The sequence below is a fragment of the Roseivivax sp. THAF197b genome (assembly GCF_009363255.1).
GTDB lineage: Bacteria > Pseudomonadota > Alphaproteobacteria > Rhodobacterales > Rhodobacteraceae > Roseivivax.
In genome coordinates this window covers 1,643,707-1,754,087 of sequence record NZ_CP045318.1, presented here as the reverse complement: position 1 = coordinate 1,754,087, position 110,381 = coordinate 1,643,707, and the positions used below count along the sequence as shown (strand labels likewise).

The 110,381-nt window shown below is 62.0% G+C and carries 114 protein-coding genes, 1 tRNA gene and 2 pseudogenes (2 of these 117 only partly in view); 51 read left to right on the top strand and 66 right to left on the bottom strand.

Annotated features, from left to right (window positions below; genetic code table 11):
* Positions 1–228, bottom strand: the beginning of a protein-coding gene (locus tag FIV09_RS08770; RefSeq protein WP_152449587.1) for a helix-turn-helix domain-containing protein. 228 nt of this gene lie to the left of the window's left edge; 228 of the gene's 456 nt are visible here — the first part of the coding sequence; it begins with the start codon at positions 226–228; its stop codon lies beyond the left edge, outside the window.
* 74 nt (positions 229–302) lie between these two features.
* Here FIV09_RS08770 and FIV09_RS08765 point away from each other — a divergent pair, with 74 nt between their 5' ends.
* The 12 genes from FIV09_RS08765 (at position 303) to FIV09_RS08710 (ending at position 11,156) form a co-directional block, all read left to right on the top strand.
* A complete protein-coding gene (locus tag FIV09_RS08765) occupies positions 303–1,238 on the top strand; it encodes a cation diffusion facilitator family transporter (RefSeq protein ID WP_152449586.1) in 936 nt (311 codons plus the stop codon).
* A gap of 401 nt (positions 1,239–1,639) precedes the next feature.
* Positions 1,640–2,623: a P-type conjugative transfer ATPase TrbB gene (gene trbB / locus FIV09_RS08760; protein ID WP_092813146.1), complete on the top strand. Its 984-nt coding sequence runs from the start codon at positions 1,640–1,642 to the stop codon at positions 2,621–2,623.
* Positions 2,620–2,946: a TrbC/VirB2 family protein gene (locus tag FIV09_RS08755; RefSeq protein WP_092813143.1), complete on the top strand. Its 327-nt coding sequence runs from the start codon at positions 2,620–2,622 to the stop codon at positions 2,944–2,946. Before trbB ends, FIV09_RS08755 begins: the two co-directional genes overlap by 4 nt.
* The gene (locus FIV09_RS08750; protein WP_092813140.1) at positions 2,946–3,215 is read left to right on the top strand and encodes a VirB3 family type IV secretion system protein; all 270 of its coding nucleotides are present in this window, start codon (positions 2,946–2,948) and stop codon (positions 3,213–3,215) included. The genes FIV09_RS08755 and FIV09_RS08750 overlap by 1 nt, the downstream gene beginning before the upstream one ends.
* Positions 3,216–3,219: 4 nt before the next feature.
* Positions 3,220–5,700, top strand: a complete 2,481-nt coding sequence (gene trbE, locus FIV09_RS08745; protein WP_152449585.1) for a conjugal transfer protein TrbE — start codon at positions 3,220–3,222, stop codon at positions 5,698–5,700.
* A complete protein-coding gene (gene trbJ, locus FIV09_RS08740) occupies positions 5,684–6,466 on the top strand; it encodes a P-type conjugative transfer protein TrbJ (RefSeq protein ID WP_092813134.1) in 783 nt (260 codons plus the stop codon). The genes trbE and trbJ overlap by 17 nt, the downstream gene beginning before the upstream one ends.
* A 4-nt stretch (positions 6,467–6,470) precedes the next feature.
* The gene (gene trbK-alt / locus FIV09_RS08735; protein WP_092813131.1) at positions 6,471–6,740 is read left to right on the top strand and encodes a putative entry exclusion protein TrbK-alt; all 270 of its coding nucleotides are present in this window, start codon (positions 6,471–6,473) and stop codon (positions 6,738–6,740) included.
* A 4-nt stretch (positions 6,741–6,744) separates the two neighbouring features.
* Positions 6,745–8,031, top strand: a complete 1,287-nt coding sequence (gene trbL / locus FIV09_RS08730) for a P-type conjugative transfer protein TrbL (RefSeq protein WP_152449584.1) — start codon at positions 6,745–6,747, stop codon at positions 8,029–8,031.
* On the top strand, positions 8,031–8,714 hold the full coding sequence (trbF, locus tag FIV09_RS08725) for a conjugal transfer protein TrbF (protein ID WP_152449583.1): 684 nt from the start codon (positions 8,031–8,033) through the stop codon (positions 8,712–8,714). The genes trbL and trbF overlap by 1 nt, the downstream gene beginning before the upstream one ends.
* Complete coding sequence (gene trbG / locus FIV09_RS08720; protein ID WP_152449582.1) at positions 8,711–9,691, top strand: P-type conjugative transfer protein TrbG; 981 nt, start codon at positions 8,711–8,713, stop codon at positions 9,689–9,691. Before trbF ends, trbG begins: the two co-directional genes overlap by 4 nt.
* The gene (locus tag FIV09_RS08715; protein WP_254702458.1) at positions 9,688–10,887 is read left to right on the top strand and encodes a TrbI/VirB10 family protein; all 1,200 of its coding nucleotides are present in this window, start codon (positions 9,688–9,690) and stop codon (positions 10,885–10,887) included. The genes trbG and FIV09_RS08715 overlap by 4 nt, the downstream gene beginning before the upstream one ends.
* Positions 10,884–11,156: a DUF2274 domain-containing protein gene (locus FIV09_RS08710; protein WP_152449581.1), complete on the top strand. Its 273-nt coding sequence runs from the start codon at positions 10,884–10,886 to the stop codon at positions 11,154–11,156. Before FIV09_RS08715 ends, FIV09_RS08710 begins: the two co-directional genes overlap by 4 nt.
* 514 nt (positions 11,157–11,670) lie before the next feature.
* On the opposite strand, the gene FIV09_RS08705 is transcribed toward FIV09_RS08710, so the two are convergent.
* From FIV09_RS08705 to FIV09_RS08685, 5 genes are all read right to left on the bottom strand, one after another.
* On the bottom strand, positions 11,671–11,982 hold the full coding sequence (locus FIV09_RS08705) for an STAS/SEC14 domain-containing protein (RefSeq protein ID WP_007803481.1): 312 nt from the start codon (positions 11,980–11,982) through the stop codon (positions 11,671–11,673).
* Positions 11,954–12,919 carry a cation diffusion facilitator family transporter gene (locus FIV09_RS08700; protein WP_007803480.1) on the bottom strand — a complete coding sequence of 322 codons (966 nt, stop codon included), beginning with the start codon at positions 12,917–12,919 and terminating at the stop codon, positions 11,954–11,956. Before FIV09_RS08700 ends, FIV09_RS08705 begins: the two co-directional genes overlap by 29 nt.
* On the bottom strand, positions 12,909–13,472 hold the full coding sequence (locus FIV09_RS08695; RefSeq protein WP_092813110.1) for a transglutaminase family protein: 564 nt from the start codon (positions 13,470–13,472) through the stop codon (positions 12,909–12,911). The genes FIV09_RS08700 and FIV09_RS08695 overlap by 11 nt, the downstream gene beginning before the upstream one ends.
* 69 nt (positions 13,473–13,541) lie before the next feature.
* Positions 13,542–14,162 carry a cation transporter gene (locus FIV09_RS08690; protein WP_008327361.1) on the bottom strand — a complete coding sequence of 207 codons (621 nt, stop codon included), beginning with the start codon at positions 14,160–14,162 and terminating at the stop codon, positions 13,542–13,544.
* 82 nt (positions 14,163–14,244) lie between these two features.
* The gene (locus FIV09_RS08685; RefSeq protein ID WP_007803476.1) at positions 14,245–14,673 is read right to left on the bottom strand and encodes a helix-turn-helix domain-containing protein; all 429 of its coding nucleotides are present in this window, start codon (positions 14,671–14,673) and stop codon (positions 14,245–14,247) included.
* Positions 14,674–14,886: 213 nt separating this feature from the next.
* Here FIV09_RS08685 and FIV09_RS08680 point away from each other — a divergent pair, with 213 nt between their 5' ends.
* Genes FIV09_RS08680 through lnt form a run of 10 tightly spaced genes read left to right on the top strand, consistent with a single transcriptional unit; the run spans position 14,887 to position 22,339 of the window.
* On the top strand, positions 14,887–15,453 hold the full coding sequence (locus FIV09_RS08680; protein WP_007803475.1) for an SCO family protein: 567 nt from the start codon (positions 14,887–14,889) through the stop codon (positions 15,451–15,453).
* A 5-nt stretch (positions 15,454–15,458) separates the two neighbouring features.
* Positions 15,459–15,881: a disulfide bond formation protein B gene (locus FIV09_RS08675; RefSeq protein ID WP_007803474.1), complete on the top strand. Its 423-nt coding sequence runs from the start codon at positions 15,459–15,461 to the stop codon at positions 15,879–15,881.
* On the top strand, positions 15,878–16,537 hold the full coding sequence (locus tag FIV09_RS08670; RefSeq protein ID WP_092813107.1) for a thioredoxin domain-containing protein: 660 nt from the start codon (positions 15,878–15,880) through the stop codon (positions 16,535–16,537). Before FIV09_RS08675 ends, FIV09_RS08670 begins: the two co-directional genes overlap by 4 nt.
* 22 nt (positions 16,538–16,559) lie before the next feature.
* Entirely contained in the window at positions 16,560–17,030 is a 471-nt protein-coding gene (locus FIV09_RS08665; RefSeq protein ID WP_008327335.1) for a copper chaperone PCu(A)C, read from the top strand.
* Positions 17,030–17,656, top strand: a complete 627-nt coding sequence (locus tag FIV09_RS08660; protein ID WP_007803468.1) for an SCO family protein — start codon at positions 17,030–17,032, stop codon at positions 17,654–17,656. Before FIV09_RS08665 ends, FIV09_RS08660 begins: the two co-directional genes overlap by 1 nt.
* On the top strand, positions 17,653–19,026 hold the full coding sequence (locus FIV09_RS08655) for a M23 family metallopeptidase (protein ID WP_007803467.1): 1,374 nt from the start codon (positions 17,653–17,655) through the stop codon (positions 19,024–19,026). The genes FIV09_RS08660 and FIV09_RS08655 overlap by 4 nt, the downstream gene beginning before the upstream one ends.
* Before the next feature lie 3 nt (positions 19,027–19,029).
* Entirely contained in the window at positions 19,030–19,488 is a 459-nt protein-coding gene (locus tag FIV09_RS08650) for a DUF411 domain-containing protein (protein ID WP_050532589.1), read from the top strand.
* Positions 19,489–19,510: 22 nt separating this feature from the next.
* Positions 19,511–20,293 carry a ZIP family metal transporter gene (locus tag FIV09_RS08645; protein WP_054540603.1) on the top strand — a complete coding sequence of 261 codons (783 nt, stop codon included), beginning with the start codon at positions 19,511–19,513 and terminating at the stop codon, positions 20,291–20,293.
* Between the two features lie 4 nt (positions 20,294–20,297).
* Positions 20,298–20,771, top strand: a complete 474-nt coding sequence (lspA, locus tag FIV09_RS08640; RefSeq protein ID WP_007803461.1) for a signal peptidase II — start codon at positions 20,298–20,300, stop codon at positions 20,769–20,771.
* Positions 20,768–22,339 carry an apolipoprotein N-acyltransferase gene (gene lnt, locus FIV09_RS08635; RefSeq protein WP_152449580.1) on the top strand — a complete coding sequence of 524 codons (1,572 nt, stop codon included), beginning with the start codon at positions 20,768–20,770 and terminating at the stop codon, positions 22,337–22,339. Before lspA ends, lnt begins: the two co-directional genes overlap by 4 nt.
* A 261-nt stretch (positions 22,340–22,600) precedes the next feature.
* Here lnt and mntR read toward each other — a convergent pair whose 3' ends face one another.
* Positions 22,601–23,059, bottom strand: coding sequence for a manganese-binding transcriptional regulator MntR (mntR, locus tag FIV09_RS08630; protein WP_008327326.1), 459 nt, complete (start codon positions 23,057–23,059; stop codon positions 22,601–22,603).
* A gap of 97 nt (positions 23,060–23,156) precedes the next feature.
* On the opposite strand from mntR, the gene FIV09_RS08625 reads away from it, so the two are divergent.
* Positions 23,157–23,432, top strand: a complete 276-nt coding sequence (locus FIV09_RS08625; protein ID WP_012187175.1) for a hypothetical protein — start codon at positions 23,157–23,159, stop codon at positions 23,430–23,432.
* Here FIV09_RS08625 and FIV09_RS08620 read toward each other — a convergent pair.
* Positions 23,426–25,612 carry a cation-translocating P-type ATPase gene (locus tag FIV09_RS08620; protein ID WP_007803450.1) on the bottom strand — a complete coding sequence of 729 codons (2,187 nt, stop codon included), beginning with the start codon at positions 25,610–25,612 and terminating at the stop codon, positions 23,426–23,428. The genes FIV09_RS08625 and FIV09_RS08620 overlap by 7 nt on opposite strands.
* Positions 25,613–25,957: 345 nt before the next feature.
* Between FIV09_RS08620 and FIV09_RS08610 the strand changes: the two genes are divergently transcribed.
* Positions 25,958–26,245 (top strand): hypothetical protein, encoded by a 288-nt coding sequence (locus tag FIV09_RS08610; RefSeq protein ID WP_369817429.1) that lies wholly within the window; start codon positions 25,958–25,960, stop codon positions 26,243–26,245.
* Positions 26,246–26,292: 47 nt separating this feature from the next.
* On the opposite strand, the gene FIV09_RS08605 is transcribed toward FIV09_RS08610, so the two are convergent.
* From FIV09_RS08605 to FIV09_RS08595, 3 genes and pseudogenes are all read right to left on the bottom strand, one after another.
* Positions 26,293–26,958, bottom strand: coding sequence for a L,D-transpeptidase (locus tag FIV09_RS08605; RefSeq protein WP_007803448.1), 666 nt, complete (start codon positions 26,956–26,958; stop codon positions 26,293–26,295).
* A gap of 193 nt (positions 26,959–27,151) precedes the next feature.
* Positions 27,152–27,874: a cytochrome c biogenesis CcdA family protein gene (locus FIV09_RS08600; RefSeq protein ID WP_092813098.1), complete on the bottom strand. Its 723-nt coding sequence runs from the start codon at positions 27,872–27,874 to the stop codon at positions 27,152–27,154.
* A pseudogene (locus FIV09_RS08595) lies at positions 27,862–27,981 on the bottom strand (IS5/IS1182 family transposase); the annotation flags it as partial. The gene FIV09_RS08600 and the pseudogene FIV09_RS08595, both read right to left, overlap by 13 nt.
* Positions 27,982–28,075: 94 nt before the next feature.
* On the opposite strand from FIV09_RS08595, the gene FIV09_RS08590 reads away from it, so the two are divergent.
* A complete protein-coding gene (locus FIV09_RS08590) occupies positions 28,076–28,720 on the top strand; it encodes a hypothetical protein (RefSeq protein WP_092813095.1) in 645 nt (214 codons plus the stop codon).
* Between the two features lie 7 nt (positions 28,721–28,727).
* Here FIV09_RS08590 and FIV09_RS08585 read toward each other — a convergent pair whose 3' ends face one another.
* The 5 genes from FIV09_RS08585 to FIV09_RS08565 form a co-directional block, all read right to left on the bottom strand.
* A complete protein-coding gene (locus tag FIV09_RS08585; protein ID WP_152449579.1) occupies positions 28,728–30,059 on the bottom strand; it encodes an APC family permease in 1,332 nt (443 codons plus the stop codon).
* A 48-nt stretch (positions 30,060–30,107) separates the two neighbouring features.
* On the bottom strand, positions 30,108–32,396 hold the full coding sequence (locus FIV09_RS08580) for a copper-translocating P-type ATPase (protein ID WP_371417773.1): 2,289 nt from the start codon (positions 32,394–32,396) through the stop codon (positions 30,108–30,110).
* A gap of 135 nt (positions 32,397–32,531) precedes the next feature.
* The gene (gene lgt, locus FIV09_RS08575; RefSeq protein WP_027238585.1) at positions 32,532–33,452 is read right to left on the bottom strand and encodes a prolipoprotein diacylglyceryl transferase; all 921 of its coding nucleotides are present in this window, start codon (positions 33,450–33,452) and stop codon (positions 32,532–32,534) included.
* A 105-nt stretch (positions 33,453–33,557) separates the two neighbouring features.
* Positions 33,558–33,944, bottom strand: coding sequence for a DUF302 domain-containing protein (locus FIV09_RS08570; protein WP_007803435.1), 387 nt, complete (start codon positions 33,942–33,944; stop codon positions 33,558–33,560).
* A 140-nt stretch (positions 33,945–34,084) separates the two neighbouring features.
* Positions 34,085–34,693, bottom strand: a complete 609-nt coding sequence (locus FIV09_RS08565) for an EF-hand domain-containing protein (RefSeq protein WP_254702457.1) — start codon at positions 34,691–34,693, stop codon at positions 34,085–34,087.
* Positions 34,694–35,035: 342 nt separating this feature from the next.
* Here FIV09_RS08565 and FIV09_RS08560 point away from each other — a divergent pair, with 342 nt between their 5' ends.
* Positions 35,036–35,647, top strand: coding sequence for a hypothetical protein (locus FIV09_RS08560; RefSeq protein WP_152452467.1), 612 nt, complete (start codon positions 35,036–35,038; stop codon positions 35,645–35,647).
* 76 nt (positions 35,648–35,723) lie between these two features.
* On the opposite strand, the gene FIV09_RS08555 is transcribed toward FIV09_RS08560, so the two are convergent.
* From FIV09_RS08555 to FIV09_RS20725, 4 genes are all read right to left on the bottom strand, one after another.
* Positions 35,724–36,389: a L,D-transpeptidase gene (locus FIV09_RS08555; protein ID WP_092813083.1), complete on the bottom strand. Its 666-nt coding sequence runs from the start codon at positions 36,387–36,389 to the stop codon at positions 35,724–35,726.
* Between the two features lie 38 nt (positions 36,390–36,427).
* Positions 36,428–36,913 (bottom strand): disulfide bond formation protein B, encoded by a 486-nt coding sequence (locus FIV09_RS08550; RefSeq protein ID WP_092813080.1) that lies wholly within the window; start codon positions 36,911–36,913, stop codon positions 36,428–36,430.
* Between the two features lie 140 nt (positions 36,914–37,053).
* Positions 37,054–38,316, bottom strand: coding sequence for a multicopper oxidase family protein (locus FIV09_RS08545; RefSeq protein WP_152449577.1), 1,263 nt, complete (start codon positions 38,314–38,316; stop codon positions 37,054–37,056).
* A gap of 125 nt (positions 38,317–38,441) precedes the next feature.
* Complete coding sequence (locus FIV09_RS20725; RefSeq protein ID WP_012187183.1) at positions 38,442–39,023, bottom strand: L,D-transpeptidase; 582 nt, start codon at positions 39,021–39,023, stop codon at positions 38,442–38,444.
* Positions 39,024–39,202: 179 nt separating this feature from the next.
* Between FIV09_RS20725 and FIV09_RS08535 the strand changes: the two genes are divergently transcribed.
* Both FIV09_RS08535 and FIV09_RS08530 read left to right on the top strand, forming a co-directional pair.
* Positions 39,203–40,039, top strand: coding sequence for a DUF305 domain-containing protein (locus FIV09_RS08535; protein ID WP_012187184.1), 837 nt, complete (start codon positions 39,203–39,205; stop codon positions 40,037–40,039).
* Between the two features lie 12 nt (positions 40,040–40,051).
* Entirely contained in the window at positions 40,052–40,816 is a 765-nt protein-coding gene (locus FIV09_RS08530) for a MauE/DoxX family redox-associated membrane protein (RefSeq protein ID WP_172974972.1), read from the top strand.
* 21 nt (positions 40,817–40,837) lie between these two features.
* Here FIV09_RS08530 and cueR read toward each other — a convergent pair whose 3' ends face one another.
* Together cueR and FIV09_RS08520 are read right to left on the bottom strand one after the other, a co-directional pair.
* The gene (cueR, locus tag FIV09_RS08525) at positions 40,838–41,236 is read right to left on the bottom strand and encodes a Cu(I)-responsive transcriptional regulator (protein WP_152449576.1); all 399 of its coding nucleotides are present in this window, start codon (positions 41,234–41,236) and stop codon (positions 40,838–40,840) included.
* A gap of 12 nt (positions 41,237–41,248) precedes the next feature.
* A complete protein-coding gene (locus FIV09_RS08520; protein WP_152449575.1) occupies positions 41,249–43,759 on the bottom strand; it encodes a heavy metal translocating P-type ATPase in 2,511 nt (836 codons plus the stop codon).
* A gap of 151 nt (positions 43,760–43,910) precedes the next feature.
* Between FIV09_RS08520 and FIV09_RS08515 the strand changes: the two genes are divergently transcribed.
* The gene (locus FIV09_RS08515) at positions 43,911–44,111 is read left to right on the top strand and encodes a heavy-metal-associated domain-containing protein (RefSeq protein ID WP_152449574.1); all 201 of its coding nucleotides are present in this window, start codon (positions 43,911–43,913) and stop codon (positions 44,109–44,111) included.
* Positions 44,112–44,153: 42 nt separating this feature from the next.
* On the opposite strand, the gene FIV09_RS08510 is transcribed toward FIV09_RS08515, so the two are convergent.
* The 7 genes from FIV09_RS08510 to FIV09_RS08480 all read right to left on the bottom strand — a co-directional run bounded on the left by FIV09_RS08510 (position 44,154) and on the right by FIV09_RS08480 (position 49,716).
* Entirely contained in the window at positions 44,154–44,885 is a 732-nt protein-coding gene (locus FIV09_RS08510) for a DsbA family protein (protein WP_009807488.1), read from the bottom strand.
* 1 nt (position 44,886) lies between these two features.
* A complete protein-coding gene (locus FIV09_RS08505; RefSeq protein ID WP_152449573.1) occupies positions 44,887–45,369 on the bottom strand; it encodes a cytochrome c in 483 nt (160 codons plus the stop codon).
* The gene (locus tag FIV09_RS08500; RefSeq protein ID WP_152449572.1) at positions 45,366–46,760 is read right to left on the bottom strand and encodes a multicopper oxidase family protein; all 1,395 of its coding nucleotides are present in this window, start codon (positions 46,758–46,760) and stop codon (positions 45,366–45,368) included. Before FIV09_RS08500 ends, FIV09_RS08505 begins: the two co-directional genes overlap by 4 nt.
* Positions 46,761–46,803: 43 nt before the next feature.
* Positions 46,804–47,721: a cytochrome c gene (locus FIV09_RS08495; protein ID WP_152449571.1), complete on the bottom strand. Its 918-nt coding sequence runs from the start codon at positions 47,719–47,721 to the stop codon at positions 46,804–46,806.
* A gap of 2 nt (positions 47,722–47,723) precedes the next feature.
* A complete protein-coding gene (locus FIV09_RS08490; RefSeq protein WP_152449569.1) occupies positions 47,724–48,296 on the bottom strand; it encodes a cytochrome c in 573 nt (190 codons plus the stop codon).
* Between the two features lie 372 nt (positions 48,297–48,668).
* The gene (locus tag FIV09_RS08485; protein WP_121068480.1) at positions 48,669–49,127 is read right to left on the bottom strand and encodes a cytochrome c; all 459 of its coding nucleotides are present in this window, start codon (positions 49,125–49,127) and stop codon (positions 48,669–48,671) included.
* 28 nt (positions 49,128–49,155) lie between these two features.
* A complete protein-coding gene (locus FIV09_RS08480; RefSeq protein ID WP_009807486.1) occupies positions 49,156–49,716 on the bottom strand; it encodes a L,D-transpeptidase in 561 nt (186 codons plus the stop codon).
* A gap of 155 nt (positions 49,717–49,871) precedes the next feature.
* Between FIV09_RS08480 and FIV09_RS08475 the strand changes: the two genes are divergently transcribed.
* Together FIV09_RS08475 and FIV09_RS08470 are read left to right on the top strand one after the other, a co-directional pair.
* Positions 49,872–50,174: a DUF2933 domain-containing protein gene (locus tag FIV09_RS08475; protein WP_043754567.1), complete on the top strand. Its 303-nt coding sequence runs from the start codon at positions 49,872–49,874 to the stop codon at positions 50,172–50,174.
* Positions 50,175–50,457: 283 nt separating this feature from the next.
* The gene (locus FIV09_RS08470; protein WP_009807485.1) at positions 50,458–52,587 is read left to right on the top strand and encodes a protein-disulfide reductase DsbD; all 2,130 of its coding nucleotides are present in this window, start codon (positions 50,458–50,460) and stop codon (positions 52,585–52,587) included.
* A gap of 28 nt (positions 52,588–52,615) precedes the next feature.
* On the opposite strand, the gene ccmI is transcribed toward FIV09_RS08470, so the two are convergent.
* The 7 genes from ccmI to FIV09_RS08435 form a co-directional block, all read right to left on the bottom strand.
* Complete coding sequence (ccmI, locus tag FIV09_RS08465; protein ID WP_092813056.1) at positions 52,616–53,767, bottom strand: c-type cytochrome biogenesis protein CcmI; 1,152 nt, start codon at positions 53,765–53,767, stop codon at positions 52,616–52,618.
* A complete protein-coding gene (locus tag FIV09_RS08460; RefSeq protein WP_009807484.1) occupies positions 53,764–54,237 on the bottom strand; it encodes a cytochrome c-type biogenesis protein in 474 nt (157 codons plus the stop codon). Before FIV09_RS08460 ends, ccmI begins: the two co-directional genes overlap by 4 nt.
* The gene (locus FIV09_RS08455; protein ID WP_152449567.1) at positions 54,234–54,800 is read right to left on the bottom strand and encodes a DsbE family thiol:disulfide interchange protein; all 567 of its coding nucleotides are present in this window, start codon (positions 54,798–54,800) and stop codon (positions 54,234–54,236) included. The genes FIV09_RS08460 and FIV09_RS08455 overlap by 4 nt, the downstream gene beginning before the upstream one ends.
* 8 nt (positions 54,801–54,808) lie before the next feature.
* Positions 54,809–56,809 carry a heme lyase CcmF/NrfE family subunit gene (locus FIV09_RS08450; protein ID WP_092813053.1) on the bottom strand — a complete coding sequence of 667 codons (2,001 nt, stop codon included), beginning with the start codon at positions 56,807–56,809 and terminating at the stop codon, positions 54,809–54,811.
* 65 nt (positions 56,810–56,874) lie between these two features.
* Positions 56,875–57,180: an SHOCT domain-containing protein gene (locus tag FIV09_RS20595; RefSeq protein ID WP_239367986.1), complete on the bottom strand. Its 306-nt coding sequence runs from the start codon at positions 57,178–57,180 to the stop codon at positions 56,875–56,877.
* The gene (locus FIV09_RS08440) at positions 57,116–58,582 is read right to left on the bottom strand and encodes an ATP-binding protein (RefSeq protein ID WP_092813046.1); all 1,467 of its coding nucleotides are present in this window, start codon (positions 58,580–58,582) and stop codon (positions 57,116–57,118) included. The genes FIV09_RS20595 and FIV09_RS08440 overlap by 65 nt, the downstream gene beginning before the upstream one ends.
* A complete protein-coding gene (locus FIV09_RS08435; RefSeq protein ID WP_007803380.1) occupies positions 58,582–59,304 on the bottom strand; it encodes a response regulator in 723 nt (240 codons plus the stop codon). Before FIV09_RS08435 ends, FIV09_RS08440 begins: the two co-directional genes overlap by 1 nt.
* A gap of 173 nt (positions 59,305–59,477) precedes the next feature.
* On the opposite strand from FIV09_RS08435, the gene FIV09_RS08430 reads away from it, so the two are divergent.
* The 7 genes from FIV09_RS08430 (at position 59,478) to FIV09_RS08400 (ending at position 64,124) form a co-directional block, all read left to right on the top strand.
* Positions 59,478–59,966, top strand: coding sequence for a rhodanese-like domain-containing protein (locus FIV09_RS08430; protein WP_244889223.1), 489 nt, complete (start codon positions 59,478–59,480; stop codon positions 59,964–59,966).
* A gap of 88 nt (positions 59,967–60,054) precedes the next feature.
* Positions 60,055–60,492: an ion channel gene (locus tag FIV09_RS08425; protein ID WP_244889222.1), complete on the top strand. Its 438-nt coding sequence runs from the start codon at positions 60,055–60,057 to the stop codon at positions 60,490–60,492.
* Between the two features lie 161 nt (positions 60,493–60,653).
* Complete coding sequence (locus tag FIV09_RS08420) at positions 60,654–61,103, top strand: DUF6010 family protein (RefSeq protein WP_152449566.1); 450 nt, start codon at positions 60,654–60,656, stop codon at positions 61,101–61,103.
* A gap of 3 nt (positions 61,104–61,106) precedes the next feature.
* The gene (locus FIV09_RS08415) at positions 61,107–61,769 is read left to right on the top strand and encodes a TVP38/TMEM64 family protein (RefSeq protein WP_007803355.1); all 663 of its coding nucleotides are present in this window, start codon (positions 61,107–61,109) and stop codon (positions 61,767–61,769) included.
* Between the two features lies 1 nt (position 61,770).
* A complete protein-coding gene (locus FIV09_RS08410) occupies positions 61,771–62,757 on the top strand; it encodes a cation diffusion facilitator family transporter (protein ID WP_152449564.1) in 987 nt (328 codons plus the stop codon).
* 6 nt (positions 62,758–62,763) lie between these two features.
* Positions 62,764–63,675, top strand: a complete 912-nt coding sequence (locus FIV09_RS08405; RefSeq protein ID WP_152449563.1) for a sterol desaturase family protein — start codon at positions 62,764–62,766, stop codon at positions 63,673–63,675.
* Positions 63,672–64,124, top strand: coding sequence for a DUF411 domain-containing protein (locus FIV09_RS08400; protein WP_012187045.1), 453 nt, complete (start codon positions 63,672–63,674; stop codon positions 64,122–64,124). Before FIV09_RS08405 ends, FIV09_RS08400 begins: the two co-directional genes overlap by 4 nt.
* 5 nt (positions 64,125–64,129) lie before the next feature.
* Here FIV09_RS08400 and FIV09_RS08395 read toward each other — a convergent pair whose 3' ends face one another.
* Complete coding sequence (locus FIV09_RS08395) at positions 64,130–64,585, bottom strand: Crp/Fnr family transcriptional regulator (RefSeq protein WP_254702075.1); 456 nt, start codon at positions 64,583–64,585, stop codon at positions 64,130–64,132.
* 186 nt (positions 64,586–64,771) lie between these two features.
* Here FIV09_RS08395 and FIV09_RS08390 point away from each other — a divergent pair, with 186 nt between their 5' ends.
* Both FIV09_RS08390 and petA read left to right on the top strand, forming a co-directional pair.
* Complete coding sequence (locus FIV09_RS08390; RefSeq protein ID WP_017468346.1) at positions 64,772–65,296, top strand: hypothetical protein; 525 nt, start codon at positions 64,772–64,774, stop codon at positions 65,294–65,296.
* A gap of 103 nt (positions 65,297–65,399) precedes the next feature.
* Positions 65,400–65,960 (top strand): ubiquinol-cytochrome c reductase iron-sulfur subunit, encoded by a 561-nt coding sequence (gene petA / locus FIV09_RS08385; protein WP_088652793.1) that lies wholly within the window; start codon positions 65,400–65,402, stop codon positions 65,958–65,960.
* Positions 65,961–66,029: 69 nt separating this feature from the next.
* Here petA and FIV09_RS08380 read toward each other — a convergent pair.
* Positions 66,030–67,097 (bottom strand): annotated as a pseudogene (locus FIV09_RS08380) (helix-turn-helix domain-containing protein).
* Positions 67,098–68,292: 1,195 nt separating this feature from the next.
* Between FIV09_RS08380 and FIV09_RS08375 the strand changes: the two are divergent.
* Complete coding sequence (locus FIV09_RS08375) at positions 68,293–69,066, top strand: SDR family NAD(P)-dependent oxidoreductase (protein WP_152449561.1); 774 nt, start codon at positions 68,293–68,295, stop codon at positions 69,064–69,066.
* A 19-nt stretch (positions 69,067–69,085) separates the two neighbouring features.
* Here FIV09_RS08375 and FIV09_RS08370 read toward each other — a convergent pair whose 3' ends face one another.
* From FIV09_RS08370 to hmgA, 5 genes are read right to left on the bottom strand one after another with little or no spacing between them, the layout of a single operon-like run.
* Complete coding sequence (locus tag FIV09_RS08370; RefSeq protein ID WP_152449560.1) at positions 69,086–69,280, bottom strand: DUF2783 domain-containing protein; 195 nt, start codon at positions 69,278–69,280, stop codon at positions 69,086–69,088.
* Entirely contained in the window at positions 69,277–70,884 is a 1,608-nt protein-coding gene (locus FIV09_RS08365; RefSeq protein WP_152449558.1) for an FAD-dependent oxidoreductase, read from the bottom strand. Before FIV09_RS08365 ends, FIV09_RS08370 begins: the two co-directional genes overlap by 4 nt.
* Before the next feature lie 52 nt (positions 70,885–70,936).
* Positions 70,937–71,887, bottom strand: a complete 951-nt coding sequence (locus FIV09_RS08360; protein ID WP_152449556.1) for an MBL fold metallo-hydrolase — start codon at positions 71,885–71,887, stop codon at positions 70,937–70,939.
* Positions 71,884–73,128 carry a fumarylacetoacetase gene (gene fahA / locus FIV09_RS08355; RefSeq protein ID WP_152449555.1) on the bottom strand — a complete coding sequence of 415 codons (1,245 nt, stop codon included), beginning with the start codon at positions 73,126–73,128 and terminating at the stop codon, positions 71,884–71,886. Before fahA ends, FIV09_RS08360 begins: the two co-directional genes overlap by 4 nt.
* On the bottom strand, positions 73,125–74,456 hold the full coding sequence (hmgA, locus tag FIV09_RS08350) for a homogentisate 1,2-dioxygenase (protein ID WP_371417772.1): 1,332 nt from the start codon (positions 74,454–74,456) through the stop codon (positions 73,125–73,127). Before hmgA ends, fahA begins: the two co-directional genes overlap by 4 nt.
* 54 nt (positions 74,457–74,510) lie before the next feature.
* Between hmgA and FIV09_RS08345 the strand changes: the two genes are divergently transcribed.
* Positions 74,511–75,044, top strand: a complete 534-nt coding sequence (locus FIV09_RS08345) for a MarR family winged helix-turn-helix transcriptional regulator (protein WP_371417757.1) — start codon at positions 74,511–74,513, stop codon at positions 75,042–75,044.
* A gap of 76 nt (positions 75,045–75,120) precedes the next feature.
* Here FIV09_RS08345 and FIV09_RS08340 read toward each other — a convergent pair whose 3' ends face one another.
* The 8 genes from FIV09_RS08340 to FIV09_RS08305 form a co-directional block, all read right to left on the bottom strand.
* Complete coding sequence (locus FIV09_RS08340; protein WP_152449553.1) at positions 75,121–76,116, bottom strand: C45 family autoproteolytic acyltransferase/hydolase; 996 nt, start codon at positions 76,114–76,116, stop codon at positions 75,121–75,123.
* Positions 76,117–76,119: 3 nt separating this feature from the next.
* Positions 76,120–77,574: a biotin carboxylase gene (locus FIV09_RS08335; RefSeq protein WP_152449552.1), complete on the bottom strand. Its 1,455-nt coding sequence runs from the start codon at positions 77,572–77,574 to the stop codon at positions 76,120–76,122.
* Between the two features lie 16 nt (positions 77,575–77,590).
* Entirely contained in the window at positions 77,591–80,341 is a 2,751-nt protein-coding gene (locus FIV09_RS08330; RefSeq protein ID WP_152449551.1) for an aminotransferase class I/II-fold pyridoxal phosphate-dependent enzyme, read from the bottom strand.
* Positions 80,342–80,393: 52 nt separating this feature from the next.
* The gene (locus FIV09_RS08325) at positions 80,394–81,362 is read right to left on the bottom strand and encodes a carbon-nitrogen hydrolase family protein (RefSeq protein WP_152449550.1); all 969 of its coding nucleotides are present in this window, start codon (positions 81,360–81,362) and stop codon (positions 80,394–80,396) included.
* A 66-nt stretch (positions 81,363–81,428) separates the two neighbouring features.
* Positions 81,429–81,854 (bottom strand): universal stress protein, encoded by a 426-nt coding sequence (locus FIV09_RS08320; protein ID WP_152449549.1) that lies wholly within the window; start codon positions 81,852–81,854, stop codon positions 81,429–81,431.
* A gap of 13 nt (positions 81,855–81,867) precedes the next feature.
* Complete coding sequence (locus FIV09_RS08315; RefSeq protein WP_152449548.1) at positions 81,868–84,627, bottom strand: TRAP transporter permease; 2,760 nt, start codon at positions 84,625–84,627, stop codon at positions 81,868–81,870.
* Positions 84,628–84,795: 168 nt separating this feature from the next.
* Positions 84,796–85,752 carry a TAXI family TRAP transporter solute-binding subunit gene (locus tag FIV09_RS08310; protein ID WP_152449547.1) on the bottom strand — a complete coding sequence of 319 codons (957 nt, stop codon included), beginning with the start codon at positions 85,750–85,752 and terminating at the stop codon, positions 84,796–84,798.
* A 93-nt stretch (positions 85,753–85,845) separates the two neighbouring features.
* A complete protein-coding gene (locus tag FIV09_RS08305) occupies positions 85,846–86,415 on the bottom strand; it encodes a cupin domain-containing protein (protein WP_152449546.1) in 570 nt (189 codons plus the stop codon).
* A gap of 365 nt (positions 86,416–86,780) precedes the next feature.
* Between FIV09_RS08305 and gabT the strand changes: the two genes are divergently transcribed.
* The 4 genes from gabT (at position 86,781) to FIV09_RS08285 (ending at position 91,864) form a co-directional block, all read left to right on the top strand.
* Positions 86,781–88,133 carry a 4-aminobutyrate--2-oxoglutarate transaminase gene (gene gabT, locus FIV09_RS08300; RefSeq protein ID WP_152452461.1) on the top strand — a complete coding sequence of 451 codons (1,353 nt, stop codon included), beginning with the start codon at positions 86,781–86,783 and terminating at the stop codon, positions 88,131–88,133.
* Between the two features lie 188 nt (positions 88,134–88,321).
* On the top strand, positions 88,322–89,641 hold the full coding sequence (locus FIV09_RS08295; protein ID WP_152449545.1) for an aspartate aminotransferase family protein: 1,320 nt from the start codon (positions 88,322–88,324) through the stop codon (positions 89,639–89,641).
* A 27-nt stretch (positions 89,642–89,668) separates the two neighbouring features.
* Positions 89,669–91,264, top strand: a complete 1,596-nt coding sequence (locus FIV09_RS08290; protein WP_152449544.1) for an FMN-binding glutamate synthase family protein — start codon at positions 89,669–89,671, stop codon at positions 91,262–91,264.
* A 45-nt stretch (positions 91,265–91,309) separates the two neighbouring features.
* Positions 91,310–91,864 (top strand): carboxymuconolactone decarboxylase family protein, encoded by a 555-nt coding sequence (locus FIV09_RS08285; RefSeq protein WP_152449543.1) that lies wholly within the window; start codon positions 91,310–91,312, stop codon positions 91,862–91,864.
* Between the two features lie 20 nt (positions 91,865–91,884).
* Here FIV09_RS08285 and FIV09_RS08280 read toward each other — a convergent pair whose 3' ends face one another.
* From FIV09_RS08280 to FIV09_RS08270, 3 genes are read right to left on the bottom strand one after another with little or no spacing between them, the layout of a single operon-like run.
* Complete coding sequence (locus FIV09_RS08280) at positions 91,885–92,853, bottom strand: SLAC1 anion channel family protein (RefSeq protein ID WP_152449542.1); 969 nt, start codon at positions 92,851–92,853, stop codon at positions 91,885–91,887.
* Positions 92,850–93,653, bottom strand: a complete 804-nt coding sequence (pcaD, locus tag FIV09_RS08275) for a 3-oxoadipate enol-lactonase (RefSeq protein WP_254702353.1) — start codon at positions 93,651–93,653, stop codon at positions 92,850–92,852. Before pcaD ends, FIV09_RS08280 begins: the two co-directional genes overlap by 4 nt.
* A 2-nt stretch (positions 93,654–93,655) precedes the next feature.
* Positions 93,656–94,759 carry an LLM class flavin-dependent oxidoreductase gene (locus FIV09_RS08270; protein ID WP_152449540.1) on the bottom strand — a complete coding sequence of 368 codons (1,104 nt, stop codon included), beginning with the start codon at positions 94,757–94,759 and terminating at the stop codon, positions 93,656–93,658.
* Positions 94,760–94,888: 129 nt separating this feature from the next.
* On the opposite strand from FIV09_RS08270, the gene FIV09_RS08265 reads away from it, so the two are divergent.
* A complete protein-coding gene (locus FIV09_RS08265; RefSeq protein WP_152449539.1) occupies positions 94,889–95,797 on the top strand; it encodes a LysR family transcriptional regulator in 909 nt (302 codons plus the stop codon).
* Between the two features lie 17 nt (positions 95,798–95,814).
* Here FIV09_RS08265 and FIV09_RS08260 read toward each other — a convergent pair whose 3' ends face one another.
* Together FIV09_RS08260 and FIV09_RS08255 are read right to left on the bottom strand one after the other, a co-directional pair.
* On the bottom strand, positions 95,815–97,134 hold the full coding sequence (locus tag FIV09_RS08260; protein ID WP_152449538.1) for a TRAP transporter large permease: 1,320 nt from the start codon (positions 97,132–97,134) through the stop codon (positions 95,815–95,817).
* Positions 97,135–97,149: 15 nt separating this feature from the next.
* Positions 97,150–97,677 carry a TRAP transporter small permease gene (locus tag FIV09_RS08255; RefSeq protein WP_152449537.1) on the bottom strand — a complete coding sequence of 176 codons (528 nt, stop codon included), beginning with the start codon at positions 97,675–97,677 and terminating at the stop codon, positions 97,150–97,152.
* A 254-nt stretch (positions 97,678–97,931) separates the two neighbouring features.
* Between FIV09_RS08255 and FIV09_RS08250 the strand changes: the two genes are divergently transcribed.
* Entirely contained in the window at positions 97,932–99,008 is a 1,077-nt protein-coding gene (locus FIV09_RS08250; protein WP_152449536.1) for a C4-dicarboxylate TRAP transporter substrate-binding protein, read from the top strand.
* Positions 99,009–99,230: 222 nt separating this feature from the next.
* On the opposite strand, the gene FIV09_RS08245 is transcribed toward FIV09_RS08250, so the two are convergent.
* From FIV09_RS08245 to FIV09_RS08230, 4 genes are all read right to left on the bottom strand, one after another.
* Complete coding sequence (locus tag FIV09_RS08245) at positions 99,231–99,824, bottom strand: hypothetical protein (RefSeq protein ID WP_152449535.1); 594 nt, start codon at positions 99,822–99,824, stop codon at positions 99,231–99,233.
* A 345-nt stretch (positions 99,825–100,169) separates the two neighbouring features.
* Positions 100,170–102,548, bottom strand: a complete 2,379-nt coding sequence (locus FIV09_RS08240; protein WP_152449534.1) for a xanthine dehydrogenase family protein molybdopterin-binding subunit — start codon at positions 102,546–102,548, stop codon at positions 100,170–100,172.
* Positions 102,545–103,024: a (2Fe-2S)-binding protein gene (locus FIV09_RS08235; protein ID WP_152449533.1), complete on the bottom strand. Its 480-nt coding sequence runs from the start codon at positions 103,022–103,024 to the stop codon at positions 102,545–102,547. Before FIV09_RS08235 ends, FIV09_RS08240 begins: the two co-directional genes overlap by 4 nt.
* A 1-nt stretch (position 103,025) precedes the next feature.
* The gene (locus FIV09_RS08230) at positions 103,026–103,853 is read right to left on the bottom strand and encodes a xanthine dehydrogenase family protein subunit M (RefSeq protein WP_152449532.1); all 828 of its coding nucleotides are present in this window, start codon (positions 103,851–103,853) and stop codon (positions 103,026–103,028) included.
* Between the two features lie 307 nt (positions 103,854–104,160).
* On the opposite strand from FIV09_RS08230, the gene FIV09_RS08225 reads away from it, so the two are divergent.
* Positions 104,161–104,682: a peroxiredoxin-like family protein gene (locus tag FIV09_RS08225; protein ID WP_152449531.1), complete on the top strand. Its 522-nt coding sequence runs from the start codon at positions 104,161–104,163 to the stop codon at positions 104,680–104,682.
* 78 nt (positions 104,683–104,760) lie between these two features.
* Here FIV09_RS08225 and FIV09_RS08220 read toward each other — a convergent pair whose 3' ends face one another.
* The 3 genes from FIV09_RS08220 to FIV09_RS08210 form a co-directional block, all read right to left on the bottom strand.
* Complete coding sequence (locus tag FIV09_RS08220; protein ID WP_152449530.1) at positions 104,761–105,426, bottom strand: TetR/AcrR family transcriptional regulator; 666 nt, start codon at positions 105,424–105,426, stop codon at positions 104,761–104,763.
* Complete coding sequence (locus FIV09_RS08215) at positions 105,419–105,913, bottom strand: OsmC family protein (protein WP_152449529.1); 495 nt, start codon at positions 105,911–105,913, stop codon at positions 105,419–105,421. The genes FIV09_RS08220 and FIV09_RS08215 overlap by 8 nt, the downstream gene beginning before the upstream one ends.
* Positions 105,914–105,992: 79 nt before the next feature.
* Positions 105,993–107,198, bottom strand: coding sequence for an FAD binding domain-containing protein (locus FIV09_RS08210; RefSeq protein ID WP_152449528.1), 1,206 nt, complete (start codon positions 107,196–107,198; stop codon positions 105,993–105,995).
* 83 nt (positions 107,199–107,281) lie between these two features.
* On the opposite strand from FIV09_RS08210, the gene FIV09_RS08205 reads away from it, so the two are divergent.
* The gene (locus FIV09_RS08205) at positions 107,282–107,701 is read left to right on the top strand and encodes a hypothetical protein (RefSeq protein ID WP_152449527.1); all 420 of its coding nucleotides are present in this window, start codon (positions 107,282–107,284) and stop codon (positions 107,699–107,701) included.
* A 30-nt stretch (positions 107,702–107,731) separates the two neighbouring features.
* On the opposite strand, the gene FIV09_RS08200 is transcribed toward FIV09_RS08205, so the two are convergent.
* Positions 107,732–108,244: a flavin reductase family protein gene (locus FIV09_RS08200; protein ID WP_152449526.1), complete on the bottom strand. Its 513-nt coding sequence runs from the start codon at positions 108,242–108,244 to the stop codon at positions 107,732–107,734.
* Between the two features lie 184 nt (positions 108,245–108,428).
* Positions 108,429–108,505, bottom strand: a tRNA-Arg gene (locus tag FIV09_RS08195).
* Positions 108,506–108,672: 167 nt separating this feature from the next.
* Here FIV09_RS08195 and FIV09_RS08190 point away from each other — a divergent pair.
* Positions 108,673–110,172, top strand: a complete 1,500-nt coding sequence (locus tag FIV09_RS08190; RefSeq protein WP_152449525.1) for a peroxidase family protein — start codon at positions 108,673–108,675, stop codon at positions 110,170–110,172.
* A 35-nt stretch (positions 110,173–110,207) separates the two neighbouring features.
* Here the strand turns inward: FIV09_RS08190 and FIV09_RS08185 are convergent, their stop codons facing one another.
* On the bottom strand, positions 110,208–110,381 hold the end of the coding sequence (locus tag FIV09_RS08185) for a methyltransferase (RefSeq protein WP_152449524.1). 846 nt of this gene lie beyond the right edge of the window; only the last 174 of its 1,020 coding nucleotides appear in the window; its start codon lies off the right edge, out of view — the gene reads right to left on this strand; the stop codon is at positions 110,208–110,210.

The window sequence follows — 110,381 nt, the reverse complement described above, 5'->3', positions numbered from 1 at the left end:
TGGGGCTTCGGCCAAGGCCATCAGATCGGCGATGTCATCTAGACCGAAGCCCAGTTCCCGTGAGTGGCGCAGGAAGGCGAGCCGTTCGAGCGCCGCTTCATCGTAGCGCCTTTGTCCGCCTTCGGTGCGAGCCGGAGACGGGATCAGGCCCCGGCTCTCGTAGTAGCGGATCGTCGTCACCTTCACGCCCGTCTGGCGCGACATCTGCCCGATGGAATATTCCTTCATGCCGCCCCTTGAACCTACAGTCGCTGTAGATCGTATCTACACTGAAACGATACGAATCGAAAGGAGCCGCAGGCATGGGGCACGGCCATAATCATCACGTCGATCCCGAGGCGGGCGACCGCCGGGTCTTCGCCGCCATCGCGGTCAACATGGGTCTGACGGTCGCGCAAATTGTCGGTGGCGTCATCTCCGGCTCGCTCGCGCTGATCGCGGACGCGTTGCACAACTTTTCCGATGCGATCTCGCTCATCATCGCTTTCGGCGCGCGCAAGATCGCGCGACGGCCACGGGACGCGGAGATGACCTTCGGCTATGGGCGGGTCGAGGTCGTCGCGGCGCTCATCAACTACACCACACTAATCGTGATCGGCCTCTACTTGCTCTACGAGGCCGCGATGCGCTTTGCCGATCCGCAGCCTGTTGAGGGCTGGCTGATTGTTATCATCGCCGGTATTGCACTGATCGTGGACGCTGTGACAGCCGCGCTGACCTACGCCATGTCCAAATCCAGCGTGAACATCCGCGCTGCCTTTCTACACAACGTCGCCGATGCGCTCGGCTCTGTCGCGGTGATCATCGCGGGGACGCTAATCCTGCTCTACGACTGGCGGCTGATCGACCCGCTCGTGACGGTGCTGATCGCGGGCTACATCATTTGGCAATCGTTTCGCGAGATCGGCCCGGTGATCCGTATCCTGATGCTTGGCTCCCCACACGAGATCGAGACGGACGCCGTTCTCGAAGCAGTGCGCGGGATCGACGGTGTGACAGGCATCCACCACGCGCATTTCTGGCAAATGGACGAACACCGTGCGGCGCTGGACGCGCATGTCGTCATCGCCGAGGGCCGCTGGAATGACGCCGATGCGGTCAAGGACCGGATCAAGGCCGCACTGGCGGACCGTTTCGACATCGAGCACACCACGTTGGAGCTGGAATGCGCACGCCATGCCTGTGACGACCCGCCCGCGTTCGGCGGGCGCGGGCGTAGTGAAGAACGGAACAGATGATCGACTACTGCGTGTAGCGCTCGCGCGATGCGGGCAAAGACTTCTTGCCAGAACCTATTCGCCCAAAGTGGTCGTTTTCGGACGCCCGCGTTGCCTCACCAAATATCAATGGCTTAGTTGTTCCACAAAACCCGTGCAAAATTTGATGAGATTTGGCACGGTTTCAGCCACCCAGCAAAACCGCCGTTCGCTGCGTCGCAGAAAGCAACCAAGGGGGCTCTGTGCCGGCATTCGCCGCGATAGAACTGAACGGCCGCTATAATGCGGTTTGACGTCTCGAAGGTTGCGCCCGCACTCCCCCTGCCTTTACGCACCACACCCCTACTACGCCTTCACAGCTGTTGCCCGTAGGCCAATAACGGTCTTCTTGATCGGCCTCGTGATCCATCGCGAGGCCAACCATGACCGTTACGTCTTTCAAAACCGAGACGTCTTCCCGCGGCGCACGCATGTTGCGCACCGCCCTTGGGCCTGGCATCGCGGCCTGTCTCGAGGATGCGGGCGTCGTCGAGGTGATGCTGAACCCTGACGGGCGGCTCTGGGTTGACCGGCTGGCAGGGGGGCTGAGCGACACAGGCGCGGTGCTGTCTCCCGCCGATGGCGAGCGCATCATCCGACTTGTCGCGCATCACGTCGGGGCGGAGGTCCATCCCGCGGCCCCGCGTGTTTCGGCTGAATTGCCAGACACCGGCGAGCGCTTCGAGGGTTTGCTGCCCCCAGTGGTTTCCGCGCCCACCTTTGCCATTCGCAAGCCTGCTGTCGCGGTGTTCACCCTCGACGATTATGTTTCCGGCGGCATCCTCTCCGCCGCCGCCGCTAGTCACCTGAGCGACGCGGTCACCAGCCGGGCCAATATTCTTGTCGCGGGCGGGACCTCCACCGGCAAGACAACCCTGACCAATGCGCTCTTGGCGGAGGTCGCCAAGACCTCAGACCGCGTGGTCCTGATCGAGGACACGCGTGAGCTGCAATGCCTGACGCCGAACCTCGTGGCGCTTCGCACCAAGGACGGGGTTGCGAGCCTGTCCGATCTCGTGCGCGCATCGCTGCGGCTGCGGCCTGATCGCATCCCCATCGGCGAGGTGCGCGGGCCGGAAGCGCTCGATCTGCTCAAGGCCTGGGGCACCGGCCATCCGGGCGGGATCGGCACGATCCATGCCGGGACCGCAATCGGCGCTCTTCGGCGTCTCGAGCAGCTGATTCAGGAAGCAGTGGTCACCGTTCCCCGCGCGCTGATCGCAGAGACCATCGACCTGATTGCCGTTCTGTCCGGACGGGGCGCCGAGCGTCGCCTGTCCGAACTTGCTCGTGTCACCGGCCTGACCGCCGCGGGCGATTACGCCCTCACCCCCCTTTTCACACCAAGACAAGGAAGCCATCCATGACCCTTCTGCCATCTTTTCGCACAGCCCTTGGCGCAACCGCCCTCGGCCTCCTCGTCTTCGCCCTGCCTGAGCCGGCGCTCGCCGCCGGGTCCGGCATGCCGTGGGAAGCCCCCTTGCAATCCGTCCTTGAGTCGATCGAAGGCCCGGTCGCCAAGATCGTCGCCGTGATCATCATCATTGTCACGGGCCTGACGCTGGCTTTTGGCGACAGTTCGGGCGGGTTCCGGCGGCTGGTGCAGATCGTTTTCGGCCTTTCCATCGCTTTCGCGGCCTCGAGTTTCTTTCTTTCCTTCTTCTCCTTCGGCGGCGGAGCACTGATCTGATGGAAAACCACACCGACATCCCCGGCTATTTCGCGCCGGTACACCGCGCCCTGATCGATCCGATCCTTTTGGCCGGTGCTCCCCGCACCATCGCCATTGCCAATGGCACCCTGGCGGCCGCCATTGGGCTGGGCCTGCGGCTCTGGCTCGTAGGCCTCGCATTTTGGTTGGTTGGCCACCTCCTCGCAGTCTGGGCCGCGAAGCGAGACGCACAGATCGCTGAAGTGGCGCGGCGGCATCTCCGTTACCCCTCCTGGTTCGGGGTCTGAGCCGATGATGCGTCTGGCCGAATACCGCTCCAAATCCGCCCTACTGGCCGATTTCCTGCCCTGGGCGGCGCTGGTCGCACCCGGCGTCATCCTGAACAAAGACGGCAGCCTGCAACGCACAGCGCGGTTTCGGGGACCGGATCTGGATTCAGCCACGCCCGCCGAACTGGTCGCCACTTCGGCCCGGCTCAACAGCGCGCTGCGACGGCTGGGTTCCGGCTGGGCCGTCTTCGTGGAAGCGCAACGGAACCCCGCGCAGGACTACCCCGCCTCCAAGTTTCCCGATCCTGTCTCCGCCCTCGTCGATGCCGAACGGTGCGCGCAGTTCGAAGAAGCAGGGGCGCATTTCGAGAGCGCGTATTTCCTGACGCTGGTCTGGATGCCGCCCGCGGATGACGCGAGCCGCGCCGAAGGCTGGCTGCTGGAGAACGCCCCAGATCGCCGCACGAGACCACAGGACTTGGTCTCCAGCTTTGTCAGCCGGGCCGACCGGCTGACCGATCTGCTGGACGGTTTCATGCCGGAGATCACCTGGCTCTCCGATGAAGAGACCCTGACCTACCTGCATTCGACCGTTTCGACCCGGCGACAGCGCGTCCGCGTGCCGGAGGTGCCGATGCACCTGGACGCGGTGCTCGCCGATGATCCTCTTGTGGGTGGACTGACACCTCGACTCGGAGCCGCTCATCTCAAGACCCTGACCATCGTCGGGCTACCAAGCGCCACCTGGCCCGGACTGCTCGACGAGTTGAACGCCCAGGGTTTCGAGTATCGCTGGTGCACACGGGCAATCTGCCTCGACAAGACGGATGCCGCCCGGGTGTTCACCCGTATCCGCCGACAGTGGTTCGCTAAGCGCAAGTCGGTGGCTGCGATCCTCAAGGAGGTGATGACCAACGAAGCCTCGACCCTGCTCGACAGTGACGCGGCCAACAAGGCGGCCGACGCGGACGAGGCGTTGCAGGAACTTGGTGCCGATGTAGCGGGCGCGGCCTACGTCACCGCGACGATTACCGTCTGGGACGAAGATGCCCTTACCGCCGAAGCGAAGCTCAAGGCCGCGGAGAAGATCGTGCAGGGGCGCGATTTTACCTGCATCCCGGAAACATTGAACGCGCTCGAGGCCTGGCTCGGCTCCCTGCCCGGCCATCTCTATGCCAATGTCCGTCAGCCACCCATCTCGACGTTGAACCTCGCCCATATGATCCCGATCTCGGCGGTCTGGGCGGGGCCGGACCGGAACGACCATCTGGACGGCCCGCCACTGTTCCACGCCGAAACCGACGGCACGACTCCGTTTCGCTTCTCCACACATGTGGGCGATGTCGGCCATACCTTGATCGTCGGCCCGACCGGGGCGGGCAAATCCGTGCTGCTCGCGCTCATGGCGCTGCAGTTCCGCCGCTACCCGGGCGCGCAGGTCTTCTCCTTCGACTTCGGCGGCTCGATCCGCTGCGCCACGCTGGCCATGGGCGGCGATTGGGAAAACCTCGGCGATGCGCTGGTCGACGAGGACCCCGCCGTGCAGCTGCAACCGCTCGCCGGGATCGATGAGGCCTCGGAACGCGCCTGGGCGCAGGACTGGCTCGCCGGGATCCTCGCACGTGAAGGCGCGACGATCGAACCCGTCGCGCGCGATCACCTCTGGTCGGCTTTGACCTCGCTCGCCTCGGCCCCGCGCGGGGAACGCACGCTGACCGGTCTCTCGGTCCTGCTGCAGTCGACCGACCTCAAACGCGCGCTCAAGCCCTTCTGCCTCGGCGGGCCTTTCGGACGGCTTCTCGATGCTGAGGCCGAGGACCTGGGCAGCGCGGACGTGCTCGCGTTTGAGACCGAAGGGCTGATCGGCTCAGCAGCGGCACCCGCCGTGCTGGCCTATCTCTTCCACCGGATCGAGGCCCGGCTCGACGGGAGGCCCACGATGATCCTGATCGACGAGGGCTGGCTTGCGCTCGATGACGCCAATTTCGGCGGACAGCTGCGCGAATGGCTGAAGACGCTCAGAAAGAAGAACGCCTCAGTGATCTTCGCGACTCAGTCGCTGGCCGATATCGACGGGTCCCTCATCGCGCCTGCCATCGTCGAGAGCTGTCCTACGCGCATCTTCCTACCCAACGAACGGGCCTTTGAGCCGCAGATCTCACGGATCTACCGGAACTTCGGGCTGAACGACCGCCAGATCGACATCGTCGCCCGCGCGACGCCGAAGCAGGACTACTACTGCCAGTCGCGGCGCGGCAACCGGCTCTTCTCGCTGGGGCTCGGTGAGGTGGCGCTGGCCTTCACCGCCGCTTCCTCCAAGGCCGACCAGACCGCCATCACCGAGTTGCTCGCCATCCATGACCGGGACGGCTTTGCCGCCGGCTGGCTGCGCCATCACGGTCTTGATTGGGCCATCGACCTGCTCGGGCCCGACATCGCAACAGCCGATCCGACACCCCCTCACCCTGACCAAAAGGAGACAGAACATGACCCGCAATCCTGAGCGCCCTGCCCGGTTCCACAAACTCGCCGCCGCATTGATGGCCAGCGCCCTCGTCCTAACACCGGTTCTATCGACACCGGCCCAAGCCTTCTTTTTCGGGGGCGGCGGGCGGATCGTCTACGACCCGCGCAACCACGCCGAAAACATCCTCTCGGCCGCCCGCGCGCTGGAGCAGATCAACAACCAGATCGCGCAGCTCCAGAACCAGGCGCAGATGCTGATGAACGACGCGCTGAACCTTGCGAACCTGCCGCATTCCTCGCTGGCGCAGCTGCAGGACGCCATCGGCGAAACCCAGCGACTCCTGGCCGATGCCCAGAGCCTCGCCTTCGACGTAGCCACCATCGAACAGGCATTCGCGCAGGACTACGGTTCTGCCGCAGCGCAAGGTGATTTCGACGCGATGATCGCCGGTGCGCGCGAGCGGTGGGAGACCTCCGTCGCGGGCTTCGAGGACGCGTTGCGCGTGCAGGCCGGGGTCGTGGGCAATATCGACGGCGCGCGCACCCAGATGGACGCGCTCATTCGCGAAAGCCAAGGGGCCGTCGGCGCCCTGCAGGTGGCACAAGCCGGAAACCAACTTCTGGCGCTTCAATCCACGCAGATCGCCGATCTGACCGCTGCCATCGCCGCGCAGAACCGCGCCGAAGCGCTTGAAGCCGCCCGGATCGCCTCCGCCGAGGCGCAGGGCCGCGAGAACCTCGCCCAGTTCCTCGATTACGGCGGCGGCTACACGCCCGGCACCGTGCGCTTCTTCGAGGAGTGAGCACATGGCACTCGACACACCGCGAACTCTGCGCCTTGTCGCCTTCGGTATCGGCGGCCTTGCCGCCCTCGCCGCTGCGCTCGAACTGACACACACCGTCCTGCCCACCGACACCGGGCATGTGGTCAGGGATGACGCCTTGCGCGGCACCCTCGCGCGTTGCCGTGACCTGACGCCCGAAGACTACGCCACCAACACCGAATGCCGCGCCGCCTGGGAGGCGGCCCGGCAGCGCTTCTTCGATCTGGCTCCAGAGCCGGCCGGGACGGAGTGAGGGAATGGGCGGCGTCAGTGTCATCGACCGGTTTCTCGAGGTCTTCGCCTCCTACATCGATTCCGGCTTCGGCCTTCTGGGTGGCGACGTCGCCTTCCTCGCCACCACGCTGATCGTCATCGACATCACGCTGGCGGCCCTCTTCTGGGCCTGGGGTACGGATGACGACATCATTGCCCGGCTGGTGAAGAAGACCCTTTTTGTCGGGGTCTTCGCCTATATCATCGGCAACTGGAACGCGCTGGCCCGGATTGTGTTCGACAGTTTCGCGGGCCTTGGCCTGGTCGCCACCGGCGGCACGATCTCCGCCAGCGAGCTGCTGCAGCCCGGGCGCATCGCGCAGGTCGGGCTTGAGGCCGGGCAGCCGATCCTCGCCTCCATCGCCGACCTCTCCGGGTTCGTCGCCGTCTTCGAGAACTTCATCCAGATCGGGATCCTGTTCTTTGCATGGCTTGTGGTTCTGCTCTCGTTCTTCATCCTCGCAATCCAGCTCTTCGTCACCCTGATCGAATTCAAGCTGGCCACGCTGGCAGGCTTCATCCTCGTGCCCTTCGGCCTCTTCAACAAGACCGCCTTCATGGCCGAACGCGTGCTGGGCCTCGTCATTTCCTCCGGTGTCAAGGTGCTGGTGCTGGCCGTGATCGTCGGCATCGGCTCCACCATCTTCAGCGAATTCACCGCCGGATTCGCGGGTGAACCCACGATCAACGACGCCATGTCGGTGGTTCTTGGCGCACTGGCGCTCCTCGCTCTTGGCATCTTCGGACCGGGCATCGCCAATGGTATCGTCTCTGGCGGGCCGCAACTTGGCGCAGGCGCCGCGGTCGGCACCGGTATCGCCGTGGGCGGGGCTGCAGTCGCCGGTGTCGCAGGAACCCGGATTGCCCTTGGCACCGGTGGCGCGGCCTTGCGTGGTGCCAGTGCGGTTGGCAGCGGAACCGCCACTGCCTATCAGCTTGGCGCCGCATCGCGCAGCACGGCACTGGGCAAGTCTGTTGGCGGCGTAGCCGCTGTCGGCAAGACCGGTGCCGTCGCCGCGTTCAGCTCGCTCCGGCGCGCGATCTCGGACGGCGCTGGGACCGGCGCCCGCACCGCCTATGCAGCCACAGGCGGTCGATTTGCGGGGAGCACCATGCCCGCCCCGGCGAATGATGGCCCGCCCGACTGGGCGCGGCGGATGAAGCGCCAGCAATCGCTCCAGCACGGCCTGTCGACGGCTGCCCATGCGCTCCGCTCCGGCGATCATGGCGGTGGCGGCACGGTCGTGAGTCTCTCCGAAAGGTCCTCCTGATGTTCCGACGACCCAGCGTCCGATACGGCACCACGCCCGAGCCCGTCACCCCCTACCAGAAGGCAGCCCAGGTCTGGGACGAGCGCATCGGCTCCGCCCGCGTCCAGGCCCGCAACTGGCGCCTCATGGCAATGGGCTGCCTCGCCCTGTCCGCCGGGCTCAGCGCGGCCCTCGCCTGGCAATCGACGCGCAGCAGCGTCGTTCCTTACGTGGTCGAGGTCGACAACCTCGGTGCGGCCCAAGCTGTCGCCCCGGCGCTCGCCGAATATCGTCCGACCGATCCGCAGATCGCCTGGCATCTTGCCCGCTTCGTCGAGCATGTCCGGCAGGTCCCGGCCGATCCGATCGTGCTGCGCCAGAACTGGCTACGCGCCTACGATTTCGCCACGGATCGCGGCGCTGTCGCGCTGAATGACCATGCCCGGGTGAACGATCCCTTCGCGCAGGTCGGCGACACGCAGATTTCCATCGAGGTCTCGAGTGTCATTCGCGCCTCGGACACAAGCTTCCGCGTCGCCTGGATCGAGCGCCGCTACGAAAACGGTCAGCTCGCCACAACCGAACGCTGGACCGCCATCCTGACCGTCGTGATCCAGCCGCCGCGCGATGCGGAGCGCCTGCGGTCAAACCCGCTTGGCGTCTATGTCCATGCCATCAACTGGTCGAGGGAGAATGCCCAATGAGACGACTTCGCCCCATCCCCGTTCTTCTTCTCGCGGCCACGGCGCTGACCGCCTGCACGGGGCAGCGCCCACCCGAAATCGCCTATGACGACCAGGTTCCGGCCCTCGCTCCGCCGCCGGCACCTCCCCCGGCCGAGGGGCCGCCCCGCCCGGTTCACACGCCGCCAGCGTGGACGCCCTCCCGTGGCGGCGATCCGGAAGCGGATACGCCGGAAGCGCGCATCATCGCCGCCAATGCCGCAGCCCGCGTCGAGCCCCGCCAGCTGGGCTATTACAACGCCATGCAGGTTTTTCCGTGGAGCGAAGGCGCGCTCTACCAGATCTACGCCGCCCCCGGGCAGATCACGAATATCGCGCTCGAACCCGGCGAACGCCTGACCGGCCCCGGCCCGATCGCGGCGGGCGACACCGCGCGCTGGATCGTCGGTGATACCACCAGCGGCGCCGGCCGCACCGAGCGCGTCCATATCCTCGTGAAACCCACGCGCCCCGACATCGCCACCAATCTCGTCGTCAACACCGACCGGCGCACCTATCACATCGAATTGCAGGCGGACGAAGAGACCTGGATGCCCAGCGTTGCATGGGCCTATCCAGAGGTGCGATCCACGCCCCGCACGCCGACCGTCCGGCGTCCCGTGATCCCGCCCGAGGCGGAACGGCACTACCGTTACGGCTTGCAGGGCGACGCCCCATCCTGGCGGCCGGTCTCGGTCTTCGACGACGGGCGCCGTGTCTATGTCGTGTTCCCGCCCGGCATCGCCCAGGGCGAAATGCCCCCGCTCTTCGTGATCGGCGCGGATGGACGCGGCCAGATCGTCAACACCCGCGTGCTCGGCAACGTGCTGATCGTCGACCGGCTCTTCGGAGCAGCAGAACTGCGTCTCGGCGAAAGACAACAGCAGGTTGTGCGGATCGTGCGGACGGATGGCGATCAGCGCCCGCCGCGCGCGCCCCAGCCGGAGGCCGAGCGATGACACAAGCCACTAACATGCCGGAGCCACCACGGACCGAGGCAGACATCGCCCAAGAGCTTCGCCTCAGGCCCGATCCGCCCCGTGTCATGCGCCTGTCCCGCCGGGCCATTGCCCTTGCCACCGCGATTGGCGGTCTGGGTCTGGGCGCGATCCTGATCGTGGCCCTGCAGAACAACCGGCAGGAGGGCACCCAGACCGAGCTCTTTTCCACCGAACGCATTCAGGCGGCTGAAGGGCTGTCCACATTGCCTCGGGATTACGCCGATGTCCCGCGTCTCGGCCCGCCCTTGCCCGGTGAGCTGGGCCGCGCCATCCTTGGGGCGCAAGATCGCGGCCAGCCGGTCCCGGCACCGCCCCTTTCCGGTCCATTGGCCCCCACAGTCGATCCGGAGGAACAACGCCGCCTTCAGGAACTCGACGCCGCCCGGCTGAGCGCCCTTTTCGCGGAGGCGCAAACCATGCAACGCGGCGGAGCACAGCCCACACCGACGCCCCCCGCGACCGGCGCGCTCTTTCCCTCCACTTTGGGCAGCCCGACGGCAAGCGATCCGGTCTCAAACCGGGAGACGTTCCTCACCCGTCCCGGAGACACGGACACCGTTAGTGCGCAGCGCATGGTGCCGCCGCCCAGCCCCTACATCCTGCAGGCCGGCACGGTGATCCCGGCCGCCCTGATCACCGGCCTGCGCTCCGACCTTCCCGGCCAGATCTCGGCTCAGGTGACGTCGAATGTCTTTGATACCCCCTCAGGGCGGTACTTGCTGATCCCGCAAGGCGCTCGGCTTCTGGGAGAATACGACAGCCGCATCGCATCCGGGCAAAGCCGCCTGCTCCTCGTCTGGACCCGCCTCATCCTGCCGGATGGTCGCTCCATTGTGCTGGAACGCGCGCCCGGCACTGACGGCACAGGCGCGTCCGGTCTGCAGGACCGGGTCAACTATCATTGGGGTCGCGTCTTTCTCGCCGCAGGCCTCGCCACGATCCTGAACCTCGGGCTGGAAAGCGGGGCCGACAGCGAGGATGACGTCGCCCGCGCCATCCGCGAGGCCGCGCAGGACACGATCGGACGGACCGGAGACGAGATCGTCCGGCAGCAGCTCGCCGTCCCGCCGACACTGACCATCCGCCCGGGCTTCCCCGTCCGCGTCATGGTCACCCGCGACCTGATCCTCGAGCCCTTGGGAGAAGTCCGATGACGAAGCTGAAGCTTGGTCCGATCCATGACGACAAGCCGGTCAAGCTGACCGTGGAACTTCCCGCCGATGTGCACCGCGACCTCTGCGACTACGCGGCTGTCCTCGGCCAACAGACCGGACAGGACCTTGAGCCCGCCCGCCTCGTCGCCCCAATGCTTGCCCGCTTCATGGCCACGGACCGCGGGTTCGCAGCAGCGCGGAAAACGGGATCGAGGGCGAACCGCAAGAAACCAGACCCATCGAAGCCTCTGGATTCCGATCAGGGCTAAGTAGCTGATAAATCGTAAGTCTCTTGGCGGATCGCATTGCACACGGATCGCACATAGGCACCCCCTACCCGCTTCAAGTTGCGACGGAGTCGAGCCGATCCTCCATCGTTAAGACAAAGTTTGAGGCTTCCAATGCATTTTTGCGAAATTTGCTGGCTTCAAGCCAATTGGATGGAAAGATAGTCTAAGCCCAAACCAAGCGGATTCGATCTTATGTCAAGTTTATTGGCTGCGGGTAATGAAGTTTATGTTAACCAACTGGCGCCCTGAGCCGCTAAAACATTACGATTTGATAATGCCCCGGCAAGGGCAGTGCCACCGTACCAAAGTTACTCCTTTGCGAAAGGAGCGACCATGTTCAGAACTTTCGGATTGCTCTTGGGTCTCGCAACTGCTGTAGTTCTTTTGTTTATGGTTTCGAACAGATGCTGTCTTCTGCGAAGGCATCTGATTGAAAGCTACTCTACCTTTCACTTGCCCAGGCGATTGCCGCCTTCATTTCCGCCGGGTCGAACTAACGGAGTTCTGCCGTGGTCAGCACGTCGGCGAACCTGGTTCCCCACTCCAACAAAGCCCCTTCGCCCACCACAGCGACGCGGCGGAAGTCATTCCTATGGGCTGTGTCGATTTTCAGATCTTCGAGCAGAGCGGACGGCCCATCGTAGCCTTCGAACCTCGTGAGATCGAGAACCAGGCCGGGCTTACTTGTCTCTTGCAGGCGCTCATGAAGCAGGGCGTGCATCCGTTTCAGGTCGCTTTCGCTGAGCTTGCCCTCGCAGGCGAGGCCAATCGTGTCGTCATGAGCTGTCAGTGTCTCGGTGAACATGGTTTTCCTCCTCTTTTTCCGGTTTGCCGTGACCGTAAAGGTCAGCGTTTTCGTGTGCGCGGTCTTCGTGCTCAAATTCCAGACTCGAATGACCGATGCTGAAATCGTCCTTCAGCCGGTCCTTGATCGCGGCCTTGATCTTTTCGATTTGACCCCAGCCGTCCGCTGTCAGCACGACGTGGCAGTCCAGAGCCGCCTCGTGCTCCTGCATCTGCCACAGATGCACGTGATGAACGTCCGCGACACCATCCACACCCCGCATCGCCTGAACGACGGTTTCATTATCGATGTCCGGTGGACTGCCGAGCATCAGCGTCCGAATCGGACCGCCGATCTCGGTAAATGCGAGGTAGAGGATGTAGAGAGCGATGCCGATGGTGATCGCCGGGTCGACCCACCGCATGTTGTAGAGGAGGATGAGCGAGCCGCCGATGATGACCGCCACGGAGGCCAAAGCGTCCGATAGGTTGTGCAGGAAGAGCGCACGGATGTTCACGCTGCCTTTCTGCATCGAATAGGTGAGCAGCGCCGTCAACGTGTCGACGACCAGTGCCACACCGCCCAGGATCACCACCGTCCAGCCCTGTACCTCTGGTGGGTCGATCATGCGCATGCCACCCTCGTAGATCAGGTAGAAGCCGATCAGGATAAGTGTCGTGTAGTTGATGAGCGCTGCGACGATTTCTACCCGCCCATAGCCGAAGGTCATGCGCTTGTCCGCCGGGCGGCGAGCGATCTTACGCGCGAAGAAGGCGATCACCAGCGACGCCATGTCCGAGAAATTGTGGAGGGCATCCGCGATCAGCGCGAGGCTGCCGGAAAGGATCCCGCCGACGATCTGCGCGACCGTCAGGAGGCCGTTGGCCCAGATGGCGATGGAGACGCGACGATCACCGGATTGAGGATCGATGTGGGCGTGGCCGTGATCATGCGGCACGGTTCGTCTCCTCATGGCGGTGGTTCGGCCGATCGAATCCGGGGACCGGCGGCAAGATTCCGCGGCGGATGCGGCGAACCCTGGCATTCATCCAGTGACGGATGACGTGGCGATAGAGCAAGTCGCGCACAAATCCGAAGTTCTGGCGGTGATTGACCCATCCGTCGCCCAAGTCCACCTCTACCCAGGAGTGGAGGATTTCGGACGGCGCGAGGGGATAGACGAGTTCCGGAACGACGCCTCTCTGAAGCGCCTTGTGGATTGTGAACCCGTGCAGTCGGCAGCGAACTCCCACGCCACGCAGCAGGGCCATGAGGAGCGTGCCCTTGGTGTTGCACTGCCCGTGGCCATCTGCGAGGACCTCGGACGCCGGAATGTCGTCGGCGCGGTTGTAGCCGAAGGTAATCTCGTTCCTGACGAAATCGTAGATGGCCCCAATTCGGTCGTCGCTGGGAAGGTCTGCCCAGCCGCGCTCCTCGGTCAGTTTTGCAATTGAGGTCGCGTCAAAATCCAGCAGCCGGGTTTTGGCCAAATGAGGGTCGGCGGGGTTCACGGGATATCTCCTCGAATCGTTCACGAGAATATGTAGTTGCTACAGTCACTGTAGCTTCAAGCCCCGATTTCAGGCCGAGTCCTTGGTTACCTGATCGTCATTGTGCACCGCCTTGTGGTGTTCACCATGCGCGTCTCTCAGGATTCCGACGCCACCCCAGGCCGCGATGCCGGCGACAATCACGCCCACGACAAGGTCCGGCCAATTCGTTCCGAGCCAGGCTACGAGCCCGCCTGCGACGACGATTCCGAGATTGGCCGCGAAGTCGTTCCAGCTGAACGTATTCGCCGCTCGGATGTTTACGTCTGGATCGCGAAGCCGTGCCAGCAGCCAGACGCAAAGTGCGTTGATGGCCGCCGCTACCAGCGCCATGACAATCATGATCGTGCCAAGAGGATCCGATCCGCCGACGTAGCGGCGCCACGCGTCATACAGGATTCCAAGGGCGAAGAGGATCAGCAGGCCGCCCGAAACGTTCGCCGCTCCGCGCTTCCACTTGGCGGAGCGGGACAGCGCGAAGAGGCTGATCGCGTAGACGAAACTGTCCGACAGATTGTCGAGGCCATTGGCGATAAGCGCGCTTGACTCGCCGAATGCGCCCGAGGCGAAGAAAGCGACTGCCAGCCCGATGTTGAGACCCAGCACGATCCAGAGTGTGCGTCTTTCCGTTGCGTTTCTCTGCTCCGCCATGCCGGGTATCCAAATTAGTGAATTGCCAATGAGTAACTAACACCGGGCTTTTTGCGTTCCGATCAAAGGTCGTCGAAATTGCTCAGGCGCCGATCTCTTCATGGTCGGTCAGGCATTCGGAATGGTCGCGCAGTACCTCGAGCACACGGCAATCAGAAGTCTGTCCGCCGCTGCACTCATGCACCATCCGCTTCAATTCCGTCCGCAGCGCCTCGAGCCGCGCCAATCGTTGCTCGACCTGTTTGAGTTGCCGACGGGCTATTGCATCCGCCTCAGCGCAGGACTTTCCCGGATGATCGCTGAGATCGAGGAGCTCACGGATCGCGTCCAACGAGAACCCCAGTTGCCGTGCGTGCCGGACGAATGACAAGCGGTCGAGTTCGGCGTCGCCATAGCGTCGTTGGCCCCCCTCGGTCCTGCCGGGCTCAGGCATAAGTCCGATCTGCTCGTAATACCGGATGGTCTGCACCTTTGTTCCGGTCTTCTTCGCCAGCGTCCCAATCGTCAGCATTTCCGCTCCCCACATTACCTACAGTGGGTGTAGCTTTATGCGGTGCGCATCACAAGCTTCACCCGAGTTTCACAGATCGGTGATTGTTGGCCGATCGATGACAATCACGCTTGAACCTACAGTAGCTAGAGGATGTAAACGCACACAAAATATAGGATCAGGTTCGGGCGGAGCGGCGTGAGGCTTTCAGGTCTTCAGAAGGTATTGTGGGTGTTGGCGGGCGCGGCGGCGTTCGTTTTCATCTGGCTGTTGCTATGGTCCGACTACCGTGCCGATCTTGCCCGCACCGAGAGTGAACCACCGTTTCTTGCTGATTTCGAACTGACCGATCATCGCGGCATGGTCCAAACGGACGAAGATTTCGCAGGGCGCTGGATGCTGGTCTTCTTTGGCTTCACCAATTGCCCCGACGTCTGTCCGACAACACTGTCCGAAGTCGCGGCCGTGATGGAGGGCCTGGGCGATGAGGCAGCAATGGTTCAGCCGATTTTCATAACGATTGATCCGGAGCGGGATACGCCGACTGCACTTGCCGAGTATGTGCCCCTGTTCGACGCAGGGATCATCGGGCTGACCGGTACACCGGAGCAGATCGCCGCGACATCCGAAACCTTTCCGATATTCTTTGAGCGGATCGAGCAGGCGACTGCGCCGGGCGGATACACGATGGGTCACACGTCGCATCTTTTCCTTTTCGACACGCAAGCAGGCTTCGCGGACTCCTGGCCCTACGGCACGCCCGCCGAAGAGATCCTCGCCGATCTGAGACAGAGGATCTGATCGTCATGACCCGACTTTCCGGAGAGACGGCCCTTGGCCTGGCCTGGATCATCGCGCTCACCGCGTCGCTTGCCGTGCTCTTCATCGGCGAGGTTCTGGGGCAGACACCTTGCGTGCTCTGCTGGTTCCAGCGTGCCTTCATGTTCCCCTTGGCCATCATCCTCGGGCTTGGGCTGTGGTGGCAGGATCGGCGCGTGGGTCGCTACGGGATCGCGCTGGCTTTGGGCGGTGCCGCCGTCGCGCTTTGGCACTTGGGCCTCTATGTCGGCGTTATCCCCGAGCGTATCCAGCCCTGCACGGCGACCGGCCCATCCTGTACCGACGACAATCAACTGGTCTTCGGCATTCCGATTCCTTTGATGGCGCTCGTCGCCTTCGCGATGATCGGTCTGCTGTCGGCTCTCTCACTGAAGGAAACACAAAAATGAAACGACGCGGCCTCATCCTGTCCGTTCTCGCGCTCGGGGTCGCCGGTTTCGGCGGTGCCGCCTGGTATGCCACCCGCCCCGAACCGATTGCCGCGTCCGATCCCATCGACCCTGAAATGGCCGACGCGCTGATCCGACCCTATTCCCCGATCCTCGGGCCCGAGGATGCGCCCGTAACCATCGTTGAATTCTTCGACCCGGCCTGCGAGGCATGCCGCGCTTTCTATCCGGTCGTCGAGGATATCATGGCGGAGCACGGAGACGCGGTGCGCGTTGTAATCCGCTATACGCCTTTTCACGGCGAGGCGTCGGTAGAAGCGATCCGTGTGCTCGAGGCGGCGCGCATGCAGGACGTGTTTGAACCTGTGCTCGAGGCAGTCTTGCGAGAGCAGCCCAGATGGGCGTCTCACGGGACCCCGGCACCCGGATTGATCCTTGAGATTGCAGCAAGCGGAGGTCTGGATGTCGAAGCTGCCCGGACACAGATGCTGGCCCCCGGTGTTGTGGCGGTGCTCAACCAGGACCGCGCCGATGTCGAGACAGTCGGGGTCCGCCAAACGCCCACGTTCTTCGTGAACGGCAAGCCTCTCGATCCGTTCGGTGAGGCCGAATTGCGGAGGCTGGTGGCAGTGGAAGTTGCGGCAAGCCAAAGCTGATTTGCGGAGGCAGGAGAAACGAGTGGTGAAGAAGTTGAGATATACCAATGCATTGGCCGTGCTTTTGACGGTTGCAGGGCTGTCGGCCCCCGCACTGGCCGGTTCGGAGGATGTCGTGGTCGAGAATGCGTGGTCCCGCGCCTCGATCGGCGTCAACAGGCCAGGTGCCGCCTATATGACCGTGCGCAACACGGGTGAAGACGCCGTTACGCTGACCGGACTTGCGACACCGCTGGCAATGATGCCCGAGATCCATGAGTCGAAAACCAACTCCGATGGCGTCAGTTCCATGGCGCCTGCAGGCGAGATCACGATTGAGCCCGGCCAAAGCGTGGCATTGGAGCCGGGCGGGTTGCACGCCATGCTCATGAAGCTGCAAGAGCCGATGACCGAAGGCGAGAATTTCCCGCTGACACTGACCTTCTCGGATGGCGGCAAGGTGACGGTCGAGGTCCCAATCCTCGGAATCGCCGCGCGTGGACCGGAGGGCTGATGCAACGTCGGCAGCTCCTTCTATACGGCGCAGCCGGTGCCGGCGTTCTTGGCCTGACGCTCTTCGTGGGCTGGTGGCGGGTGGACGGGCCCGGTGCGCCTGAACCAAAAGGGCAGCGGCCCCTGCCCCTATCGGCGATGGAGTTCCGGCTGACCGACCACGAGGAAAATGAGGTAGGGCCTGGCAACCTGATCGGTCGTCCCACAATGGTGTTTTTCGGGTTCACCTACTGCCCGGACGTCTGCCCGACGACCCTATCGGATATTTCCGGCTGGCTTGAGGAACTGGGCGACGAAGCATCAGAGATGAACGTGGTCTTCATCACGGTCGACCCGGAGCGGGACACGGTCGAGGCCATGGCCGAATATGTCGGCTATTTTCATCCGGTCATTCGTGGCTGGACGGGGCCGGAAGACCAAATTGCCCGCGCTGCAGAAGGGTTTCGTGCCTCATTTGAGCGCGTCCCGACTGAGGGCGGCGGCTATACGATGAACCATACGGCAAGCGTATTCCTGTTCGATGCCGAGGGTGAGCTCGTCACCATGATCGACTATCACGAGCAAAGAGAATTCGCGGTGCCGAAGATCCAGCGCGCACTGACAGAAGACGTAGAGGGGGCAACATGAAGATAAGAACTGTCTTGGCGGCCGTTGCGGTCGCAGGCGCATTTTCGGTGACCGCCATCGCCATCTCTGGCGTTCTGTCCAAAGAACCGGTGCCCCCTGCGATTGCTGAAGCGACCCTCTGGACTCCCAATCCGCTTGCGCCGCCTCGGATTACCGAAACCAATTCGGTCCGCCCTACACTCGCCCAGGCGGATATCGCATTCGAGTTCAGACCCCGGCCGCTCCTGACCGTTTCCCCCGCTGATACCTCCTTGCCATCTATCGAGCCCCCGCTGGTCACCTGGTCGCGGGAGATTGCGTCGGGCGAGACGCTTGATGCGGTCCTTTCCGATGCGGGGCTGGATGCTTCGGATCGCGCCGAAATCGCCTTGGCGATTGGCACGGAATACGATCTGCGCCGTCTGCGTCCGGGTCACATCATTACGGTGGTTTCCACAACGGACGACAACCCGCGTCGTGTAGAGCTCGCCGTCGAAGACGGTGTCCGGATAGAGGCGGTCTTCGGCGAACAGCTTGCCGCCCGCGTGTTGGACCCGGATCCCGAATTGGTGACTTTCGCCGGCGAGGCGGTGATCGAGAGCTCGATTTTCGCCGCCCTGAACACGGCAGACATCCCCGCCCGTTTTGCGGTGGACCTGGCGCAGATGCTGGGCGGCACCGTGGATTTCCGTCGTGATCTTGCGGGTGGCGAGACGATGCGCCTCCTTTGGCGCGAGGCCCGAGACGGGAACAAGAGGATTGGTCAGCCCGAGCTTGCCTTTGCCGCACTGGATATCGATGGCTCGGTCTATGAAATCGTCTGGCCGAACGACGGCAGCGGCCAAGCGACGATCTATGTCGACGGAGAAGTCCTGCGCGTGTTTGCGCAACCGGTCGAAGGTGCACGGCTGAGTTCTGTGTTCGGGCGCCGCACCCATCCGGTCTACGGCAATGTACGGATGCACACAGGAGTCGACTTCGCGGCGGCGCGCGGCACGCCGGTACAGGCGACGGCGCCGGGCCGCGTTAGCTTCATCGGCCGACGCGGTGGGTATGGCCGGGTCGTCGAGATCGCTCATGGCTCCGACACCCTGACGCGCTATGCGCATCTGAGCGCCGTACCGGACGGGCTCACACAAGGGCAACGCGTGATGGCCGGAGATATGATCGGGCGGGTCGGTGCGACGGGTACCGCGACAGGCCCCAACCTACATTACGAAGTGCTGGTGGACGGTCGCCCAACCGACCCTCTCTCTGACGACCGATTGGCAGAGGCGGCCGAGCGTGAAGCGGACGACACGGCCGCGCTTGAGCGACTGCGTGAGGCGCGTTCACTTCTTGCTGAGAGGCTCGCCAGCGAATTTGCACAGACGACAACCGAAAGGCTTTGATCCATGAAACGATTTACTCCCGCCCTTGCCATCGCATTTGCCTTGCTTCCCGCGGCGCAGGCCGTCGCAGAGACGATTCAGATCGACGTCCGGAAGACAAACGGCTGCGGCTGTTGCCTGTCCTGGATGAAGCACCTCGAGGAGAATGGCTTCGCGCCGATGGGCGAGGACATGTTCGGAGGATCTCTTGTGCGCTTCAAACTCGACAATGGCGTGCCGCAGCGCATGGTGTCCTGCCATACTGCTCTGGTCGACGGCTATGTGATCGAGGGCCACGTGCCGGCGGCTGACATCCAACGCCTGCTGGAGGACCGGCCAGACGCGGTAGGCCTGGCGGTGCCGGGAATGCCCTACGGGTCGCCCGGCATGGGACCGGAGGACGACCGGGAGGCTTACGATGTCTTCCTGATCCACGAAGACGGATCGACCGAGGTCTACACCAGCTACTCGGCTCCTGACTGAACTCGCGGCAGAACCTTAACAATTGGAACCCCTCTCCCCCATAGCGCTTGGCTTTCTTGGAAGCCTGGCCGCCGGATCGCTGACCGCGGTCGGGGCGGTCCCCGTTCTTTTTGGGCGCATCCCGTCCCGGGCCACGCGCGATCTGCTGCTTGGCTTCGCGGCGGGTGTCATGCTCGCGGCTTCGTTCTTCTCGCTGATCATCCCGGCTCTCGACGCAGCTGAAGGACAGTTCGACAACGGTGCTCTCCCGGCGGCCATCGTATGTGTTGCGATCCTGCTTGGCATGGGCGCGGTCGCTCTGATGAACGAACGGCTACCGCATGAACATTTCAAGACGGGGCGGGAAGGTCCCGACGCCGCATCGCTGCGGCGCGTCTGGCTTTTCATCATCGCGATCACTATCCACAATTTTCCCGAAGGGCTTGCCGTCGGCGTCGGGTTCGGGGCTGACGGTTTGTCGGGCGGGTTGCCACTTGCGATCGGTATTGGATTACAGAATGCCCCCGAAGGTCTGGCGGTGGCGGTTTCGTTGCTCGGCGAGGGCTATTCCAGGCTTCGCGCCTGGGGCATCGCCGCTCTGACCGGTCTCGTCGAGCCCGTCGGTGGACTTCTCGGCGCAGGGATTATCAGTCTTTCGCAACCGCTGCTGCCCTGGGGTCTCGCCTTCGCAGCAGGTGCGATGCTCTACGTCATCAGCCACGAGATCATTCCGGAAACCCACCGATCCGGCCATCAGAACAGGGCGACGCTCGGCCTCGCCGTTGGTCTTGTGATCATGTTGTTCCTCGACGTCTGGCTGGGATAAGCTGATGAGAACTTGCCTCTTCGTCGGTCTGCTTGCTGCGCTGATCGCCTTTCTTGTCGATCAGGCAACGAAGGCAATCGTTGTGTCCAATGCGACTGTTCTTAGTTCCGGCGTATCGGTCTTTCCCGGCTTCAATCTCATCTACCTGCGCAATGACGGAGTGACCTTCGGGCTTCTCGGCGGCGCGCCGTGGTGGAGCCTTGTCTTACTGGCGCTTGGCATCTGCGTCTGGCTGGCGTTCATGCTGGTCCGTACCAGCAGCCGGGTCGAGGCCATTGCCTATGGTGCGATCATCGGCGGTGCACTCGGCAATATTCTGGACCGCCTGCGCTATCGTGCGGTGACGGATTTCCTCGATTTCTACATCGGGACGGCGCACTGGCCTGCCTTCAACATGGCCGATGTTTTTGTGGTTGGCGGCGTGATGCTGCTGCTCATTGCGCCGTGGGTTGGCGCTCGACTTCAGACCGATTCATGAAGCCGGGATTGCCGCAGTTCGTTAGTGAGGACCTGAACCTGTTCCAGCGCATGGGTCTTGCCCTTGCTGCCGGCGGATTGACGGTTTTGACTCTTCCGCCGTTTTCTTGGCTCATCGCGGTCCCTGTCGCCTTCTCCGTGCTCTTTATCGTTCTCCGGAACATCTCAACCTCGCGCGCTTTACTTGTCGGTTGGGCTTTCGGACTGGGCCAATTCGGGATTGGAATTTCCTGGATCGCCGAGAGCTTTTACGTCGATGCCGAACGTTTCGGCGCACTGGCGATTCCGGCGGTCGCGGGTCTGTCCGCCGGACTTGCCATCTTCCCGGGCATGGCGGCGATGCTTTTTGCCGCCATCATGCAGCGCCGAGCTGTCGGCGGCATTGCGGCGGGCCTGCTGTTTGCAACCTGCTGGGTGGCCACGGAATGGCTGCGGGGTCATGTCCTGACAGGGTTTCCCTGGAACCTTGCCGCTTATGCCCTTGTCGACTATGCCGCCCTGCGCCAACCCGCCGCCTGGGTCGGAAGCTACGGTTTGGGCTTTCTCACGGTCTTCATCGGCATATTGCCAGGTGTGTTGACTGTGGCGGCGCCAAAGAGACGCGCGCCTGTTCTCGTGCTCTTCGCCGTTGCTGTGGCGGGTTTCTGGGTTGGCGGTGCGCTTCGGTCAGGGCAGGACGTGCCGCCGACAGACGTTGCTTTGCGCATCGTCCAAGGCAATGTGCCACAAGTCGAGAAGTGGGTACCGGGCAGCCGCCAGCGAACCTTGGAAAAATACCTGGGCTTGTCCGCGCAACCCGGACGTTTCGATTTGCTGCTTTGGCCGGAAACGGCCTTCCCCGGCTTTCTGGACGAAGATGCTGCGGCACGCGCGCGGATATCTGCAGCTTTGCCAGACGGCAGGATCCTACTGACAGGTGCGCCTGACCGAGTGGAGGGCGATGGGGGAACCAGATATTTCAACACGGTTCAGGCCTATGACGGCAGCGGGGAGGTTCTGACGGGGTATGCAAAACATCATCTTGTTCCGTTCGGGGAATATGTGCCCCTGAAAGGCTGGCTGCCCATCGAGCGGCTGACCGAAGGGTTGGGCGATTTCACGCCGGGACCAGGGCCGCGCACGCTGGCGATCCCTGGCGCGCCTCTGGTCGCGGTGGCGATCTGTTACGAGATCATCTTTCCGGGCCACGTGGTCGATGACCTTTTCCGCCCCGACTGGATATTCAACGCCACAAATGATGCCTGGTTCGGAACCAGCATCGGACCCGAGCAGCACCTCGCCTCCGCGCGGATGCGCGCGGTCGAGGAGGGACTTCCCGTGGTCCGGGCGGCCAACACTGGGATATCCGCGATCATCGACGCCAATGGAAATGTCGTCGCGCGTCTTGATACCGGGGAAACAGGCACCATTGATGCCGGCCTGCCGGGCGCGCGTACTCCAACGCCCTATGCGCGGTTCGGCGACTGGACCTTGTTGGTTCTTGTTTTTGGGTGCTGGGTCTTCGGCTGGCTGGCCAGTTTGCTCGGACGAGATCCCGATGCGCGGCATTTTGGAACGGAGGTATCCTGATGCTTGTGATCGTGAGCGCTATCGGAGGCGCGATCTGGGGTGGCTATCTGGCACGACGGAGGAGGGGGAATCACCTGGATATCCTCCAATATGCGGTAGCGTCTGCGATCGCCTTCGGACTTGTCGCCCTGTTTGCAACCATCGTGCTGTCGCGGGTTCTCGGCTAGCGAGCTTCGAAATTGCGCAAACGTGTCAGCGGCTTGAAGACCTGATAGCTCGAGGTCCCGATAGAGAATCGCGCGAATGTGCATCTAGGCGAGCTCATTTCTGATTGAGCCGTCGCTCGAACGCCTCCAATGTCGTCCCGCTGACGTGATGCTCGATCCCTTCCGCATCGCGTTCCGCGGTCTCTTCGTCGATTCCCAGGCTCAGAAGAAAGGCGACGACGACCCTGTGGCGGCGTCGACAGATCTCCGCGAGGTCCTGCCCGGCATCGGTGAGGAATATCGCGCGGTATGGCTCCCGCCGGACCAGACCAGCAGCCTTGAGCCGCGAGATGTTCTTGGTCACGGTCGGCGGCTTCACGCCAAGCCGCTCGGCGATCTCGACCGGTCTGGCCTCCCCGCGCGTCTCGATCAGTTCCGCGATCAGTTCGACGTAATCCTCCGCCATCTCGCTTTCATGTGCCTGACGCACGGTCGCAAAGCCATCGGCCTGCGCCTCGGGAGCCCGGTCGACCGCTTCGAATGGCTCACGCCCTTGTGATTGTAGCTTTGTCATACTCGGGACTTTGCAGCGAAACAGCGGGATTGACAACTTGTTTGCTTCGGGTAGATAAGTTAGCCATGTCTAACTTTTTACTTTGGAGGCCGTGGTGATGCGAAATATTATGAGAGTGCTGCTCGCCACACTCGCAAGTGCGCTCCTCCTGTCCGGACCTGTCGCCGCGACGCCGGCCAAGGAGGCGCCTTGGCTTCCCGAGGCAGCGGCCTACCGTCTGACGCTCTTTCTTGGAAATCTCGAGCCTCTGCCCTGGGACGACATCGAGACCGCCTGGACGGAACCCTACCGGGGTTCGGAATTCTCTGTCGGGGCGCTGGCGTGGCTGGACCGCAAAAGCGATATCGAGCTACCGAAACCGCCGGATCAATGACCGTGCGCCAGTGCTCCTTTCGCCATCTGCTCGCCCACCGGTTCTCCGCCTGAAGGCCCGGCCTCAACCTGATGGCCGTTCAGGAGCCGAAGTGCGTTGGCGACCACCAGCAGAGACACGCCTACATCCGCAGCAATGGCGCCCCACATTGAGGCCATACCGAACGCGGTCAGCCCGACGAACAGCGCCTTGGTCGCCAGCGATATGCCGATATTCTGGTGGATGATCGTCATGGCACGGCGCGAATGGCCGATAAGCCAGGGTACCTTGCCGATGTCGTCGGTCATCAGCGCGATGTCGGCCGTCTCGATCGCGGCATCCGATCCGACAGCGCCCATGGCGATGGCATAATGCGCCCGCGCCATGGCCGGTGCGTCATTCACACCGTCGCCGATCATCGCCACCATGTCGTGGCTTTCGACGAGTTCCTCAATGGCCGTCACCTTGTCTTCTGGCAAAAGTTCGGCGCGCACCTCGTCGATGCCGACTTCGGCTGCCACCGCGCGCGCGGTGCGTTCGTTGTCGCCCGTCAACATCACGATGGTCTTCACACCCTGCGCATGCAGACGCGCAACGATCCCCTTTGCATCTGGGCGGATGCGGTCGCGAAGCTCCAGTACGCCGGTCACGCCGGTCTCGTCACCCACGGCAACGAGGGTGCTCCCTGCCCCTTCGATCCGATCCCGCAGATCCGCCGGAATGGCATTGCCGAACCCCTTCTCTTCGGCGAAGCGATCCGAGCCGAGCCAGATAGCGCGCCCGTCGGCGCGTCCTTCCAGACCGCGCCCGGGCACGGTACGGGTGTCCTCTGCGGCAGACACGGAAACACCATCGGCTTCGGCGCGCGAGAGGATGGCGCGTGCCAGCGGGTGTGAAGACCGCGCCTCCAGGCTTGCTGCCAGCGCCATGAGATCGCGTGCGGAAACGCCGACCAGTGGGTGAACCGCCGCCACCTCAGGCTCGCCCATGGTGATCGTCCCGGTCTTGTCCATCGCCAGTGCCGTGGTCCGCCCCGGCGCCTCGACATAGGCGCCGCCCTTGATGAGCACCCCCGCCCGTGCCGACGCGGTCAGCGCTGCCACGATGGAGACCGGCGTAGAAATGACCAGCGCGCAAGGACATGCGATGACCAGAAGGACCAGAGCATTGTAGAACCAGTAGTCCCAGGCGCCGCCGAGCAGCAGTGGCGGCACCAGCGCGATGGCGATCGCCAAAGCCATCACGATGGGTGTGTAGATGCGCGCGAACTTGGCCACCCACTGTTCGACCGGCGCGCGGCGGGCATGGGCATCGCCCACCATGCGAATGATTTTCGCGAGCACCGTGTCCGAGGCGGCCTTCGTCGCCCGCACCGTCAGTGTGCCCTCGCCGTTGATCGTGCCGGCATAGACCTCGTCGCCTGGTTCCTTGGGCACTAGCGCGCTTTCCCCAGTAATTGGGGCCTGATCGACGGCCCCTGCCCCGTCCACGACCTCACCGTCGAGGGGGATCCGGTCGCCGCCGCGCACGATAAACCTTGCATTGACTGCCACGGCCGCGGCCGGAACGTCGGATTCAGATCCGTCGTCGTAAAGAACCCGCGCCGTTGGCGGCGCCAGATCGAGGAGCGCGGAAACCGCATTACGCGCCCGCCCCACGCTCCAGCTCTCAAGATAAAGCGAAAGCGAGAAGAAGAAGGCGACCGTCGCGGCCTCAAAAAACTCGCCGAGGCCGATGGCGCCCGCGACGGCCACCACCATGAGCAGGTTCATGTCGGGGCTAAGCCTCCGCGCCGAAGACCAGGCCTTGGGCGCGACAAGCCAGACGCCAAAAAGAATCGCGACGGCGAAGATCCCTGCTTCCACCATAGGCATAGGCACCTCGCCATGGCCCGCAAAGAGCCCGAGCGCGCCGCCCATGCCGGTCTCGACAATGTGAAAAAGGAATCCCGCCGCCCAGAAGCCGCCGCTCAACGAGGTAAAGCGCTTCTGACGTGCCAGATGCGCCGCCTGGTCCTCTGCTGCGTTGTCGGCATCCCATGGCTTGGCGCTCATGCCGGTCGTTGCGACCAACTGCGTGACTTCGTCGTCTGGTATCCTCTCGGCGCTATCGAGGATGGTCATTCGCCCGTTGATCACGTCGAATGCCAGGTGTTCGGTTCCGCCCACTTTCGGCCCGACAACCCGGTTCAGGATCGCCACCTCTTCGGCGCAATCGAGCCCGGAGACCTGAAAGCTCCTTCCGCCAGACGGCGCTGGCGCCGTGGACGCGACGTCCTTGCTGGCGTCGCAACAGGAGTTGCCTCTTGGGTCAGAATGCTCTTGATCACCCGGATGGCCGTGATCGTTGCGGTTGCCGTCGGAAGACATGGATTGACCTCAGGATTCATTGATTCCACATTGACATAGCCCCTACAGTAACTAGAGCTTCAAGGGCAACAAGTGGATATTCGTCCAGCAAGAAAGGCGCCCTGCGGAGGCTTGAAGCTAGCCGCCCCCTTGAAACGACGCGGTTGGAGCAACGCTTGCCGGTACGAAGCGATCAGAATGAGTGAGGTAGACATGCAGAAACGAAACGCGCCGATTATCGCAGCGACATTGGTGCTTGCTGGCTGCGCGGTGCCAACGCTGGACGACGGCGGCGCTCGCAACGAAGTGGGAAGTGTTCCCGAGGCCGTCATTGCCCTTGCTGCGCCTGGTCAGGATCTCACCACGGCGCGGCTTCGTCCCGAGGATGGCTGTTATTGGTATGAACACAGCGGTCCGGTGGAAAACACCTTGGTTCCGCTACGCTCGGCAGGTGGCAACCCCATCTGCACTTCGCGCCAGTCCTGATCAGCCCATAGATGCGTCAAGCCCACGCGTAACACATGATGCGCCAGTCAACTTCTCGGGGTGACGCTGTCTTCCGCCGAGTACAGGAATGCCGTCGAGCCAATCTCGACGTTGGGATAGAGATCATTGATGTGTGCCATGACCATTCGGACGCAGCCGGAACTCGCACGGCCGCCAATGCTTCTTGGATACGGTGTCCCGTGAATCCTTAGATAGGTGTCTCGGTCGCCGACGAAGAGATAGAGGGCTCGCGATCCGAGCGCGTTTTCAGGTCCGGGTTCCATACCGTCAGCGATATCGGCGTAGAGCTCTGGGTCGCGGTCGATCATGTTTTGTGTCGGCTGCCAATGCGGCCACCTGACCTTGCGCTTGATCGTATAGGTGCCCGGTTCGTAAAGTTTACCGCGCGCGATCGCCACGCCATAGCGCATCGCCGTGCCGCCTTCTTCGATGTGGTAGAGATAGCGCGCAACAGCATCGACATGGATATCACCGGGTACAAGTCCGTCCTTCGCGAGGACCCGCTGTGGCAGGAAGCGAGGGTGAAGGCCCCAAGGGTTGGACGTGGCCGGGTCGTAGCCGGGAGGTGTAACCTGTGCGTCCCAAGCTGCCTTCTGCGCATCGGTAGGCCACGTGTCTGCAAGGAGCGGGCTGGATATCGATGCCGAAAACAGCGCGGTGGTCGTCTGGATGAAATGTCGTCTTGTCAGCATATAGATTGCTCCGTTCACGCATTGGACGGCAAACCGAACCTTACCCCGAACGCAGTGTTGTTCGCCCGGGAAGGAGTGAGGCGTTATTGGCAACTTGCTCCATGGTGCCGTTCTTTGTCGGTGGCTTAACTCCTAAAGCTACTAGAGGTTCAAGAAAATTTTCTGTTATCAATAGACGCTGCTACTAATGGAGCTATCCGATCCGTCCCAGAACCGGAAATACGTCGAGCATCCAGTATGACAGCGCGCTCAACTGCCCTGTCATCATCGCCAGCCCCATCAAGATCATCACTATGCCCGCAAGCTGGTGGAGGCGGCGGCCAACCCGGCCGATGGCCCGCAACCGTCCCGCGATCTGGTCGGTGGATCCGGCCACGATCAGAAACGGTATTCCAAGGCCGGCGGAATAGACGGCAAGCAGCATGATACCTTCGCCCATCGTGGCACTCGCCGCACTGGCTGTCAGGATCGCGCCGAGGATCGGGCCGATGCACGGAGTCCAGCCGAAACCGAAGGCAAGACCGAGGACATAGGACGCAGCGGGTTGGCCCCCGGGGATGTTGAGATTGAATCGGAAGTCGCGTTCCATGACCGAAACACGCGCGGCTCCTATCATGAAGAGCCCGAAGAAAATGATGATGCCGCCCCCAACGAGGTTGAGTTCATACCGCCACCGAAGCAGGGCCTGACCCATTGCAGTCGCGGATGCGCCAAGCCCCATGAAGATGGTGGAGAAGCCGAGGACAAAACACAGGCTCAGCCAGACCGCGCGCGACGGCGAAGCGCCGACCACCCCGCCCTCAGCGGCTGTGCGCCCGGTTACGTAGGAGACATAACCTGGCACAAGAGGTAGCACGCAGGGGGACAGAAATGATATCGTGCCGGCTAGGAGGGCGGCGGTGAGGGCGCGCGCCAAGTGATGTCTTCGTCGACCCAGATCAGCAGGGACCCCCGCTTGCGCAGCGATGCGTTGTAGCTGGACCAGTTGGTCGTACGATAGCGGGCGGGAGATGGGTTGCTCATGGAATGCCCGCAACCGGCTTGTCGCTTCCGTCCGCTTGGGAGGGATCGATAACGTATCATCGACCTAGTGGTGCCCACATGGCAGGCTATTTCAATGGATAGATTTTTCTCTATCAGTATGCCCGCGGCCCAGTTTGTTAGAAATGTCCTGCTGTTCAGCTTCGCTGCATTACTGCCGGTCCTGTTGTTCTACGTCTTACTGGCTCCGGGCTTTGCTCCGGCTCTTGCTGCCGGCGGACCGGCACTCATGCGCTTTCTAAGGCAGGTTGCGACCAACGGTTTGCCCGTAGTTTTTGCCGTCAACTATGTCAGTTTTTTCCTTTTCGCTATGACAAAGCAACCAAAGGCGGGCTCAAGAGACACGGCGTTTTTCGTGCTGGTCGATGTGTTGCTCAGAGCCCTTCTCTTTCCAGGTCTACACGCGCTTATATACGTTCTATCTGCCGACTGGTTCGGGTCATTCGGCGGCAATCGTTCAACCGCCTTGGCGGTTGTGTCCCCGACTCTTGCGCGCTCAGCGTTTTTCGAGAACATCTCCGGCGTTTACCTCTATGCGACCATGATAAGCGCGTTGCCGCTCTACGTTTCGGCTCTCGGGCGGTCGGAATTTCTTGGACCGATTGTTCGTCGCTTGCCCATGAACACAAGCGTGATGCTGCTTGCCCTGGCTGCGTTTGCCTTGTCGGTCGGGCTGATCACGATCGGCGCACAAGGCATCGCATCTCTTCAGGCCAGGTGATGGCAGGCTAATCACCGTGGGCGTGGGCGGGGGCGACTTGCGGTGCCACCCATTGCGACAAGTAAACGCGCTGGAAGGCGAACACAGCGATCATCCCAGCAGCCGCGTAGAGAACAATCATCGGGTCGCTTTGAAGCTTCATCACGGTGAAAGCTGCCAGTACAACTACATCGAGCGCCAGGGCAGTCAAAAGCACGATACCTGAGGCGCCGACGTCTGCTCGACGATAGTGGAACACGCCCCAATGTATGATCATGTCCATGACAAGGTAGAAGAAAGCACCGAGGGATGCGATCCGGCCAAGATCGAAAAGCACGGCCAACGTCGCGGCGATGACAACGGTATAGACCAGCGTGTGGCGTTGGATAGGGCCGGACATACCGAAATGGCTGTGCGGGATCATTTCCATGTCGGTCAGCATCGCCAGCATACGCGACACCGCGAAGACGCTGGCCAGAACGCCCGATGCGGTTGCGACAGCGGCTAGGATCACCGTCAATATGAAGCCGGTTTGTCCAAGGGCGGGCTGCGCCGCTTGTGCAAGAGAATAGTCACGCGCTGAGATGATCTCCTCGATCGTCAGACTCGAACCAACCCCGAAGGCGACCAACAGGTAGGCGACGACGCAGATCCCGATCGAGAACATGATCGCTCGGCCAACGTTGCGGTTTGGTTCGGTGATCTCGGCCCCGCTGTTGGTGATCGTCGTGAACCCTTTGAAGGCGAGGATAGCCAGCGCCGTGGATGCTATGAAACCCGTGATGCCATAGGATTGAGGCGTCTCGGAAGCCGCAGCGAACGCAAAACCACTAGACCACAAAGCAGCGATGCCGAACAGAGCTATGCCACCGATCTTGATTGCTGCCATAATCAATGAAAACAGCCCGACCGAGCGGTTTCCGGCCATGTTCACCAGAAAGGCGAAAACGATTACGGCCACGGCCAGAGCGGGGACCAATGGGCCACCTTCGATATCGAAAGGGCGCAAGACATAGGTGGCGAAGGTCCGGGCGACGAGGCTTTCCGCGATCACCATGCTGAGCGCCATCAGCAGTGCGGCCCCGCCCGCGATGGCTCCGGGGCCATAGCATTTCTGCAGGATCATGGCGATGCCACCCGAGGACGGCCATTTGTTCGACATCCTGATGTAGCTGTAGGCGCTGAAGATTGTGACGACCGCGCCGGCGATGAATGCAAGCGGGAAAAGCGGGCCGGCGAGCTGCGCGATTTGCCCCGTCAACGCAAAGATTCCAGCGCCGATCATCACGCCTGTCCCCATCGCAACGGCTCCGCCCAGACTGATGGAATTTTCGCGGTACGTTTCTTTTTCGCTCTGCATAAATGGCCCCCTTTTAATTTTGGTTCGTCCGAACGCTGTTGCGCGCTTCTAGATACGAACGCCGCGAAGGCGCAGCGAATTGAGCACCACCGAGATTGACGACGCGCTCATGGCGAAGGCAGCAAACATCGGACTGATGAGGATGCCAAAGAAGGGAAACAGAACTCCCGCCGCGACCGGCACGCCGGAGGCGTTGTAGATCAGCGCGAAGAACAGGTTCTGGCGGATGTTGCGCATCGTGGCCCGGGCGAGCCGCCGCGCACGCACGATACCATCAAGGTTGCCCTTGACCAGCGTGACGCCCGCGCTTTCGATGGCCACATCGGCGCCGGTGCCCATGGCGATGCCGACATCGGCCTGCGCGAGCGCGGGGGCGTCGTTGACGCCATCCCCGGCCATGGCGACCTTGTGGCCCGCCTCTTGCAACTCAAGGATGATCCGCGCCTTGTCCTCCGGCAGCACGTCGGCCCGGATCTCATCGATTCCGAGCCGCGTGCCGATGGCCTTGGCCGTGCGTTCGTTGTCGCCGGTCGCCATGATGACGCGGAACCCCAGTTCATGCAGATCCTCGATGGCTTCTGGCGTGGTCTCCTTCACTGGGTCGGCGACAGCAACTAGACCGGCGATCTCGCCATCCAGCACAACGAACATGACCGTCTCGCCTTCGTCGCGGCGGGCATTGGCCTTGGCGGTCAACGCGCCCGCCTCGAGCCCCAATTCGCGGATCATCGCCAAATTGCCGAGCGCGACCGCTTTGCCGTCAACGACCCCCTTGACGCCCTTGCCAGTGACCGCCTCGAAGTCCCGTGCCTCGTCCATTTTGACATCTCGCTCCTCCGCACCCCTGACGATCGCTTCGGCCAAGGGGTGCTCCGATCCGCGCTCAAGCGATGCGGCGAGACGCAAGACCTCGGCTTCGTCGTGGCCGGGTTGCGGGAGTACGTCGACAAGCCGCGGCTTGCCTTCGGTCAACGTGCCGGTCTTGTCGACGATCAGGGTATCGACTTTCTCGAACCGCTCCAGCGCCTCGGCGTTCTTGATCAGCACCCCTGCCTGAGCGCCCCGTCCTGTCGCTGTCATGATCGACATCGGTGTCGCCAGGCCAAGCGCACAAGGACAGGCGATGATCAGAACCGCCACCGCCGAAATCAATGCGTAGGAAAGCGCAGGCGCGGGCCCCCAGATCGCCCAGGCGATGAAGGACAGGACCGCGATACCGATGACGGCCGGAACGAAATATCCCGCCACCTTGTCGGCGTATTTCTGGATCGGGGCGCGCGAGCGCTGCGCGTTCGACACCATCTCGACAATTTGAGCCAGCATCGTGTCGGACCCGACACGCGTCGCCTCCATCACCAGACTGCCGGTGCCATTGATCGTCGCGCCGGTCAGCGGGTCGCCCTCGGTCTTCTCGACCGGCACGGGTTCACCGGAGATCATGCTTTCGTCGACCGAGGACCGGCCGTCCAGAACCACGCCATCGACAGGCACCTTGTCACCGGGCCGTACGCGCAGCCGGTCGCCGACCTGCACGTCCTCCAGCGGGATCTCCTCTTCGGAGCCATCGTCCCGCATGACCTGCGCGGTCTTGGCCGCCATGTCGAGCAGCGCACGGATCGCCTTTCCGGTTCCTCCACGTGCGCGCAGCTCCATCACCTGGCCGAGCAGAACGAGCGTCACGATCACCGCCGCCGCCTCGAAGTAGACGCCGACATGGCCTTCGGCGTCTCGGAACCCATCAGGGAATATGTCCGGTGCGAGAACAGCAACGACGCTGAACAGCCAAGCGGCCAGAACGCCCATGCCGATCAGCGAGAACATGTTGAGGTTCAATGTGCGGAACGAATTCCATCCGCGTTCCAGAAACGGCCAGCCGCACCACAAGACCACTGGCGTTGCCAGGATCAATTCGATCCATTGTGTGGTGCTTTCGCCAAAAAAAGTCCGGACTGCGGGGAAACCGACGAAAGGCCCCATCGTGAGGACAAGGAGCGGGATCGTCAGGACTGTGCCGACCCAGAACCGCCGTGTGAAATCCACCAGTTCGGGATTTGGACCTTCATCGCCCGGCACACCGGATTCCAGTTCCAATCCCATACCACAGATCGGACACGCGCCCGGATCAGGCTGCCGCACCTGAGGGTGCATCGGGCAGGTGAAAATGGGACCATCATGTCCTGTAGGAACCAGATCATATCGGCCATCGGCCGGCGTGGCACCCGCGTGGTGTTCTTGATGATCATGTGCTGAATGGACCTCGAGCTCCGATTCCGGCACGAGGTGCATCCCGCATTTCGGACATTTGCCGGGCTCAAACTGCCGCACCTCAGGGTGCATGGGGCAAACGAATACCGAGGAAGCTGCTGTGGTTTCAGAACTGTCGGGGGTGCTCATTTTGCGGTCCTTTCCGAGAATGCTTCTCTTGCTTGGGGCTTCCATCCACAGGAGGGTCAAGAGAGATCAGTACGGCGATTACATTGCGGCTCTGCGGGGTGGCGCTGTCCGGCCCCGTTCCCGCCGGGCGAACACGATCAACGCCAGCCCGACCAGCACCATTGGCATGGAGAGCAACTGGCCCATGGTCAAACCCCACTCACCAAAGTGGAGCGCATGGCCAATTGGGTTATCTTCCGTCACGAACTGCTGGTCCGGTTGCCGGAACATCTCGACGAAATTTCGGGCAAGACCATAGCCGGTCAGAAACACGCCAGCCAAGGCACCGGGCATTTTCAGCCAGCCCCGGCCCCAAGCGAGATAAATGAGCAGTATTCCAAGAATGAGCCCCTCCAATACCGCCTCGTACAGCTGGGACGGGTGTCGGGCGCAGAGGCCGCTAACCCCTGGGCAGGCCTGCGCGACTTCGCCGGGAAAGATCACCGCCCAGGGAACGTCCGTTGGACGCCCCCACAACTCATTGTTGGTGAAGTTCGCCAGCCTTCCAAGAAACAAGCCTGGTGGTGTTGCCAAAGCCAGCAAGTCGCCAGTGCTGAGCAATGACGCGTTCTGTCTAAGGCAGAACAGCAAGGCCGCGATGACAACTCCCGCGAACCCCCCGTGGAAAGACATGCCGCCTTGCCAGACCATCAGAATTTCCAAGGGATTGGCGAGATAATATGCGGGCTGGTAGAACAGTACAAAGCCCAGGCGACCACCAGCAATCACGCCGATGATGATCCACGTCAGAAGATCTTCGATCTGCGTTCGGTCAAGCGGCGGTCCAGCTGACGTCCAGAGCGCGGGACGGCTTATGGCACTCGAACAAATGCGCCAGCCAATCAGGATACCGAAGATATAGGCTAGCGCGTACCAGCGGAGTGCGAATGTGACCCCCCCGATGTCGAAGGAGAAGAGGTCGGTTCCAATATCCGGAAATGGCAATCCCGCTGGCAGCACTGGGTGAGTTCCTCATCAGGAATTTACGTGGGGATTAGATGGCATTGATCGAGCACCGCTAAAGGCGCTCGATCTGCGACAGGGCATCCAACGCCCATCCCGCCATCACGCGGTGTCGAGGGCGTCCCGAAGGAGATCGCGGACTTCGCCGGCGACCGCGTCCAGGTCTTGGTTCTGCACCGCCTGCATCGAAGCGACAGGATCGACCGCGCTGACCTCGGTGTCGCCGTCCAGTTGCCGCAGGATAACATTGCAGGGAAGCATCGCACCGATGCGAGGCTCTATCTCGATGGCTTTGTGCGCCATGCCCGGATTACAGGCCCCCAAGATGCGGTAAGGCGGCATGTCCGCATCAAGTTTCTTTTTCATCGTCGCTTTGACGTCAATCTCAGTCAGAACGCCGAAGCCCTTGTCTGCCAAAGCATCCCGAACACGCATCTCTGCGTCATCGATTTTGGTGTCTTTCAGGACGCGATCATAGGTATAGGCCATGGGAATTTTCCTTTCCGTGTCTCTATTTGTTGGCATACCGAGGCTAAACGGTTCAGGTCGCGGTTCGGTTCAATGTCCCGACCGCGAATGGTTTTGGGGTTGTGAGGACGGGTGCCGGAAAAAAACCGGCACCCATTGGCTCAGTTGTCCTGCATCATGGAGCCGTTGCCCATGCCCTGACCGTTGCCAGGCCGCGCAGGCGCATCTGCCATATTCGACCGCATCATCTGCATCCGCTCCATCCTATCGGCAGGAGCGGCCATCTCTTCCGGCGTCACCGCGCCGTCGCCATCGGCATCGAGGTGTTGGAAGCGATCCACCATCATTTCGCGGATCATCGCGCTGTGGAGAGCTTCAAATTCAGTAATCGAGAGGCTTCCATCCCCGTCGCTGTCAAACTCGGAAAGCTTGGCCTCCAGCAGCGTGCGCATTTCTTCCGGCGTCGTTGTGCCGTCTCCATCAGTGTCGAACATTTGCATCATGCCGCCAGCCATGCCTGGGCTCATCATACCACTGCCCATGCCTGGACCCATCATGCCGCCGCCCATCATGTTTCCGTGCATGCGCTTCATCATGTCCATCATGCCGCCCATGTTTCCCATCATGTCCGGACCACCATTCTGCATCATGACTGCCCCACCTTGGGCACCTGGTTGCCCACCGTGCCCATGGTGGGCATCCGCCAAGGCGGCGCCACCATAGGCGGTTGCAGCCAGGGTCAGTGCAGCGAGTAAAGTGTTGCGTTTCATTCCGATCACCTCGTGTCAGTGTTGCGATACCCACCATATGGGGGGCACCTGCAGATGCGGAATGCCACGCGAGCCGGTGTTTTGTATCGCGAGGTCACAAAGGCGGGGTCTGTTACAAATTGCGACAAATCAACTCGGGGCGAACGCTCCTCTTCATCTGAAACATGCGATATCCAGAAAAAAGGTGTCGAGGATCCGTATACCAACCGAAACCGAACCCATGTTTCGGTAGAGGTGAAATCCGGAAGAGTTGGTGTCGAGATTGCTAGAGGCCTTGAATATCCCGAAAATACAGTCATTCAACTCATGGCAGGAGGCTGCAAGGTGCGCTTTTCCAATCGCATTTTCTCAGTTCTAACCGTGGTGATTTTGGCGGGGTGCGGTGCAGGAAACGACATGCGCCCTGATGCTTCAGCCGAAGTCATCAGTAGTGCATCCTACCGTCACGACGGACCGGCCGCGCTGACGCTGTACACCATGATCAACAACAGATCCGGGGCGGGTGCGCATAGCAGCGTCATGATCAATGGGTCGCAGCGCGTTATCTTCGATCCGGCAGGAACTGTCCGGCTGAGCGCGGTACCGGAACGGGGAGATGTGCTTTATGGCATTACTCCACAAGTGGCCGATTTTTACGCACGGGCTCATGCACGGGAGACCTACCACGTCGTCATACAAGAGATCGATGTGTCCCCCGAAGTCGCGGAGCAGGCCTTGCGGCTTGCAATTTCCAGCGGCCCAGCCGCTTCCGGTTTTTGTAGTGCCAGTACCTCCGCGGTACTCAGACAATTACCAGGATTTGAATCCATCGGACGCACATTTTTCCCGAAGCGCCTGATGGCGGATTTTGGCAAGTTGCCGGGCGTGCGAACCACAAAGCTGTTCGAGAACGATGAGGACGACAAATCCTTAGCGATCGCACAGTTCGAAAGTTCACTTGCGACACAGCCGTGAGTGTTCGTCCAACAATTCATTGGAAGGTGTCCCTGCACGACGCAGTCCTCGGCGTGTGAGCCAAAGATGCAATAGGTTAGCTTCGAGCGGTAACGCTGTCTTCGGCCGAGTAAAGGAACGCCGTCGATCCGACAGCGACATTCGGATAGAGATCATTGATGTGGGCCATCACCATGCGCACGCATCCCGAACTGGCCCGGCCGCCAATGCTGCGAGGGCTCGGCGTTCCGTGAATTCGAAGGTACGTATCCCGCTCTCCGACGAATAGATACAAAGCCCTGCTGCCCAAGGCATTGTTGGGGCCGGGCTCCATACCGTCGGCAAACCGCTCGTAAGCCTCCGGATCGCGTTCGATCATTGACTGCGTTGGCGTCCAGTGCGGCCATTCGACCTTTCGGCGGATCGTGTAGGTGCCGGGCTCGTAGAGATCGCCCTTGGCAATCGCGACCCCGTAGCGCATCGCAGTGCCACCTTCCTCGATATGGTACAGATAGCGCGCGATCGCATCGACGTGAATGTCACCCGGGCGCAAACCTTCATTCGCCAACACGCGTTGCGGCAGCAGCCTGGGATGCAGCCCCCATGGGTTGGTTGTTGCTGGGTCATAGTTGGCGGGCGTGACCTGCGCATCCCACGCCGCTTTTTCGGCTTTCGTCGGCCAGGTCTTTGCGAACACAGGGAAACTCAGAGACGCTGAAAACAGCGAACCGGAGAGTGCAAGGAAGTGTCGTCTTGTAACCATGAAGCGGAGCCTTCTGTTTTTATTGAGTGTGAGGCGATTCAAAAAACGTCCGCGACCCCACGCCATCGAACCTTAAGACTTTTTGCGATTGCGACCAACCAAAGGCAAGCAAGGACACCGCTTAGGATTGCGTTCCAACTGGCCATGGACAACGTCAGTAATTCCCAGACAACCTCATCGCACAGAACAAGAGTCGAAGCACTTGAGCTGGCAGAGGGCAGTAATTCCGATACCGACATTTGGGAGATATCGAGGCCGGATCCTGTGCAAGAAGTCGGTCCCTCCCACCAGCCGCGCTCGACACCGGTATGAAACACTCCCAACGCGGATGTGCTGAGTGCCGACAGGGCACCGATTATCAGGATTGGCAGGATCGGCAGAGCAAAGAGCAACATAGCGCCCATTCCAATGGCGATTGCGTGTGGGTAGCGTTGCCAGATGCACATTGCGCACGGCGCGTAGCCAAGAGCCTGGAAAACGAGGGCCCCAAGCAGCAAGGCAGCTGATCCTGCCGCCGCAAGCATACCCAGAGATTTTGGTGTCAGGGTCAATGAACGCTCCCATTGGCAATCGATGGACCTGTTTCTCGCTTCTCTGGCTACGTAAACGGCAGAAGGCCTGTTATCATTCAAAGATTTGTAACAGTATGTATCCGGCTCGACCCTCAGCCGACTCTGATCCACGTTGCCATACCGTCGGCTTGGTGGCTCAACATGTGGCAATGCAGCATCCACGATCCCGGATTGTCCAGGACGACGAGAATTTCCCGCGTCCCGCCGATCTCCAAATAGGTCGAGTCCCGGTATGGACCGGCTTCACCCGCCGCATCGAGTTCCCAGAAATGGTGGCCATGCAGATGCATGACGTGTGGGAACCCGGTTTCGTTGCGGATCGAAATGCGCGCGGTCGTCCCCTGCGCGGCGGATAGGAAAGGCCTTCGAGGCAGGCCGGATACGTCATTGAGCGCCCATGTCCCTGTGCCGTTGTGGGACGCGCTTCCCGCACCTCCCTGGAGCACCAGCTCCGCGGTTTGGCCGGGGTCTTTCGGGGCGGGCATTCGGTTGGCGGGCAATGCGGTGATGGGCGCTTTCGCGGGCTCACGGGAACCGGAAACAGCGATTTCGCCAAGGCTCAACGTCTGCTCTCCAAAGCTGTCGTCGAATCTAATAGGCCCGGTCGCATCACCAATCACATCGCATCTTTGCCCCGGAGCGAGAAGGATCGGTTCGAGCGTCCGAGGATGCGCCAGAGGCATGCCATCCAGTGCAACGATCTTGCCTATCAAACCATCCAGGCCGACACGGTACACCCTGTCGATAGAGGGATTTATGAGACGCAGTCGCAGACGGTCGCCTTGTCTCACATTCTTGCTGGTTCCATTGGAAACAAGCGCCGTGACCGTATTGCCGATACGGCCCTCGGTCGCGAAATGAGCCGGGTTGAACCCTTCGTCGTACTGTCCGGACTGATCCAACAAGACATCGAAGAACTGAACAACGATGTCATGGTCGACAGCCGGCGCATTTTGCTCCTCGACGATGAAGGCGCCGAAAAGACCGCGGCTGACCTGATCGTAAGACAGGTAATGCGAGTGATACCAATACGTGCCGGCATCCGGGACGCCGAATTGATAACGATACGAGTCGCCCGGAATGACCACATCCTGAGTGAGGACGTTGACACCATCCATCCGATTTGGAACCCGCAACCCATGCCAGTGAACGAGAGCGCCCTCCTCCAATCGGTTATCGAGGGTAATGCGGGCGGTTTGTCCTTGTCGCATTCTGACTTCTGGGCCCGGCAGACCACCGTTGAAGCCCAACATCGACACGTCGTACCCAGCAAGGTGCGCCTTGATCGATTGGGGCGCGAGGATCAACTCGTGTGTCGCTGCTGGCAAGCGGGTACCAGCCAGCGCAACGGTCATCCCGCCAAGGAAAGACCTCCGGCTCAAAGGCAATTCCGTCACCTCATGAATGATAGACTGGCTTTCGCCAGCTGCCGCACTTGTGCCATTTCCGGAAGAGGAACTTCAAGGCGACAGAACACTCCTCACGCCGTTGTCACTTTGGGATACAGGAAGACGCGGGCGCCGATTTCAACGCGTTCGTACAGATCCTTCACATGTTCATTCGTCAACCGCGCGCATCCATTCGACACGGCAGACCCAATTGTCTCCGGGGCGTTCGTTCCATGAATGCGAAGATAGGTATCGCGTCCCTCGGCATCGTAGAGATAGAGCGCGCGGGCCCCGAGCGGGTTGTTTGGCCCGCCTTTCAGTCCATCCTTGTACTTTGCGTATTTGCGTGGCTCGCGCCGGATCATGGCGTTCGTTGGCCGCCACCATGGCCATTTGGCCTTGCGCGCTACCGTGAACTCTCCGGGTTCGTACAAACCTTTGCGCCCTACCCCGACCCCGTAGCGGATCGCCATCCCGTCCTCGAGCATGAAATAAAGGAAAAAATCGTCGGGAACGACGTGGACATCGCCTTTAACCCAGTCACCACGACGGGTGTTTACCAATTGTGGTTCGAACCGTTCGGGCAATTTGACTTTGTGGGCCCAGGCAGTTGTGGGCAGAAAGCAACCCATCGCTCCGGCACAAATCAATTCTCGTCTCGTGAAATTCTGCATGGCGCGATCTCCTCGGACCCATGAAAATTCAGTGCGCGTCAGGGGCAAAGAAAAGAAGCCGTGAACCGGGGCAAATGACGCGCCTTTGTTGCCTTGAAACTACGAAAATTCGTGCTTTTGGAACTCTCCAGCGCTGGAATGTTGTTGTTTTACAGAGAACTGCAAGGAGGTGACTGGAAATGCACTACTCACGATTCTTTATGATGATCGGAACATCGACCGTGGTCATGTTCGTTCTGATGTACCTGAACACCTATCTTTGGGGCCATATCTTCTTTTCGGAGACACGCCTTTACATGGCCATCCTGATGGGGGCGACCATGGCCGTGATCATGTTGGCGTACATGTTGTCCATGTATCAGAACACCAAAGCCAACATCGCGATTTTCGTTGGCGCAATAGTCCTTTTCGCGGCGAGCCTCTGGCTGGTTCGCGGGCAATTCACGGTGCAGGACAGGTCCTACATGCGCGCCATGATCCCGCACCACTCGATCGCCATCATGACGTCGACTCGTGCCGAGATCACCGACCCGCGCGTCCGGGGGCTCGCAGACGACATTATCTATGCGCAGGACAAGGAAATCGCCGAAATGCGCTACCTTATTGCTGACATTGGAGCAAACGGCGAAGCATCGGCCACGCGAAGCGAAACGCCGGCGCAGGTTGTGGATGCGCAACAGGCGCTTCAAACGGAGGTCGTGTCGAAGGTCGATCCTGAGTTTCTGACGGAAGACGAAATCGCTGCGGTGTTCCCGAATGGCGGAAATTGCCGCTTTGCTTACACCTCGGACAGTCCGGCTGTACTGGTGACTGGTGAAACCGGCGAAGGGTCTGCAGCCGCAATGAAGATCAGCGGTGATCTGGTGCGCCTGAATGCGCAGGGCGAAAATGCATTTTCTGAAGGCCCGCTGTCGGCCGAGATCGCAGAGACGAACGGTGACCTGACCGATCTGATCGTCAGCGCGGGAACCGACTACGAAGCCGGGTTCCGTGGTCAACTTACGTGCAGCGGATAAGGAGGAAAGGACATGCCCCGCGACACAGACAGTAAATCCGCGCAGCTTTATCGCATGGTCATGCCGGGCCATGTCTGCCCCTACGGTCTGAAATCGAAAGACCTGCTGGAGCGGCAAGGCTTCGAGGTGGAAGACCATCCGCTTGACACCCGTGAAGACACCGATGCTTTCATGGAGAAGCACGGGGTCGAGACGACGCCGCAGACTTTCATCGGGGACGAACGGATCGGCGGTTACGATGATCTCAGGGTGTTTTTCGACATTGACCCACCCGAGGAAGAGCAAAGCGACACGACCTACCAGCCGGTCATCGCGATCTTTTCCGTTGCCGCGCTGTTGGCATTGGGCCTGTCTTGGCACCAGTACGGGTCGGTCCTTACCTTGCGGGGGTTCGAATGGTTCATTTCGCTGTCCATGACCATTCTCGCGATCCAGAAATTGCAGGATGTCGAAGGGTTTTCGACGATGTTCCTCAACTACGATCTGCTGGCGCGCAAATGGGTGCGATACGGCAAGGTCTACCCGTTCGGCGAAGCGTTGGCAGGTGTCCTGATGACTGCCGGCGCGCTGCTGTGGCTCTCGGCGCCTGTCGCCCTGTTTATCGGCACGGTAGGCGCTGTCAGCGTGTTCAAGGCTGTTTATGTCGACAAGAGAGAGCTGAAATGCGCCTGCGTCGGCGGTGACAGTTCCGTCCCGCTGGGGTTCATTTCGCTGACGGAAAACCTGATGATGATCTTCATGGGTATCTGGATGCCGGTCCGCGCGATCTGGTTCTGAGGTACAGCCCCTTCTTGCCTGTCACTTGGCCAACCGCTCCGGCGACAGATCCTCGATGATGGGGCAGTCGGGCCGGTGATCCCCGGCACATTTTTCCACCAGTTCGGCGAGCGTCGCGCGCATGGATTGCAGTTTCGCGATCTTTTTCTCGATCTGGCGCAGATGGTCTTCCGCAACCGCCTTCACTTGCATGCTTTCGCGGTTTTCATCCTCGTAGAGCGACAGGAGCGTCCTGCAATCTTCGATGGTGAACCCCAAGGCCCGTGCGCGACCCAGAAACGCCAGCTTGTGAACGTGGTTCTCGGTGAACGCGCGATAGCCGTTCTCGCTACGGTTCGGGCGGATCAGACCGATGTCCTCGTAGTAGCGGATCGTCTTGGCGGGCACACCCGATTGTCGGGCAACGTCTCCGATGTTCATGTCGGACCTCCGTTATTCTGCTGGAGCAGGAGTGGCGGCTGCCATCTCTGCCGGGATTGCGCGCTGCTCGTCCATCGCAGGCGCGATGCGCCGCAGCCGCAGGGCATTGGTCAGGACAAACACCGAGGACAACGCCATCGCACCCGCCGCAAGGATTGGTGACAGGAGCAACCCAAAGGCCGGATAGAGCACCCCGGCAGCGACCGGAATAAGTGCCACGTTGTAGGCAAAGGCCCAGAACAGGTTCTGCCGGATGTTGCGCATGGTCCGCCGCGATACTTCGAAGGCGTTCACCACGCCGCGCAAATCGCCCGACATCAGGACGACATCCGCAGATTCGATGGCCACATCGGTGCCGGTTCCAATGGCGATGCCCACATCGGCATGCGCCAGCGCCGGGGCGTCGTTGATCCCGTCGCCGACAAAGGCGATGCGCTTGTTCCCTTGGCGCAAACTGTCGAGCGCCGCAACCTTGCCGTCCGGCAGGACGCCGGCGATGACGTGGTCGATACCGGTTTCGCGGGCGATGGCTTCGGCGGTTTCGCGTTTGTCGCCGGTGATCATCGCAACCGCAAGACCCTTTTCGTGCAGCGCTGCGATGGCTGCGCGGCTTGCCGGTTTGACCGGATCGGCCACGCCGATCACGGCGGCGACACGCCCATCTATGGCAGCGTAAAGCGCCGTGCGACCCTTGCTTGCGATCTTCGTTTCCTCTGGAGCCAATGCCGAGACGTCAATGCCTTCGCGCGCCATGTAGCGGTCGGCCCCAACCAACACCTCCACGTCTTCGACCACGGCGCGCACGCCGTAACCTGTGACCGATTGAAAGCCTTCGGCCGCCACAAGAGGTGCGCCCTCGGCCCGCGCGGCCCGCACGATGGCGTCCGCGACAGGATGCTCGGAGAGCGACTCCACGGCAGCGATCTTCGAGAGCGTTGTTGGGCGATCGAACCCTTCCGCCAGCACAAGGTCAGTCAGTGCGGGTCGCCCCTCGGTCACCGTGCCTGTTTTGTCGAGGGCGACCACATCAACGGAATCAAGTTGCTGCAAGGCGTCACCTTTACGGAACAGGACACCCATTTCCGCAGCACGTCCCGTCCCGACCATGATCGAGGTCGGCGTCGCAAGCCCCATCGCGCAGGGGCACGCGATGATGAGCACCGACACACCGGCGACCAGCGCCATCGTCAGGGCCGGATCAGGCCCGAAAAACAGCCAGACCAGCACGGTCGCCGCCGCGATCGCCATCACGGCAGGCACGAACCACAAGGTGATCCGGTCGACCAATCCCTGGATCGGCAGTTTGGCGCCCTGGGCCTCTTCGACCATGCGAATAATCTGCGCCAGGGTCGTGTCGGCGCCGACCCGCGTGGCGAGGAATTGCAGGCTTCCGGCGCCGTTGACCGTCCCGCCGGTCACCGTATCTCCGGCACCTTTTTCAGCGGGGATCGGCTCGCCTGTCAGCATGCTTTCGTCGACGCGGCTGGTCCCCTCGATGACCTCGCCATCGACCGCGATGCGTTCACCAGGGCGCACGATGACGATGTCACCCTGAACCAGCGCATCGATCTCGATCTCGACGCTTTCTCCGTCCCGCATCACGCGTGCAGTCCGCGCCTGAAGCCCTAATAGCTTCTGGATGGCCGCGCCCGTTCTCCCCTTGGCGCGCGCTTCAAGAAACCGCCCCAGAAGGATCAGAACGACGATGACCGCTGCCGCCTCGAAATAGACGGTGCGCAGCGTGTCAGGCAGGACCGACGGTACGAATGTCGCAACCACGGAATAAAGGTAAGCCGCCCCGGTGCCGACCGCGACGAGGCTGTTCATATCGGGGGCACCCCGGAACAAGGCCGGGAAACCCTTGGTGTAAAACGTCCGGCCCGGGCCGAAGAGAACGATTGTCGTCAGCACGAACTGAAGAAGCCAACTCGTCTGCTGGCCAATCGTGGTCTCGATCAGCATATGAACGGCCGGAATGACGTGGCCACCCATTTCGATCAGGAAGACCGGCAAGGCGAGGATGGCCGCAAAGGTGACCCGTTTGGCAAGCGCCTGAGCCTCTTCCTCCTTGCGCGCAACTCTGTCGTCACCGGCCTGGGCCGTTGCCACGGTTGCTGGATACCCTGCCGCGCCGCTTGATTCGATCAGATCGGATGTCGTGACAAGACCTTCGACGTAAACGACCGTCGCCGTCTCTGAGGCGAGGTTGACGTTCACCTCGACCACCCCGGGCACCGCGGCAAGCGCCTTATCGACCCGCCCGACGCAAGAGGCACAGGACATCGCTGCAATCGTGAGTTCGGCCCTGGCCTTCCGCGCGGGGTAGCCCAGCTCGCGAAGGGATTCGATGATGTCGGGAATGCGCTTGAGCGCGTCCACGCTCATGCGAGCAGTTTCCGAGGCAAGGTTCACCGACACATCCTCTACGCCGTCGATTGCATTCAATGCGCGATCGACCCTGCCAACGCAGGACGCGCATGACATGCCTTCGATCGGCAGGCTGATCTGTTTGGGTTCGGGCATATGTGTCACCTGTTTTCCATTCGAAGTGGAATATGAGGCTTCCAGTTACTGGAGGGTCAATGGGAGGGCGCCAAATAAATTTCTTCACTTGACCTTCCAGCGGGGGGAAGCCCCATGTCACCGATAGAAATCAGATCAAGGAGTGGTTCCGATGAAGCTCAGCGTTCCGGACATGAGCTGTGGGCATTGCACCGCAGCAATCGAAAGCGCGGTGAAGAGCGCAGATCCGAATGCAGGCGTAGAATGTGACCTTTCTGCCCGACAGGTGCATGTCGACAGCGTGTTACCAGCCGATCAGGTCCAAGCGATCATTCGGGATGCGGGCTACAACGTGGAACCTGCGGCCGCTTGATGCAGTGCCCGGACCACCCAAGGGTGGTCCGGGCACAGAATTTCAGTCTTCGACTTTGCGGGCTTCCTCGACCAAGTCGGCAAGCTGCGCCTTTTCGACGAAGCCCGGGACCAGCGCATCCCCGATCACGAAAGACGGCGTGCCGTTAAAGCCCAGAGCTTGGGTCAGTTGCATGGAGGTCGCAATGTGCTCTTCGACCTCGGGGGCCTCCATGTCCTTGCGCAACTGCGCGATATCCAGGCCGATCTCCTCGGCCACGCGCAGCACGGAGGCCTCTTCCGCGCGGCCTTCCAGCCCCATCATTGCCCAGTGAAACTCTTCGTATTTGTCCTGCTTGCGCGCTGCCAAGGCCGCTTTCGCGGCAAACACCGATCCGTCTCCGAGAATGGGCCATTCACGATAGACGAGGCGAATGTTGGGATCGTCTTCGATCAAAGCCCGCACCTCGGGTTTGACCCGCCGACAATAGGGACAGTTGTAGTCGAAAAATTCCACAACAGTGACGTCCCCTTCCAGGTTGCCGAGAACCGGCGCATTCGGATCGTTCTCGATCAGATCGCGCTGGTCATTCAGAACTTGGGCCTGACTGAGCTCCTGCGCTTGCGCCTGCCTTTGTTCAAGGATGGCGACGGCCTCCATGACAATCTCCGGGTTCTCGCGGATTGCCTCGAGCACAAGTTCCTTGACCCGGGACTCTGACAGTTCGTCCGCGAGTGCCGGTATCGGAAGCAAGGCAGCTATCGCGACCGTCGTGAAGGCTTGTCTGAAACGCATTTTAGTTCTCTCCCCGTTGTTCGTCGGCTTCTGTCCGCGCGGCCTGGACTTCGCGGATGCGGTCTGGCCAGGTGGACCGGATGAAGGCCAGGATGTTGTGAATTTGCTGGTCGGTCAGCACGTCTGCGAAACCGGGCATGCCACTGTCGAATTCGACGCCCTGACGCGCCAGAAGCGCCGCACCCCCCAGTTTTGTGTAATCGAAGAGCAGGCTCTCAGGATGATGCCAGGTGTGACCCGTCTCATCATGTGGTGGTGCTGGCAGGCGCCCATCCGCGCCGGGCGTTCGCCATTCCGGCTGGCCTTCCAGACCCGCGCCATGACAAGACGCACAGTTTTCTGCGTAGAGCAACGCGCCTTCTTCGATGTCGTAGCTCTCCGCCCTGGACGCGCTGCCGACATCCGAGGATGCACTGGTCGAGAGCCAATACGTGAAGGCGGCTGCTGCGACAGTGATCGGAAGGGACCAAACGAGATATCTCATGTGACCCGTATCCAGGTTGTCATGCCAGATGCGGCGTGGCTGAGCATGTGGCAATGGAACAGCCACTTGCCGGGATTGTCTGCCGTAAAGGCGATCTCCCGGGACTCGTTGCCGGCCAACAGGATCGTGTCCCGCATCGGCCCGAACGCGCCGTCGGGGCGCAGCTCGCGGAAATGCATCCCGTGCAGGTGCATCGCATGTGGGAAAACGGTCTGGTTCTCGATCTTCAGGCGCACCGGCTCGTTCAGGGATAGATCGGCCAGTGGCGTGTAGGTCATTTCGGCGACATCATTCAGGGCCCAGAATTTGCCCGCTTGGGCAAGCTGACGGAATCCAAGACGTTCCCCGCCAAGCAATGCGGACTGCATTCGCCCCATTGCCCCGCCGGACATGACCAGTCGCAAATCACGCGCATCGGCAAGGTCCGGGGCGTGTGCCGCGGGGTTCGGCGGCAACGGCAGTGGCTTGCCTCTTGGTACTGAACTGGCTGTGCCGTTGACCAGAAAACTCACCAACGGGGTCAGTTGATCATCATCGCCGATGCGAAGCAATTGGGCGGTGCCGCCTTCGCCTTCGGTCACATCCACAATTAAGTCGACGCGCTGTGCCGGGCCGAGGATCAACTCGCCGTCAACCGACTGGGGTTGGCCGGTTGGCATTCCATCCACGGCCACCGTCCAGCCACTGAATCCAGAGAGCCTCAGCGGGAAAATTCGAGCGCTTGCTGCGTTGATGATCCGCAAGCGAATGCGTTCGTTGCGCTTCGCGGGCAAGGTCAGGTCATAGCGCCCATTGGTCGTGATAAAGTTGCCGATGCGTCCACCGTGGCTCATCATCATAGGCTGTTCGAAATTGTCGAACAGCTGCCCGCTCTCAGGGTCGAGCAACCAGTCCTCCAGAACGATGACTTCCTCGCGGTCTATGTCAGGTCCATCGACCTCTTCGACGATCAAGGCACCGCGCAAACCACGCGCGACTTGCTCGTATGAGCGATTATGCGCGTGATACCAATAGGTGCCCGCGTCCGGTACGACGAAGTCGTAGTCAAAGGTTTCACCTGGTGCCACGGCTTTCTGGGTCAGTCCTGAAACGCCATCCATCGCGTTATCGATCCGGATTCCGTGCCAGTGAACCGAACTGGGATCGGGTACCTCGTTGCGAAACCTGCGACGCACCCGATCGCCTTGTGTGACCCTGATTTCCGGGGCCGGAACGAGGCCGTCATAGCCCCAGATCTCTGTTTCCGGGTAGGTGTCCGGAAGAAGCTGTCGACGTGCAACCTTGGCAATCAGGTCCTCGAACGGGGTCGCGGCAAAAGCCGACTGCGGGATGGCCGCCGCGCAGGCCGCCAGTGTTGCATGGCGCAAGAAATCCCGACGTGTTTGTCTCATTTCGATCCTCGAGAAAGCGGGGGCGTGTTGCCCCCGCGTGGTGTTAGTTCGACGCGGGGTTCTCCGCCTCGACCGTGTCCTTGTTCAGCAGGAAAAGCGCCATCGCTTCCCGATCGGCAGGTGTCAGAAACCGAGTTCCCTCGCGAACCACTTCCGCCATGCTGCCGCCGAACGCATCGCCCGAAGGGGTGATGCCGGTCTGGAGCGCATAAACGAGGTTTGAAACCGTCCAGTCATTTTTGACCAGGTCTTTTGGCCGTATCGCGGGGGCCTTGCTACCACCGGGAAGCTGGGCGTTGCCTGCAAAGGAAGCACCGATATCGCGGCCTCCCGCAAGATTGCGCGGCGTATGGCAGGCTCCGCAATGTGCCGCACCGCGCACCAATTCCCGTCCTCGATTCCATGCGTCGCTTCGCCCTTCAATCGGTTCGGTATCCGGATCGTAGAAGAACGCCGCTCGCCAGAGCTTCAGCCCCCATCGTTGGTCGAATGGGAAGCTGACATCATTTTCTGGTGCAGGCTCGTCCACGGGCGGCACGGTTTGAAACGCCGCCCAGAGGTCAGCGATATCCTGATCAGAAAAATCCGCATAGAAGGTGTACGGGAAAGACGGATAGTACGGCGTTCCATCGGGGCCGATGCCTTGCCGCATGGCTTTTGCGAACTGTTCTGCCGTCCATTCGCCCATGCCATGTTCCGGGTCTGTCGTCAGGTTGGGCGGGTAGAACGTTCCGAACGGGGTTTCGAGCGGCGCCCCTCCGGCAAGTGGTGCGCCGCCCGCTTCAAAATTGGTATGACAGGCAATGCACCCACTGGCGCGCGCCAGATATGCGCCCCGGTCGACATTGCCCTCTATTGCAATCGGAGTCACTGCACTGCCGACAGGCCATGCAATCACGACGCCGAGGCTGGCCGCGCCCAGCACGGCGGCCCCGCTGACGAGTGTCAAGAACCGGCGCATGGTCAGTCTTCTTCCGCCCGGAAGCGTTCATGACATGCGGAACAGACCTGGGTCGTCATCGCGAATGCTGCGTCGGCGGGCATTTCGGCAATGGCGGCCGCATCCATCATGTCGCCTCGGCCCATCATCGTGCTCCCGCCCATCATGGACCCACCGCCCATCATCGAGGTGCCAACCATGGAGGTATTGCCGCCCATGCCGCCCAATCCATTGTCGGCTGCGCGTTCCAGGCCTTCGGAATTTTCTTCCAGCTGACTCGCCAATGCTGCGAAGCGGTCCCAGTCGGTCCACACCTCGTCTTTGGCTTCCGAAGGCATGCCCCCTGTGCCCTCAGGGAACAGGTTCGTCATGCTCTCACCGGCGTGCTGCTGGAACAGGCGCGCGGCATCGCGCACTGTTTCTGCGTCATAGGCCGTTTCGCCCCTCATCATCGGGGCCACGGTCTTGACCGCCTTCCCCATTGCAAGCATGGCGTCCATGCGCTCTTTCACGATGCCGGTGGCACCGCTATGCGCGAATGCCGTGACCGCAGTACCTGCAATCAACACTGCCGCTACGATAGTCGTCTTTTTCATGTCTTCGATCCTTCTTTGGGTCTGCTTTTCGAGCGATGTGAAATCAGACCCACCGTCGCGGCGGTGGAGGATCGCTGGTGGGGCGCAACTCGGTTCGTTGGGTCGCGCCGTCTTGCATGACGGCCTTCAGAAACTGAGGCTCGTAAACCACGTTTGGCTGGAGCAACACCATTGCCGTGACAGAACAATCGAGTCCCGGATGACAGTGGCCAGAGGCCTCGTTCGTTGATGACCCTACATCTTCGTGAGCGTGAAATTCTTGCGCCAAGGACGCTTCACCATGAAACGCTGGCGCCTCAGGCACTCCGAGAACCACTAGGAAAAGGCCGGAAACGATCGACAGAATCCATCGGTTTGTCTTCGACCAACGCATCAGTCAATCCCGTTGGCCCGCTGTATTTCGCGGACATAGGCGGCAACCATCTTGACGTCTCCCTGGGTCAATCCCTCGATCCGTGGCATGTTACCGAAATTCCAGTGATGCGCACGCACGCCATTTTGAGCGGCCAAAACAAAGGCCATGTCCGAATGGTGGCTTGGTTCGTAGATCTTGTGCACAAGAGGCGGCGCTACACCGTTTTGACCGGCAGCATTTTCACCGTGACACTCAGAACACTTTGCCTCGAATATGCTCTTTCCAAGCGCCGCCTGTTGCGAGAGTTGGGAAGGCAGCTGGACCTGAACGATCGGGCCGCCTTCAGCGATCTCACTTGTGTCGGGTGGCGTCATGGAGTGGCCAACCGCTGTATCTTCCGCTCCAACGAACTGCCAAACGGCAAAACCCCCGCCGATAACAAAAACGGCACCAATCAGCGCAGTCAATTTGTCCATGCCTGTATCTTCCGCCTTGCCCGTTGGGTCAGATGAGTTTGACTTGAGTGCCGACAGGTGCCCGCTCGTAGACTTCCTCGATCTGTTCGTTGAACAAACCGATGCAGCCGTTTGACGACCGGCGGCCGATCTTGCGCGTGTCCTGTGTCCCGTGAATACGGTAGTACTGCCACGACAGGTACAGTGCGCGAGTACCCAAGGGGTTGTCCGGATCACCCCCCTCGATACGTGCCGGCCATTCCGGATTGCGTTCCCGCATGGAGGGCGTCGGCGCCCAACTGGGGTTTTTGCGTTTTTCCACCACTTCGGTGTAACCGCGTTTGGTGAGTTCGTCGGTCAGCGGAACGGATGTCGGGTAAATCCGCATCTCGCCGTCCGCTGTCCAGTGCTGTAGCGCCATCGTCACGGTGTCTGAGATGATGATCCCTTTGCCGAGCGTGTCGAAATGGTCTTGCCAGTCATGAACTCGGAAAGAAGAAATGTTGCGGCGAATGGTTTCGGCTCGAACCACGCTTGGTGCAACCAAAGCGACAGCCGCATACCCCAACAGGCTTCGTCGATTGATCTTGTTGTTTCGCGATGTCGTCATGACACACTCCTAGCCTACGGTTTGTACATGTCTTTTACGGGAGACCCGGCATCAGGCAACCTGACAAGGCCGCGAGAAGTGTATCCATTTGTATCCTTGACCTTATCCTGCTGGAGGGTCGCAAATGACGCCGGGAACGAGACAAAGAGGGTGTCATGGACCACCACAGCCACAGAAAAAAGCCGATCACGGACAGGCTCATGCATTATGGTATGATGGCGTGTTGCGTCGTCATGCTGCTGCCCGTTGCGGGGTTTTTTCTTGCCGGCGGCACATTGGCGGGCATGTGGGGCAATGCAGCGGCTTTCGCCCCGCTCCTGCTGTGCGTTGGGGCGCATCTCGTGATGCACAAGTTCATGGGAAAATCGTGCCATTCCGACAAGGCAAAGGATACTATCGAGGAAACGACCGAGCCCATAACCTCCGCGATTCCAGTCGTGGTCCGCGACAGGCCGTGATGTGCGCGGGAAGGTACGCGTAGGCGCGTTGCTGTTGTCGGGTTTCATGCTTGGGGGATGTGCAGGAAGTCTTGAATACTGCTCGGATCGCGGCGCTATCGTGTCCACGAAGCAAGCGTCAGACCTTCTGCCGGATGGGTGTCGAACCCTTTCATCTTCTGCGACTGGCGTTGCGCGAATATTCTGTGCGGACGGTCGTCAGGGTTTTGCCACAGGTGGACTTTGACGCAATTTCCGCCGTCCTGGCGAAATCTGCGGAAAATATGGGAAGGAAGCAGGTATCTTGATCGATTGCCTTTTGATCCTGCGACGGGTTTTGCTTATTCCCTTCGTGCTCCTGGCCGTTGTCTCTGGAAGTGTCGCGGCAGCAACCTCTGCTGAATACCAGAGCGCGCCACTCACCGCGCATCTCATTAGTGTACAGGACGGCGTTCCCGAGAACACACAGACTCTGTCAGCCGGGCTTCACCTTCAACTGAACGAAAACTGGAAGACCTATTGGCGGTCGGCGGGCGAGGTGGGAATACCGCCTTCGGTCGAATGGAGCGGTTCCGAAAACGTCGCAGATGTCGAATTCATGTGGCCCGCCCCGACGCGCTTCACCGCCTTCGGCATCGAAAATTTTGGTTATGCGGGTGAAGTCGTCTTTCCGCTGCGCATAACGCTCAAAGATCCCGGCGCACCTGTGACTCTTTCCGCGCAGGTCAAACTGCTGGTGTGCTCCAATGTCTGTGTCCCGGAAGAGTTTGACCTGTCACTTCGCCTCGGACGGGGCAACGTCATCGACAGCACTTCGGCTGGGCTGATCGGTACGTTTTCCGAGCGCGTCCCCGAAGGGGCCAAGACGAGCGGCGTCAGCGAGGCAAATGCCTTCATCGACGAAGACCTCACGGAGTTGATCGTCAGCCTTCGCGTCGATGAACCACTCCAGTCGCCGGATGTGTTTCCCGAACTGGGTATGGGTGTTGCGCTTGGCAAACCCGATATCCGTTTGGGAGAAGAGGATCGTTTGCTTTGGGCGCGCTTGCCGATCCTCTCGTCGAATACGGATGTGACAGTGGCTCCGTCGATTACCGTCACCGACGGCGAGAACCGGGCCTTCACGATCATCGCGGATCGCGTGGCGCAAGGAATAGCACCACCCTTTGAACTGGCCGCCACGACACCGGACATGATGGAACTGATCTGGATTGCCGCGATCGCGCTGCTGGGCGGATTGATCCTGAATGTGATGCCCTGCGTGCTGCCGGTGCTGTCCATCAAGGTGTCGTCTGTGCTCAAACACACCGATCACGACACAACCCGTGTCCGGTTCGGTTTCGTCGCTGCCAGCGCCGGCATCATGACGTTCATGTGGGGTCTGGCGCTCGTCCTCTGGGCGCTCCAGACGGCAGGCCTCAGCGTCGGGTGGGGTTTGCAGTTTCAAAGCCCGCTGTTTCTTGCGGCGATGATCGCTGTCCTGCTCGTCTTTTCGGCAAATCTGTTCGGAGCGTTCGAGTTCGCCCTTCCACACGGCATGCAGACGCGGCTTGCAGGGGCCGGAGGACGCAACGGGTATTCCGCCGACTTTTTCACTGGCATGTTCGGTGCCGTCATGGCGACGCCTTGTTCGGCACCGTTCCTCGGCACCGCGGTGGCCTTTGCTTTGGCCGGGCGTGGCGTGGACATCCTCATCGTCTTTACGAGCCTCGGGCTCGGCCTCGCCCTGCCCTATCTCGTCATCGCCGCGTTCCCGCGTCTGGTCGCATTCATGCCCAAGCCTGGTCGATGGATGCTGATCATCAAAAGCGTCATGGGGGTTTTGTTGCTTGCAACCGCCGTGTGGCTGTTCTGGGTGCTCGACGGTGTCGCCGGGCTTGCGTCTGTCATCGCGGTCGCGGCGTTGTCCGGTCTCGCCGTTCTGATACTATCTCTCCCGAATGTGCAGTCCCAATTCAGGTGGTCTATTGCCATAGCCAGCCTTGTCCTGGCCATTGCCGCAGGTCCTCTCTTGCAGCAATCAGCACCTGCGCGTTCGACGCCGCAGTTGGCAATGGCTTGGATCGCATTTGATCGTTCGGAAATAGCGAAACGCGTGTCCGCAGGAGAGGTCGTTTTTGTCGATGTGACCGCTGACTGGTGTCTGACTTGCAAAGCGAACAAGACACTTATCATCGATCGGGAGCCAGTCCGGAGCGCGCTTGAAGCGCCTGGAGTCACGGCGATGCAGGCAGATTGGACACGCCCGGACACGCGCATTTCCCGCTACCTTGAGAGTTTCGGCAGATACGGCATCCCCTTCAATGCCGTCTACGGACCATCGGCACCGAACGGCATTGTGCTGTCCGAATTGCTAAAAACCGAGGACGTGATGAACGCCTTGGCGCAAGCCAGTGGTCGGGATGTTTCCGCAAAGGTTGCCGGACAGGAGTGACCTGCTCGACCGGGACACCGAGCAGTAGTCAGCCGCCGAGCCGCTCAAGCGCGGCACGGACCGCCGCACGCCGAGGATCACTGGCGGGCTGCTGCTCCAACAGCGCTTCAGCCTTGCGGTAGGCCTCAACGGCGCGATCGGGCTCCTGAAGGACGGTATAGGCATTTGCCAGCCGCATCCAACCATCCAGATCGTCCGGTTCATCCTCAAGACGCTCGGCCAGCCGCGAGACCATCGATCGGATGAACTCCGCGCGATCCGCGTCATTCATCTCCGACGCCGCCGCGACATCTGCGGCACTCGGGCCTGGTTGCGACGTCGGCCCGCTGGGTAGATTGACGACCGGAAGGTCAGCTGCCGCTGCAATCCGGTTGATCTGCGCTGCATAGGTCTCCATCCAGGGAACGTAAGCCTCTTCCTGATTCAGCCGTGAAACAAGCAGATCGTAGGCCTTACGCGTCTCTTCTTGCTGAAGGTAATACAGAGACTCGAAGTAGGTTGCCGCAGGATTGGATGGGTCAAGGTCCAAAGCGCGATCAATGGCCAATTTCGCCCGTGGAATAACAACGCCGTCATTGGCAACCGCGACAGCCTCTGCCAGCATGGAGAATGTCGCGGAGGTGGCATCCTCCCGTTCGGCAACGACTTCGAAGGCTTCGACGGCATCGGCTGCTCTGCCCATGCGCTGATAGGTCTGGCCCAACAGCATCCACCCTTCGCTAGGGCCGCCGGTCGGATCGGACACAAGCCTTTCGCGAAGTTGTATTGCCAGCGCCGTCACTTCATCAGTCTGTGCCCGCTCCTCTGCACGGGCAGCGAAGGCCATTGAAGGAACCTCCGGCGATCCCATCGTCAGATAGTAGCCCGCGGCAATAACCGGCGCGAGGACCGCCGCGACAACGAGAGTGACTCTGCCACCATTACGGGATGATCCGACTTTTTCTTCCGAATTGCGGGTCGTCGCGAGGATCCGTTTCTTGATCTCGAGTCTGGCTGCTTGAGCTTCCTGTTCAGAAATCAAACCGCGGTCCATGTCTCGTTGGATTTCCCGCATCTGATCGGCGAGGATCGCCGGTACCGCATCCCCTCTGGTGAGAGTGTTCGATTTGGACAGCAGCAGCGGGTAGAGGACAATTCCGATTGCGACCAGCGTCAAAAGAACGAAAATACCCCAGATCATGACGCATCCCCCGCTTCGTTTTGCCTGAGAATTTCGGACACGGTGTTCTCATCCTCCGAGCCCAAGTCTTCAAATGCCTCTTGCTTTCGCCGACTCATCAGTAGCCCGCCACCAACGAAAACCCCGATCAGAACGAAAGCGATCGGAGCGAACCAAAGCGCGTAGGTCGCAGGCTCCAGAGGCGGTTTCAGCAGCACGTAATCCCCGTACCGCGCCCGTATGTATTCGATCACCTCCGCGTCGCTGTCTCCAACGACCAGGCGCTCGCGTACGAGCAGACGCAAGTCCCGCGCCACACCCGCGTTCGAACTGTCGATGTCCTGGTTCTGACAGACGACGCATCGTAGATCCTTGGAAATCTCCCGCGCACGCTGCTCCAATACCGGGTCGGTCAGCATTTCGTCCGGTTCCACCGCATTGGCGGCAAAGGGAAGGAGCCCGATGCAAAACGCGAAAATCAACTGTCTCATGAACCTGCTCCATTTGGCAGTGCGCCTGCCTGCTTCAGGGCTTGCGTGAACCGTTCGACGGCGTCCGGACCCACGACCGGCCCGACATAGCGAAACAAAACGGTGCCATCGCTATCGACGATGAAGGTTTCCGGCACGCCCGACAGGCCCCATTCGATCCCGGTCCGGCCCGACAGGTCGGACCCGATCCGCTCGTAGGGATTGCCGAGGTCATTGAGCCACTTCACGGCATCCTCAGGTTTGTCTTTGTAGTTTATTCCGAACAACCGCATGCCTTCTCGTTCGACAAATCTTGTCAACACGGCATGTTCCGCGCGGCAGGGCACGCACCAGGACGCAAAGACATTGACCACGACCGGTCGTTCGTTGCTGACAAGATCGCTTCGGGCCAGGCCGGGTGTCTCCAACCCCGGCACGGGATCGAGGTCGAACGCCGGGGCCGGTTGCGAGATCAGGACGGAAGGGATCTCGTTGGGATCCCGGTCGGGATTGAGCCCCCAGAGAAAAAACCCACCGAATATGACCGCCGCAATAAACGGCAGCCCGGCAATGAGACGTTTCATCTTCTCTCCTACTCGGCAGGAACGGCATCGGTGGCTGGCTGTTTGGCACGGCGCGGCGCCCCGACCCTCAAACGGCGATCCGACAAGGACAAACAGCCACCGATCACCAGCAGGATCGAGCCGATCCAGATCAGGTTGACGAGCGGTTCATAGAGGATCCGAAGGGTCCATGCTCCGGCGTTGTTCACTTGATCGGAGGCTGGCGTTGCAATCGACGTATAGAGATCGCCCGCCAATGTGGAGCGGATGGCCGACTCCGTCGTCTGGCTTTCCGCGACCGGGTAATACCGCCGTTCCGGGAAAAGTGTCGTGACCAATTCGCCATCCCGACGCACCACAAGGGTGCCGCGATCCGCGATGTAGTTCGGCCCTTGAACCTTTGCGGCCCCTTCGAAGGTGATGTCGAACCCGGCGATCGTGACTTCGGTCCCGGGGGCGGCAAAGACGATCTCCTCACTCTTCCATCCGGTCGAGCCGATCATCCCCATCATCAACACAGCGACGCCGGCATGGGCAAGCGTCATACCGTGAGAGGCGCGTGGCAGGTTGCGCACGCGTCTCGCGCTCTCTGCAAGGGAAACCTCGAACAGACGGATGCGTAGCGCCCATTCCCGCAGGGTCGCAAAAAGCAGCCACGCTGCGCCGAGGATGGCAAGATAGGCCATGATCGGCCCACCGTTCAGAAGATACCATGCGGCCAAGGCTGCAATGACCGCCAGCACGGCCACGAATTGGATGCGATCGAGCAAACCGGCGATATCAGCCCGCTTCCACGACAGGAATGGACCAAGACCCATGAACACGACCAGTGCCAGCATCATCGGAATGAAGGCCGCGTTGAAGAAAGGTGGACCGACCGAGATCTTGTCCCCGGTGACAGCCTCCAGGATCAGTGGATAAAGCGTCCCGAACAGAACGGTTCCCGTAGCGGCGGCCAGAATGAGGTTGTTCACGAGCAGCCCGGCTTCGCGGCTGATCGGGCGAAACAAACCACCCGGCTCCATTTCGGGCGCCCGCCAGGCGTAGAGCGCCAGCGACCCACCGATGGACACCGCGAGTAAACCCAGAATGTAAACTCCGCGCTCTGGATCGACGGCGAACGCGTGTACGGATGTAAGCAGGCCTGACCGGACGATGAACGTCCCGAGAAGTGAAAGCGAGAAAGTCAGGATGGCAAGCAGGATGGTCCAGCTTTTGAACGCATCGCGCTTTTCCGTGACGATGGCCGAATGCAACAGCGCTGTGCCCAGAAGCCAAGGCATGAAGCTTACATTCTCGACCGGATCCCAGAACCACCAGCCGCCCCAGCCCAGTTCATAATAGGCCCACCAAGACCCGAGGGCGATACCCGCCGTCAGGCTGATCCAGGCGGCCAATGTCCATGGCCGGACCCATCTGGCCCAGGCCGGATCGACGCGACCCTCTATAAGAGCCGCAACGGCGAAGGAAAACACGATGGAGAAGCCGACATACCCGAAATACAAGAGCGGCGGGTGCATGGCGAGACCCATGTCCTGAAGCAACGGGTTCAGGTCATTGCCGTCGAGCGGCGGCGGAAACACCCGCTCGAAGGGGTTCGACGTCAGCAGCAGGAAGGACAGGAAGCCGACACTGATCCACGCCTGCACCGACAAGGTGCGCGCCTTGGTCTCGGCGGGGATGTTCGATCCGAACCAGGCGACGCCCGCGCCGAACACCGCGAGGATCAGAATCCAGAGCAGCAGCGAACCCTCATGGCTGCCCCAGGTCCCGGCCACCTTGTAGAGCATCGGCTTGAGCGAATGGGAATTCTCGACGACGTTCCTGACGGTGAAGTCGCTGACGATGAAGGCCTGCATCAGCGCTGCGAAGGCTATGGCCACAAACAGCACTTGTCCTATTGCCGTCGCCTGGGCGGATTTCATCCAGACGGCGTTTCCACGCGACGCACCTGCAATCGGCAGAACGCTTTGAACAAGCGCAAGCGCAAGCGCGAGGGCCAGTGCGAAGTGACCAATTTCCGGGACCATGGCGTTCTTTCCTATCCAGTGTCGGTGGGCGTCGCGTCGGACGGCTTTGGCGTCCGCGGCGGGGTCTATTCGTCGAGCGTTGCTTTGCGGCGACGGAACTCTTCTTCGTCGATTTCCCCATTCGCAAAGCGGCGCCGGAGCGCTTCCTGCGCGTCCGAGTCCGGGGGACGGGTGCCATTGTCCCGCAGCCTGAGCACCAGAAACACGATCAATGCGATCACGGCGCCCCAGAAGGCGAGCATCATGAAGCCGCCCATAAAGCCATAGCCTCCGCCCCACATGTGACCTGTCCAGGAGCCTGGACCATCAGCTCGCGCCATGCTGGCGGGCAAGCTGGCCAGCAACGTTGGAATGAGCGTTTTCAGTTTCATCTGTTTCTCCTTCGATTAGTTCGCTTTCATCCAGTGGGATGGTGACAACAGCGCGCAAACCCGCGCTGTTATGGTTGACCAGCTGGATATCGCCGCCATGGGATTGGACGATTGTCCTCGCGATCGAGAGCCCAAGCCCATAACCGCCCGTTTCCAGAGACCTCGATTGCTCGAGGCGATAGAAGGGATCGAAGACCTTTTCCAACTGGTCGACGGGAATGCCGGGCCCATTGTCATCGATGTTGAGTACGAGGTTCGAACCGTGGGTCGCCCAGCTGACTTTTGCGGCACCACCGTAGCGAACGGCGTTCTCAAGCAGGTTCCTCAGCGCCCTTCGGAACGCGTTGGGTCGAAGCCGCACGGCAACATCATCACTCGGGGCAAAGGTGCAGTGTGCCGCCATATCGCTGCACAAGCTGTCCAGAAAATTGCGCAGATCGACCACTTCGGCACCTTCGGATCCGGTAAGGCCCCGTGCAAAGGTGAGCGTCGCTTCGACCATGCTCTGCATCTCTTCGACCGATGCGATGAGGCTGTCCCGCGTCTCTTCTTCGTCAACCAGCTCCGCGCGGACACGCATAGCAGTCAACGGCGAGCGCAAATCGTGACCAAGCGCTGCGAGCATCCGTGTCCGATCGCTGACAAACCGGGTCAGCCGTCGTTGCATGCGGTTGAAGGCGACGGTCAGATCCTTGACCTCGGTCGGCCCCGCGACGGTCAATTCACCCACATCCTCGCCCCGGCCAAGATGGTCCGCGGCCTTGGAGAGGTGCCGCAAAGGACGCGTCAGGCGCGTCATGACAAACCAGAAGATCGCCACCAGGAGCAGTCCGGCGGAAATTCCAAAGGTCAGCATCGAATAGAAAGGCCATTGGATTGGCGGACGCTCGAACCGCGTTCCGACATTCAGCCAACGCGCTCCCTTGATGGCGATCGACAGGTTCATCTCAACCGCCGTCAACTCTCCGCGCATCATCGCGAGATGCATTTCCGTCATCTCGTCCGAGAGATTGGGAAGGGGCCGCAACGCGCCCTCGACCTCGTGCAGTTCAACGCGAATATCCCGGCTGTAGCTATCGCCCAGAAGCGCGCGTATGCGTCCTTCCACGATGCCGCCATCCGAATGACCGGTGTGTTCCACGCTCGGAACGTCCGACAGATCAAACCGGATCAATGGCGAATTCGCCGCGCGGAGGATCGAGTCCTGCAACTTCGGCGGGGCCTCCTCGATCAACCGCGCGACATTTGCTGCGCGACCGGCGGCCTCGAACCCCAATGCGGCACGAATCGCAAGGGTGCGCTCGTCAGCGAACAGGAACAGGCTGATCGCCTGGGCCACGACAAGTGCCGCGACCACAAGCAGGATCAACTGGCCGCTCAGAGACCTCATCGCACGGCGCATCACGGCGCATCCTCGACATCGGCAGCCAGACAGTATCCGCCGTTCCGCACCGTTTTGATGACACTGGGCCTAAGTACATCCGGCTCGATTTTGCGGCGGAGACGGCTGATCTGATTGTCGATGGTTCGATCCATCGGGCCTGCCGTCCGCCCAGCGGTCAGGTCAAGCAACTGGTCACGGCTGAGCACCATCCTCGCGCGTTCCAGCAGGACCGCCAGCAATTTGAACTCGGAGGTCGTCAATGGGGTCTCGGTGGTGGACTCGTCAATCAGCACCTGCCGGTCGGTATCCAGTATCCAGTGCGCAAAAGAGACTTTCCTCCCAGCGAGGCTTCCGGCCACAGGTTCGTCGCGGTTGCTTCTCCGAAGAACCGACTTGATGCGGGCGAGCAGTTCTCGTGGATTGAACGGCTTGGCGAGATAATCGTCCGCACCGATTTCCAGACCCACGATCCGATCCGTTTCCTCACCAAGCGCCGTCAGCATGATGATCGGAAGATCACCCTCTGGCGCAAGTCTGCGGCAAACCGACAAACCGTCCTCGCCCGGCATCATGACATCGAGCACGAGGAGGTCGAAGTGACCGGTGGCCAGCTTGGCATCCATCTCCACGGCATCCCTGGCGACGGTCGTGCGCATTCCGTTCTTCTCCAGGAAGCGCGCGACGCTTTCGCGTATCTGAGCGTGGTCGTCCACGATAAGGATATGAGGTGGCGGTCCCATGGCGTCCTTCCTAGATCATCGTTGCATTCTGTTTCATGGGCAGAATTGTAGCCGTTTGTATCAGGTCAGTCCCTTGCTACAGATGGATACAAATCTGTGCCTGCACCGTGTCGTGCTCCCGGGTAGCGTCGCGCGTATGTTATGTGACCTTTGGGATCGCAACCGATCAAAGGATGAAGTTTTCGAATATGTCTCTTGATTTGAACCGGCGCCGTTTCGTTCTGGGTGCTCATATGACGGTGCTGACCGTCGCGGCGTCACCGCTGTTGGCGCAGAGCCGATCTGTCTGGTCGGCAGAGAATGCCTTTGACGCGCTTCTATCGGATACGGCGCGGATCATCGATGTCAGAACGCACAAAGAGTGGCAAGAAACCGGCGTAGGTGCTGGTGTATGGCCGATAAGCATGCACGCGTCCGGTTTTCCGGACCGATTGTTCAGGGCCAAGGAACTGAGCGGTGATCGCACTGTTGGACTGATCTGCGCCACTGGCGGACGCTCCGCATCGCTGCTTCGAGCGTTGAGACAAGCTGGTTATTCGGGCTACGCCGATATCTCGGAAGGGATGTTGGGATCAGGCGAAGGGCCTGGGTGGATCGCATCGAACTTGCCGACCGTTCCGGTGGATGTCGCCCTGAACGGGTTGCCCCCCGCGTTGGCCTGACCAGTGAAGAATCAATTGGTCCCGTTGTGCTAAAAGCCTGATGTATGGTCAAATTGACCTGTTTGAACAGGAAGACGGGTTTGGGTGTATGACCGAGTTGATGGCTATGTTTGTCGGAATATGCGCGGCGATCGTGATGGGAATTGTCCATCATTATGCGTTATCGGGCATTCTGAAGTTTTCCCCGCAGCGGTCGGATGGCTCCGGCTTTCGGATCATCCTGACGTTTTCCGCGTTGCTGTTGCTGCACGTATTGGAACTTGTGACGCTCGCCGTGTTCAATACGATGGTGGTGACAAGCGTTCTGCCGCAATCGTTCAGCAACAGCCCGCCGATGTTTCAGGATGTTCTCTATGTTACGGGCATCTCGTTCTCGACCCTTGGCTATTCGTCCATAGAGGTGGTCGGGCCCTTTCGACTGTTGCTGATGCTGCAATCGCTTTTGGGCTTCATGTTGCTGACCTGGTCAGCGACGTTTCTTTACTCAGCCTGCCAGCAAGTCTGGCAGAAGGCGAAAGATGACTGAAAATCGCCACGCGCGTCGGACATGAGCTTGGCGTCAGCGTCAAATACGTCCTGATATCGGTCCTTTGACCTCACCGTGGAACGGTTGAGTGAGCGCTGCGTTGCGCGCGTGGATGGATAGCCCTTGACCTTCCAGTTGCTGGAATCCCTAGGTACAAAGCCATGGCACAGATTTTCGAAAAGACAGGCGATCACGTATCGCACCATCGACACGGGGATATCTTGAAATCTCCCGTATGGGTTGGTGTGTTGTTTGTCTTGCTCACAATGCCGGCTCACCTGTTTTTGGATGAAAAGAGCTCGATAGCTCTTGCTTCGATCACGCTTTCTTTGATTGGCGGTGCCTATATCGGCTTTGGCGCCGCGGACGGCAGAGCGCGCGTGTTCTGGGCAGAGCTCGCCGTCGCCCTTTTGTTCGGCTCGGCAGCCTTTTTGGGGCTGATATGGCATTGGGCTTTCCTTCCCTTGGGCTTGGCCCTGCACGCCCTTTGGGACATGTCACACCACAATTCTTATCGTCTCGCCCGGATTCCGAACTGGTATATTCCATTCTGCGTGGCCTTTGACCTTTTGGCAGCGACGTTCTTCGTTCTGCTCTATGCCGTGTTTTGATCCATGATGATGCGCATCCTTCTTATTGCGGTGTTCCTGATGGGAGTCGTCGCATTGGCCTTCCCGGACGTCCTTGGCGTTGACATTCGCCTGCCTGATCGCGCGGAAATTGACCGCTGGATCGAGGCGGCAGGTCTTGCCGGACCAATTGTTATCGTGGCGCTTATGACAATCGCTATCGTCGCAAGCCCCCTGCCCTCGGCGCCGATCGCACTCGCCGCCGGAGCGGCTTATGGGCACACGTTCGGGACACTCTTTGTCGTTCTTGGCGCGGAACTCGGTGCGCTTGCCGCTTTTGGTCTGGCCCGCGGTCTCGGTCGTCCCTTCGTTGAGCGTCATCTCGGTCAGAAGATTAACACAGGCCTGTTCGGATCGCAGAACACTCTGACCTTCTTGGTCTTCGGCAGTCGCCTGCTGCCGTTTCTGTCCTTCGATATGATCAGTTACGCCGCAGGTCTGAGCAAGCTGCATCTTTGGAGGTTCGCGCTGGCCACGATGGCCGGGATTATTCCAGCGAGTTTTTTGCTCGCTCACATGGGCAGCCAGGCGATGAACGGAGATGCCCGCACTGCCACATGGACCGCGCTTGCGCTCGGTGGCTTTACCGGCCTGTCGGTTCTCTTCGCCGCGACGCGAAAGACCGGTACACAACGGGAGGAGAGCTGATATGGCCAGTCATTCTCACGCCGGGCACATGCCGAGTTCCGGCAAGGCCCTTGTGATTTCGGCCTGGCTCACCGGCGTCTACTTCGTGATTGAACTGGCCGTCGGGCTCTGGACTGGCTCGATTGCCGTCCTGTCGGATGCGTTTCACACCCTGTCGGCGGTTGGCGGCGTTCTCGTGGCCATCACCGCGCAGCGGATTGCGCGCCGTCCAGCGGATTCGACGCGCAGTTTCGGATGGTACCGCGCCGAAATCATCGGGGCGCTGGTGAATGGCGGCTTTCTTCTCGGCATGGCGCTTCTGGTGATCTGGATGGGCGCGATGCGGCTCGGAGACCCGATCCACCTGGCCACAGGCCCCATGCTTTGGGTCGCCTTCGGGGGCCTGGTCACGGAAGTGGTCTCTCTGGCGCTGATGTGGCAATCGAGCAAGGACGATCTGAATGCCCGTGGCGCGCTCTGGCACATCATCCAGACCTTTGTCGGCAGCCTCCTGATCATCGTCACCGCCCTTGTGATCGAGTTCACCGGCTTTCTGGCGATTGACCCGATTCTCGGCATGGCGTTCGGGGTGGTTCTCCTCTGGGCCTCTGTGGGCGTAATCAAGGAAGCGGTCCACATTCTCATGGAAGGCACGCCCGAGGGAACGGATCTCGACGCTGTAACAGCGGACCTGATCGGGCAGGACGGGGTTCTGGATGTTCACCATGTGCATGCCTGGACGCTGACCAGCGGCAAACACGCGTTTTCCGCCCATATCCGCCATCAGTCACCCGCCGAGGCCGCGGATTTGCTGAACAGGGCCTATCGGCGGCTGACGGAACAGCATGGGTTTCACATGGTCACGCTGCAGCTCGAAACAGAGTGTCTCGACGAGCGCCACGCGCGGGATCTTGATATAGTCCAGATAGCGGCTGCAAAGGCTGCGCAAGAAAAGACTGATGTGCGAGATGCGCATCCGCACCCAAGCCCTAACACAGAAGGGCCGTAGACTGTGATGGACATAATACTAGCCGCAGAGCCGGAGATTCGTCTGACGGCGTTTTTGAGTGTGCTGGCCGCCATGGCGCTTTGGGAACTCGCCGCCCCGCGTCGGCGGCGTGACATTCCGCGTGTCATCCGTTGGTCGAACAACCTGGCACTTGTCGTGATCGATACGGCGATCCTCCGGTTGTCTTTCCCAATCCTGGCCGTCGGTCTGGCGGTCCTGGCCGAGGAGCGGGGCTGGGGCCTGTTCAACATTATCGAGGCTCCTTTCGGGTTGGCTGTGATCCTGTCCATGCTGCTGCTCGATCTGGCGATCTATCTGCAACATGTCATGTTCCACGCCGTCCCGGCCCCGTGGCGCCTGCACCGGATGCACCATGCGGATCTCGACTTCGACGCAACCACTGGATTACGCTTCCATCCGATTGAGATCCTCATCTCGATGGCGATCAAGCTCGCCCTGGTGGCAGCGCTTGGTCCGCCCGCCGTCGCGGTTTTGTTGTTCGAGATCATCCTCAACGCCACTGCCCTCTTCAACCATGCCAACATCAACCTGCCGAGACCGGTCGACCGGTGGCTCAGATGGATCGTCGTCACACTCGACATGCACCGCGTGCATCATTCTGTCGATCCGCGCGAAACCAACTCAAACTACGGCTTCAACCTGCCGTGGTGGGACCGCCTCATGGGTACTTACGTAGCCCAGCCCGCGAAGGGCCACGAGGGAATGACGATCAGTATCGAGCAGTTTCGCACGACGCGCGACCTCTGGGTCGACAGGATGTTGATCCAGCCCCTTCGCGGGCCAGCAAGCGGACACGCCCTGGATACATCCACCCTCACGCCGACAGAGCAGGAACAGCCTCTGGACTCTCGAAAACACAGTTCTAGGGTCTCGGATAACTCAAAAAGGAACACATGATGAAACGACGTACGTTCTTGCTGGCCGGAGCGGCTGCCACACTCCCCCTGCGAGCACTGGCCAACACGGAACCGGTCATTAAAGTCCTGAAAACCCCCACCTGCGGATGCTGCACCGCTTGGGTCGATCATGTCCGGCAAGCGGGCTTCGCGGTCGAGGCGCAGGACGTCGATCAGGATGCGCTTTATGCGTTCAAAGATCGGCTGCAAATTGCACCGGAACTTGCTGGATGTCACACGGCGGTCGTGGGCGACTATTTTATCGAGGGCCACGTGCCTGCCGCGGACATCACGCGGCTGCTAGCAGAGCAACCGATGGCGCGCGGTTTGACTGTCCCCCGCATGCCGATGAGTTCGCCCGGCATGGGCGGTCCCGGGGCCGGTGACGCTTTTGACACCTTGCTTGTTGGCTCCGACGGCGCGACCTCGGTCTTCGCGAGCCACAGCTGATCAGGTCATGGGTGCAGGTGATAGATCCCGCGGGACGGGTTCATGACCCGTCCGTCTTGCACAAGCTTTCGCAGCGCCCTGTAGGTCGCCTCATGGCTCAATTGTAACCGAGCGGCAAACTCGACGATGGAGCCTTCGAGCAAGCCTGCGATCAACCCTGCCATCACCCGGTCCTCTGCGCGCCGAATGCCGACGATCTCCAGCATCTGTCGCTGCGCCTGTATCTGTTGAGCCGCCTGACGGCCATAGGCGCGGGCAAATGCCGGGTCGGCAAAAGCGGCCAATACGGAAGCCTTGTCGATCCGGATCAGCGCCCCGGCCTCAACAATGACTGCGTCGCAATGATAGACCTCCGAAAACACCGAAGCTTCGGCAAAGCTTGTTCCGGCTTGGGCACGGTGGATGATGAACCGCTCGCCATCTGGACCGACCCGCTCGAGATGCACGCGCCCGGTTTGCACGACATAGAGACCGTGGGTGGGGTCGCCTTGGTGAAATACGGTATCTCCAACCGCGCCGGAGATTGGGCGCAGGGCTGAGCTCGGGATATGATCATAGGGGTTTGGCAACATATGATTGAAATCATATTACGATGCATCCGCCCCTGCTAGCGTAAACATGACACCACCCCATTGAAGGACCTGTCCATGCGTCTCATTCCCTTCGTCCTTGCCATAGTGATGGCCGCACCCGTGGCCGCGCAGCACGCCAATTCCGCGGCTGGTCACGACATGGGCGGACCGCAGGAAACCGGGCAATCGGCCTTTGCCGCCTTGGCGGAAATCGTAACGATCCTGCAGGCCGATCCCGAGACGGATTGGGAGCGGGTCGATATTGACGGATTGCGCCGCCATCTGGTCGATATGGACCTTCTGACCCAAGAGGCCGTGGTCGCCCGCACCCTGCGGCCGGAAGGGGCCCGGTTCGAGATTCGGGGCACCCCCCGTGTTCTCGAGGCCATCCGCGCCATGGTGCCCGCCCATGCGCCCTTTCTCGCGGCCGAGACCGGCTGGGACGTTGTGACAGAGGACTTAGAAGATGGCGTGGCGCTCAGTGTCGATGGCGATGCCGCGCAGATTCAGGGACTTGGTTTCTTTGGTCTGATGACCATCGGGGCGCATCACCAGGAGCACCACCTCATGATGGCAAAAGGCGCGGGCCCGCACCATTAATGCGCCGACAAGGCCTGTTTGATGATCCGTAGAGAGGTGCGCTGACAAAACGTTACATCTCGCGTGTTGACCTTCCAGCGCGGGAGGCACGGACACATGCCCGATGATGGAAGCGTCAGAGAATACCGCCCGCAGGGATTTCCTGTATTACGCAACAGCCGGGGCAGGGGTCGTGGCAACAGGGGCTGCGCTCTGGCCACTGGTGAACCAGATGAACCCCTCCGCCGATGTCCGCGCCTTGGCACAGATCACTGTTGATATTTCCGATCTCGCGCCCGGAACGCAATTGACCGTCAACTGGCGCGGAAAACCTGTCTTTATCCGTCATCGAACGGAGGCAGAAATGGCTCAGGCTCGGGCACAGGCGGTCTCTGACCTGCCTGACAGCTCGGCGCGCAACCCAAATCTGCCCGACGATGCGCTGGCAAGCGATGAGAACCGGGCCATTGCGGGTCACGAGGCATATCTGGTCATGATCGGTGTCTGTACCCATCTGGGCTGTGTCCCTCTGGGGGATGGGGCGGGGGATTTCGGGGGTTGGTTCTGCCCCTGTCACGGTTCCCATTATGACGCGGCTGGGCGCATTCGCAAAGGCCCGGCACCTGAGAACCTGCATATTCCGGACTTGTCGCTCTCGGAGGAGATGGTGCTGACTTTGGGGTGATGCAATAAAGGATAATCTGTAGTCAGAGCGCTCGAAACTGGAACAGATTTCGACTGGCCGCTGGTCGGCCTAAATCGCAATACTCCACATCCGAAACCGTCCCTGCCCCGTCACTTCACGGATTAGACCCTTCGCTTCCATCTAGGCGAGATTGCGTTGAGCGGTGGCGCGGCTAGCACCGATCCACATTTCGGCCATCGGGGCGGAAACGAGGGGCCATTCGGTCAGCAGGGCGCTCAGGACCGGCGGTGTCTTGCCTGAGAGCGTTGACATCTCTGCTTTGGCCTTCGCTGACCATGATTGGATATCGTCGAGGCGCCGCATTGCCATGAGGATAGCTGTCTGCATCCCCTCGAGCCATTGTTTAAGGCGCTCTGCCGATGGCCCACTCGCGCGCAGGCCCCCTGCCCCGCCCATTGCCAACGGTGCGAAAATTGCCCCGTTTCCCTCGCTAGCCGCGATGCGCGCGGCCGTGACCGCTGCTTCCACCCGATCGCCCTGCTGCCCAAGGCCCGCAAGACTCCAGAGATGAAACCCCATGCAGGCGCGGGTGATCGGATGAAGATCGGCGGCCTGTTTCATCAAATCCAGCCAACCGCTCGCGCGATCGTCGAAGCGCTCGGCATTTTCATCGATGTTTTCAGGATCGCGGCGGTCGAGGAAGGCTGCGATATCGACTATCGGGTCAGGACCGCCTGTCAGTCGCCGAACGGCCCATCCAATTCGCGCCAAGGCATTTGGGTCATCTTGTGCGCCTGACAGGCGCATAGAAATCCATAGCGCCAGACGATCCGGGCCTACGCGATCTCCTGCAAACCAGCTCAGGTCTGCCGCCTCGATCAGTGCCAACCTATGCAGCCAGCCTTTGGGCGCGCGAGCCAATCGGTCATCGAGCGCACCCAAGCGCCCGGCCACCCTTGCCAGAAGCGCAGCCTGATCCGCTTCGGCCCTTGCCCAGTCATCAATGAGGCCCTTTTCCGGCTGTCCCGCCCGAGGTCCGGGAGGCCGGTAATCCGGTTCCTCTTCGATCGGGCCCGGCAAGTACCAGAGAACTTCTTCCGAAGCATCCTCATCCCCCTCTCCGATGTCGAGGGGTTCGTCGAAATCTTCAGGAATAATAGTCGATTGTGGCATCATATGTGCAAAATACAGATTATTTGCACATTACCCAAGCTGTTTTGTGACCGTCGACAATGCTCTTTACACATTACGTGCGCGCGACTGCCGACGGAACCTTTCAGATCGCGATCAATGCAAGGAAACCAGGGGATTGTGCATCGGCACAATGAGAAAACACTTGCTTGCATTCGTTTGTAAACGGTCCTTTATCCATGACACTTTTGAATGCGAACGATTGATTTTCATGACCCTGTTAGAGTCTTACTCCAGCGATTAATGCCTCCAGAATTTCACCGGAGATTGGCATGTAGCGGGCTATACATTGCGCTTGATTTCCGGGCGTTATGGAAGCCGGGTAAAGACCGCGGGTACCATTGATGAGATCAACGGAAAGCAGAATATCTCAAAGAAGAAGCTGCAAAAAAAAATTGGCATCGGCGCGCTTTTGAGTCTTGGAGGATCGGTTTCCTGACCACCACTACCCCCAAGTCGGCCCTGATCCCACCTAAAATTTTTGCGCTGCATCTCCCAAGTACGGAGTTAGCCCATTTTGATTGTCTTCAGGCGAATGTGGGTTTTGCCCTGTCGGACGAGCCGCAATTGGATCAAATTATTTGAACCGCAGAACACCCGACAGAGCACGCCAGAAGCCGATTTTAAGTTGCACAAATATTGCACAAGACGGCTCTCAACCTACTGATTTTTATCATCAACCAGTCCAGTCCATCATAGGGGCCACGGAGAAGCGTGCGGCTTCGGTGACTGCGGTCTGCGTCATTCGGCGGTCTCCTTGGGATCGACAGAAGGAGTGGCCGATCCGGTATGCGCAACATAGGGATGGGACAGACCTGCCGCCACCCGGTTCGGCGCGAAGAAAGGTCTTCAGTTTTTATTCGGCCGGATGAGGACGATGCCATTCGTGGCTGAGTGGGCAGGTCCCTTCACGGAGTGAGTCCTGTGTTGGCGAGAACGGCTGCCATCGCCATCCCGCCCGTGCATGCAGTGCCTTTCGGGCGTGGATGCCTTGGTCTAAGCTTCTGCTGAATGAGGAGGACAGGCAGATCCGGCACGCGACGCGCGCCGAATGCGCCGCATGTAAAAGCAGGCGCGTGATGGCACAAGCATCTGACATATCGACTTTACCCGCGCCGCATGTGCCGTGCAGAACCTGCCATGAACGCCTCAAGAACACGCGAAAAAAGGAAGCACAGACATGACCTTTCAGAACTGGACCGGACAAGGGGCGATCGTCACGGGGGGCGCATCCGGGCTCGGGGCCGCGACGGCGGCCCGCTTGGCCGAGGACGGGATGAAGGTCGCGCTTTTCGATCTGAACGCGGAGGCCGGACGCGCCCATGCCGAGAAGATCGGGGGCCATTACGTGCAGGTCGATGTGGCGGATGCAGCCTCCGTGGCGGACGGGATTTCTGAGGCCGAGGCGCATGTCGGAAAGCTGCGCGTTCTGGTGAATTGCGCGGGCATCGCCCCTGCCGCCAAGACGGTCTCTCGCGGCGCGGCGCATGATCCGGCCCTTTTCGACAAGGTGATCGGCGTCAATCTGATCGGCACGTTCAATTGCGCAAGCCAGGTCGCGGCGCGCATGGTGGCGCAGGACCCTCTCGACCCGGATGGCGCGCGCGGTGTGATCGTCAACACGGCCTCCGTCGCCGCCTACGATGGCCAGATTGGACAGTTGGCCTATGCGGCCTCCAAGGGTGGGGTCGTGGGCATGACGCTGCCCATGGCGCGCGATCTCGCGGATAAGGGCATCCGGGTCTGCACCATCGCGCCGGGCCTCTTCCTGACGCCCCTGATGGAGACCCTGCCCGAGGAGGTGCAAACCTCCCTCGGCGCGCAGGTCCCCTTCCCGAGCCGCCTCGGCAAGCCCGAGGAATATGCGGATATGGTCAGCCAGATCACGCGCAATCCCATGCTGAACGGCGAGGTGATCCGCCTTGATGGGGCGATCCGGATGGCACCGCGATAGGCGCCCATCACCCGGCCCGTCACTCCTTGAGGCTTGCGATCTCGAGCGCCTCGCGCAGCACCTCCGGGTCGCCGATATGGTTGATCAGCGTCAGGATCAGACGCGCATTGAGCGCCTCGCTCTCATCGCGGGACAGGCCTTCATGCGCGGCAAGCAGCATCTCGTAGGCATCATCGGGCTGTGCGATTTTGCGGGTTGTGACAAGACGGCTCATGAGGCGGCCTTTCCCAAGGCCCGATCCCGTGCGGCCGCGATCTGCGCGGCATCCGCCTCGGCCCAGCGGGCGACGACGTGCTGATCGGGCCGGATCAGGTACAGGCCGCGTTCGGCATTCCCCAGATACCGTGCAGACAGGTCGGGCCCCGGCGCGTCGATGTGCAGTATCGGCATGTCCACACCTTCGGGCGGCGGGCATCCAAGCACCAGCAACGTGAACGCGCCACCCAGCCGGTCGAGAAGGAATCCCCCCTCCAGCGGGGCGTCCGGTGCCGGCGCCCCGGGGCGCGAGTGCGGCGGGGCCCCCGGCAGCGCATCCTCTCCGTTAAGGACAGAGCCATCATAGATGCAGGGTTGCGACAACCGCCCCGAATTGACGAAGGGCCGCGCGAAATCATGCCGGCGGGCCAGGTGCAGCACGGCATCGCGGAACACGCGGCTCATCTCCGATTTGGGCGTGATGAAATCCGTGGACCGCGTGGAGTTGCGGATATTCTCGTCCGAGGCCGCGCCGCGTTCGGTATCGTACGTCTCAAGAAGCGTTTCGGGCGCGCGGCCCTGCAGCACCGCCGCAAGCTTCCAGCACAGGTTGTCGGCATCCTGAATGCCGCCGTTGCAGCCGCGCGCGCCGAAAGGCGACACTTGATGCGCGCTGTCGCCCACGAACAGCACGCGCCCCCGTCGGAAAGACGACATGCGCCGGCATTGGAAGGTGTAGATCGAGGTCCAGACCAGCTCATATTCGACACCATCGCCCAGCATCGCGTCGATCCGGGCGCGGATGCGGTCTTCCTGCAATTCGGTTTCGCGGTCTGCATTCCAGCCGATCTGGAAGTCGATCCGCCAGATATCGTCGGGCTGTTTGTGCAAAAGCGCCGAGGCGCCGGCATCGCGGAACGGCGGGTCGAACCAGAACCAGCGCTCCGTCGGGAATTCGGCTGTCATCCGCACATCGGCGATGAGAAAGCTGTCCTTGAAAACCTGCCCCTCGAAGCCCAGCCCCAACGCCTTGCGGGTGGGCGATCCCGCCCCGTCGCAGGCCAGCACCCAATCGGCGGTCAGGGTATAGCCGCCTTCGGGCGTGGTGATGTCCAGTCGCGCGCCGTCATCGCGGATATCCAGCGCCTCGACCCGGTTCTTGCCACGGATCTCAATGGGCGCGCCTTGCGCCTGCGCCGCGCGCATACGCTCCACGAGGTGTTTTTCGAAATAGGGCTGCTGGAGATTGATGAAGGCCGGCATGCGGTGCCCGCCTTCGGGCAAGAGGTTGAACTCGAACACCTTCTCGTCGCCGTGAAAGACCTTGCCGAGGTTCCAGACGACGCCCTTCTCGACCATGGGCGCGCCGCAGCCCAGCCGGTCGCAGATCTCGAGCGTACGCTTGGCAAAGCAGATGGCCCGACTGCCCTCGCCCACGCCTTCGTGGTCGTCGAGAACCAGCACCGGGACGCCCTGCAGCCCCAGATCGAGCGCAGCCGCCATGCCCACCGGCCCGCCGCCGATAATGATGACGGGGTGATGCACCGCTTGGCCCGCGTCCTGATCGGCGCTGCGGGCATACGGGTAAAGCTTGTGCGCAAGCGTGTAGCGATCATCCAGCATCTGCGGGTCTCCTCCTCCCTCTGCCATGCCCTCAGACATGCCTTCTATGCTGCTATTTCTGCAAAGCGGCCCACATCTCCTTGTCGCGCTCTGCGGTCCAGATGCGCGGCGTGTCGATGCCCATCGCCTCGTCAAAGGCGCGGGCGACGTTGAAGGGCAGGCAATGCTCATAGATGGCGTAATCGCCGAATTTGGGATCGCAGGCGGCCCGGACCTCGGCCATGGCCTCTTGCAATGTGCCGCCCCGCGCGGCGACGCGGCGCACGGCGTCATAGGTCGAGGTGACGAAATCCGCAGTGCTGTCGAGGGCGGCATTGACCATGTCGCGCCCCATCAGCGCATCCCCCCGGCCCGGCGCGATGGCGTCGAGATCGAAGGCCCGGATCCGCTCAAGCGTCGTGGGCCAGTCGCGGTAATGCCCATCGCCGCAATAGCAGGCTGAGCGGTATTCCACGATATCGCCGGTGAACATCACGTTCGCATCGGGCACATGCACGACGATGTCGCCTGCCGTATGCGCGCGCCCCAGTTTCATCAGGTCCACGCGGCGCTTGCCCAGATAGATCGACATGCTGTCGCTGAAGGTGATGGTGGGCCATGTCAGGCCCGGGATGCTTTCATGGCCCTGGAAGAGGCGCGGGAAGCGGTCGAACTCGCTGTCCCAATCCTCCTGCCCGCGTTCGGCGACCATGGCGCGGGCGGTGCCCGACATGATGATCTCGCGCGCGTTGTAGGCCGAAGCGCCGAGGACCCGCACGGCGTGGTAATGCGTGAGAACCAGGTGGCTGATCGGCTTGTCGGTCACGCTGCGGACCTTTTCGATCACCTTTTCCGCAAGGCGCGGCGTGGCCTGCGCTTCGATGATCATCACGCTGTCATCGCCGATGATGACGCCGGAATTGGGATCGCCCTCGGCGGTGAAGGCCCAGAGGCCATCGCCCACTTCCGTGAAGCTGATCGTCTTTTCCGCCATGTCGCCTGCGGATGCGAAGGACTTGCTCATATGGTCTCCTTTGGAAAATCGGGGGCTGGCAGGATGCGGCCCGAACAGGCGCCGAAGCCCACCCGGTAGCCGTCACCTCGTGCATGGCCCGTGAGGGTGAGTATGTCGCCATCCTCGATGAAGCTGCGGGTCTCATCGCCCACGCGGATGGGGGTCTGACCGCCCCAGCTCATCTCCAGAAGCGAGCCGTAGCTGTCGGGGGCCTGCCCGGAAATCGTGCCCGAACCCAGGAGATCGCCGGTGCGCATGGCACAGCCCGAAGAGGCGTGATGCGCCAGTTGCTGCGCGGAGGAATAGTACAATTCGCGCATGTTGGTGCGGCTGATGACGTGGCCGTTCATCTCGACGCCGAGTGCGACATCGTAAAGGCCCGGCGCATCCTCCTGCAGGTAGGGCAGAAGCGGCAGGTCGCGGGGCGGCGTGGGCGCCGCGAAGGGCGCGAGCGCCTCTGCCGTCACGATCCATGGGCTGATCGAGGTGGCGAAGGCCTTGGCCTGAAACGGCCCCAGCGGCTGGTATTCCCAGGCTTGCAGGTCCCGCGCCGACCAATCGTTCAGCAGCACGTAGCCAAAGATCATCTCTCGCGCCTCAGCCACGGTGACGGGCTGGCCCATCTGGCTGGGCGTGCCGACGATGGCGCCCATCTCCAGCTCGATATCGAGCCGCTGGCTCGGACCGAACCCCGGCGCCTCGGCGTCCTTGGCCTTGGTCTGGCCCACGGGACGGCGGATATCGGTGCCCGAGACCACGACGGTCGACGCCCGGCCAATATAGCCGATTGGGATGTGCAGCCAGTTGGGCGGCAGCGCATTTTCCGGGCCCCGGAACATCGTGCCCACGTTCTGCGCATGCTGTTTGCCCGCGTAGAAATCAGTGTATTCCGCGACCCGGAACGGCATATGCAGTTGCGCATCGGCGATGGGCATGAGGAGGGGCTCCAGCTTTTCCCGCTCCTCGGCACCTTCCTTCAGCAATTCCATGAGCCGTGCGCGAAGCGCGCTCCAGACCGACGGCCCCGCGGCCATGACCGGATTCCAGGCCGCCTCCTGCAAAAGATCCTGCGTGCCGGTCAGGCCCGCCTCTTCTGCCCGCGCCATATCAAGTACCTGATCGCCAATCGCCACCCCGCAGCGCGCCCCAAGCGTATTCGTCGAAAACACCCCATAGGGCAGGTTATTGAGCGGAAAGTCCGTCTCAGCGGTGTTGGCACTGGCAACCCAACTGCGTTTCAACCCCGTCATTTTACCCCGGGCGTGCCGTCGAACTTCTTCTCAAGCCCGTCCCAGCAATCGACGTAATCGTCCTGCAAGGGCGCCTCCTTGGCGGCGAACTCCGTCAGGTGCTGGGGTAAGCGCGTCTCGAACATGAAGGACATCGTGTTCTCGAGCTTCTGCGGCTTGAGATCGGCGTTCGATGCGCCCTCGAAGGCGTCGCGGTCCGGCCCATGGGGCAACATGCAATTGTGCAGGCTCATCCCGCCCGGCACGAAGCCCTGCGGCTTGGCATCGTATTGCCCGTGGATATTGCCCATCAGCTCGGACATGACATTGCGGTGGTACCAGGGCGGGCGGAACGTGTCCTCCGCGACATTCCAGCGGTCGCGGAACAGCACGAAGTCGATATTGGCGGTGCCCTCCACACCCGATGGCGCGGTCAGCACGGTGTAGATCGACGGGTCGGGGTGATCGAACAGGATCGCGCCCACGGGGCAGTAATCATTCAGATCATACTTGCAGGGCGCGTAATTGCCGTGCCACGCGACCACGTCGAGCGGGCTATGCCCGATCTCGGAGCGGTGGAATTGCCCGCACCATTTCACCGTGATCGTCGAGGGCGCGTCGCGATCCTCGAACGCGGCGACCGGCGTCTTGAAATCACGCCTGTTGGCCATGCAATTGGCGCCGATGGGCCCCCTGCCCGGCAGCTCGAATTTCTGCCCGTAGTTTTCGCAGACAAAGCCCCGGCACGGCCCTTCCAATACCTCGACCCGGTAGACCAGCCCACGCGGGATCAGCGCGATTTCCTGCGGGGCCACGTCGATCACGCCGAGCTCAGTCGCGAACCGCAGCCGCCCTTCCTGCGGGACGACCAAGAGCTCGCCATCGGCGGAATAGAAATAGGCGTCCCGCATGCTTTCCGTGACAAGGTAGATATGGCTTGCCATGCCGGTCTGCGTGTTCACATCCCCCGCCGTGGTCATGGTGCGCATGCCGGTGAGCCACGTCGTCTCCTCCGCGCTTTGCGGCACCGGATCCCAGCGATATTGACCAAGCGAGGTCACGTCCTGCGGGATATGCGGCGCGGATTTCCAATAAGGCAGATCGATCCGCTGGAATCGGCCCTGATGGCGCACGCTGGGGCGGATGCGGTAGCACCAGGTGCGCTCGTTCTGATGGCTGGGCGCTGTGAAGGCCGTGCCGGAAAGCTGTTCGCCGTAAAGGCCGTAATTCACCTTCTGCGGGCTGTTCCGCCCCTGGGGCAGCGCGCCCGGCAGCGCTTCGGTCTCGAAGTCGTTGCCGAAGCCCGGCATGTATTGCCCGGCCGCGAGCGGCGACGTGCCCTGTACCATATCGCTGGCTGGCGCATGCTCGTTCATGGAACGCTCCCTGTGAGCTGAATTCTGTTGGCTGGATTGTCAGGCCTTGCGCGTCAGAATAAAGTCTCATTTGTAACCAACAAGGGTTCGATGCGGAGGATTGGAATGAGCAGCTTCAGCCTCGACAATTTCGTGCCCTACCTGCTGAACCAGGCCGCTGAAGAGACCAGCATCGCCTTCTCGCAGATCTACCGCGACCGCTACGGCATGCTGCGTACCGAATGGCGGGTGCTGTTTCATCTGGGGCATTACGGCGCGATGACGGCCAGTGATATCGCGCGCATGTCGAAGATGCACAAAACCAAGATCTCTCGTGCGGTCAGTGCCTTGGAAGACAAGCGCTTCATCGCGAAGGAGGAAAGCCCGCAAGACCGCAGACGCGATACGCTGCGGCTGCGCCCCGCGGGTCAGCGCGCCTTCGACGACCTTGTTGGTATCGCCGCGCAGCATAATGCGCAGCTTTTGGCCCGGTTCTCCCCAGGGGAGCGCCTGATTCTTCTGGATTGCCTGCAACGGCTGTCCGGGATGGAGAAAGCCGATCAGACAGATGAGATTTTGTAACTATCGCGACATGCAAACACCATGATGCCCTGAGCCTGCCATCGCGCGGGTCCGGGCCGGATCGTGATCCGAGGGGTCAGATGGCCGGTGTCGCGGCGGTGTAGCCCGGCATCCGCAAACCCACCGTGTCCTCGGTGAAATTCTCGAAGCTTTTCTGCCAGACCTGCCCCGGCCATTGCAGCTCCAACGCGCGCTGCCGGGGCCGGTAGGCGGCGGTGTAAAGCGTGCCGAAGCCCGACGAGAAGGCCGTGGAATAAAGCGGCGGCTTCAGGAAGGCGCCAATGAACTTGGCCTGTGTCTCTGGATGCAGCGTCAGGCGCTGGAGCAGGAAGCGTTCGCGCTCCACGGTTGCGGTGAACCGCGCATGACTGGTCCATTCCACCCGCTCCTGGTGGTTTGTGGCCACGGCGGCATGAGTCAGAAGCGTCGGGCGATCCGGGGTCAGATACGCCGTCAGAAAGTGCCGCTTCTCGTCGAGTACGGTGACATTGTAGCTCATGTGGCAGGGAATGCGCGTCAGCACGTCGCCCGCCTCTTCGGTCGTGGTGCAGGTCTGCAGGATGTAGCGCAGAATGAGCGGCACGCCGAAGCCCTGCCCCACTTCGCGTCGTCCCCCGAAGGTCAGCGACACGACAAGGCCCGCATCGTTGATCCCGTCCACGAGGCCGAACAACCCGTCGGAGGTTCCGATCACGCCCCGTCCCTGCCAGCGCGTCCGCAGCACGATCGCGTCGAAGGCATTGGGGTTGTAGTCGTAATTGCGCACGAGAAGGGGCTCGTCGCCGGGCCAGATCGCCTGGCTGCAGCCCGCGAGATAGCGCGGCGGGCAATAGAAGCTCAGGAAGCGGGCCGCGGCATCGCTGCCGCCCGCAAGCTCGCAGAGTTCCTCGTAGAGATCCGCGATCTCCGGCATATGGGTCCGGATCGCACGGCGGCTTTCGAGATAGGTCGGACGAGAGCGCAGCCCTTCCCGCGCCCACCACTTGTGGTAGGCGGGCCAGTAATCGGCGAACAGCCCGGCCCATTTCGGCCCGGGCTGATCTTCGGTGATGGCGCGGAAGGTAAGCGTCATGGCCTACATGATCTTGAAGGCCGGATCCGGAACCTCCGCCTCGGCCGCAGGCAGCGGACGGGCCGAATAGGCGTTCTTGATGCCGTTGATCCAGTTCTTCGACTTCTCCGTCAGCTGGAAGTTCTTCGTCATGGAGCGACCGCGCGTCACGAGGATGCCGAGATCGGCGCCCTCGTAGCGGTAATCGTTCACGTTCGAGATCCGCAGGAAGAAGGCTTCGTTCTCGTCCTCCACGGCGCGACGGTGATAGTCGAAGCGGTCGAACACGACGCTGCCATCCTCCAGCATCTTGTAGATGCCCGATTGCGGCGCATCGGTGATGATGTCCACGTTGTCCTCGGTGTGCTTGATGACCATCTGGCTCCAGGAGTCGATCATGTCCGGGTCGGACCAGCGCGCATTCAGCTCATCCACATCAAGCTGGAACGGCTTTTTCGAGAATTCCAGCAGGTGGAACAGGAACAGTGGCGCATCCGCATGGGCGAAGGCTGCGTGGTTCGTCATGGACGAGGCGCCGGTGATGCGCGGATTGAGCTCCCCGAGCCAGATTTCGTTGGTCTTCTTGTCGATCAGGAAATCGAGCTCAAAATAGCCGCGATAGCCCTCCTTGCGCAGCTGCTCGCCGAACTTGAACGTCAGCTCTCGGGCCTGCTGGCGGGCCTTGGGCGCGAAGGCGGTCGAGAAGATCTCGTTGCCGCACCAGCCGCCGCGATAGGGTGTCAGCTCCTTGAAGCCCACAAGCTCCGTCATCAGCGGGCCCACAATGGTGCCTTGGCTGGTGCAGCAGCCCTCGATAGCCGAGCCGCGGCAATCGATGCGCTTCATGATCTTGATCTCGCCCTCGCCCACGATCTCGTGCTCGTGCTTGCGGAAATCCGCCTCGGACTTGATGAAGAACGTGGTGTGGCCGCTATCGCCGAAGGCCGATTGCAGAACGAGGTCATGCCCGAGGTCGTGCTTTTCGCAGATCTCGCGCAGATGCGCGTAATCCTTCACCTCCGACAGCGCGTTCGGCACCGACGGCACGCCCGCCTTGTTGCCAATGCGGACGGTCTCGATCTTGTTGTCCATGTTCTGGCGCAGCTTGGCTTTTGGGAACCAGACCTCGCCTCCCAGTTCCTTCACGAGCTTCTCGGTGGTCTCGTCGAACATGAGGAAGACGAATTTCGGCTTGCCGCCGCGCGCCTTGACGTAATCCACCACTTCCTTGTGCTGCAGGAGGTAGTTGTTGATGTCCTCGATCGACTGGAACTCGTCATGGGGCATCTCGGAGGGCACGAGCACGTTCGGATGCCGACCATCGAAGCAATCCATGTAGCAGATATACTTGAAGTTCTTGGTCCACTCATCGAGGCCCAGAAGGTTGAAGTTCGTGGCGGAGACGAAATAGACCGGGTCCTTGTTGGTGTGAAAATACCGCCGGATCTCCGAAATATTCTTCAGCGTCTTCTTCGGCATCAATCTGTCCTCTCTGTCACGATTTTTTCTTGAGGCTCTTCAGAGCCTTGGGGGTAAATACCCGCAAGCCCAGATCCGGGCGGTAGCCGTGGATCTCGCTCACGTCGAGGGCGCGCATGAAATGCAGGATTTCGGGCGACATCACCTGCCCCGGCACCAGGATCGGGAAACCCGGCGGATAGGGGATGATGAAGGAGGCGGAGACCAGCTCCTCACCGTCCTCGAGCCGCTTCATCAGCGCGTCGTCGAGATCGAGGTAGTCGCAATTCTCCTCCTCGTAGGCGAGGAAGAAGGCCGAGCGGATATCGCCCTCGCGGGTCTCCTTGCCCGACCGGAACGCATCGTGGAACCGCGAGAAATCGGGCAGCGGCGGAACGTGCTCGATCAGGTTCGTCACCCGCTTCTCAAAGGAGCGACGCTCCATCTTGGAGGCATCATCCAAAAGCTCGTCGAGATCGCCCGCGATCTCCACCAGAACCTCGATCAGATAGGCCACAGACGACCGCGTTGTGCCGATATTGGTCATGAACAGCACGGAATTGCGCGAGGTCTTGTTGATCTGGATGCCGTACTTGTCCATGAGCACCTTCGTCTTGAAGGTGTCGCCGTCCCAGCCGGTGCCGCCCACGGCCAGCGTAACGCGAGTGGGATCGAGCACGAACTCGTCCATCGCCCAGATCTCGGACTTGTCGGACCAGCCATCCTTGGCGTCGAAATAGCTCGTGACACCGCTTTCGCGATATTCCTCTGGGATCATGTCAGCCGGGGTCAGCACCTTGAAATATTTGGACAAAAGCGGATGCGTGGCCACCGCCCGGCGGATCGCCATGGCGCTTTCGATCTGGCGCTGCACGAACTCGAAACCCTCAAGCTCGACCTGCCGGCGCCCCACATCGAGCGAGGCGATGATCTGGTAGTTCGGACTTGTCGAGGTATGCGTCATGTAGGCTTCGTGGAATGCCTGCTCGACCTCGCCTTTGAAGTCCATGTCGTTGACGTGGATCATCGAGCCCTGACGCAGCGAGGTCAGCGTCTTGTGCGTCGATTGCGTCGCATAGGCCCGGATGCGCGCATCGGGCGGCAGCAAGAGCCGCGTTTTCAGAAGCGTCTCGTCCGTGGCGTCCTTCAGCTCCGCCTGCTGGGCCTCGTAGGCTTCGATATGCTTGGGATCGCGCAGCTTCAGGCGCAGACGGTTGGCCACATCCATCGCCGTGCGCTGGCGGTAGGTCGGTCCGAACCGCGCAAAGGCAAACCACGCCTCGTCCCACAGGAAGACAAGGTCGGGCTTGATGGCGAGGCATTCCTCCATCACGCGCTCGACATTGTAGACCAGCCCGTCGAAGGTGCAGTTGGTCAGAAGCACCATGCGCACCCGGTCGAGCTTGCCCGCCGCCTTCATCTGCAGGAGCGTGTGCTTGATTTCGTTGATCGGAACCGCGCCATACATCGAGTATTGGTGCAGCGGATAGCTGTCCATGTAGCAGACATTGGCCCCCGCCAGCACCATGCCGTAATGGTGCGACTTGTGGCAGTCGCGGTCCACCAGCACGATATCACCCGGCCGGATCAGTGCCTGCACCACGATCTTGTTGCAGGTCGAGGTGCCGTTCGTGGCAAAGAAGGTCTGTTTGGACCCGAAGGCCCGCGCGGCCATGTCCTGCGCTTCCTTGATCGGGCCTTTCGGCTCCAGCAGGCTGTCGAGCCCGCCCGAGGTGGCCGAGGTCTCAGCGAGGAAGATGTTCGGCCCGTAGAAGGCGCCCATGTCCTGGATCCAGTGGCTGCGCGAGATCGACTTGCCGCGGCTGATCGGCATGGCGTGGAAGACGCCCGTGGGCTGCTTGGAATATTCCTTGAGCGCGGTGAAGAACGGCGTCTTGTAGCGCCGGTTCACGCCCCGCAGGATGTTGAGGTGCAGCTCGAGAAAGTCTTCCTGGTTGTAGAAGACCCGGCGGCAGCGGCCCAAATCCATGCCCGCGATATCTTCCGCCGAGCGGTCGGTGATCAGATAGGCGTCAAGCTCGGGACGCACCTTCGCGATCAGACGGCAGGCCTCGGGGCCGTATTCATGCGGCTGGATCGCGTCCATGTCTTCGGACTGGTTCAGATGGTTGAGGTATTGCTGAATGATCGGCAGATCGTTCTTCGACTTGAGCGTCAGACCCGGCCGGACGATCACCGCCTGCACGTTGTGATTGAACAGGATGCCCATCAGCGCGTCTTCGAGGCTCGGCACGACCACCGCCTCGTAGATGAAATTGTCCTCCGCCCGGCGCATCCGGTGCAGGTTGTTGCGCAGGAAGCGTTCCTGCTGATCGTTGACATTGTCGACGATCAGGACCTCGAAATAAGGCCGCCCCAGGGCCCGATCTTCGGGCGCCAGCGCACTTTCATCCTCGAAATCCTCGTTGTCGATCTCCTCGCTCGACAGCGGGATGGACCGGCGGCGATACGCGCCCGAGGTGAGCGCGCGCGCGACCCGGCGCACGGAGATGACCAGATCGTCGATATTCCTGCTTTCGAGCATCCGGCGCAGATGCTCGAAGCTGTGCGAGCCTGGAAAGGCCCAGTATTTTTCGATCGGCGCAAGCGCGTCGAGAAGCGCCCGCGCCGATTCCATCAGTCTTTTGCCCTGCCGGCCCTCGATCCCGTGGACCTGCAGGGATTCGGCACATTCACGCAACGCCGACCATCGATCCGCCCGCAATTGCGTGGCGCTGTAATAGTCGCTGAAAGACGGGAGATCCGTTCCAGGTTTCTGTACGTTCATCTTGATCCTCCAGTGCCCGGGTGCGTCCCGGTCGCCATGCGTGCCTAATGGTTCAGTGTGTGCCAGAGCGTCCCTTGAAGACAGGTGCTGCGACGGCCTCGACATGGCCGATGCGATCCTGGGACAATGCGCTGCGCGGGTCCGCCATATCGACGCCCGCGCGCGATCCCTGCTGCGGTGTCTGCAAGGGGCCCAGCGTGTTGAGATAGCTGTCCACCCCGCTTGCGCGGTCATAGACCGAGAAGTCGGCCTCGCGGTCGCGGAAGCTTTTCAGCACCTGACCCAGCCCCTTGAGGCCGGTTTCACGCTGGCGGCGCACGATGTCGAGATCGACCTCGATGGGGAACATGTCCTCCTGGCCTGCGGATTGGTGCAGCACCGTAGCCGAGGGATCGACCACCAGCGAGCGGCCCACGCCGCCCGCACCCAGGCCGTTCACGTCGATCACGTAGCACTGGAACTGCGCCGCCGTGGCCTTGGCGATGGAGATCTCGGCCTCGCGGTCGGTCGTGCCGGTGAGAACCGGGTGCAGCAGCACCTCGACGCCCTGGGATGTCAGCTGGCGCGTTGTTTCCGGGAACCAGATGTCATAGCAGATGGACAGGCCGAACCGGCCCACATCCGGCACGTCGAAGACGCAGAACTCCGTGCCCGAGGAAATGCCCTGCTCATAGGGTTTGAACGGGAACATCTTCGAGTATTTGCGCACGATCTCGCCCTGGGGGTTGATCACCACCGAGGTGTTGAAGATCCGCCCGTCGGGCATCTTCTCGAACATGGAGCCGGGGATCAGCCAGATGCCATAGCGCCGCGCGTCTTCCTGGAACTGCTGCAGCGCATCGTTCGGGAAGGGTTGCGCATATTGGTCGAGCGGGCCGTAGGGTGCGAGCTCCGAGAACAGCACCATCTGGGTCCAGGGGAAGCGCGCCATCAGGATATCGATCCGGTGACGCATGGCTTCGACGTTGGAATGCAGCGCAGAGACGTGCATCTGCACGCCGGCGATTGCGAAGGGAGTCATATAGGCGAAAGCCTCCTTGGGAGCCCGCGCATGGGGGAGAACGCGCAGGCCAGTGACAGGCCGTCCCTAACGGACGACCAGAACGGGAATGGTGGAATGGCGCACGACCTTGTCGGCGCTCGATCCGACCAACAGCGTCTGCAGCTCATGCGGCGGATGCGAGGCCATGACAACCAGGTCAGCCTCGATATTGCCCGCAATGCGCAGAATGGTTTCGGGAATGTGACCGTGGGCCACATGCACCTCGACCGAAGGGTAATCGGACAGCTCCCGTGCCGCGAGCGCGGTGAGGTCCGCCTTCACGGTTTCCATTGCCTTCTGTTCGAAATCCTCGGGCAGAAAGCTCGCGATCATCGCCGAGCCCAGATCATGCACGATCCCCAGCAGATGGATCGCGCCATCGGGCCCCGCGCATTTGCGGGCCGCGGGAAGCGCCTTCTGCCAGCTCTCGGGATGGGTCAGGTCGATCGGAAGAAGCACCTTGTCGAACATCTCTCTACCCTCCTCAGGCGGCGGCGGGCGCACGCCGCGCCCGGCCCCGCTGCATCATCACGACGCCCGCCAGAAGCAGGAGTGCCGGGACGAACATCCAGTATTTCGACGGCTGCGGCACGGGCATCCGCACCACCTCCACGATCTGGTCCCAATCGAAGCCTGCCTCGGCGGCGGGGCTGCCGAAGGTCACGTTGTCGATGACGACCTGGTCGCCGTCATTGATGTATTCGAGACCCGAGTTGAACAGCCGGTCCTCGCCCGTCTCGCCTTCGCTGATCGGCAGCAGGGCGACGAAGGTGATCGGCGCGCCGACCTCGTCCACGCCCGAGACCTCGAGCCTGAGATTGTCGCCCACGGGCGTCTGCATCGCCGCCTCTTCGATATTGGAGGGCGCAACCCGCTCGAAGGGCGGGGCCACCATGTCCATCCAGAAACCCGGACGGAACAGGGTGAAGGCGATGAGCAAGAGCGCCAGCGTCTCGTAGATGCGGTTCTTGGCCAGGAACCAGCCCTGTGTTGCCGCCGCAAAGAGGAGCATCGCCACCGTCGCGGTTATGAAGACGAATATGCCCTGAACCCACCCCACATTGATCAGCAACAGATCGGTGTTGAAGATGAAGAGGAAGGGCAACGCCGCGGTGCGCAGGCTGTAGAAGAACGCGACCACACCGGTGCGTATCGGATCGCCGCCCGACACGGCAGCGGCCGCGAAGGAGGCAAGGCCCACGGGTGGTGTCACATCCGCCATGATCCCGAAGTAGAACACGAAGAGGTGCACCGCGATCAGCGGCACGATCAGGCCGTTCTGCTGGCCCAGCGTGACGATGATCGGAGCCAGGAGCGCCGAGACAACGATGTAGTTGGCCGTGGTCGGAAGGCCCATCCCGAGGATCAGCGACAGGATCGCCGTCAGCACGAGGATGGCCATGATGTTGCCGCCCGAGAGCACCTCGACCACGTCCGCCAGCGCCGAGCCGACGCCGGTCTGGCTGACCGCGCCCACAATGATGCCCGCCGTCGCCGTGGCGATGCCGATGCCGATCATGTTGCGCGCGCCGGTCACGAGACCGTCCAGGAGGTCGACAAAGCCGCCACGGGCCTCACCGCCCAGACCGCCCTGCCCGCGCATGATCGCCATGAGCGGACGCTGCGTGACCAGGATGAAGATCATGTAGGACGCGGCCCAGAAGGCCGAGAGGCCGGGCGACAGGCGATCCACCATCAGCGCCCAGACGAGCACCACGACCGGCAGGATGAAGTGCAGACCCGAGCGCACGGTCGGACCGGGCAGCGGCAGTGTCTGCGGCTCCTCACTATCTTTCTCCAGCGTCGGGATTTCCTCCTTGGAGGCGACGTAGAGCAGGCCGATATAGACCAGCGTCAGGAAGACGAAGATGATGTATCCTGCGGTGTCGGGGAAGACGACGCGGACCCAGCCCATGCCGTAATAGACGATGAAGCTCAGCGCGCAGATCAGGCCGACGATGAAGGCGATGCCGATGAGGCGCTGCACGATGGGCTTCGGCGTATAGGCCCGCGGCAGGCCCTGCATGTTCTGCTTCATCGCCTCGAGGTGCACGATGTAGACGAGCGCGATGTAGGAGATGACGGCCGGCAGGAAGGCGTGCTTGACCACGTCGAAATAGGGAATGCCCACATATTCGACCATCAGGAAGGCCGCGGCCCCCATGACGGGCGGCATGATCTGGCCGTTCACGGAGGAGGCTACCTCAACGGCGCCCGCCTTTTCGGAGTTGAAGCCCACCTTCTTCATCAGCGGGATGGTGAAGGTGCCGGTGGTCACCACGTTCGCGATGGACGAGCCCGAGATGAGACCCGTCATTGCCGAGGAGACCACGGCCGCCTTGGCCGGTCCGCCGCGCATGTGACCCATGAGCGAGAACGCCACCTGAATGAAGTAATTGCCGGCCCCTGCCTTGTCGAGGAGCGAGCCGAACAGCACGAACAGGAACACGAAGGAGGTCGAAACCCCGAGCGCGATGCCGAAGACGCCTTCGGTGGTGATCCATTGGTGGTTGATGACGACGCCCAGCGATTTCTGGCTGTGCGCGATCAACTGCGGCATGTAGGGACCGAGGAACGTGTAGCACAGGAACACCGTCGCCACGATCATAAGCGCGGGGCCGAGCGACCGGCGCGTGGCCTCCAGAAGCAGCATCAGGCCGATGGCCCCGACGATCAGGTCCTGCTGGATGGGCGCACCCACACGTGACGCGATGCCCTCATAGGCAAAGAAGATGTAGAGTGCGGCGCCTGCGCCGGCGATCGCCATGGCCCATTCCCAGACCGGAACATGGTCTTTGGGCGAGCCGAGAAAGACACCCGCGATAATGGCAAGGCCCACGATCGGGATCCACCAGCCGGTGCCCGCATCGGCGCCGAGCCAGAAGAGCCCCGTCAGGATCAGCGGGACCAGTATCCCGAGGCCCAGCTGGAACGGTGTGCGGGCGGCCGGATAGGCCATGAACCCGAGGAACAAGGCAAATGCGAGGTGGAAGGCGCGCGCCTCGGTGTCGTTGAAGACGCCCCAGCCGACGATGAAGGGGATCGGCGATGCGATCCAGAGCTGAAACAGCGACCATGCCAGCGCGACCAGCATGATGAGTATCCCGACCGGACCTGACGGGGATCGGCCCCCGGCATCGGAGGAGGCGACCAGCTCGTCGAGTTCCTCCTGGCTGAGGCCCGCCTTGCCGGCAGCTTGGTTCTCGACCGCGGCCGCCTGGCCCTGGTTCTTCTGATCGCTCATTTTCCCTGTTCCCTATCGGTAGATCCGGCAGCGTTATTCTTGGTGTGGCTGCTCTGACCTGGAATCTCTGGACATCCGTGGGCTCACGAATGTTCGGGGGGTGGACAGCCCGGCATCCTGTGCCGCGCTGTCCCTTGGTATGGGACCCGTTCGACCGGGCCGGAGCGATTACTCCATCCAGCCCATTTCGCGGTAGTACTTGGCCGCGCCGTCATGCAGCGGTGCCGACAGACCGGCCGAGATCATCTCGTCCTCGGCAAGGTTGCCGAAGGCCGGGTGCAGGCGTTTGAAGCGGTCGAAATTGTCGAAGACGGCCTTCACAACGGTGTAGACGGTGTCTTCGGACACGTCCGACGAGGACACGAAGGTCGCGCGCACACCGAAGGTCGGGGTGTCTTCCTCGATGCCCTCATAGAGCGAGGCCGGGATCGTCGCGGTTGCGTAGAACGCGTTCGAGTCGACCAGGCTGTCGATGTAATCGCCCGAGACTTCCACGAATTGCGCGTCACAGGACGAGAACGCTTCCTGGATGGAGCCATTCGGATGGCCGACCTGATAGACGAAGGCGTCGATCTTGTTGTCGCAAAGCGCCTGCGCCTGCTCGGTCGCCTTCAGCTCGGAGGCGAGGGCGAAATCGTCTGCCGACATGCCGGCGGCGGCCATCACGACGTCCATCGTGGCGCGCTGGCCGGAGCCCGGGTTGCCGATGTTCACGCGCTTGCCTGCGAGATCGTCGAAGGTCTCGATGCCCGAGTCGCCGCGTGCGACAACGGTGAAGGGCTCGGGATGCACGGAGAAGACCGCGCGGAGCGATTCGATGGGCTCCTCGAAGCTCTGCTCGCCGTTATAGCCGTAATATTGCTGGTCCGACTGCGCGACGCCCATGGTCTGGTCGCCGGCCTTGATCGCGTTGATGTTCGCGACCGAACCACCGGTCGAAGGCGCGGTGCACTGCAGGCCATGCTCGTCCGTGCCACGGTTCACGAGGCGGCAGATGGACTGGCCGACCACGTAGTAGACGCCGGTCTGACCGCCGGTGCCGATGGTGATGAATTCCTGCGCCGACACGCCCGAGGCGGCCATGAGCGCAATGGTCGAGAAAGCAGCAGTTCTGATCGTCTTCATTGAGATCTCCCATTCGATACGTAAATCCCGACATCTGGTGCGCCGGGTTTGGGTACTGATGAGGCTAGGCACCAAATCAGCAGAAAGCAAATCTCAGAACGAAGGCGGTGTGCAGGCGCTGATAATCACGCATGGAACATCGCCGATATTCTGAAATCTGTGCGGCAAGCGGCTGTCGAAGAGGTATCCCTCCCCTGGATTGAGCACCCGCTCCTGGTCGTCGACAGTGATTTTGATGATTCCCGAAACCACGATTCCCGCCTCTTCGCCCTGGTGGCTCAGCATGTCGGGGCCGGTATCGGCACCCGGCGGGTAATGTTCGTGCAGGACCTGAAGGCTGTGATCCGCGGTATTGCCGAGCTGGCGCAGCGACACCCGTGCCGCCGTCTCGCCCATGCCCATATCCTGCGGGGAAAGCTCGACAAATTCGCTTTGACTGTAGAAGTATTTCGTGGGCTCCGCGCCCTCGACCTCGGAGAAGAACTCCGACATCGTCATGGGAATGGCGTCGAGAAGCGCCTTGAGCGAGGATACTGACGGGCTCGACTTGTTCTGCTCAATGAGCGAGATGGCCCCATTGGTCATGCCGGCCCGCGCGGCCAGATCGCGCTGCGACAGCTTGCGGGTCTCCCGCACTGCCCTCAATCGACCACCAACGTCCATCCGAACCCCTTTTTAAACAACTGGTTGATTTATTAAGCGTCAGACAACCGAGGGCGTCAACGCCTGTTTTGCGCAAGGCCACGTTAGCGGATTATTGCTTAGCTTCGGGAAGTAGCGCGCTTCAATTCTAGGCAAATGGCCGATTGACAATTATACTAATCATCTTATCAATTTTCTAATCTACATATTCCACGCCGGAGCGCGCCATGACCAAGACCACCCGGAAGACCACCCGTTCCAAGGCGAAAGCGCCTGCTGCCGCAGCGCAGAAAGCCACGCCTGCCGCAAAGGCCGCCGCCGCGGCGACCGAGCACACGGAACACGCCGTCACGCCCGAGCGCAAGGCGACCATCGCCGAATCCACGATGAGCACCGCGCTGGCCTCCGCCAAGGCGCAAGCCGCCTCGGCCACCACGAACGCGGCTCTTCTCGCGCGCAAGGATGCCGCCGTTCCGCGCGGCGTGGCCTCCGCCGCCCCGGTTTTCGCGGCATACGCGGAAAACGCCGAGCTTTGGGATGTCGAAGGCAATCGCTACATCGACTTCGCCGGTGGCATCGCGGTTCTGAACACCGGCCACCGTCATCCCGATGTGGTCGCTGCAGCCAAGGCGCAGGAAGACCGCTATACGCACACGTCCTTCCAGGTCGTCCCCTATGAGCCTTACGTGGCACTGGCCGAAAAGCTGAACGCGCTGGCGCCCGGTGATTTCGCCAAGAAGTCGCTTCTGGTGACGACCGGCGCCGAAGCCGTCGAGAACGCCGTGAAGATCGCCCGCGCCTATACCGGCCGTCCCGGCGTCATCGCCTTCTCGGGCGGCTATCATGGCCGCACGCTGCTGACGCTCGGCATGACCGGCAAGATCGCGCCCTACAAGAAAGATGTGGGTCCCTTCCCGTCCGACATCTTCCGCGCGCCCTTCCCCGATGCCCGCAACGGCGTCACGGTCGAGGATGCACTGAAAGGTCTCGAGACGCTGATGCTGACCGATGCCGATCCCTCGCGCATCGCAGCCATGATCATCGAGCCCGTGCTGGGTGAAGGCGGCTACGTGCCCGTGCCCACCGAGATGCTGCAGGCGCTGCGCGCGATCTGCGACAAGCACGGCATCCTGCTGATCGCGGATGAGATCCAGGCGGGCTTCGGTCGCACCGGCACCTGGTTCGCCATCGAGCATTCGGGCGTCGTGCCGGACCTCATTACCGTGGCGAAATCCATGGCGGGCGGCTACCCGGTCGCGGGCGTCATCGGCCGCGCCGAGGTGATGGACGCACCGATCCCCGGTGGCCTCGGTGGCACCTATGGCGGCAACCCCGTGGCCTGCGCCGCAGCCCTTGCCGCGATCGAGGCCATCGAGGCCGAAGGTCTGATGGCCCGCTCCACCCAGCTCGGTGAGATGTTCCGCGCCCGCTTTGCAGAAATCGGCGCGCGCACGGCGCCCTACCGGATGTGGGATATTCGCGGCCTGGGTGCGATGCTCGCGGTCGAGTTCGTCACCGATTTCGACATGGCGACACCGGATGCGGCCTTCACCAAGTCGGTCATCAGCCATGCGCAGAAGCGTGGCCTGATCCTGCTGGCTTGCGGCATGCACGGCAACGCGCTGCGCATCATGGTTCCGCTGACGGCGTCCGATGCGGTCATCGAGGAAGGTCTTGCCATCTTCGAAGCGGCCCTGGCCGACGCGGTCGCTGCCGAACACGCGATTGCCGCGGAGTAAATCCCCTATTCCGCGCAAAGGTCTGCGGCGTCCCGCACGCGCCGCAGACCACCCTTCCCCAAACGCGGTACGCTTTCGCCAAACCTGCCCCGCAGTCACGGCAGTTTACCTAAGCACCGCATGCTCCTATCGTGGATTATCAACCCATTGATGCGCGCCCGGACCGCGCGGCTCAGGAGGGCTCGTCCATGTCCCACATCTTTTCGCGTCACTGCCATGCCACCCCGCCCAAAGCCGTGGGTGGAGAGGGCTGCTACCTGATCGATGACAGCGGCAAACGCTATCTGGACGGCTCGGGCGGGGCTGCGGTCTCCTGCCTCGGCCATGGCGATGCGGAAGTGACGGCCGCCATCGAGGCGCAGCTCGAACAGCTGGCCTTCGCCCATACCGGCTTTTTCACATCCGAGCCTGCCGAGAAGCTGGCCGATCTGCTGATCGAACACGCGCCCGGTGATCTCGACCGGGTCTATCTCGTCTCCGGCGGGTCCGAGGCCACGGAAGCCGCGATCAAGCTCGCGCGGCAATACTGGGTCGAAAAGGGCCAGCCCGAACGCGGGCGGCTCATCGCCCGCAAGCAAAGCTATCACGGCAACACGATCGGCGCGCTGTCGGCGGGCGGCAATGAATGGCGGCGCCAGCAATTCGGGCCCCTTCTCTTGGACGTGAGCCATATCGATCCCTGCTACGAATACCGCTATCGCCGCGACGACGAGAGCCTTGAAGAATACGGGGCGCGTGCCGCACAGGCGCTGGAGGATGAGCTTCTGCGCGTCGGCCCAGAGACAGTCATGGCCTTCATGGCCGAACCCGTGGTGGGTGCCACGGCAGGCGCGCTTGCCCCGGCGCCGGGCTATTTCAAGCGCATCCGCGAGATCTGCGACAAGTACGGGATCCTTCTGATCCTCGACGAAGTGATGTGCGGCATGGGCCGGACCGGCACGCTTTACGCCTGCGAACAGGACGGCATCGCGCCGGATATCCTGTGCATCGCGAAAGGCCTCGGTGCGGGCTACCAGCCCATCGGGGCCATGCTCTGCACCGCCGAGATCTATCAGACGCTGGCCGATGGCTCCGGGTTCTTCCAGCATGGCCATACCTATCTGGGCCACCCGGCAGCGGCGGCTGCGGGGCACGCCGTGGTCAGCGCGATCCTGAACCGCGGATTGATCCGGCGGGTCAACGAACAGGGCGACAAGCTGGTTGCGCGCCTGCAGGACCGTTTCGGCCAGCATCCGCATGTGGGCGACATCCGGGGGCGCGGGCTGTTCCGTGGCATCGAGCTTGTGGAGGATCGCAGCACCAAGGCGCCCTTCGATCCCGCCCGAAAGCTGGGCGCGACGCTGAAGAAGGCGGCCTTTGCCGAAGGCCTCGTCTGCTACCCGATGTCGGGCACGATCGACGGCAAGACTGGCGATCACATCCTGCTCGCACCGCCCTTCATCATCGAGGATGCGCAGCTCGACGAATTGGTCGACAAGCTCAACAGGGCCATCACCGCGACACTCTGAGCACCGGACGAGACGAAGGGGGACCATATGCGTTATGCGGTATTGATCGGGGTCGGCCTTCTGGCCCTTCTCTCCCTGATCGGGGTGTTCTGGTCGGCGTGGTTCTGGTTTGGCGTCGCGATCTTCGGCGCGCTGACAGCCCTCGGGCTCTACGATTTTCTGCAGGACAGCCATTCGATCCTGCGCAACTACCCGCTTCTGGGCCGCATGCGCTTCATGTTCGAAGGCATCCGCCCGGAGATCCGCCAGTACCTCATTGAAAGCGATCAGGACGAGGAGCCGTTTTCCCGCGACAAGCGCTCCATCGTCTATCAGCGCGCCAAGGGCGTCGAGGACAAGCGCCCCTTCGGCACCCGTCAGCGGGTCTACGATCAGGGCTACGAATGGATCACCCATTCCGTGGCGCCCAAGCATCTTGAAGACCATGATTTCCGCGTGCGCATCGGCGGACCGGACTGCACGCAACCCTATGACGCCTCGCTCTACAACATCTCGGCGATGTCCTTTGGCGCGCTGTCGGCCAATGCGATCCTCGCGCTCAATACCGGCGCGGCCAAGGGCGGGTTTGCCCATGACACCGGCGAAGGCGGGATCAGCCGCTATCACCGAGAAGGCGGCGGCGATCTGATCTACGAGGTGGGCTCCGGCTTTTTCGGCTGCCGCACCGAGGATGGACGCTTCGATCCTGCGAAATTCTCCGAACAGGCGGCAGACCCGCAGGTCAAACTCATCGAGCTGAAGCTGAGCCAGGGCGCCAAGCCCGGCCATGGCGGCATGCTGCCCGCCTCCAAGATCACGCCCGAGATCGCCGAGGCCCGCGATATCCCGATGGGACAGGATTGCGTCTCACCCGCCGCAAACCCCGAGTTTTCCACACCGCTGGAGCTTGTTCAGTTCATCGGCAAGATGCGCGCCCATGCCCATGGCAAGCCCGTGGGCTTCAAGATGTGCATCGGGCACCGGCGGGAATTCATGTGCATCGTGAAGGCGATGCTGGAGACCGGGATCGTGCCCGATTTCATCGTGATCGACGGCAAGGAAGGCGGCACGGGGGCGGCACCTCTGGAATTTGCCAACCATATCGGCATGCCGCTCGTCGAGGGGCTGGTCTTTGCGCATAACACCCTGCGCGGGGCCGGTCTGCGCGACCAGATCAAGATCGGCGCTTCGGGCAAGCTTCTGACGTCGTTCGATATTGCCAAGGCTCTGGCGCTGGGCGCCGATTGGGCCAATTCCGCGCGCGGCTTCATGTTCGCCATCGGCTGCATCCAGGCGCAGGCCTGCCACACCAACCATTGCCCCGTGGGCGTGGCCACGCAGGACCCGTGGCGGCAGCGCGCGCTCGATCCCGTGGGCAAGGCCGAACGCGTCTACCGGTTCCACAACAACACGTTGAAGGCGCTGGCCGAGATGACGGGAGCCGCGGGCCTTTCGGCACCCGGCGATTTCCGGCCGCATCACCTGATGATGCGCGAAAGCGCGCGCGACATGGTCACCGGCGAGGATGTCTATCCCTATCTGCCCGACGGTTTCCTCCTGCGAGAGGAGGAGGACAAGTTCGGCTATCTCGGACGGTGGCACCGCGCGCGCGCCAATGATTTCGAACCGTTCGACGTTGTCTGAACCGGCGCCTTGGCCGGGCCGGATCGCGCAATGGAGGGAAAGCACATGACGGCGGAGCACAACCTCGCCCCCCTGCCCGACAGCAACTGGCCCAGCGAGATCGCGGATCTGCGCGACGGATTTGCCGGGCAGCTCAACGTCTATCGCACCATGGCGCACCATCCGGAGCTGCTGCGGGCCTGGATGGATCTGCGGGACCATATCGTCAACGGGACGGCCTTGGGCCCTGTCCGCAGTGAAGTCGTCATCCTGCGCACGGGGTTCCGGCTGGGGTCGGAATACGAATGGCTCCAGCATATCGAACGGGCCCGAAAGGTTGGGCTGTCGGATGCGCGCATCGCCACGGCCATGGGGCCGAAAGCCGCCATGAGCGATGAGGACACTCTGCTGACAAATGCCGTGGACGAGCTGTTCGACACCTCGCGCCTGACGCCCGCGACGCGGGACGCGATGATCGCAAGCTATGGCAAGGCGGCCCTGCTGGACCTGATGGCCACCGTGGGCTTCTACTCGACGCTGGGTTTCATGCTGAACTCGTTCGACACGCCGCTGGACGACGATATCCGCGCGCGGCTCGAGGAACATCCGTTCGACCCGTAAGGCGCAAGCCTTGAGCGGGATCAGTCGGGCAAGCAGATCTCCCCCCGAAGGGCCGCTTTCAGTGTTCGCAGGCTCAATGCGGCGATCACCCCGCACAGCAGTACCAGAAGCCCCCAGCCGATCCATGCATGCAGTGGCGATCCCGCCAGCGCGGCGAACTGGAAGCTGGCACTGGTCAGCGCGGCCAGCGGGAAGGACAGCGCCCAGAAGGACAGCGCGAAGGGCAGCTTCAGAAGCGACGGAATACGGATGGCCACCAAAGCGGCGAAAAAGTAGCCCAGATTGATGAAGATCCGCGCGAGCGCATCCACCGCCCCGCCATTGAGCTGCAGCCAGGCAAGGCAGGCCACGGCAGGCGGCGCGATCAGGATCACCAGCGTCGGGCGCATCTTGCCCGGCATCGGGTCGTGGAAGATCAGGCGATTAAAAACCAATGTCAGCAGCACGATCCAGAAGAGCACACCCACGGAGAAGAAGTACCAGCTCAGCTCCACATATCCCAAAGGCACGCCTGCCGCCGGCACGATGGCATTGCCCACGGCCGGGATGAACCATGCGGGCGAGAGATGGCCCGGCCCGAAGGCGCGATGCGATATCCAGGCCGAGAAGACGATCACGGTCATCACCGCCTGCACCGCCGCGCCGCCGATCCAGAGCGGCCGCGCGAGCCAGGGCAGATCGCGGCAGATCAGGATGGATATCAGGATCACCGACAGGCTGGCCGCCGGAAAGAAGGCCAACCGCACCGGATCTCCCCATTCGCGCGCGACATGATCGGGATAGTGCAGCGCCTTCAGCGCATAGGCCGTCAGCAGAAGCAGCAGCACCGCGCTGCCGCCCCCGCCGATCCAGAAGGACAGCGTGGTAAAGCCCGCCGCGTAGAGTGCGAGTCCAAGGCCCAGAAGCCCCATGGTCATGCCGAAAAGGGCCACCGGCAGATAGGCCAGCGCGGGTGTCTGCACGACGTCGGGCCGGGCCTCTTCGCTCATACAGGCGATGCGTCCGACAGGCCCAGCACGTCCGAGATCGCGATATTGAACGCCTCGGGCCGGTTGATATTGGCCACATGGGCCGCATCGGGAATGGCGATATAGGCGCCGCCCGGCGTGGCTTCGGCCATGGCCTGCATGACTTCGGGCGCAGCACCCTTGTCCTCGCTGCCGCCCACGAAAAGGATGGGTGCCCCGGCCTCCGGCAGATGCCGCAGGTAGTCGAGGCCCTGAAGCGCGCGGCAACAGGCGATGTAGCCCGTAGGATCATTGGCAAGGACCATGTCCCGGATCGCCGCCACACGCTCGGGGTTTTCCGCACGCCAATCCTCGGTCAGCCAGCTTGCGAGCGTGCCGTCCGCGATGGCCTCCAGCCCGCCTGCCTCGACCTTGGCGATCCGTTCGTCCCACATGGCGCGAAACGGTTCCGGCGCATCCGCACGGCCATCGGCGCAGATGACCTGCGTGATCCGGTCGGGGTGGTGAATGGCAAGGCCAAGCCCCGTCATGCCGCCCATCGACAGCCCCATGAACGCCGCAGTCTCGATCCCGAGGTGGTCCATCAGCCCCAGCACATCGCCCAAAAGGTCGTCGAAGCTGTAAGGCCCCTCGGGCGTGGAGGATCCGCCATGTCCGCGCGTGTCGTAGCGCAGCACGCGGTAGGTGCCGGTCAGAACCGGGATCTGGTCGTCCCACATGGACAGATCCGCGCCCAGCGAGTTCGACAGGATCAGCCAGGGCGCCCCGTCGGGCCCGTCGATGCGATAATGCAGCGTCACGCTGCCCAGATCTGCCTGCATGCTCACTCTGCCGCCTGTTGTGCCGCTGTTGCCGTGTCGATCGCGGGTTTCACCTTCTCGGCCAACAGCACCATGGAGCGGCGGGCGAGGTCAACATCGGCCCAGTCCTTGCCTGCAACGAGCAGCGTGCCGAATTGACCGACCTCGTCCTGGAAGGCCAGCAGATCGTCGGTGACCTTGTCGGGCGTGCCCCAGATGATCAACCGGTCGCAGACATGATCGAGCGTGACCTCGTCATCGGGCTGATCCTGATGTTCCTTGAACAATCCCAGCCGGTTATGCTTGCGCATCTTGGTCAGAAGCTGGCTGTAATAGAACCGGTAGGGGCTGTCCGGATCGGTGGCGTAGCGGCGCGCCGTGTCCATGTCGTCGGCCACGAAGACGCTTTTCGCCACGCGCCAGTTTGCGGGATCGGCGGGACGGCCCGCCCGTTCGCAGCCTTCTACGTATTTCGGCCAGTGGCTCTTGACCCATTGCGGCATCAGGAAGTTGGCGCTGATCGGGTCCCAACCGCGCGCCGCCGCCTCGGTCACGCCCTTCGAGAACGGCGCCACGGCAGTCACCACGATGGGCGGATGCGGGCGCTGCAAGGGCTTCGGCATGATGCCCTGCCCGATCTCTGTCATCTGCGTGCGCTCGGTCGAGACCTCCCAGTGCTCCCCCTTGATGTTGTAGGGGGCCTCGCGGGCCCAGATCTCAAGCACCATGTTGATCGCTTCGAGGAACATGCCCGGGCGATCCTTGTCGAGATTGCCGAACACTTCCGCATCCGAGGCGAGGCCTCCGGGTGAGATGCCGAAATTGAACCGCCCGTCCAGCATGTGGTCGAGCATGGCCATCTGCGCGGCCACGGCGGCGGGATGGCTGTTGGGCATGTTGACCGTGCCCGTCCCCAGACGGATCTGCTTGGTCGCCGAGGCGAGCGAGGCAATGAACATCGCGCAACTGGTGATGTTCTCGGCCGCGTCGGTGACATGCTCGCCCACATACGCCTCGGTGAAGCCCAACTCATCGGCCAGCAGGAACGCCGCGCGATCCTCGGCCAGAGATGTGCGCCAGTCCTTGTCGACCGGGTGTATCGGCATGGTGAAGAAGCCCAGATCCATCACGTCCTCCCTCGATGATCTGCGTCGAAGGTATATTGCCGGCCTCTCATGTGAAATTATAATGAATAAAAAAGCGGATCAAAATTATTGATGGCGCGACAATTTCGAAAGTGACCGGAGGGCAAGCCGATGATCACCCTGCGCCAGATCCGCTCCGTCGTGGCCGTGGTCGAGGAGCAGTCCTTCACCCGCGCCGCACAACGCGAGAATGCCACGCAATCGGGCATTTCCCAGCATGTGGCCGCGGTCGAACAGGCGCTGGGACTGCCCTTGTTCCTGCGCGGCCCCGATGGCGTGACGCCGACGCCGGCCGGGCAGCGCTATTACACCCAATGCATCGAGGCGCTCAGGCTTCTGGAACAGGCCAGCGGCGAGGCGCGGGCGGCGGGCGGCGCCATCAGCGGCAAGATCCGCGCGGGCCTGATCCCGGCCCTGACGCGTGCAGCACTTGCCCCGGCGCTTGATCGCTTTGCCGCCGCCCATCCCGGCGTCGAGATCGAGGTGATCGAGGGCTATTCCGGCGCACTCACGGACATGGTGCGCGCCGAGGCGCTGGATTTCGCGCTGGTGCCGGGCTTTTCCGGCCAGACCGGGCTGAAGGTCACGCCGCTCGTGCGCTCGCGGGAAATGCTGCTGTCGCGTCCGGGCCAGGGGCTCGAAAACCTCGGCCCCGTCGCACTGGCCTCCCTGCCCCCCTTGCACCTGATTGTGCCCGCGCGCGCCAATATCCGCCGCGCAAAGATCGAGGAATATCTCGAAACGAACGGCATCCGCGTCGCGCGCCTTCTGGACATGGATGCGATGCTCGGCACGCTTGAACTCGTCGCGAACAGCGATTGGGTCACCATACTGCCCTGGATCATCGCGGGGCCTGATGCCCAGGCAGGCGGCGTCGTCCGGACGGTCTCTCCGCTGATCGATCCGCCGCTCTATTCCGATTTCGTGGTGATCGAACCCGCACGCCGACCGCTGGCGCCCGAGGGTCATCTTTTCCTCGATGAGATCCGCCGCGACCTCGACGGGTTGCAGGAGCCCTGACGCCGCGCCCTTTTCCGTCAGTTCAGCATGGCCTGCGGCATCCAGGTCGCGAGCGCCGGTACGAACAGGACGATCAGCGCGGCCAGCAGGATCAGCAGGAAATAGGGTGTCGAGCCCGCGAAGATCTGGCCCAAAGTCACGTCAGGATCGGGCACGGAGCCTTTCACCGTATAGACCAGAAGTCCGAAGGGCGGCGTCAGCAGGCCTGCCTCGATCACGAGGATGCCGAAGATCGCAAAGGCAATCGGATCGATGCCGAGGATCACCGCCATCGGCGCGAAGATCGGCACGGTCAGCAGGATGATCGACACGGAATCGACCAGCATGCCGAGGATGATCCAGATCACCATCATCAGTGCGATGATCATCCAGGGCTCCGCCCCCATGCCGAAAAAGAGCCCTTGGATGAAGTTGACCGCGCCGCCGATGGCCAGAAGGCGCGAATACATCTGCGCCGTGATCAGCAGGAACATGATGGGCGCCGTGGTGCGCCCCGCCTGATAGATCGCCTCGAGGATTTCGCGGCCGCGCATGCCCTTGATGATGCCGATGATGAGCGCGCCGATGGCGCCGAACCCGGCGGCTTCCGTCGGCGTGAAGATACCCGTCCAGATGCCCCCGATCACCAGCAGGATCAGCGCGAGGATGCCGAGCCCGCCCACGAGCTCTGAGCGGAGCTCTTCGCGCGTCAGCGGGACCAGTTCCTCCTTGAAGGCTGGCGCGATCTCGGGCTTTCGCATGGCGGAGATGACCACGTAGGCCGTGAAGAGAAGCGCCAGCAGGATGCCCGGGATGATGCCCGCGATGAACAGGGCGCCCACGCTCATCTCGGTCAGGATTGCCCAGACGATCAGCAGCACCGAGGGCGGGATCAGCATGCCGAGACAGGCCGAGCCCGCGACCGCGCCCAGCGAGAAGGTCTGCTTGTAGCCCACGCGCTTCATCTCGGGATACGCGATGCGGCTGAAGGCGGCGGCGGCAGCGATCGACACGCCCGTCACGGCGGCGAAGACGGTGTTTCCGGCAATGGTCGCGATGGCCAGTCGGCCCGGAAGGCGCTTTAGCGTGCGGTCGCAGATCCGGTAAAGGTCGGACGCCGCCCCTGACCTTGATATGAAATCCCCCATCAGGACGAATAGCGGGATCACCGCGAAGACGTCCTTGCGCACCGCCTCATAGGCGGTGTTTCCAAGGATCGAGACCGCCGCCTCGAAACTGCCGAGCATCAGCCAGACGCCAAGCGCGGAGCAGACCGCCAGTGAAACGCCGATATGCACGCCCAGAAAGATCAGAACGATCAGCAGAAGCAGCATCCAAAGTACGATATCCCCACCCATGACGCGCTCCTGCTCTTATTTTTCGGTGCCGAGGGGGGCGAAGGCGCCGGGCGCTTCGGACTCGTCGATGAGCCGCCCGCGCCAGTCGAGCCAGATCATTTGCAGATAGGCCAGCGCCACGAAGGCCGACATCACCAGCACGACGCCGCGCACCGGCCAGGTGGGCACCCGCAACGAACCCTCGCCCTCGTATTCGCCGATCCGGTAGGCATCGAGGAAGGCAGGCAGCGTGCTCCAGACCAGGCCGAGAAAGACGAGGAGGCCGAGCAGCGCCGAGACGGTCCGCAGGATGCGCCGCGCGACGGGCGGCACCGCATCGGCAAAGATCGTCGTGCGCAACATGGAGCCGGAATAGATCGCCAGCGGCAATTGCAGAAAGGCGATGGAGACGATGGAGTTCTGCAGGATTTCCTTGGTGCCCGGAATGGGCGCCGTGAAGACCGTGCGTCCGATCACGTCCCCGAAGATCAGCGCCGCCAAGGCCAGCGTCCAGAGCGCGGAGATCAGATGGATCGCCCTCGAAATCTTGATGGGCACCTGCATCAGACCCTCCCCTGCCTGTTGACGCCATGTGGTTGGCAAAAGCTACTTTATCTCGGTTTCGGGTCAAGGACTTTAATTAGCGAACGATAAATAAGGCGCTCAGCTCATGTGCCAGCTTGACCGGTGCGGGATTATGTGTGGGAATGTCATCGGTAGTTAGCGGTCGATAAATAATGCCGGTCGGACAAGAGCACCGATCAGGCCAGGGCCGCCAGCTCCACGCGATATTGCGCGACACCAGGGAGGAGACATAGATGAAAAAGACGGCTTACGCGCGCGGATGCGTGCTTGTCGGGACGGCACTGTCACTCGGGGCGACCCCCGTCCTTGCCGAGGATATCACCCTCAGGATCGGGGCCGGACACCCCAACGGGCCTGCGGTCTACGTGGCGGATGTGGCGGATTTCTTCGTGCCCGAGGTCAAGCGCCGCGTCGCCGAGGAGACGGAGCACACGATCGAGTTCGTGGAAGGCTATGGCGGTGCCATCGCGGGCGTGGCCGAGACGCTCGAGTCGGTGCAGAACGGCATTCTCGATATCGGCGCCTATTGCATCTGTTTCGAGCCGGCGAAGCTGTTCTTGCACAACTTCCCCTATTACACGCCCTTCGGCCCGCAGGACGCGGCACAGGGCATGGAGGCCGTGCGCGCCACCTATGACGCGGTGCCGTGGCTGACCGAGCAATTCACATCCGAGTATGACCAGGTGCTTCTGGGTCTGCATGGCTGGGACAATTATCACCTCGGCACCACCGATCCCTGGGAGACTGTGGACGACCTGCAGGGCGTGAAGATCGGCGGCGCGGGGCCCAACCTGCCCTGGCTCGAATTCGCGGGCGCGGTGCCGGTGCAATCCACCCTGCCCGACGGCTACCTGTCGCTGCAGACGGGCGTCTATAACGGCTGGCTGATGTTCCCCTCGGCCTATCTCGGCTTCAAGTTCTACGAGCCTTCGCCCTATTACACCCTGATCGGCTTCGGCGCGATGGGCGTGAACGCGCTGACCATGAACCAGCGCAAGTTCGACAGCCTGCCCGAGGACGTGCGCCAGATCATCGTCGAAGTGGGCCGCGCCTATGAGGACCAGTCGGGTGCCTCGAACAACGCGCGGCAGGCCGCGGGCCTCGAAGGGCTGCGCGAAGTGGGTGCGGAGATCCGCGAATTGTCCGCCGAGGCGCGCGCGGGCTGGGCGGAAAGCCTCGTGAGCTTCCCCAACCAGCAGGCCAAGGACGCCGACGGCCGCGGCATGCCCGGCACGGAGGTGATGAAGACCTATATCGAAGCGGTCGCCGCGACGGGCTACGAGATGCCGGTGGATTACACCATCGAGTGAGGTCTGGCCTCAGCCGTAACGAACGGGGCGGCTTTCGGGCCGCCCTTTTTCATGATGGGGCATGCGACAACCCGGCACGCGAGGCTCGTCGCCAGCATCCATGGCCTCAATCGGGGTGCAGATGCGAAAAATGCCCCGGAGGGAACCGAGGGACGTCGAGACTGTCGCTCTGTCGCGCAGGCCCGTCCGGGGACGATACCTGCGCAAACGCCTTTCCGAGCTCTAGTTAAGCGAGGCCGGGCCGTTGACCATGAACGTGATCTTCTTCGTGCAGCCCGCCGACCAGATATGCCGGGCCGGATCGCCTCCGTTCGAGAACCAGCCCTGGCTGGTCGTGTCGGCGGCGTCGGTGGAGAAGCAATAGGCGCGCCGTCCATTGCCATTGGCCCAGCGGCCCACATAGGGCGTCCGAAAGCCGGTATTCGGCGCACCCTTGTCGTACTGGTGCACATGAACCACCGTGGCGAGCATCGCATCCTGCCCAGTTGCAGCCACGGTGACCCGCGCCAATTGGTCATCATTCGGCAACGCGATCTGCGGCGAGCGATAGACCGCAAGGCTGCCGGGCGCGCAGGTGCTGCCGGGCTGAAGGATCGCCGTGCCCGGGTAGATCCGGCCCCCGGTTGTCACGAAATTGACCGCCAGTTTGTCCCGAGTGCCGGTATTGATCACGCCGTCCTTGTGGCACTCGAACGATACCTCGTAGGCCCGGTAATTATTGGTCAGGGGGGCCGCCGTCGCCGTGGTCGCGTTGTTGGCAAGCGTGGAAACCGCGAGGGCTGTGGCGATGAGTTTCTTGGCAATCGTGTTGGTCATCGGAAATCTCCTTGGTCATTGGGTTCAGGCTGTGGACTGTGTGTCCGTTCGATGACCCAAGCTTTAGGAGATGGCAGGCAGCCACGCTGTGAACGCGTTCACAGAGAGGCAAGTTGATTGGATGAAGCGACGGTACGCACGGGCGGGATATGTGGACAGGCTCCGCTTTTTTCGACCGGATCGGACGTCCTGTGCGCTTGGTTTGCCGCGAGGTCCGAACAGAAATCATCTTCAGAGGAGCGGCGCCTGTGGACGCGCTGTTTCGAACAACGCCCAGCAGAGCGCATCAGCAGACAAATCCCGCTTGGTCCTGCGTTTACTCGCCCTGCGCTGTATGGGCCGGGCTCAGACCTTCCCCAAGGCCCGCAGCACCCGCTCGGGTGTCATCGGCATCTGGTGGATCGCCGCCCCCAGGGGTCGAAGCGCGTCGTTCACCGCGTTCATCACCGCGCCGGGCGCGCCGCCCGTGCCGGCCTCGCCAGCACCCTTGGCGCCCAGAACGGAGGTCTTGGTCGGTGTCTCCACGTGTTTCACCACGATATCCGGCATCTCGAAGGCCATCGGCACGAGGTAATCGGCCATGGTCGCGTTCTGCAGCTGGCCCTCCGCGTCATAGACGCATTCCTCGTAAAGTGCCCCGCCAATGCCCTGCACCACGCCGCCGCGCACCTGTTCGTCGACCAGCACGGGGTTGATGACGCGCCCGCAATCCTCGACCGCCCAGAAGTTCAGGACCTGCACAAAGCCCGTTTCGGGATCGACCTCCACCTCGGCGGCCATGGCGCCGTTGGTGAAGACGAAGGGGAAGTCGGTCACGCGATAATGCCGCGTTGCGATCAGTTCAGGCTTGAGATCCGAGGGCAGCTCGTTGCCGCGATAATAGACCGTCCGCGCCAGATCGCTGAGTCTCATCCGCTCCGCACCGCCTTCGGCATCGACCACCGCGCCTGCCTTGATATCAAGCTTGCCGGGCTCGGACTGAAGGATCACCGCCGCCACCTCGAGCACCTGATCGCGCAAGGCCTGCGCTGCCTGCAGGCAGGCCTCCCCGCCGATGCCCGCGCCGCGCGAGGCCCATGTGCCGCCGCCATAAGGCGTGGTCCGCGTGTCGCCGGTGGTGACCTTGACCCGTTCGATCGGTACGCCGAACACATCCGCCGCGATCTGGGCAAGAATGGCATTGGTACCCTGCCCCTGTTCGGTCACCGACGAGGACACATGCACCCCGCCGCCCGCATCGAGCCGGATCGTCGCGCCATCCTGGCTCGCGATAGGCGCGCCGCCGATGCCGTAGAACATCGGCGAGGGGTTGGTGACCTCCACCATCGAAATGAGACCAAGCCCGCGATAGATGCCCTCTTCGCGCAGCTTGGCATGTTCCGCCCGCCGCGCTTCGTAATCCATCGCGTCAACAAGGGTCTCCAAGCTCTTGTGATGGCTCAGATCGTCGAGCTTCATGCCAGAGGCCGATTGCGTCGGATAAGCGTCGTCGGGGATGAGGTTGCGCCGCCGGATCTCGACCACATCCATGCCGATCTCGTGCGCGGCATCCTCCAGCAGGCCATCCGCGACCGCCATGGCGATGGGATGCCCCACCGCCCGGTACTGGCACATCAGGTTCTTGTTCTGAAACACGACCTTGGCGTTTGCGCGGTAATTCTCCATCACGTAAGGCGCGCCCGTGAGGTTCAGCACCTGGTTCGCCTCGATGGCCGAGGTGCGCGGATACATCGAGAAGGGCCCGATCCCGGTGATGTCATCGAAGGCCAAAGCGGCGATCCTGCCGTCGGCATCGACGGCGATCCGCCCGTCGACCACGTGATCGCGTGCATGGATATCCGACAGGAAGCTTTCCATCCGGTCGGCCACGAACTTCACCGGCCGGCCCAGCAGCTTCGCCGCCAGCGCCGTCGCGATCTCGTCGCCATAGGTGTGGATCTTGATCCCGAAGGAGCCGCCCACATCCTGGCTCACGACGCGCACGTTCTCCTCGGGCAGGCCCAGATGCTTGGCGAAGATGAACTGCATCATGTGCGGCGCCTGGCCCGAATACCAGAAAGTCAGCTCGTCCTCGGAGGGATCGAACGCCGCCACGGCGCCGCGCGTCTCAAGCGTGACGCCCGTATGGCGCCCGAAGCGGAAGCGACGCTCGACCACGGTCACATCGTCCCGCGCGAAGGCCGCATCCACATCACCCACATCGACGGTGCGCTCCCAGGCGAGGTTCGAGTCCATCTCCGCATGGATCACCGGCGTCGCGGGATCGAGGGCGGTTTCCATATCCGTCACGGCGTCCAGCGGATCGATATCGACCATCACGAGCGCTGCGGCATCTTCGGCCACGGCGCGGCTTTGCGCGATGATCATCACCAAGGGCTCGCCGATCCAGCGGGTCACATCCACCGCAAGCGGCATCTGCGGGGCCGAGCGCAGTCCCGCAAGGTGGCTCAGCACGCCCACGTACGGTTCCACGTGCGGCGCGATATCCGCACCGGTATAGACCGCGATGACGCCGGGCAGCGCGCGCGCCTCCTCGACGTCGATCCCGGTGATCGTGCCATGCGCCACGGGCGAGCGGACGAAGGCCGCATGCAGCATCCGGGGCAGCTGAATGTCGTCGATGAACTTGCCCCGCCCCTGCAGGAGCCGCTTGGTATCCGCGCGCGGCACGGGCTGTCCGATATAGGCGCGCGGCGTGTCGAACATGGTCAGCGGGCCGCTCATGCCTCGACCCTCCCCTCGATCACGTCGCAAACCGCATCCACGATGGATTGATACCCTGTGCAGCGGCAGTAATTGCCCGACAGATGCGCGCGGATCGCCGCCCGGTCGGCGGCCCCGCCCGCTTCGACGTAATCGAGCGCCGTGGCCAGCATGCCCGGTGTGCAATAGCCGCATTGCAGCGCGTTGCGCGCCGAGAAGGCGGAACGCAGGGCCGCGCCCCGGTCGCTTTCCGCCAGGCCTTCGATCGTGGTGATCTCGGCCCCATCGGCCTGCACCGCGAACATCAGGCAGCCTCGCACGATATCACCATCCACCTCGATGGAGCATGCCCCGCAGACGCCATGTTCGCAGCCCACATGACTGCCCGTCAGGCCCAGATCGTTGCGGATGAAGTCGACAAGATTTTGCCGGACGGGGACGGTGTAGCTCCCGGTCTCGCCGTTCACGGTCAAACGGATCGTTCGTGTGTCGGACATGTCAGAGCCTCCCCAGGGCGCGCTTCAGAACCACGCCCGCGAGATGGCGCTTGGTCTTGGCATCGGCATTGAGATCGCCCGCGAAGTCGATCTCATCGAGCGCCGCGATGGCGCCCTCCACATCGCCTGCGGCCAAGGCGGCCTCCGCGCCGCGCGCACGCAGCGCCCGGTCCGAGACCGAGAAGAAGGCGATGCGCGGGTCTTCCAGCGCGTCGCCCGTCCCGGCAATTGCGACGCCTGCCATTGCGTAATCGCCGTGGCGTCGCGCGAGTTCATAAAAGGCAAAGCGTCGGCCCGAAGGTGCGGCCGGTACGTGGATCGCGGTCACCAACTCGCCCTCGTCAAGCGCGGTCTCGTAGAGGCCGGTGAAGAACTCGTCCGCCTTGATGCGGCGCTGGGCCTTGGCCGATTGCACCTCGATCTCGGCATCGAGAACCAACATCAGCGCGGGCATTTCCGCCGCCGGATCGGCCAGCGAGACGCTGCCCCCGATGGTGCCCCGATTGCGGATTGCGGCATGCGCGATATGCGGCAGTGCCATCGCGATGATCGGCGCGCGCTCCGTCACGAGGTCGGACGCCTCGAGCGCGCTGTAACGCGTCATCGCGCCGATCCTGAGGCCGCCACCGGCGTCCGCCGAAATGCCCCGTAATTCATCAAGCCCGTTGAGATCGACCAGAAGCTCCGGCATGGCCATCCGGAAATTCATCATGGGAACAAGGCTTTGCCCACCGGCAATGGGGCTCGCATCCCGGTCCGGATCGGCCAGAAGCGCCAATGCGGCGTCCAGGCTATCCGGTTTTTCATACGCGAAATCCGCAGCTTTCATGATCCCCCCGTCCCGGTCCGAACTGGCGCCCTTGTGCTCTGCAGACCCTTCCCGTATCACTTAATTTATCGACTTATAAATAACAGGCAAGCGCAAATTCGGAAGGCCGCGATGGTCCGGATCATGGTGAAGAGGACGACCTACTTCAGGCAGAGGCGACCGCCCTGCCCGATGAGCGCCTGCAGTCCCACCGCCAAGGCCATCCGTGCCGCCCATCCCGCTCACCGCATTCGGGAACCCATCGGCGATCAGGGCCGTTTCGCTCTCAACCGACCGATATCCAACTGAAAAACAGGAGTTTTCTCACATGTCCTCCAAGATCATGCCCGGCACGCAGGCCCCGGCCCTGTCCCTTCCGCTTGTGGGCGGCGGCACCTTCACCCTGGCCGACCAGACGCCCGAAACGGTCACGATGATCCTGGTCTATCGCGGCTTTCATTGCCCGGTCTGCAAGGATTTCCTCGCCGATCAGCTGGAGCCCAAGATCGAGGCGTTCGAGGCAGCGGGCGTGAAGGTCGTCGCCGTCTCCATGGATCCCGAGGATCGCGCGCAGAAGGCCAAGGACGAATGGGGGCTCGAGAAGACGCAGATCGCGTATGGCATGACCGAAGAGGATGCGCGGAATTGGGGGCTTTATCTCTCAAGCTCGATCAAGGAGGCCGAAACGGCCACCTTCGCGGAGCCCGGCACCTTCTGGGTCAAGCCGGATGGCGAATTGTATCTCATCGACATCGCCACCATGCCCTTCGCGCGACCCAATCTCGATATCCTGCTGAGCAAGGTCGGCGCGGTCGCGAAGGGTTACCCGGCACGCGGCACGAAGGCCTGAGCGGTTTCGGCGCGGCTGCTTTCGCGGGTCGCGCCGCCACGTCTCAGCCTGGCTGAAAACGCGCGCAGCGGGTCTCGGTCAGTCGGCCACCGCCGCGCGCACCTTCGGCAACTGGCCGAGGAACGCGTCGATGGACGTCTCGATCACGAAATCCTTGTTGTTCAGAACCGAGGCTTCGTAGATCAGCGTCCGCACACCGTAGTAGAAAATGCCGCCATGCATGATCCAGGCGAATTCCACTTCTTCGTCTGAGGGCTCGGTCTCGCCCATGCCCGTCTCGACGCGGTGCTCACGCAGGATCGGCTCCAGGATGCGGGCGCGCACCAGCTTCATGTAGCGGCGGTTGATATCCTCGCCCTTGAGGCCGGAAAACAGGAAAATCCGCATCCATTCGTCATGGAAGACGACATCGGTATAGGCGGAATAGAACTCGACCAGCCGGCTGCGCACGGGTTTCTCCCGATCGGTGAGAAGCGCGCTCCACTCATCGCGCCAACGCTTGACGTAGACGCGGTCATAGACCTCGGAAATCAGGTCGCTCTTCGACGGGAAATAGCGATAGAGCAACGGCTGCGTGACGCCCAATTGCCGGGCCAGCGCGCGGGTCGAACTTTCAAAGCCCTGCTTGGCAAAGAACTCGATGGCCTTGGCCAGGAATTCCTCGCGGCGCTCATCCGATGAAAGGCGCTTGCGGCGCGGTGCGGTCTCCGCACCCGCCCCTTTGGATTTTGTCTTGTCAGTCAATGGCCTGCCAGTCGTCGTTCACCTTGAGCCGGTGGCTGACATTCACGCCTTCCGCCAAGCTTTGCTCGATGAAACACCCTTTCTTGGCACATTCAAGAAGATGCGTGAGATCTTCGGGACTTGCATCGCTGTCGATATCCACATCGAGTGAAAAACCGACAGGCGCCGTGACATAGGGCGCGTTGCCGATCTGCTCGCCCGACCAATGCAGCTTTGCCTTGACCTCGACACCGCGCATGTCGATCCGAAGCCGCTTGGAGAAGGCGCGGATCTGGGTCATCAGGCACCCCGTCAGGGCTGCGGTGAACAGCGCAAGAGGCGGCGGCGCGGTTCCGTCCCCGCCATGGAACGGGCCCTCGTCGGTCGCAAGCTCGAACCGTTCCTTCATCATCGGCCATTCGACCGCGATGTCATTGCGCATCTTACCGCTTGAGGTGCCCGTGCCTTCGAAGATGACGTCGAAGGTCTTGCTTGCCTGATCTTCCATGCCGCGCTCCTGATCTGTGCCCGGCCTGTTTAACGCATATTTATCGGGCGATCATTAAGAATCACGCCGCGTCCGCATCTCAGTCGAAATCAGCCACCGCCGTGAGGCGCAGGATCTCGTCCTGATTGGGATTGTTGCGCCCGTCGCGGTTATGCCCCGTTGCGGGATCAGCGAAGATGTAACGCCCCAGCATCTGCGCGCGATCATGCGCCGCGCGGGCCGCGGGCACACGTTCCGCGGAATAGGATGCGAGGGCGGCTTCAACACCCTCCGGCCCCACCCCCGAAAGGTGCCGCCCGAGTGCGAGGGCATCGCCCCCGGCCTTGGTCACGCCCATGCCCACATGCGGCCGCGCCACGCAGGCCGCATCGCCAGCGATGGCCACGCGGCCTTGCGCGAAATCAGGGCTCAGATGGTCATAGATCGGCGTGAAGAAGGGCCGCTCGCTTTTCGCGAGCACGTGTTCGAACACGTCCGGCAGCCATTCCGCAGCCCTTTGCGCGGCGCGTTTCACCACCGCCTCCCGCACCAGTGGCGGCGGGATGGAGATCGCATGCCGCGTCCCCTCCGCATCGGTCAGCATATCGTCCAGATCATCGACGTCCGTCGGCACGTACCAGACGAAATTGTAGCGCCGATGCCCTGGACGCAGGTCATTGCCCTCGCCAGCGATGGGATAGCCCACGATCTGCGTCCCCTTCGGCATGAACATCCCGAACATGTCGAAGACCCGGTCGCGGATCCCCGGATCGAGATCGGCCTCATTGGCGAGTGCGCGCCAGACCACGTATCCCGCATATACGGGCTGCACCTCGGGCGCGATCTGCCCACGCACCACGGATCGGAACCCATCCGTGCCGATCAGCACATCCGCACGCTCCGTTGCGCCGTCCTCGAAATGCAGCGTGACGCCGTCCGCATCCTGATCGAAGCGGTGCAGGGCCTGACCAAGGCGATACTGGGCATCCGGGACCAGCGCGCGCAAGGCCTGGTACGTGCGATCCCAGGACGTGACGACCTGCGGATAGGGCATGCGCGCATGGGCACGGCCCTGCTGGTCGAAGGCGACACGCTCGTCCACATGCACGCCCAGATCGGCGGTCTCGGCCCCCACGCGTTCCAGCGCGTCAATGAGCTGCGGATGCGTGACGATCCCGGCCCCGCGCCCGGCAAGCGGCACATTCACGCGTTCATGCACCACCACGTCCCAGCCTGCGCGTTTGAGCGCGGCGGCCGCGAACAGCCCGCCGATCGATCCTCCGACGATTGCCGCCTTGCCTGCCATGCTGCCTGCCTCCCCTGCAATTGCGCTTTGCGCTCTTTAATTATCACTCTATAATTAAAAAGCGAGCGCAAGGGAGCCTTCTAATGACACAGAATGCCGCAACCAGGATCGACGCCGATGCGAATGCGTTTCAGGGGCCGCACTGGACGCCTGCTCTGATCGCCGAATTGGAGAGCGCGGGAACGAACGGGAATGTGGGCTCGACCCTTGTCAGCGAAAGCCCGCGCGCACGGGTCTGGCTGATCGAGATGCAGCCCGGCGACCGCCTGCCCTTTCACACGCATATGCTGGATTACTTCTGGGTCGCCACCACCCCCGGACGCGCGCGGTCCCGCTTTTCCGATGGCACGGTGTCGGAGATGGATTACGAGGTCGGCACGACCAAGCATTTCACCTTCGCCAAGGGCGAAAGCATGACCCACGATCTGGAGAATATCGGCGATACGGTCCTGTGCTTCACGACTGTCGAGTATCTCGACAGCGCGAACGCGCCGCTGTTCTGAGCGGGCGGCTTCGCGGCTCTGTCCGAAAGGTCAGGTCTCCGATGCCTGAAGGGTCGACACGCGGCCCTTGGCGAAGATCAGCGGGGCCGCTTCGCGCCAATCGTGCTGCATCACCTCGCCCAGCATGATCTCGTGATCGCCGCCATCGTAGCGCGCATAGCTGCGGCATTCGAAGACCGCGGTGCTGTCTGTCAGAACCGGCGCACCGCCGATCCCGTCCCGCCAGTCGAGCCCTGCGAAGCGATCCTCCACCGGGCTGGAAAAGATGCGCGGAAGATCCGCCTGCGCCTCCGACAGGACGTTGACCGCGAAATGATCCGCAGCGCGAAACACCTCAAGGCTCGCGGATTTCAACCCCAGGCTCCAAAGGATCAGCGGCGGGTCGAGCGAGACCGCGTTGAACGACGACACCGTCACACCGACCGGCGCCCCATCCTGCGCCCGCGCCGTGACCACGGTCACCCCGGTCGGAAAGCACGACAGGGAATCGCGCAAGGCGCGCGGGTCGCGGGTCTGTGCGAAACTCGAACTGGGTGCGTTCATGAATTGGATCCTTTCGTTGCCCGAAAGATATCCCGCGACGCCATCAAAACAAATTAAGATGCCTGATTATTTGCAGAAGCCCGAGTGATGGGCGCGATGCAGCGTCTCGTGGCGTGTCCCGCGCCGAAATGATACGCAGTCCTGCACTAAACAGCGGCGCATGTGCATGTCGGCCAAGGGAATTTGGCGCACCCGATAGGATTCGAACCTATGGCCTCTGCCTTCGGAGGGCAGCGCTCTATCCAGCTGAGCTACGGGTGCCTTGATTTGTGCACTACCGTCCTTGATGCGCGGACGCAAGACGCATCCCCCGGCCCTCCCGCATTTTGGCACGACAAATTCGCCCGGTTGTGCTAGGACCCTCCTCGGATCACGTATTTTTAGATCCGCATTTTTTGACGCAAGACGCTTTTTAAAAGGAGCTTTCCATGACTCGTGTGCATCACGGGCTGTCACGTTATGACCAGCTTGTTAAATCCCATATCGCCCCCCAGGACGCCCGCCACCTGCCCCTGCCCGCCACGTTCGGCAGGCTGCTTCCGGCCAATTCGCTTCACCTCGAAAACCTGACCCACCCCCAGCTCATCGAGATCTACGAGGCCATCGCGCTCGGCATGGGCAAGAAGACCGACAAATCCGGCGAGGCGGCCGCGGGTCTGACCTTCTTCGGGCAGTTCGTCGATCATGACATCACGCTCGATGCAACCTCGGCGCTGGGCACCCGGATCGTGCCCGCGACGATCCCGAACGTGCGCACGCCGTCGCTCGATCTCGACTGCGTCTATGGTTCGGGCCCCGAGGCGAGCCCGCATCTTTACGGCAATAGCGACGCGTCGGGATATCTGCTTTACGGCAATGCCACCAATGAGCACGACCTTGCCCGCACGCCCAACGGCACGGCGCTGATCGGCGATCCGCGCAATGACGAGAACGGCATCGTCAGCCAGATCCAGGCCAATTTCATCGCCCTGCATAATATCCTGATGACCGAGGTGGAGCATGATGCCGACACCCGCAAGGAGGTGTTCGATTGCGCCCATATGGGCATGAATGCCAACGATTGGCACGACCACGTGCCCTCGGAGGCGGAAATCTTCGAGGCGGTCCGCCGCTTCCTGCGGATGCATTATCAATTCGCCGTCTGGACAGAACTCCTGCCCGCCTTCGTGCAGCAATCCTGCCTCGATCACGCGATGACCTTCGATGATTTCGGAGCGGGTGCCGCGATCATGCCGGTGGAATTCTCGGGTGCGGCCTACCGGTTCGGCCATGCCACGGCGCAGCCCGATTACGCGATGGCGAAAGACGGCGGCCAGATTTCGATGAGCGACATCCTGGGCTTCGGGCTCCGCGACAGCTCCGCCGAGATGCGCATGTTCTTCGACCTGGGCGGTACGGCGGCGCAGAAGGCGCGACCCGTGGGCACCACGCTCGGCCTGCCGCTGACGAACCTGATGTTCATCAACCACCGCGTCCATCTTGAAGAGATCAATCACACCCTGACCCTCGATCAGAGCCGTAACCTGCCGCTGCGCAACATGCTGCGGGACCGCTACACCTATCAGCTCGCCAACGGCGAGAAGATCCGCGACTGGTTCAAGACCCACCATCACCGCGATCTGCCCGAGGTGGAGCGGCATGCCGACCTCAAGAAGAACGGCATCGTCAAGACGCCCCTGTGGTTCTACTGCCTGCAAGAGGCCGAGCAGCACGGCCACGGAAAGCTGACCGGTGTTGGCGGGGCAATCGTCGCGTCCGTGTTCGCGCGCCTTCTGCGGCTCGATCCCACGACCTACTGGCACGCTTCGGGCTTCCATCCCTCGACGAAGTTCGATGACGCGGGCGGTCTGATGGCGGGCATGATGGCCTATGCCGAGGCGCATCGCGGCAATATCGCCCATGCCGCGGCCCTGAAGGCCGGCGGCTGAGGCTTGCCCCCCGCCCGGCTGGGTGCGCGCTGCGCTCAGCCGGGTTTCGTCCCGAGCGCCAGCATCGTCATTTCCGGGATCATCGGACCGATTTCGACATCCGTGAAGCCCGCATCCGCCAAGGCGCGGGTCAGCCCGTCCGTGTCAGTCGACTTGGCTTCCGGCGTGAAGGCCGTGTGCTGCAATTGCCAAAGAGCGGCAAGGCGCGG

Excerpts from the sequence above, each read along its gene's own strand:
- lspA (WP_007803461.1), top strand. The coding sequence starts at position 20,298 with ATGAGAACTTGCCTCTTCGTCGGTCTGCTTGCTGCGCTGATCGCCTTT.
- trbJ (WP_092813134.1), top strand. The coding sequence starts at position 5,684 with ATGACCCGCAATCCTGAGCGCCCTGCCCGGTTCCACAAACTCGCCGCC.
- FIV09_RS08520 (WP_152449575.1), bottom strand. The coding sequence starts at position 43,759 with ATGCCCGAACCCAAACAGATCAGCCTGCCGATCGAAGGCATGTCATGC.
- FIV09_RS08365 (WP_152449558.1), bottom strand. The coding sequence starts at position 70,884 with ATGCTGGATGATCGCTACACGCTTGCGCACAAGCTTTACCCGTATGCC.
- FIV09_RS08755 (WP_092813143.1), top strand. The coding sequence starts at position 2,620 with ATGACCCTTCTGCCATCTTTTCGCACAGCCCTTGGCGCAACCGCCCTC.
- FIV09_RS08250 (WP_152449536.1), top strand. The coding sequence starts at position 97,932 with ATGAAAAAGACGGCTTACGCGCGCGGATGCGTGCTTGTCGGGACGGCA.
- FIV09_RS08690 (WP_008327361.1), bottom strand. The coding sequence starts at position 14,162 with ATGGCGGAGCAGAGAAACGCAACGGAAAGACGCACACTCTGGATCGTG.
- FIV09_RS08675 (WP_007803474.1), top strand. The coding sequence starts at position 15,459 with ATGACCCGACTTTCCGGAGAGACGGCCCTTGGCCTGGCCTGGATCATC.
- FIV09_RS08260 (WP_152449538.1), bottom strand. The coding sequence starts at position 97,134 with ATGGGTGGGGATATCGTACTTTGGATGCTGCTTCTGCTGATCGTTCTG.
- FIV09_RS08280 (WP_152449542.1), bottom strand. The coding sequence starts at position 92,853 with ATGAGCGAAGAGGCCCGGCCCGACGTCGTGCAGACACCCGCGCTGGCC.
- FIV09_RS08765 (WP_152449586.1), top strand. The coding sequence starts at position 303 with ATGGGGCACGGCCATAATCATCACGTCGATCCCGAGGCGGGCGACCGC.
- FIV09_RS08265 (WP_152449539.1), top strand. The coding sequence starts at position 94,889 with ATGATCACCCTGCGCCAGATCCGCTCCGTCGTGGCCGTGGTCGAGGAG.
- FIV09_RS08285 (WP_152449543.1), top strand. The coding sequence starts at position 91,310 with ATGACGGCGGAGCACAACCTCGCCCCCCTGCCCGACAGCAACTGGCCC.
- petA (WP_088652793.1), top strand. The coding sequence starts at position 65,400 with ATGATGGAAGCGTCAGAGAATACCGCCCGCAGGGATTTCCTGTATTAC.
- gabT (WP_152452461.1), top strand. The coding sequence starts at position 86,781 with ATGAGCACCGCGCTGGCCTCCGCCAAGGCGCAAGCCGCCTCGGCCACC.
- FIV09_RS08335 (WP_152449552.1), bottom strand. The coding sequence starts at position 77,574 with ATGCCGAAGAAGACGCTGAAGAATATTTCGGAGATCCGGCGGTATTTT.
- FIV09_RS08210 (WP_152449528.1), bottom strand. The coding sequence starts at position 107,198 with ATGGCAGGCAAGGCGGCAATCGTCGGAGGATCGATCGGCGGGCTGTTC.
- FIV09_RS08660 (WP_007803468.1), top strand. The coding sequence starts at position 17,030 with ATGCAACGTCGGCAGCTCCTTCTATACGGCGCAGCCGGTGCCGGCGTT.
- FIV09_RS08460 (WP_009807484.1), bottom strand. The coding sequence starts at position 54,237 with ATGAGACAGTTGATTTTCGCGTTTTGCATCGGGCTCCTTCCCTTTGCC.
- FIV09_RS08330 (WP_152449551.1), bottom strand. The coding sequence starts at position 80,341 with ATGAACGTACAGAAACCTGGAACGGATCTCCCGTCTTTCAGCGACTAT.
- FIV09_RS08205 (WP_152449527.1), top strand. The coding sequence starts at position 107,282 with ATGACACAGAATGCCGCAACCAGGATCGACGCCGATGCGAATGCGTTT.
- trbK-alt (WP_092813131.1), top strand. The coding sequence starts at position 6,471 with ATGGCACTCGACACACCGCGAACTCTGCGCCTTGTCGCCTTCGGTATC.
- FIV09_RS08490 (WP_152449569.1), bottom strand. The coding sequence starts at position 48,296 with ATGAAAAAGACGACTATCGTAGCGGCAGTGTTGATTGCAGGTACTGCG.
- FIV09_RS08475 (WP_043754567.1), top strand. The coding sequence starts at position 49,872 with ATGGACCACCACAGCCACAGAAAAAAGCCGATCACGGACAGGCTCATG.
- FIV09_RS08450 (WP_092813053.1), bottom strand. The coding sequence starts at position 56,809 with ATGGTCCCGGAAATTGGTCACTTCGCACTGGCCCTCGCGCTTGCGCTT.
- FIV09_RS08650 (WP_050532589.1), top strand. The coding sequence starts at position 19,030 with ATGAAACGATTTACTCCCGCCCTTGCCATCGCATTTGCCTTGCTTCCC.
- ccmI (WP_092813056.1), bottom strand. The coding sequence starts at position 53,767 with ATGATCTGGGGTATTTTCGTTCTTTTGACGCTGGTCGCAATCGGAATT.
- FIV09_RS08420 (WP_152449566.1), top strand. The coding sequence starts at position 60,654 with ATGGCACAGATTTTCGAAAAGACAGGCGATCACGTATCGCACCATCGA.
- FIV09_RS08430 (WP_244889223.1), top strand. The coding sequence starts at position 59,478 with ATGAAGTTTTCGAATATGTCTCTTGATTTGAACCGGCGCCGTTTCGTT.
- FIV09_RS08555 (WP_092813083.1), bottom strand. The coding sequence starts at position 36,389 with ATGGTTACAAGACGACACTTCCTTGCACTCTCCGGTTCGCTGTTTTCA.
- FIV09_RS08655 (WP_007803467.1), top strand. The coding sequence starts at position 17,653 with ATGAAGATAAGAACTGTCTTGGCGGCCGTTGCGGTCGCAGGCGCATTT.
- FIV09_RS08305 (WP_152449546.1), bottom strand. The coding sequence starts at position 86,415 with ATGGACGTTGGTGGTCGATTGAGGGCAGTGCGGGAGACCCGCAAGCTG.
- FIV09_RS08320 (WP_152449549.1), bottom strand. The coding sequence starts at position 81,854 with ATGTTCGACAAGGTGCTTCTTCCGATCGACCTGACCCATCCCGAGAGC.
- FIV09_RS08715 (WP_254702458.1), top strand. The coding sequence starts at position 9,688 with ATGACACAAGCCACTAACATGCCGGAGCCACCACGGACCGAGGCAGAC.
- FIV09_RS08440 (WP_092813046.1), bottom strand. The coding sequence starts at position 58,582 with ATGCGCCGTGCGATGAGGTCTCTGAGCGGCCAGTTGATCCTGCTTGTG.
- FIV09_RS08480 (WP_009807486.1), bottom strand. The coding sequence starts at position 49,716 with ATGACGACATCGCGAAACAACAAGATCAATCGACGAAGCCTGTTGGGG.
- FIV09_RS08400 (WP_012187045.1), top strand. The coding sequence starts at position 63,672 with ATGATGAAACGACGTACGTTCTTGCTGGCCGGAGCGGCTGCCACACTC.
- FIV09_RS08425 (WP_244889222.1), top strand. The coding sequence starts at position 60,055 with ATGACCGAGTTGATGGCTATGTTTGTCGGAATATGCGCGGCGATCGTG.
- trbB (WP_092813146.1), top strand. The coding sequence starts at position 1,640 with ATGACCGTTACGTCTTTCAAAACCGAGACGTCTTCCCGCGGCGCACGC.
- FIV09_RS08565 (WP_254702457.1), bottom strand. The coding sequence starts at position 34,693 with ATGAAACGCAACACTTTACTCGCTGCACTGACCCTGGCTGCAACCGCC.
- cueR (WP_152449576.1), bottom strand. The coding sequence starts at position 41,236 with ATGAACATCGGAGACGTTGCCCGACAATCGGGTGTGCCCGCCAAGACG.
- FIV09_RS08750 (WP_092813140.1), top strand. The coding sequence starts at position 2,946 with ATGGAAAACCACACCGACATCCCCGGCTATTTCGCGCCGGTACACCGC.
- FIV09_RS08235 (WP_152449533.1), bottom strand. The coding sequence starts at position 103,024 with ATGTCCGACACACGAACGATCCGTTTGACCGTGAACGGCGAGACCGGG.
- FIV09_RS08500 (WP_152449572.1), bottom strand. The coding sequence starts at position 46,760 with ATGAGACAAACACGTCGGGATTTCTTGCGCCATGCAACACTGGCGGCC.
- FIV09_RS08200 (WP_152449526.1), bottom strand. The coding sequence starts at position 108,244 with ATGAACGCACCCAGTTCGAGTTTCGCACAGACCCGCGACCCGCGCGCC.
- FIV09_RS08505 (WP_152449573.1), bottom strand. The coding sequence starts at position 45,369 with ATGAGATATCTCGTTTGGTCCCTTCCGATCACTGTCGCAGCAGCCGCC.
- FIV09_RS08625 (WP_012187175.1), top strand. The coding sequence starts at position 23,157 with ATGCGAAATATTATGAGAGTGCTGCTCGCCACACTCGCAAGTGCGCTC.
- FIV09_RS08315 (WP_152449548.1), bottom strand. The coding sequence starts at position 84,627 with ATGAGCGATCAGAAGAACCAGGGCCAGGCGGCCGCGGTCGAGAACCAA.
- trbL (WP_152449584.1), top strand. The coding sequence starts at position 6,745 with ATGGGCGGCGTCAGTGTCATCGACCGGTTTCTCGAGGTCTTCGCCTCC.
- trbF (WP_152449583.1), top strand. The coding sequence starts at position 8,031 with ATGTTCCGACGACCCAGCGTCCGATACGGCACCACGCCCGAGCCCGTC.
- FIV09_RS08435 (WP_007803380.1), bottom strand. The coding sequence starts at position 59,304 with ATGGGACCGCCACCTCATATCCTTATCGTGGACGACCACGCTCAGATA.
- FIV09_RS08705 (WP_007803481.1), bottom strand. The coding sequence starts at position 11,982 with ATGTTCACCGAGACACTGACAGCTCATGACGACACGATTGGCCTCGCC.
- FIV09_RS20595 (WP_239367986.1), bottom strand. The coding sequence starts at position 57,180 with ATGAAACTGAAAACGCTCATTCCAACGTTGCTGGCCAGCTTGCCCGCC.
- FIV09_RS08485 (WP_121068480.1), bottom strand. The coding sequence starts at position 49,127 with ATGGACAAATTGACTGCGCTGATTGGTGCCGTTTTTGTTATCGGCGGG.
- FIV09_RS08550 (WP_092813080.1), bottom strand. The coding sequence starts at position 36,913 with ATGCTTGCGGCGGCAGGATCAGCTGCCTTGCTGCTTGGGGCCCTCGTT.
- FIV09_RS08610 (WP_369817429.1), top strand. The coding sequence starts at position 25,958 with ATGAGTGAGGTAGACATGCAGAAACGAAACGCGCCGATTATCGCAGCG.
- FIV09_RS20725 (WP_012187183.1), bottom strand. The coding sequence starts at position 39,023 with ATGCAGAATTTCACGAGACGAGAATTGATTTGTGCCGGAGCGATGGGT.
- FIV09_RS08340 (WP_152449553.1), bottom strand. The coding sequence starts at position 76,116 with ATGACGCTTACCTTCCGCGCCATCACCGAAGATCAGCCCGGGCCGAAA.
- FIV09_RS08415 (WP_007803355.1), top strand. The coding sequence starts at position 61,107 with ATGATGATGCGCATCCTTCTTATTGCGGTGTTCCTGATGGGAGTCGTC.
- FIV09_RS08375 (WP_152449561.1), top strand. The coding sequence starts at position 68,293 with ATGACCTTTCAGAACTGGACCGGACAAGGGGCGATCGTCACGGGGGGC.
- FIV09_RS08510 (WP_009807488.1), bottom strand. The coding sequence starts at position 44,885 with ATGCGTTTCAGACAAGCCTTCACGACGGTCGCGATAGCTGCCTTGCTT.
- FIV09_RS08245 (WP_152449535.1), bottom strand. The coding sequence starts at position 99,824 with ATGACCAACACGATTGCCAAGAAACTCATCGCCACAGCCCTCGCGGTT.
- FIV09_RS08215 (WP_152449529.1), bottom strand. The coding sequence starts at position 105,913 with ATGGAAGATCAGGCAAGCAAGACCTTCGACGTCATCTTCGAAGGCACG.
- hmgA (WP_371417772.1), bottom strand. The coding sequence starts at position 74,456 with ATGGTACAGGGCACGTCGCCGCTCGCGGCCGGGCAATACATGCCGGGC.
- FIV09_RS08455 (WP_152449567.1), bottom strand. The coding sequence starts at position 54,800 with ATGAAACGTCTCATTGCCGGGCTGCCGTTTATTGCGGCGGTCATATTC.
- FIV09_RS08570 (WP_007803435.1), bottom strand. The coding sequence starts at position 33,944 with ATGGCCTATACCTATGATCGCGTCCTGAAAGACACCAAAATCGATGAC.
- FIV09_RS08530 (WP_172974972.1), top strand. The coding sequence starts at position 40,052 with ATGCCCCGCGACACAGACAGTAAATCCGCGCAGCTTTATCGCATGGTC.
- pcaD (WP_254702353.1), bottom strand. The coding sequence starts at position 93,653 with ATGCAGGCAGATCTGGGCAGCGTGACGCTGCATTATCGCATCGACGGG.
- FIV09_RS08270 (WP_152449540.1), bottom strand. The coding sequence starts at position 94,759 with ATGGATCTGGGCTTCTTCACCATGCCGATACACCCGGTCGACAAGGAC.
- FIV09_RS08515 (WP_152449574.1), top strand. The coding sequence starts at position 43,911 with ATGAAGCTCAGCGTTCCGGACATGAGCTGTGGGCATTGCACCGCAGCA.
- FIV09_RS08710 (WP_152449581.1), top strand. The coding sequence starts at position 10,884 with ATGACGAAGCTGAAGCTTGGTCCGATCCATGACGACAAGCCGGTCAAG.
- FIV09_RS08410 (WP_152449564.1), top strand. The coding sequence starts at position 61,771 with ATGGCCAGTCATTCTCACGCCGGGCACATGCCGAGTTCCGGCAAGGCC.
- FIV09_RS08360 (WP_152449556.1), bottom strand. The coding sequence starts at position 71,887 with ATGAGCAAGTCCTTCGCATCCGCAGGCGACATGGCGGAAAAGACGATC.
- FIV09_RS08390 (WP_017468346.1), top strand. The coding sequence starts at position 64,772 with ATGCGTCTCATTCCCTTCGTCCTTGCCATAGTGATGGCCGCACCCGTG.
- FIV09_RS08590 (WP_092813095.1), top strand. The coding sequence starts at position 28,076 with ATGGATAGATTTTTCTCTATCAGTATGCCCGCGGCCCAGTTTGTTAGA.
- lnt (WP_152449580.1), top strand. The coding sequence starts at position 20,768 with ATGAAGCCGGGATTGCCGCAGTTCGTTAGTGAGGACCTGAACCTGTTC.
- FIV09_RS08225 (WP_152449531.1), top strand. The coding sequence starts at position 104,161 with ATGTCCTCCAAGATCATGCCCGGCACGCAGGCCCCGGCCCTGTCCCTT.
- FIV09_RS08585 (WP_152449579.1), bottom strand. The coding sequence starts at position 30,059 with ATGCAGAGCGAAAAAGAAACGTACCGCGAAAATTCCATCAGTCTGGGC.
- FIV09_RS08605 (WP_007803448.1), bottom strand. The coding sequence starts at position 26,958 with ATGCTGACAAGACGACATTTCATCCAGACGACCACCGCGCTGTTTTCG.
- FIV09_RS08325 (WP_152449550.1), bottom strand. The coding sequence starts at position 81,362 with ATGACTCCCTTCGCAATCGCCGGCGTGCAGATGCACGTCTCTGCGCTG.
- FIV09_RS08670 (WP_092813107.1), top strand. The coding sequence starts at position 15,878 with ATGAAACGACGCGGCCTCATCCTGTCCGTTCTCGCGCTCGGGGTCGCC.
- FIV09_RS08290 (WP_152449544.1), top strand. The coding sequence starts at position 89,669 with ATGCGTTATGCGGTATTGATCGGGGTCGGCCTTCTGGCCCTTCTCTCC.
- FIV09_RS08255 (WP_152449537.1), bottom strand. The coding sequence starts at position 97,677 with ATGCAGGTGCCCATCAAGATTTCGAGGGCGATCCATCTGATCTCCGCG.
- FIV09_RS08495 (WP_152449571.1), bottom strand. The coding sequence starts at position 47,721 with ATGCGCCGGTTCTTGACACTCGTCAGCGGGGCCGCCGTGCTGGGCGCG.
- FIV09_RS08190 (WP_152449525.1), top strand. The coding sequence starts at position 108,673 with ATGACTCGTGTGCATCACGGGCTGTCACGTTATGACCAGCTTGTTAAA.
- fahA (WP_152449555.1), bottom strand. The coding sequence starts at position 73,128 with ATGACGGGGTTGAAACGCAGTTGGGTTGCCAGTGCCAACACCGCTGAG.
- trbG (WP_152449582.1), top strand. The coding sequence starts at position 8,711 with ATGAGACGACTTCGCCCCATCCCCGTTCTTCTTCTCGCGGCCACGGCG.
- FIV09_RS08310 (WP_152449547.1), bottom strand. The coding sequence starts at position 85,752 with ATGAAGACGATCAGAACTGCTGCTTTCTCGACCATTGCGCTCATGGCC.
- mntR (WP_008327326.1), bottom strand. The coding sequence starts at position 23,059 with ATGACAAAGCTACAATCACAAGGGCGTGAGCCATTCGAAGCGGTCGAC.
- FIV09_RS08240 (WP_152449534.1), bottom strand. The coding sequence starts at position 102,548 with ATGAGCGGCCCGCTGACCATGTTCGACACGCCGCGCGCCTATATCGGA.
- FIV09_RS08580 (WP_371417773.1), bottom strand. The coding sequence starts at position 32,396 with ATGCACCCTGAGGTGCGGCAGTTTGAGCCCGGCAAATGTCCGAAATGC.
- FIV09_RS08370 (WP_152449560.1), bottom strand. The coding sequence starts at position 69,280 with ATGAGCCGTCTTGTCACAACCCGCAAAATCGCACAGCCCGATGATGCC.
- FIV09_RS08295 (WP_152449545.1), top strand. The coding sequence starts at position 88,322 with ATGTCCCACATCTTTTCGCGTCACTGCCATGCCACCCCGCCCAAAGCC.
- trbE (WP_152449585.1), top strand. The coding sequence starts at position 3,220 with ATGATGCGTCTGGCCGAATACCGCTCCAAATCCGCCCTACTGGCCGAT.
- FIV09_RS08535 (WP_012187184.1), top strand. The coding sequence starts at position 39,203 with ATGCACTACTCACGATTCTTTATGATGATCGGAACATCGACCGTGGTC.
- FIV09_RS08405 (WP_152449563.1), top strand. The coding sequence starts at position 62,764 with ATGGACATAATACTAGCCGCAGAGCCGGAGATTCGTCTGACGGCGTTT.
- FIV09_RS08685 (WP_007803476.1), bottom strand. The coding sequence starts at position 14,673 with ATGCTGACGATTGGGACGCTGGCGAAGAAGACCGGAACAAAGGTGCAG.
- FIV09_RS08230 (WP_152449532.1), bottom strand. The coding sequence starts at position 103,853 with ATGAAAGCTGCGGATTTCGCGTATGAAAAACCGGATAGCCTGGACGCC.
- FIV09_RS08545 (WP_152449577.1), bottom strand. The coding sequence starts at position 38,316 with ATGACCGTTGCGCTGGCTGGTACCCGCTTGCCAGCAGCGACACACGAG.